This is a genomic window from Pacificimonas aurantium (genome assembly GCF_020092905.1).
GTDB lineage: Bacteria > Pseudomonadota > Alphaproteobacteria > Sphingomonadales > Sphingomonadaceae > Pacificimonas > Pacificimonas aurantium.
This window is the reverse complement of the sequence record NZ_JAGSGB010000002.1, coordinates 737,991-852,177: the sequence shown is the minus strand read 5'-3', so window position 1 is coordinate 852,177 and position 114,187 is coordinate 737,991. Positions and strand designations below refer to the sequence as shown.

Genomic DNA, 114,187 nt, shown 5'->3' with positions numbered 1-114,187 from the left:
GGTGAGCGACTGAATCTCGATATCGACGCCGCGATCGAGCGCCGGAAACAGCAGCGGGCTAGCCCAGGTATTGTCGGCGATGGTCGTGATGCCCGCGTCCTGCGCGGCGGCGCAGATGGCGGGCACATCCTGCACCTCGAAAGTCAGCGAGCCCGGGCTTTCCATATAGACCGCACGGGTGTTTTTTCGGAACAGCGCCGCAACATCGCCGCCGATGCGCGGGTCGTAATATTCCGGTTCGGCTCCAAGCCGCTCCAGGAGCCCTTTCGCCATGGCCCGGGTGGGTTCGTAGACGCTGTCGGCTAGAAGGACGTGATCGCCCGGCCTGACGACGGAAAGGAAGGCGCCCGCGATCGCGGCGACTCCGGAGGGGAATAGTCTCGTCCCCTCGGCCTGTTCCTGCAGGCTCGTAAGCGCCTCTTCCAGGGCCCACAGTGTCGGCGTCCCGCGCCGTCCGTAGAACAGGCCCGAATCCGGGTCGGCCCGGCGAGCATCGAATTCCGCAAGCGTTTCGAACGTGCAGGTAGAGGCGTGGTAGACGGGCGGGTTGACGACGCCCTGGGTGAAACGCCGGGCCCGCCCGGCGCGCGCCAGGCGCGTCGCCGGCTTCAGCCCTGGCGTCGGCCTATCTCCGCTCACGCGGCTCCCGTCACCTTGTTGGTGTCCGACTGCCCGCCCCATTCGGTCCAGCTGCCGTCGTACAGCGCGGTACGCTCGGCCCCGATAAGGTGCAGGGCGAAGGACAGAACTGCGGCCGTAATCCCGCTGCCGCACATGGTCACGACCGGCAGTTCGGTATCGATGCCGGCATCGCTGAAGATTTGCTTCAGCTCGGCCTTCGACTTGTAGGTGCCGTCATCGTTGAACAGCTGCGAATGCGGAACGTTCTTCGCGCCGCGGATATGGCCGGCAGCCACGCCCTCGCGGGGATCGTCTTCCTCGCCGGTGAAGCGGGCCGCGGGGCGCGCGTCCACGACCTGTTCGGCGCCGGTCTTCTGGTTTTCCTTCATGTCGGAAAGCGTCCGGACGCCGCTTTCGTCCTTCCAGACGGTGAAGTGCCGATGGCGCACGCTGGCCTTGCCGCTCTCGACCGGCCGGTTCTCCGACTTCCACTTCGACAGCCCGCCGTCGAGAACGGCGACTTCATGAGCTCCGAAGGTCTTCAGCATCCACCAGGCGCGCGCGGCCGTCTTCAGGGGGCTGTCATCATAGACGACGATGCGGCTGCCATCGCCGAGACCGAGCGCCTGCATGCGGCTCGCGAACTTCTCCGCGGAGGGCAGCATGCCCGGAAGATCGCTGTCCTGGTCGGCAAGCTCGGCAAGGTCCATGAAGACCGCGCCGGGGATATGCTCTTCGTCGAATTTGGCTCGGGCGTTCTTGTCCAGGAAATAGGTCGCATCGACGATGCGGAGATCGCTCTTGTCGAGTTCGCCTGCCAGCCACTCGGTCGAAACCAGCGAGTCCATGGGTCGTCCTACCTCCGCTTCATTGTCTGGGCCGGTTCCCTTAGCGACGCCGCCGGGCGAAGGCTAGCGTCCGACCTGCTGCCCGCGCTAGATGCGGGCGATGGAACCGAAATTTCTTGGCAAAGACTCGTCGCTGCCGGCATCGCCGGAAGACGCCGTTCTCGACTATGTGCCCAATCCGCGCCCGGACGAGCGCTTTCTGGTCCGCTTCACGGCGCCTGAGTTTACCTCTCTTTGTCCGGTAACGGGCCAGCCCGACTTCGCCCAGCTGATGATCGACTATGTACCGCAGGAAACCATCGTGGAATCCAAGTCGCTCAAGCTGTTTCTGGGAAGTTTCCGCAATCATGCTGCCTTTCACGAGGACTGCACGGTTGGCATCGGACGCCGGCTCGTCGACGAAATGAAGCCGGAATGGCTGCGCATCGGCGGCTACTGGTATCCGCGCGGGGGCATTCCCATCGATGTATTCTGGCAGACCGGTGCGCCGCCGGGCGGCGTCTGGGTGCCGGACCAGGGCGTGCCTTCCTATCGGGGACGGGGCTAGCCGCTGGCCCGAAGGGAACTGCGGCCGCTCCCGCCCCGGGCGCCGCCGTCTTCAAGGATGAAGAGAGGTTCGTCCTGGCCGTGCTGCATGGCTTGGTTCTTCCCCGCATTCTTCGCGCGGTAGAGCGCGTCGTCAGCATGCTTCAAAAGCGTGTCGGGCGTATCGGCGGGGGCCGACGCCGCCAATCCCAGGCTGATCGAAACCTCGAGTTCGGTCCCGGCAAGGGTCATTCGGCGCGCGACCTGCGGCAGCAGCCCAGCCGCCAGCTCGGTCAGGGTTCGCTTCCCCGCCACCGGATAGATCAGCGCGAATTCGTCGCCTCCGATCCTCGCGGCCCGGGAGCGCGGTCCGGCAGCAGAGCGCAGCCGCTCCGCCACCGTGCGCAGATAGACGTCGCCGGCCGCATGACCGAGTTCGTCGTTGACGCCCTTGAAATCGTCGAGATCGGCGATGGCGATAACGACCTGCGATCCGCACGCCATCGCTTCCATGATGGCAAGGTTGAGCGCCTCATCGAAGCCCCGCCTGTTGAGAAGCCCGGTAAGAGGGTCCGTTACCGACTGCTCGCGCACCTGGCGCTCGAGCAGCAGGCTGCCGACGATCTGGCGGAAATGCTCGCGGATGAAGCGAATGAGGAGGAGCGCGACCGATAACCCGCTGACCGCGACCATGCGGGCGAGAACGTCGTCGGAGGCAAGCAGGACGACCGCGCTGGGAACGATCGAAATGAGAAGCGCGAGGACTGCGGCTTTCTGCAAGGGCGCGAAGCTGAACGCGATGCAGAACGACCCGAAGAACAGCGACAGCGGAATGACGACCGGTTCCGAAGAAACATCGAGCAGATAGCAGGACATGGCAACGAGGCTTGCAAGGCCTATCGCGCCCAGCCCGCCGACCATGGCCCTTTGCAGGAAGACGTCGAGGCCCTCGTCCGGAATCTCGTCCTTCGTGCGTCGCTGCCACGAGAAGATGCGGTAGATGCTGAACAGGGGAAGAAAGGAAAGCAGGGCGATAACCCAGGCCGGCGCGCCGTCATGGATCGCAAGCCAGAGTATCAGGACCATACTGAAGGTACCGACACCGTGAAGCAGCGGGATCTGGCCGCGCAGCCTTTCGAACTGCAGGCGTCTCAGTTCGGGCAGGATTTCCACGGGCGGGGCAGGGAACAGGCCGCTGCCAAGTCGTTTCGCGATCGACGCGATGGCGCGAAACACAGCGGCAACACCTCCCCCAAAGAGTTAAGCCGAGTTTAACTGTCTTCCGGACGTGGTCAAACTGGCTCTCACGCAGCAAAACCTTATGGGATGCCAATCAGCTTGTGGGTCTGCAGGCTCAGCCGCCAGCCGGGATGGTCCAGGCAGTAGCGCGTTGCTGCGGCGATGTTCTCGGCCTGGGACGGGCCGTCCATCGGCTGCAGGTAGAAATGCTCGAAGTCCAGATGCTCGAAGTCGGCCGGGTCGTTTTCCGCCTGCGGATAGACCAGCTTGAGTTCCTGGCCCCGGGTCTGAACCAGCGGCTGCGCAGCTTTCGGACTGATGCAAATCCAGTCAACGCCATCCGGTGCGGCGATCGTCCCGTTCGACTCTATGGCGATCTCGAAGCCGCGGCGGTGAAGCGCGTCGATAAGCTGGCGATCAAGCTGCAACAGGGGTTCGCCGCCGGTACATACGACCAGCCGCGCCGGTTGCGCCAGGCCCCAGACCTCCTCGACCAATCCGGCCAGTTCCTCGGTCTCGTAGCGTCCCCCGCGCTCCCCGTCGGTACCGACGAAATCCGTGTCGCAGAAGGTGCAGACGGCACTAGCCCGGTCGCGCTCCCGGCCCGACCATAAATTGCACCCGGAGAAACGCAGGAACACCGCGCGCCGTCCCGCCTGAGCTCCTTCGCCCTGCAGGGTCAGGAACAACTCCTTGACCGCGTAGCTCATGCGTAGGCCGTTGGGTCCGGCAGGCCGGCCTCGACAAACCCCTTGTGGCGCAGGCGGCAGGCATCGCACCGGCCGCAGTGAAGAACCTGTCCGCCTTTCTCGACCGGATCGTAACAGGTCCAGGTTTCGCCGGCATCGACACCCAGCTGGCGCGCCAGGGTCGCGATCCCCGCCTTGTCGAGATCGATCAGCGGCGTGTGCACCTGGAACCGGTCCCCCTCGGTGCCGGCCTTCGTCGCCTGCGCCGCCAGATCCTCGAAGGCCTTGATGAACGCCGGCCGGCAGTCGGGGTAACCCGAATAGTCGAGAGCGTTCACGCCAATATAGATGTCGCGCGCGCGCGAAGCCTCGGCGAAGGCCAGCGCTACCGACAGGAAGACCGTGTTGCGTGCGGGGACATAGGTGGAGGGGATCTGGCTGTCGTCGACCTCGCCTTCGCCCTTCGGCACTTCCATGTCCGAGGTCAGCGCCGAACCGCCAAATGCCGACAGGTCGAGCGGCAGGACGACGTGACGCCGCGCTTCGAACCTCTCCGCGGCGCGAGCGGCGGCGTCCAGCTCCACCCGGTGCCGCTGGTTGTAGTCGATGGTCAGCGCAAGCAGTTCGAACCCGTCCGCGCGCGCCTGCGCCGCGCAGGTCGTGGAATCGAGCCCGCCTGAAAGAAGTACGACAGCCTGTCTTGTCATTCCCCATGAACTGGCCTTTCATCGTCACGAGGGCAAGATGGAGGGGCCGATGAAGCGGATTGGGGCGTTCGCACTGGGTTTGTGTGTGGCGGTCGGGGCGGGCCAGGTTCGCGCCCAGTCGCTGCAGGACCGCTATGATCAGGCGCAAAGCGCATATGAGGCCGAGGATTGGGGGCAGGCGGCGAGCGGCTTCACCGCCGTTCTTGGCGAACTAGCGCCGCAACAGAGAAATGGACCGGTAGGCGCGACCGTTCTCAGCCGCCTTGGCGATGCGCTGCTGTCTTTGGATCGCGAGGACGAGGCATTTTCCCGGCTGGAGCAGGCCGATCAGCTCTTTCGCGACTTTGGGGACACAAGTCTCGACGCGCTTTTCACGGCCCGCCGTCTCGCCGCGCATTACGAGTCGCGCGGCCTCCTCTCGGAAGCGGTCGACCTTTATCGGCGCGCCGCCTCCATGCCGGATGCTTCTCCGGTCGGACGGGCGAGTCTCGGTCTCGCCAGGACGCTGATGTTTCGCGATTCCGACCGGGCGCTGGCTATTCTCGACCGAGCCCTAAAGGCGTTGCCATCGATAGACGGTATGAGCGACGAGGTGCGGGAGCATAATGCCGCCAACCTGCATCTTCTGCGCGGACGCGCGCTTCTGAACGCAGGCCGCATGGATGAGGCCGTCGACGCCTATGAAGAAGCAATTCGCATCGTTGGAAGTTCTGGGCGGCGGATCTCGCTGCAGGATTCGGTGGTCCGGGGCGAGGCGAGCCTTGCCAATCTGCTTGCCGGGCGACGCAGTCGCGGCCTCGAACTGATGCAATATGCCGGATCGGCGACGGAGGAGGATTCGGTGCCTCCCCTCCCGTTCGACGTCGCATTGCCCGACTGCGCCCCCGTCACGAACATTCGTCCCGATGACATGATGGTGGTGGAGTTCGCGATCGGTGAGGACGGGAGCGTGGCCGCGATTTCTCCCATCTATTCGAGCCGCCCCGGCGAAATCGAAGAAGTCTTTCTGACCTCGCTCGTGGAGACTCTCTGGGATCCTGCCAGAATCTCGGAGGTGAATCCCTTCTGGCGGGCATCGCACAAGGTGGAAGTGCGATGCGTGACCGAAGCGGAGAAGTTGTCGCCGCTCGACTATTTCGCGCCTGCCGTGGCCGAATTGCTGCCCGGCGCGGTTTTGTCGGCGGAAGAGCCCACTATCGTTGACGCCCGCGCGGCTCTGTCGTCTTTGAACGAGTTGGCGGGAAGCCTCGATGACGTTTCCGATGCGGGCATCCCGTATTTGGTGCGTGTGCTCCAGTCTAAGATTCCGACCGGCAAGGACGACATCCTGGAGGCATTGATGGCCACTCCGGCTATCACCGCCTTAGAGCCGCCGGGCCAAGCCCTGGTCTGGAGCTATTTCGCAAGTCCCTATGACGAACCCAGAAGCCGGGAGCTTAATCGCCGGCTCCAGACGGCGATGTCGTCCGAGACGGAACTGGGCAGGTTAGCGCGCAGTGCGTTGTACCTTCTCAAGGCCAGACGGTTCGAGCATGAAGACAACGAAAGCGCGGCCAGCGAGACATATCGCCTGCTTCTCGAGGAAGGGCTCCCTGCCGAGTCGCTGCCCGTGAGTTTCGCGAAACTCCGGCTTTCGTCGCTCGCACTCGAGGAAGATCAGGCGGAGCTTGCACAAGCCTACCTCGACTCCACCGGGTTGAGCCCCACGCAGTGCTCGCTGCTTGACGCCGATCCGCTGATCGAGCGGACAAATGCGAATTCCTCGGACTTTCCCTCGGACATGGCGCGGCGCGGCTTCGCGGGAAGTTCGCTGACCAGCTACGACATCACGTCGGAGGGGATTCCGGTAAATGTCCGGACGGTCTACTCCTTTCCGCCGCTCCTGTTCAGCGATCCGGTCGAAAAGATTTCTGCCCGTATGCGCTACAACAAGATTTACCGCGAGGGCGGCACCATCGGATGCAGTGCCATGGTTCAGGCGTTCCGGTTCGGATACTAGCCGCGCGCCGCCAGCTTCCGTCTCTATCCCGAATGGCGGCAAACTGAGACATTGTCGCCCGCGCGCTGGCGGATTAGTTCGCGGCCGGTGAAACGTACGCTTCTTCCCCTCAATGCGCTGCGCGTCTTCGATGCGGCCGCCCGCCACCTCAGCTTTACGAAGGCGGCGGACGAGCTCCACGTCACGCCCGCTGCGGTCGGTCAGCAGATCCGCACGCTGGAAGAGACGCTTGGCGTCGTGCTGTTCCGGCGCCTGACCCGAAATCTCGAGCTCACGCCCGAAGCCGAACGTGCGCTCCCGGCGCTGCGCGAAGGGTTTACGCAGATCGAAAGCGCGGTTGATGCGATGCAGGCGGGGCAGGCGGACAAGGTCCTGACCATCGGCGCTCCGCGTGCGGTGATCGCGAAATGGCTGGCGCCGCGCCTCGCCCGGCTCGGGGCGTCTGCGGAGGATCGCTTCATTCTCGTTCCCACCGACGAGACCGGAAGCGGGGCGGCGCGGGATTTTTCCAGTACGAACATGGACCTCGCGATCATCTGGGGCGCGATGCCGGCCGAGGAAGAACTTTCCGGCAAGCGTATCGCCGCCGAGGAGCTTGTTCTCGTGGTCGCCGCGGACCAGCGGGACAGTTATGGGCGGCCTGCCGATCTCGGAGAGGCCCCGCTCATTCATTATCCAGGCCATAGCTGGCAGGAATGGTTCGATGCGGCGGGCGCCTCTCATGCCGATCTCGACGGCGGCCTCAGTGTTGCGGACTGGGGGCTCGCCATCGATGCGGCGGCCGCCGGTTACGGCGCAGCGAGAGTGCCGCGCACCCTCGTATCGGGTGACCTCGCTGCCGGGCGAGTCGCGGCGCTGTTCGAGCCGACCCCGTGCGATGAGGCTTTCTGGCTGGTCGCACCGCCGCAAAGCTGGCGCCAGCCCAAGGTGAAGGCGATGGTAGACGCCCTGATGGACGAAACCGGTAAAAGCTGACGGCTGTCAGCGCCCGCGGTCGGCGCGGCTAGGCGTCGATCGCGTCTTCATCCAGGTCGCGGGCGTGCTGCTGAATGAAGTTGAAGCGGTGTTCGGGATTCCGGCCCATCAGCCGCTCCACCAGATCGCGCACTTCGAACTGGTCTTCATATTCGGGCGGCAGCTTCACGCGGATCAGCGTGCGCTTTGCCGGATCCATCGTAGTCTCCTTGAGCTGCGCGGGACTCATTTCCCCCAAACCTTTGAAGCGGCTCACTTCCACCTTGCCGCGCCCGCTGAAGTCGCTTGCCATCAGCTCTTCGCGGTGGGCATCGTCGCGCGCATAGGCGGTCTTGCCGCCCTGGGCGAGGCGATACAGCGGCGGCTGGGCGAGATACAGCCGCCCCGCCTTCACCATCGCTGGCATTTCCTGAAAGAAGAAGGTCATCAGCAGCGTGGCGATATGGGCGCCGTCGACGTCCGCGTCGGTCATGATGATGACCCGGTCATAGCGGACCGCCTCGTCGTCATAGGTTTTCCCTGCCCCGGCGCCGATGGCCTGGATCAGGTCGGCGATTTCCTGGTTCGCCAGGATCTTCGCCTGCGTGGAACTCGCGACGTTCAGGATCTTGCCGCGAATGGGAAGAATGGCCTGCGTCTTCCGGTTGCGCGCCTGCTTTGCACTACCGCCGGCGGAATCGCCCTCCACGATGAACAGTTCGGTATCTTCGGAGCCGCTCGCGGTGCAGTCCGTCAGCTTGCCAGGCAGGCGCAAACTCTTCTTGCCGGTCAGGCTCTTGCGCTTCACTTCCTTCTCGGCCTTGCGCTTCAACCTTTCGTCGAGACGCTCGAGGGTAAAACCCAGTAGCGAGCGCCCGCGGTTCATGTCCCCGGCCAGGAAATGGTCGAAATGGTCGCGGATTGCGTTCTCGACCAGCTTCGTCGCATCCGGACTGGTCAGGCGATCCTTCGTCTGGCTTTGAAACTGCGGGTCGCGGATAAAGACCGACAGCATGATCTCTGCGCCGTTCGTCACGTCGTCGGCCGTGATCTGGCTGCCCTTCTTCTGGTTCACGAGTTCGGCAAAGCCGCGCACACCCTTGGTCAGCGCAGCACGAAGGCCATTCTCGTGCGTGCCGCCATCGGGCGTCGGGATCGTGTTGCAGTAGAAGGACGTCGATCCTTCTCCGTAAAGCGGCCACGCCACGGCCCATTCCACCGACCCCTGTTCATCGGGGAAATCCGCCCGGCCGGTGAAATGTTCGGATGTCGCGCAGTCGCGCCCGCCGACCAGTTCCACCAGTTGATCCGCCAGCCCGCCGGGAAACTTGAAGACTGCCTCGGCCGGCACGTCCTCTCCAGCGAGGTCTGGGTCGCAGGACCAGCGGATCTCGACGCCCCCGTAGAGATAGGCCTTCGACCGGGCGACGCGGTACAGCCGCCTTGCTTTCAGCCGCGCGGACTCTCCGAAGATTTCCGGATCGGGTAGAAAGGTGATCTTCGTGCCCCGGCGGTTCGGCGCGGCCCCCATCTCGGTCAGCGGACTCGTCACGTCGCCGCGAGAGAAGGTCTGCTTGTAGAGGGTCCGGTTGCGGGCGACCTCGACTTCAAGGTCGACCGATAGCGCGTTGACCACCGATACGCCGACGCCGTGCAGCCCGCCCGACGTCGCATAGGCCTTGCCCGAGAATTTGCCGCCCGAATGAAGCATGGTGAAGATGACTTCGAGGGCGCTTTTGCCGGGGTAGCGCGGGTGCTCGTCGGTGGGGATGCCGCGGCCATTGTCGACGACGCTCAGCCGGCCGTCGGCGAAGAGATGGATCTCGATACGATTGGCATGGCCGGCCACGGCCTCGTCCATGGCATTGTCGATCACTTCCGCCGCGAGGTGATGCAGCGCACGGTCGTCCGTTCCGCCGATATACATACCGGGACGGCGTCGTACCGGCTCGAGCCCTTCCAGGACTTCGATCTGGTCGGCGCCGTAGCTGTCCGTGGGCCCCTCGCTGCCCCCCGCGAAAAGATCGCTCATGCCCCGGCTATAAACCGCCCGGTTTGATTCCGCTACCGGTGGCGTGCGCCGCGGTTGCGGCGTTGCAACATGAAAGAGGCACGGACGATAATTTTCGCCACATTTCCTCTTGATTTTTGCTTTGCTGCATTGCAAAAAGAATGGGCCTTAACGGGCGATCCTCCCCAAGGATTTACTGGGGTCGGGTCCTTCTGGATCCGGCCCTTTTTTTATGCGCGCGGACTGGGGATCACTTACCGATTAGCATCACCGTCCCCTTGTTGCTTCGGCGCAACAGGAAAAACCGAACTAATTCGCCAGCCGGAAAAATTCTTGTGCAGCGCGGCGAGCTTTGCAATCTTTGACTCATATGCACCACAAGAGTGCAACAACTGAAATGGGGGACCCTTCGAGCGGGCAGCAATAAAAGCTGAGGAAGGGTAGGAAATGAAAAAGATCGTATTGGCGGGCGCTGCGCTCGCGACGCTGTCGGCGTTGCCGGCTTACGCGCAGACGGGGTTGGAAGAAGCGGAAAGCACGGGGATTCCCTCCGACTGGGAACTTAGCGGAAATGTTGGTCTGTTTTCCGAGTACCGATTCCGCGGTATCGACTTCAGCGACGGCGATCTGGCGCTTCAGGGCGGCATCGATCTCGCGCACTCATCCGGCTTTTATGTAGGCACCTGGGCGTCGAACCTGGCGGGCTTTGGTGACTTTGGCGGCTCGCATGTCGAGGTCGATCTCTATGCCGGCTTCGGCGGCGATTTCGGGTCGGTCGGTGTCTATGACGTTGGCGTTCTCTGGTATCTCTACCCCGGCACCGACGACACCGACTATGTCGAACTTTACGGGTCCGTAGGGGCGGACATTGCCGGAGCCGAGACGACCGTCGGCATTGCCTGGGCTCCGGACCAGGCGAACGCGGATGACAGTCTTTATCTCTACGGCGACGTAGGCTTCGGCATCCCCAACACGCCGATCGCCCTGTCGGCGCATCTGGGCTACACCGACGGCTTCTTCGGGTTTGGCGGGCTCGGCACCAGCGGCGTGTCCTATGACGACAATTACATCGATTACTCGATCGGTGCCTCGACGGACATTTACGGCCTCGAACTCGGTGTCGCCTATGTCGATACCGATATCGATGAGGATCGCGAGATCGACCTGGGTCTCGCCGGGCCCGGCGTCGGGAGCCTGATTGCCGACGACACGGTCGTCGTTTCGATCGCCTATAGCTTCTAAAGACAGGCTATATCGAACCAACAGGGGGGGCGGTTCTCGTAAGAGGCCGCCCCTTTTTTGTGGGCCCGACGCTACTGGCAGAGGTCAGCCGAAGGTCATGCGCGCCCTGTCATGGATGGATGTCCGCCGCGTACGGAAGATTGTTGCCGCTAGCCCGACGTTCGCGCCAACAAACTCGGCCACAAAAAAAGGCGCCCCCCGAAGGGGACGCCTCCTTTTTTCCAGCAAGATGCCGGGTCAGGCCGAGTAGTAGAGGTCGAATTCGACCGGGCTCGGCGCCATTTCCCAGCGCAGCAACTCTTCCATCTTCAGCTCCATGTAGCTGTCGATCAGCGTGTCGGTGAAGACGCCGCCGCGAGTGAAGATCTTGCGGTTCTTGTCGAGCTGCGTCAGCGCCTCGCGCAGACTGCCGGCAACCGTCGGTACCCGCTTCAGCTGCTTGGGCGGCAGATCATAGAGGTTCTTGTCCATCGGGTCGCCCGGATGGATGCGGTTCTCGATGCCGTCCAGGCCGGCCATCAGCAGGGCCGTATAGGCAAGGTACGGGTTGGCCAGTGCGTCGGGGAAGCGGAATTCCGCGCGGCGGCTCTTCTCGCCCGAGCCATACGGAATTCGGCAGGAGGCCGACCGGTTACGGCTGGAATAGGCGAGCAGGACGGGCGCTTCGAAACCCGGGACGAGGCGCTTGTAGCTGTTCGTCGTCGGATTGGTGAAGGCATTCACGGCCTTGGCATGCTTCAGCACACCGCCGATGAAGTAGAGCGCCGTTTCCGACAGGCCGGCATAGCCGTCGCCGGAGAAGGTGTTCTTCTTGCCGTCCCAGACCGAAATATGCGTGTGCATGCCCGAACCGTTATCGTCGGCAATCGGCTTCGGCATGAAGGTCGCCGTCTTGCCATAGGCATGCGCGACATTGTGCACGACATATTTGTAGATCTGCATCCGGTCGGCCGTCTGGACCAGCGTTCCGAAGGTCAGGCCCAGCTCATGCTGTGCGGCGCCGACTTCGTGATGGTGCTTGTCCATGGGCAGGCCCATTTCCATCATGGTCGAAACCATTTCGGAACGCAGGTCGTGCGCCGGATCTACGGGGGCTACCGGAAAATAGCCGCCTTTCGCGCGCGGCCGGTGACCGTAATTGCCTTCCTCATAGGTCTTGCCGGTGTTCGTCGGCAGTTCGACGTCGTCGATATGATAGAAGCTGTGATCATATCCGGAGGAGAAGCGTACGTCGTCGAAGACGAAAAATTCGGCTTCCGGACCGACGTAGACCGTATCGCCGATGCCGGCCTGGCCGACGTAGGCCTCGGCGCGCTTGGCGGCCGACCGCGGATCGCTTTCGTAAAGCTCTCCGGTCGACGGCTCGACGACGTCGCAGAACAGGATCATCATCGGCGTTGCCGAGAAGGGGTCGAAATAGACCGCGTCCAGGTCCGGCTTCAGGATCATGTCGGACTCGTTGATGGCCTTCCAGCCCGCGATGGACGAACCGTCGAACATGAAGCCTTCGGACAGCATGTCCTCGTCGACGACGCCGGAGACCATGCCGAGATGCTGCCATTTGCCGCGAAGATCGGTGAACCGGATGTCGACCCACTCGATCTCCTTGTCCTTGATCATTTTCAGAACGTCTGAGGCGCTATTCGCCATGTTGATCCTGCCTTTCTCTGATTGATGTGTGAACGTGCGAACCCTGCTTACAGGGCTTCGTCGTCCCGTTCTCCGGTACGGATACGATATGCGGCCTGCACGTCGCTGACGAAGATTTTTCCGTCACCGATGCGGCCGGTTTTCGCGGCGCCCGAAATCGCCTCGACGACGCGCTCGGTCAGCGCCTCGTCGACCACCACTTCCAGTTTCACCTTGGGAAGAAAGTCGACGATATATTCGGCGCCGCGATAGAGTTCGGTATGGCCCTTCTGCCGCCCGAAGCCCTTGGCCTCGGTGACGGTCAGACCCTGGATGCCGACCTCGTGAAGCGCCTCCTTCACCTCGTCCAGCTTGAACGGTTTGATGATCGCTTCGATTTTCTTCACGCGCCCCCCTTATGGAAAACTATACTGGCTGGTCCCCTGACAACGCGGGGGCCGCAAAAGCGGTCCGTCGAAGCGGGCCAATCCCCGCACAACGAAAAAGCAGGATTCATGCCAAGCGTAGTTTGTGACGCGCCCGGCATGTCGGTGGCGGGTCTGCGAGCTTTTCCTGCCCAATTGAGAGGCGGGCGATGAGTTTTTCGGCACCGGGCCTGTTGCAACGCGCCCGTCCGGCCATGGTTCGGTCCGGCATTGTGGCGCCTGCGGAGTGAAGCCTGTGCGGGGCGACGAGATTATGAAATCGGGGCGCCGGGTCTGTCGATAAGCGATCCGCAAAAGCCAGTTTGTACCTTGCAAAAGAAGGCCCGTACGCCCACTTTTGTCCGCACTTTCTTGACGCTCGCCGACGCGCCGCCTAGAGGCCCGGCGTCTCCCGAGCGGGACGGAAGTTGCGGCGATCGTAGCTCAGTCGGTTAGAGCGCTGGTTTGTGGTACCAGAGGTCGCGGGTTCGAACCCCGTCGATCGCCCCACCGTCATCCTGCCTAACGGCCCCTCGCGGCCTGTTGGAAAGCCAAACATGTCTGTCTTCGATCTTCCCAGTTTCGACGACCACGAATCCGTGCATGTCTTCGACGATGCAGTGACCGGAATGCGTGCGATCATTGCCGTACACTCCACCCATCGCGGTCCGGCCGCCGGCGGCTGCCGCTACTGGCACTATGCCGACAGCGAAGCCGCGCTGGTCGACGCGCTGCGCCTGTCGCGGGGCATGAGCTACAAGAATGCGCTTGCCGACCTTCCCGTCGGCGGCGGCAAGGCGGTCCTCGTGAAGCGCGAAACCTGGCCGAAGACCGAGGCATATCTCGAAGCGTTCGGCCGCGCCGTGGACTCGCTGGGCGGCCGCTACATCACGGCGGAAGATATCGGCATGTCGGATGAGGACATGGCCGCCATCGCCCGGCAGACGAAATTCGTCTCGGGCCTGCCGGTGGACAGCAGCCAGGCGGGCGGGAATCCGGGCCCCTATACGGCGGACGGCGTGTTTGTGGGCATGCGCGCGGCCGTTCGTCACAAGCTGGGACGGGAAGGGTTCAAAGGCGTGCATGTGGCGATCCAGGGCCTCGGCAGCGTTGGCCGTGTTCTTGCCGAGCTCCTCGCGGCGGACGGCGCCAAGCTGACTGTGGCGGACATCGACGAGGGCCGCGCCGCGCGCCTTGCCGGTGAGCTTCGCGCCTCTGTGGTATCCACCGAAGACATCCTATTTACCGACGCCGACGTCGTCGCCCCATGCGCGCTGGGTGCCGTCCTCAACGAGGAAAGCATTCCGCGGCTGAACTGTGCGGTGATCGCCGGTGCGGCGAACAACCAGTTACAGACGCCCGCGGACGGCGAACGGCTGGCAGAGCGCGAAATCCTCTACGCTCCCGACTATGTCGTGAATGCCGGCGGCATCATCAATGTCATGGCCGAATATCTCGGCGACGGAAATGCCGACGCGGTGAGGGCGAGAATCGCCAAGATCGAAGGTCGGACCCAGAAAATCTTCGAGCGCGCCGACGCGGAAGACCTGCCGACCAACGAGGTTGCCGACCAGATGGCGCGGGAGGCGATCGGCCGCGCCTGAAGGCGGGCTAGCTGTTCCGGCGGTAGACGATCTCGCCGCCCTTGATAGTCATCTCGACGCGGCCGCTGACCGGAAGACGGTCGAACGGTGTGTTACCGGCGGCATGATCGAAGGCGCTCGCGTCGACACGCCACGATGCCCCCGGGTCGAACAGAACGAGGTCCGCAGGCGCCGCTGCCTCGAGCTTTCCGCCCGGCAGGCCGAAAATCCTCGCGGGATTGCCTGACAGAAGCGCGGCGGCCCGCGCCAAGTCGGGTTCGTCGCCGAGCGCCATCAGTGTGAGTGGCAACAAAGTCTCCAGTCCGGCCATGCCCGGGGCGGCGTCCGCAAATGGCAGGCGCTTATCCTCCTGCGTCCGGGGATCGTGCGCCGAGCAGACGATGTCGATCGTGCCGGCGCGCAAGGCGTCGACAACCGCCGTCCGGTCCTCTTCGCATCGCAGCGGAGGCGACAGCTTCGTGAACGTGCGGTAGCCGGTCAGTTCGCGGTCGCTGAGGAGGGCGTGAGCAGGGGTCGTCCCGCAGGTCAGCTGCACCCCGCGCCGTTTCGCCCGGTCGATGATCTCGATACTCTCTGCCATCGAGACCGTGCGGATATGGAGTTTCGCGCCTGCCGCTTCCGCGAGTCTCACGTCGCGGGCTACGGCGAGCGGTTCGGCGACGGCAGGCGCGGCCGGCAGGCCGAGCCGGGTCGCGGTCTGGCCGGAGGTGACGGAACTGTCACCCGCCAGCGAACTGTCCTCGGCATGGGTGACGACGGTAAGGCCAAAGCCGGCCGCATATTGCAGCAGGCGGTACATGGTCGCTGCATCGGAGATCGCGGTCCGTCCGGTCGCCACGGCCACGGCTCCCGCGTCGCGCATCAGGCCGATTTCAGCGAGTTCGCGTCCGCCCAGGCCCTTTGTCGCGGCGGCGAGCGGATGAACCCAGACGTGCGGCTTGCCGATCCGCATGGCGCGCTCGACCAGAGCGGGATCGTCTAGCGGCGGCGACTGGTCCGGCATCAGGAGAACGCGCGTAATGCCGCCGGCCAGGCAGGCTGCGGCATCGCTTCTGAACACGCCCGCATCGATCAGGCCGGGTGTGGCAACGAGCCCCCGCGCATCGATGCGTTCCGCGTCCGCGGGCGCTTCGAACTCGCCCGTGGCGGCAAGCGTCTTACCGTCGATCAGAAGGCGCGCGTTCGCTTGCGGCGCTTCCCCCGGCCGGACGAGAAGCGCATTCTCGATCAGCAGGCTCATGCCCATCCCTCCAGACCGCGGATACGCCGCGTCAGGACGTCCAGGCAGGCCATGCGTACCGCGACGCCCATTTCGACCTGCTCGGTAATTGCAGAGCGCTGGATATCGTCGGCCACGGAGGTGGCGATCTCGACGCCGCGGTTCATCGGGCCAGGATGCATGACCAGCACATCGTCAGCGGCATGGGCCAGGCGTTCTTCGGTCAGCCCGTAGAAGCGAAAATATTCCCGTTCCGAGGGCAGGTAACTGCCCTGCATGCGTTCGCGCTGAAGCCTCAGCATCATGACGACGTCCGCGTCCTTCAGTCCCGTTTCCATGCTGGTCGTCGCGCTGATGCCGAACTGGTCGAGAGCCGGCGGCATAAGAGTAGGCGGCGCCACGGCGCGAACGTCGGCGCCCATCGATGCCAGCAGGTGGAAATTGGACCGCGCTACGCGGCTGTGCAGGATGTCGCCGCAAATGGCGATCTTCAGACCGGTTAGCCGGCCTTTGCGGTGACGGATGGTGAGCGCATCTAGGAGCGCCTGCGTGGGATGCTCGTGCGCGCCGTCGCCGGCATTCAGGACCGGGCAGTCGACCTTGGACGCGATGAGCGCAACCGCTCCGGCGGCTTCATGCCGGATCACCAGCACATCGGGGTGCATCGCGTTGAGGGTGAGCGCGGTGTCGAGCAGCGTCTCGCCCTTCTTCACCGAAGAAGCGCCGACGGCCATCGAGACGACGTCCGCGCCGAGCCGCTTTCCCGCAATCTCAAAGGAAACGAGCGTACGCGTGGAATTCTCGAAGAACGCGTTGATCTGCGTGAGGCCCGTCAGTGCGCCCTCGCGCAGCCTTGTATTTTCGGGATTGGACCAGCGGTCCGCCTCGTCGAGAAGGAAGGCGATTTCCCACGGCTTCAGCCCCTCGATGCCGAGCAGGTGGTCGTGCGGGAAGGGATGGACGCCCTCGGGAACGGCCAGGTGAGGTTCGGATGCGGCTGTCATTAAAGCTGCGCCTTTAAGGTGACGACCGGACGCCGTCCAGTCGCGAGGACAGGGCCGCCAGCGCGCCATCGAGAATTAGCATGGCGGCGAAGGCATCGATGCGCTCGCGCCGTTTCATTCGCGGCACACCCGCGTTCAGCATGGCCTCCGTGGCGGCCTCGGAGGACAGCCGCTCGTCCCACAGCAGGATCGGCAGGTCGAATTCATGCTCCAGCGTCCGTGCAAAGGCGCGGCTGCGCTGCGCCGACGGTCCGCTCGTTCCATCCATATTGAGCGGGAGGCCGAGGACGATACCGCTGATCTCATGGCTGGAAAACTCGTGTTGCAAGAGTGGGATGTCGGTCTTCTGTCCCTTGCGGCGAATGACCGGCCCCGGCCCGGCCTGCCTCCGCGTTGAATCGCTGAAGGCCAAGCCAATGCTTCGGGTGCCAAGATCGAGGCCGGCCAGCCGACCTTCGGGGGGCAGGGCGGCAGCGAAGGCGTGAATGTCGGCTACTGCGCGAATGCGGTCGTCCTCTCCTGCGCATCGGCTCTCAGATTGGCCCAGAACAGCGGGATGTCGTATACGTGATAATTATTGCCCGGGAGGACGTAGCTGCCCATGTCCGGGGGATCCTGGGTCAGCACCAGATAGCCCCGGTCCGTGCATGTGCCGCCGACCAGCCCCGGTTCCAGGTGCGCGTTCAGCAGGCTTTCCTCTGGCACGAGGGTGCCGATGTTTTCCGAGGCGGCCGCGGCCTGTGTAGAGCCCCCGGTGACGGGATTTGTGCAGAGCAGTTGGGTATTGCGGCGCGGCTCGCCGGTAAATCCGTTGGTCTGGTCGAAGGCATCGAAGATGAGCGATGGGTCGGCAGGCTCGCCGAAACTCTGATAGGCGAGCAGGCACCGAACCTGCCTGGGCTCACGGCAGGGCGTTATGTTCATCGCCGGAAGGTCCGCGGTTTCGGAAATCGGCCAGCCGATCAGATAGGCTGCGACGAGGCGGGACCGAAGCTCTTCGTCTTCGCCGCGCTCAGCCAGCAGGCTCGCAAGGTGAAAGGCACCCTGCGAATGGCCGACCAGAATGATCGGCTGGCCGGGGTCGGTCGAGTTCATGAACTCCTCGAACGCCTTGCTGACGTCAGAACTGGCAAGCGCGAACGCCTTTTCGGCGTCGGGGGACGAGAAGTTCAGAAAGGCGCCGAACGCGGCTTGGCGATATTTCGGTGCCCAGACATCGCCGGCGACTGTGAAAGCGCTTGCCTGGCTCTGCGTGAAGACCCGGCGGCGGAATCGCGCATCTTCGCTTCCGACATCGATCGGCGCATTCCAGCGGTCGCTGCCTAGGTAGGTCGTCGGATGTACGTAGAAGATGGCCGCCGGAGCGTCCGGTTTCGGGAAAACTCCGTCCGGCAGCCATCTTGCCTCCTCGCTCGGCAGGCCCGGCCGCGCGATCCAGGCGTCGGGCCTGTCGTAGAACGTCGGCGGCGCCTTCGGGCTTTCTTCGAAACTGACGCTTGGCGCCATATATTGCCGCAGGATCCAGCCTCCGGCCGCCGCCCAGAGAATCGCTGCCGCCACGGCGAGCGAAATCAGACCGAAAACCGACCAGAGGAATATGCGCGCTGCCATGGATCGGACACTTGCCGGACGGGAGATAGACGAATTGCTCGCTGCGATAGGGGAGACGCCACGCAGGTGCAATGCTCCTGGGACGATGGGAAGTTGGGCATCTCGCCGCTCGGGTCCCTTGCCGCCGCAGGCCCGTGCGACTAGCGCAAGGGCGTTCAGGAGGCCCTTCGCATGACCCGCATTCCCAGCCCATTGGCTCTCGCCGCGGCCTCGGCCGTCATTTCCCTTTTCCCCGTTCCCAGCAAAGCGCAGAACATGTCCGATCTCGACTATCCCGAAACCCGTGCCGAAGATGTGTCCGAAACGCGCTTTGGGACGGTGGTCGAGGACCCCTATCGCTGGCTTGAGAATGATGTCCGCGAAGACGAGGAGGTTGCGGCTTGGGTCGCCGCGCAGAACAAGGTTACACAGGCATATCTTTCGGACTTGCCTGGGCGCGAGACCTTCGCGAAGCGCCTGCGGGCGCTGATCGACTATGAACGCTACAGCCTTCCCGAGGCGGCCGGCGGGCGCACTATCTTCACCTATAATCCCGGCCTTCTCAACCAGCCCAGGTTGATGACGCAGGGGCCGGACGATGCCGAGGCAAAGGTTCTTCTGGATCCCAACGACTGGTCGGAGGACGATACGGTGGCGCTGGGCGGCTACGCCCTCTCTCCGGACGGGGCGAAGCTGGTCTATGCCGAGCAGGACGGTGGCAGCGACTGGCGGACCGTGAAGGTTGTCGATGCAGCGACCGGTCGGACGACTTCGGATATCGTCGAATGGGTGAAGTTCTCGAACCTCAGCTGGGACGGCTCTGGCGACGGCTTCTTCTATTCCCGTTTCGCGCGTCCGGAACAGGGGCAGGAATTCCAGTCGCTCAACCTTGACCAGAAAGTCTACTATCACCGCCTGGGTACACCCCAGTCCGATGACCGGCTGGTCTATGAGACACCTGCCGAGCCCAAGCTCAGCCATACCGCGCAGACGACGCATGACGGCCGCTATCTCATCATCTACTCCAGCGAGGGTACGGACGAGCGCTACCAGGTTCACGTCATCGACCTCGCTTCGGACGATTTGGCGCCGGTAACGCTGATCGGGGCGCGCGAGAACAATTGGGCATATGCGGGCAATCGCGGCAGCGAGATCTATTTCCTGACCAACCTCGACGCGCCGAGGCAGCGGGTCGTGCGACTGGATATGTCCGATCCCGCAGCGCAGCCCGTGCAAATCGTCGGTCAGGATGACGCCGTGCTCGAGCAGGCGGCGCTGAAGCGCGATACGCTCGTTCTCGCCTATCTCTCCGATGTGAAGAGCGAGCTGCGGACATTTGCGCTCGATGGGACGCCCTTGGGCGCGGTCGACCTGCCTGGTATCGGCCAGGCCTATCTGGGCGGCGAAGAAGGCGACGGCGAGCTTTTCTACGGCTTCACCAGCTTCACCGTTCCGCCGCGCATCTACCGCTACGATGTGGAGGCAAAGGCCAGCGAAATCTGGCGCGAGCCCGATGTGCCCTTCGACCCGGATGCCTTCGTGGCGGAACAGCAATTCTACACGTCGAAGGATGGGACGCGCGTGCCGATGTTCGTCGTGCGCCGAGCCGACCTCGACAGCGGCAAACCGGCTCCCACGCTGCTTTACGGTTATGGCGGCTTCAACGTTTCCGTCCTGCCGGCTTTTTCGACGACGCGGCTCGCATGGATCGAGCAGGGCGGCGTTGTCGCCATCGCCAATATCCGCGGCGGCGGCGAATATGGGAAAGCGTGGCACGATGCCGGCCGGCTTCAGAACAAGCAGAATGTGTTCGACGACTTCATCGCCGCCGCCGAACATCTGATCGAGACGGGCGTGACGTCGTCCGAACAGTTGGCGATCCAGGGCGGGTCGAATGGCGGGCTACTTGTCGGGGCCGTGACGAACCAGCGACCGGATCTGTTCGCCGCCGCTCTTCCGGCGGTCGGCGTCATGGACATGGTGCGCTTCGACCAGTTCACTGCCGGGCGCTACTGGGTCGACGACTATGGCTACCCCGACCGTGAAGCGGATTTCAAAACGCTCTACGCCTATTCGCCCTATCATAATATCGGCGGCGACACCGACTACCCCGCGATCCTCGTGACGACTGCCGATACGGACGACCGCGTCGTTCCCGGTCACAGCTTCAAATATACTGCGGCCTTGCAGGCAGCCGAAATCGGACCGGATCCGCACCTGATCCGGATCGAAACCCGCGCCGGGCACGGCTCCGGAAAGCCGGTCGACAAGGTGATCGAGGAATATGCCGATGTCTGGGCGTTCGCCGCCGCGCATACCGGCCTTGCGGTCGGCGATGGCGAATAGCCGCTTGCGCCCTTTCTCGTGACCGGCGGCAACGACAGGTACGACGCCGTTGTCCTAGGGGCGGGCGCGGCCGGCCTCATGTGCGCTGCCCGGGCGGCGCAGCGCGGCGCGCGGGTCCTGCTCGCCGATCACAACGAGACCCCGGGCCGCAAAATCCTGATTTCCGGTGGCGGCCGCTGCAACTTCACGAACATTCACACCAGTCCCGACCGGTTCCTGTCCGGCAACCGGCATTTCGCCAAGTCTGCGCTCAGCCGCTACACCGCACGCGACTTCCTCGCGTTGGTAGAGGCTTATGGCATCGCTTGGCATGAAAAGACGCTGGGCCAGCTCTTCTGCGACGGCTCCGCGCGGCAGATCGTCGGCCTGCTGCTCGAGGAGTGCCGCAAGGGCGGCGTCGAGCTGACCCTTGGGCAGCCTACGAGCGGCGTCACGCGTGACGAAGGCGGGTTCACGCTGGAACTCGGCGGCCGCAGCATCCGCGCGGCGCAGCTCGTTGTGGCCACCGGCGGGCCCTCCATCCCCAAGCTCGGGGCCAGCTCGTTCGCATATGAGGCGGCCCGCCAGTTCGGGCTCAAGGTTGTCGAGCCCCGGCCCGCCCTCGTCCCGCTTACCCTGCCGGGCGAAGAACTGCTGTTTCGCGAGCTGTCCGGCGTCTCTAGCGACGTCGTGGCCTCTCACGGCAAAACCAGGTTCCACGAAGCCGCGCTGTTCACGCACCGCGGCCTTAGCGGCCCGGCCATCCTGCAAATCTCTTCCTACTGGTATCCGGGCGACGAAATCGGCATCGATTTTCTGCCCGGCCAAGCGCCCGAGCTGCTCGTCGAGCGCAAGCGTGCCCAGCCCTCCCTTCACTTCCAGTCCGCCCTGCGCGGTCTGCTGCCAGACCGGCTGGCCGGGGCTCTCTGCTCACGGCTGGGCCTGTCCGGCGATCTGGGTAACCTGCCGGACAAGGCGCTGCGGGGGGCGGCGGCACGCCTCAAGGATTGGCGCTTCCGGCCGTCGGGGTCGGAAGGCTTCGCAAAGGCCGAAGTGACCGTGGGCGGCGTCGGCACCGCAGGCCTTTCGTCGAAGACCATGGAAGCCAAGAACGTGCCCGGCCTCTATTTCATCGGCGAGGGAGTCGACGTCACCGGCTGGCTGGGCGGATATAATTTCCAGTGGGCCTGGGCCAGCGGCGTGGCGGCAGCCGAAGCGGTCGCCGAAAGGGCCGCGGCCGCCTAGCGGAACAGCAGCACGGACAGGCCGGGCGTGCGGATCATCGCCGTCGTCGTCGAGCCCACGATCAGCGAGCGAATGCGCGAATGGCCGTAGGCGCCCATGACGAGGAGGTCGTCGGGCCGGGCCTCTGCGCGGATCAGGTCTTCCGGCTCCCCCGCCTCGATCGAGCGCGTGACCGACCGGTTCGGCATCATCGCCTCCGCCCGCTCCTGCTCCCGCTGGTTATGGGCATTGTCCAGACCGGCGGTCAGGAGGTGCACCGGCAACTCTGCGGAGGCGCGGTCGGACCCGAGGAATTCAGCGGCGCGCACGGCGCTCGCTCCGCCATCGAAGGCGAACAGGATGCGCTTCGGAACCTGGAACTCGCGCGCTGCGATCAAAACCGGCAGGGTGCTCGCCCGGACGACGCGCTCGACCTTGCTGCCGATATGATCGGCGGCGAAGCCGGACGAGGCCCCTCGCTTGCCGATGATCACGACATCCGCATCGGCCTCGCGCTCGATGATCGTCTCGACGATGCCGCCATGACGGTGGGTAAGGGTGACGTCGCGAATGCCCGCGTCGGCCAGTCGTTCGCCTGCCGCATCCAGGATCATCTGCCCGCGCTGCCGCGCCAGCTTTCCTTCTTCCTCGCCAATGCGGGCCAACTCTTCCATCAGGCTGGACTTCACGCCGAGGCCGATGGCGCCGGACAGGTCATGGCGGTCGGAGACGGCATCGTGCCGCTGGATCACGTGAAGCAGTTCGACGCGTCCGTCGGTCCGCTGCGCGACCCAGGCCGCGCTGTTGCAGACGCTGGCGGCGTAGGGTGAGGCATCGAGGCAGGCGAGAATCTTCATGGGGATACGGCTCCTCCGGTATCGCTGTCGCCGAAGCGGTCGATCATATGCCCGCTGGCCTCGCTGACGCCCTGCAATTCGACGTCAGTACCTTCGCGGCGGAACTTCAGCACCACCTTGTCCAGAGCGGCTATGGCAGAGATGTCCCAGAAATGCGCCCGCGATACGTCGATGACGACCCGGTCCAGCACTTCCTTGAAGTCGAAGGCGGCCTGGAAGCGCTGGGCGGATGCAAAGAAGACTTCGCCGCTGATGCGGTAGGTACGGCTGCGTCCGCCCTCCGCGGCCTCGCTGGTGGCGGAGAACATCCGGCCCACCTTGTTGGCGAAGAAAATGCCCGACAGGAGCACGCCGACGAGGACACCCTGCGCCAGGTCGTGGGTCACGACGACGGTGACCACGGTAGCCAGCATGACCACCGAGCTGTGCCACGGATGCGAGCGGATGTCGCGGATGCTCGTCCAGCTGAACGTCCCGATGGACACCATGATCATGACCGCGACGAGGGCGGGCATCGGGATCTGCGCGACCCAGGGGCCCAGCACGACGATCAGGAACAGCAGCACGACGCCGGCGGTCAGCGCGGACAGGCGGGTCGAACCGCCCGACTTCACGTTGATGACCGACTGGCCGATCATCGCGCAGCCGCCCATGCCGCCGAAGAAGCCGGTCACGAAGTTCGCAATGCCCTGGCCGCGCATCTCCTGCCGCTTGTTGCTGCCGGTGTCGGTCAGGTCGTCGACGATCTGAGCCGTGAGCAGCGTTTCCAGAAGGCCGACGGCCGCCATGGTCAGCGCATAAGGGAAGATGATCTGCAATGTTTCCAGTGTCAGCGGGACGCTCGGCAGCGCAAAGAAGGGCAGGCTGTCCGGCAGCTCGCCCATGTCGCCGACCCGGTTCACGGGCAGGTCCAGCCAGATGGCGAGCCCGCTGAGTATGATGATGGCGATGAGCGGCGAGGGGACCGCCTTCGTCAGCAGGGGCAGCAGGTAGATGATCGCCAGCCCCGCCGCGACCATGGCGTAGGTTTCCCAGCCCACCCCTGTCAGCTGCGGCAGCTGCGCCATGAAAATGAGGATCGCCAGTGCGTTGACGAAGCCGGTGATCACCGAGCGCGACACATATTGCATCAGCAGGTCGAGGCGCAGCAGCGCGGCTATGCCCTGGAACACGCCCATCAGGATGGTGGCGGCAAACAGATACTCGACGCCGTAGGTCTGCACCAGCGGAACGACCAGCACCGCCACCGCAGCCGTTGCGGCCGAGATCATGCCGGGCCGCCCGCCCGTCAGGGCGATGATTACCGCGATCGAGAAACTTGCGTAGAGTCCCACGCGGGGATCGACACCGGCAATGATCGAAAAGCCGATCGCTTCCGGAATCAGCGCAAGGGCGACCACGATGCCGGCGAGAATATTCTCGCGCGGGTGGGATAGCCATTCGCGGCGCACGGCCTGCAGGCTGGTCATGAGACCTCGTCGGAACTGTGTTTCAGGAAAAGCGGGCCAGCACCGGTCCGGTCGCCGCAAACGCAAGGCCGCGACCTAGGGGTTCGGTCCGCCGCCCGCAAGAACCGGCGCTCGTCCCCTGGCAAAAAGCCCGATGCCATGAGGGAAGCGGGCGCCGGTCGGCGTAACCCTTGCCAGGGAAATGAAGACAGGGGGGACGAAATGCGGGCACACCTTCTGTTTCTGTTGTTTCAGGCCGAAGGCGCAGCTGCAGCCGAGACGCCGCCGTCCCCCGATCTGCTTCAGGGCTATGATCTGAAGGCTATTCTCTGTCCCGAGGAGAAGGGGGTCGTCACCATTTGTGGGTATCGCGAGGGCGAGCGCTCCGAATATCGTCTGGCTCCGCCGCCCGAGCGTTGGGACGGTGACGGCCGCCTGCACAGCGTCAGCCGGGAGCGAAACGCCTATCTCGATGTTACGCGCAATCAAGGGGGCGGCACCTACGACGCAGGCGGTATGGGTGACGGCGCCTTTCCCTGCGGCCCCGTCGGACCCGATGGCTATTCGGGCTGTTTCGGCGCGCGTCACAACGCCGGCGCTCAGAAGAAGCCGAAAAGGGGGTTCTAAGCTCCCGCAACCTCCGCGAAGCCGCCGCTTGCCGCTGGCGCGCCGCCTCTGCTAGTGCGGCGGTTTCTCCAGACATCTTTCCCGGAGCCACGAGCAGAACCCTATGTCCGTTGACGCCGATACCGTTCGCAAGATCGCCCATCTTGCCCGCATCAAGATGCCCGAAGAGCGGGTGGAGCCGATGGCGAGCGAATTGTCGAACATCCTCGATTGGGTCGAGCAGCTCGGCGAGGTCGATACCGACGGCGTCGAGCCCTTGTCGACCGTCATCGCCAACCAGCTGCGCTGGCGCGAGGACAAGGTCACCGACGGCGATGTACAGGACAAGGTGCTCGCCAACGCGCCGAAGGCAATGCACGGCTTTTTCGCCGTGCCGAAAGTGATCGAATAATGAGTGAGTTGACCGGGCTCAGCCTCGCCGAAATGCGTGCGGGGCTGAAGGCGAAGCAGTTTTCCGCAGCCGAACTGGCCGCGGCGCACAACAGTGCCGTCGAAGCCGGGCGCGAGTTGAACGCCTATACCGTCGAGACGCCTGAACTGGCGCTCGCTGCTGCCGAAGCGGCGGACAGGGCCATCGCAGGCGGTGAAGAGCTGAAGCCGCTTGCCGGCATCCCGCTCGGCATCAAGGACCTGTTCTGCACCGAGGGCGTCGAATCCACGGCGGGGTCGAACATCCTTCGCGGCTTTCATCCGCAATATGAATCGACCGTGTCGGCAAAGCTGAAGGCGGCCGGCGCCGGCATGCTCGGCAAGCTCAACATGGACGAGTTCGCCATGGGCTCCTCCAACGAAACCAGCGCCTGGGGCAATGTCGTCAATCCGTGGCGTGGCAAGGGTAACGAGGCGCTGGTCCCCGGCGGCTCTTCCGGCGGCAGCTCGTCCGCCGTCGCCGCCAAGCTCTGCGCGGGCGCAACCGGCACCGATACGGGCGGTTCGATTCGCCAGCCCGCGGCGTTCACCGGTATCTGCGGCATCAAGCCGACCTATGGCCGCTGTTCGCGCTGGGGGATCGTTTCCTTCGCCTCCTCGCTCGACCAGGCGGGACCGATGGCGCGGACCGTGACGGACTGCGCCATCCTACTTGGTGAGATGGCGGGGTTCGATCCGAAGGATTCGACCAGTCTCGATCTGCCGGTCCCCGACTTCGAGGCCGCCTTGACGGGCGACCTTCAGGGCAAGCGCGTCGGCATTCCGAAGGAGTACACGATCGAGGGCATTCCGGCCGAGATTGCGGACCTCTGGTCGCGCGGCGCGGAAATGCTGAAGGATGCCGGCGCCGAGATCGTCGAGGTCTCGCTGCCGCACACGAAATATGCGCTGCCGACCTATTATATCATCGCCCCGGCAGAGGCCTCCTCGAACCTCGCCCGTTATGACGGCGTCCGCTACGGCCTCAGGGAGGCGCCCGAGGGCGGTAACCTGATCGACATGTACGAGGCCACGCGCTCGGCCGGTTTCGGCGACGAAGTGAAGCGCCGCATCATGATCGGCACTTACGTACTGTCCGCGGGCTATTACGACGCCTATTATCTGAAGGCGCAGAAGGTACGCACGCTCATCCAGCGCGATTTCGACAATGCCTGGGCGGACTGCGACCTGCTGCTCGCGCCGACGGCGCCGAGTGCTGCCTTTGCTGCCGGGGACAAGCTGGACGACCCCATCGCCATGTATCTGAACGATGTGTTCTGCGTTCCGGCGAGCCTTGCGGGTCTTCCCGCCATGAGCGTCCCGGCCGGGCTCAATGCCGACGGCCTGCCGCTCGGCCTGCAGCTTATCGGCAAGGCTCTTGACGAAGAGGGTGTCCTCAACGCGGGCTTCGCTCTTGAACGGGCTGCGGGCTTTGCCGCCCAGCCGGAGAAATGGTGGTAGGCGGCTAGCCGGAATCTTCCGAGGCGTAGTCCACATCCTCGTCCAGCGCGGTCTCCATCCATAGCGACTTGACGGCGATATAGCTGACGACGGTCAGCGGTCCGGCGAGAAGCACGCCGACGATGCCGAACAGCGCGCCGAAGAGGAACAGCGTGAACAGCGTCAGCGCCGGGGGCAGATCGACCGCCTGCTTCAGGAGAAGCGGGGTCAGGATATTCCCCTCCGCCTGCTGCACCACGACGTAAAGGCCGACGGTCAGGAAAAAGCTCTGCGGGCCGAGAGTCAGCGCCAGAAGTATGCCCGGCAGCGCGGCAAGGATCGGACCGGCGAAGGGAACGAACTCCAGGAAGCCGGCGATGATTCCGAGGGCAAGTGCAGAGGGCACTCCGATCAGCATCAGGCCCAGATAGACGATGACGCCCACGATCAGCATGGCGGCCAGCCTCGCGATCAGCCAGCGGCGCAGCGCGCTGCCGCTCTTTTCGAAGAAGTCTTCGACCGGGCCCCGCGCCCCGCGCGGCAGCAGACGCACCGCTCCGCGGCGGTATGAGTCCGGCGAAATGGCGAAATAGACGCCGCCCACGACCGCCAGGATGAGGCCGGTGAGGACGCCTGTGACGATGCCGGCGAAGTCCTGCAGCCAGCCGGCAATGGTCTGGCCGCCCGGGATCATGCTTTCTCCGGTTACGGAGAGACCTCGGTCCGCCAGCCATGTCTGCGCTGCCGTCCATGCCTCGGGGAGGAAGTCCGCCAGCTGCGACAGCTGCCGGGTAAGTTCGCGCCCGAAGATCGCGCCCGCCAAGCCGAGAACCGCAAGAATCAGGAGGCCGGCGAGGGCAAGCGCCACGCCCTTTGGAAGCGGTAACCACTTGCAGAGGCCCGATGCTGCGGCATGAAGGATGACGGCAATCAGGATCGCGGCGAACAGCAGCAACGCCACGTCTTTCAACATCCAGAGAAGGAGCGCGGAGGCGGCCAGCGCGATCAGGACCAGCACGCGAACGGCGAAGCTTCCCAGCCCCGCCTGCTTCCCACGGGCGTCTGCCGGGCGGCGGTCGTTGCCGGTTATGGGTGCCATAGTCTCTCCTCGCTTCAGACGACGGACGGGATTGGTGCTTGTTCCGCAAAAGCTTCTTTTTGTAAGGGATATGCGGCCCTGCAGCGGGTTTGACGGATGATCGGCCGGCTTTCGACGCTGTGCCGACTTCCGGCGCCATTTTCCCGCGCGCAGGGCGTTCCCATTTGCTATGGCATGAGCATGACCGACAGTATTCTTATCGCGATCGTCCTTGGCCTTGCCATCGGCCTGCCCATGGCCGCACTGGCGCGGGCGATCTGGAAAAACCATTCGCTTGCGCAGCGCGCCGAAAGAATGCGGCGCTACGAGGCTTTCAATGCCCTTCTTGCGCGCATCGAAAACAAGAATTTCGGCCCGACGCAGAAGATCGCCGCCGTACGCCAGCTGCGCGAATTTCCCGAATATCGCGACCTGATCGTGGTGATGTGCAACAACATCTCCGTGCAGGGTGTGGGCCCCGGGGTGGAAATCTTCGAGAACGAGCTGAAAAAGACCGAAGCGCATTTGTTGAAAGTAGCCGCAGATGACTGAGTACCGCCTGCAGGGGGAAACCAGCGAATGGGAGGTCGTGATCGGCCTTGAGGTTCATGCGCAGGTTACGACCAATGCGAAGCTGTTTTCCGGCGCGGCGACGGCCTTCGGCGCGGAACCCAACACGCAGGTCAGTCTGGTCGATGCGGCCATGCCGGGCATGCTGCCGGTGATCAACGGGGAGGCTGTGCGCCAGGCGGTGCGGACGGGTGTTGCCCTCAACTGCCAGATCAACAACTGGTCGCGCTTCGATCGCAAGAACTACTTCTACGCCGACCTGCCGCAGGGATATCAGATCTCGCAGTTCCAGCACCCCGTCGTGGGTGAAGGGGTCGTGACCGTCGAACCGGAAGCGGGCGAGCCCAAGGAGATCGGCATCGAGCGCATCCACCTCGAGCAGGATGCCGGCAAGTCGATGCACGACCAGCATCCGGACTACAGCTTCGTCGATCTGAACCGGTCGGGCGTCGCGCTGATGGAAATCGTCTCGAAGCCCGATATGCGCTCTCCGGCCGAGGCCGGCGCCTATGTGCGCAAGCTGCGCTCGATCCTGCGCTATGTGGGATCGTGCGACGGAAATATGGATCAGGGATCGATGCGTGCCGACGTGAATGTCTCGGTCAGAAAGCCGGGCGACGAACTCGGTACGCGCACCGAGTGCAAGAATGTGAACTCGGTGCGCTTCGTCGAGGCTGCGATCGAATATGAGGCGCAGCGCCAGATCGAGGTGCTCGAGTCGGGCGGGACGGTCGACCAGGAAACGCGCCTGTTCGATCCCGGCAGGATGGAAACGCGGCCTCTCCGCTCGAAGGAGGAGGCACATGATTATCGCTATTTTCCCGATCCCGACCTTCTGCCGCTCGAATTCGACGATGCCTTCGTCGAGGATTGCCGCAAGGACTTGCCCGAACTGCCCGACACGAAGCGTGTCCGCTATATGGAGCAGCTGGGAATCAGTGCCTACAACGCCTCGGTCCTGACGGCGGAGCAGGAAACCGCGGCCTATTTCGAGCTGCTGTTGAACGAGACGGCGCTGAAGCAGAAGAAGGAGGCCGCCGACGTTGCCAAGGCGGCGTCGAACTGGCTGATCTCCGATCTGTTCGGAGCGCTCAACAAGGAGGGCAAGTCCATTGCCGACAGCCCGATATCCGCTGACCAGGGCGCGCAGCTGCTCGCCTTGATCGGCGACGGCACGCTGTCGGGACGCCTGGCGAAGGATGTCTTCGCGATCATGCTGGAAACCGGCGACGATCCGGAAAAGATCGTCGAGGAACGCGGCATGAAGCAGGTCTCGGACACCGGCGCCATCGAAGCGGAGATCGCGAAGGTTCTGGAGGCCAATCCGGACAAGGTCGCAGAGTATAAGGGCGGCAAGGAAAAGCTGTTCGGCTTCTTCGTCGGTCAGACGATGAAGGCGACGAAGGGCCAGGCCAACCCGCAGGTCGTGAACGAACTTCTGAAGAAGGCCCTGGACGGCTGAGGGCGAAGTTCCGGGCGGTTTCGCGCGAACCGTCGAGATGTGGTGACCGGCATCTTGTAATGCGCCGGGCGGACCCGCATTGTGCGTCTATGGAGCGCACATTTACGCAGTCGGTTCGCCACGGCCTTGGTCGCGAAGAAGCGAAGCGCAAGCTGGAGGAAGGGCTGCCCAACCTGCTCGGCCTCCTCCCAGGCGGGGAAAGCCGGCATCAGTGGGACGGTGACACAATGCTCCTCGACTATTCCGCGCTCGGGCAGAGTGCGTCGGCGCGTTTGCAGGTGGATGACGCCGAGGTAGTCGTCACGATCACCGTCAGAGGGGTCCTCGCGGCGATGGGCGACAAGCTATCGCAGATGTTCGGCCGCGGAACGAAGGCGCTTCTGGAAGACAAAAGCCGCTAGTTCGAGAGCTTCCTCGGGACGGCCTTCAGCCGTGCCAAGCGGCGGCTATGGTCTTGCCAATCCTCGCCAAACCACCCAATCGGAAGGCGAAAGGGGGTTGAGGATGGCAAGCCAGGGACCGGTCCGCGCAGATCAATTGCCGGACCCTACGGAATGGCCGACGGTGCCCGGCGTGACGCGCGGGTTATGGCTCGTCGTCGTCGCGGCGGTCCTGTTGTCGGTCCTGTCTGCCGGACTCGTGGCCTATGCTCTCGGCGTCTGGCAGTTCGCCGCCCTCTTCGCCGCGCTCGTCCTTGCCAGCGCGATCGTCACATATGCCGGCGCGCTCGGAAAGGCCCGCAAGGGCGGCGGCCGGATCGACTGGGCGCTGGTTCGGGCCGCGCTGGAATCACAGCAGGCGGCTCTGGCCATCACCGATTCCGGTTCGCGCCTCATCTCGGCCAATGCCGCTTACGGTGCGCGTGCGGGCGGCTTTCCGTCGCCGTTCGATCTGGCGCCGCCCGGCAGCGCGGCGCAGCAGGCCATCCAGAATGCGGCGGCCGCGGCCCGGCGCGACGGCAGCGGCTTCGCCGATCTGGAGCTGACCGGCGGCGACGGCTTCTCGCGTCGGCTGCGCATCACCGTCCGTCCGGCCGAAGCCGAGCGGCAATATCTCCTGTGGACGCTGCGGCGCGACCGCGTCGACAAGGCGCGCGACGATCTGGCGGACCTCATCTCTGGCAGCCTCGGAGCCTGGCTGACCCGCACCGGTCTCGGCGCTCTCATGACCGACGGTGAGGGCAATATCGTGGCGGCGAACGGCTGGTTTGTCGATGCCGTCGAGGCGGAGGGGGACATGGACCTCAATGCCGGGGCACTCATCTTCGCCGAGGAGGATAGCGAAACGGGGGAGGAAAGCTGGCTGACACCGGTCTCCGGTGCCGAGCGCAAGCCCATCCAGACTACCCGGTTGCCGCTCTTCGACGAGGGGCGCCGCGCGGAGGCCTATCTGTTTCTCCTTCGCGACCGGGTGCCCGGGGAACGTCCTAGCGAAGGGATGCCGACGGAATTGCCCCAGCTTCTGGGCGTGCTTCCTATTGGCTTGGCGCTGGCCGACAGAGACAGTCAGTTGGTTGTGATGAACGATGCTTTCCGTGCCGCAGCCGGCATCGAACCCGAGGACGAGGACGGCGTCCTCTATCCGTCCGATCTCGTCGAGGAGGAGGACAAGTCCGCCGTATCCAATCTGGTGCGGCGGGCTGCGAATGCAGACGGCGCGCGCGACATCAGCGTACGGCTGAAACAGCGTCCGGAAGAACCGGTCACTCTGACCGTCGGGCGCGCGCCTTGGCTAGGTGGCCCCGCCGTTGTCCTGTCGCTGAAAGACAACCGAGAGCAGCGGAAGCTTGAGCGGCAGATTACGCAGGCGACGAAGATGCAGGCCGTTGGCCAGCTCGCTGGCGGCGTTGCGCATGATTTCAACAACATCCTTACCGCGATCATCGGCTATTGCGACTTGATGCTGATGCGTCACACGCCCGGCGATCCGGACTTCGACGATGTCAATCAGGTGCGGCAGAACGCGAACCGCGCCGCGAACCTGGTTCGCCAACTGCTTGCCTTCTCGCGTCAGCAGACGCTGCGGCCCCAGCTGCTGTACGTTTCCGATATCGTGGGAGAGCTCTCGCACCTCCTGAAACGGCTGCTCGGCGAGCGCATCAGCCTGAAGGTCGAACATGGACGCGGCCTGGCCCCGGTCAGGGCCGATCCCGGGCAGATGGAACAGGTTATCATCAATCTGGCGGTGAACGCGCGCGATGCCATGCCGGACGGCGGAGAGCTGACGATCACGACGTTCAGCGTTGACCCTGCCGAGGCCAAGCGGCTGAACCGGGAGGGCATGCCGCCCGCCGACTATGTTGCAATTGCGGTGAAGGACACGGGCAGCGGCATTCCGCCGGAAGTTCTCGGCAAGATTTTCGAGCCGTTCTTCACCACCAAGGAGATCGGTCGGGGCACGGGCCTAGGCCTTTCGACGGTCTACGGCATCATCAAGCAGTCTGGCGGCTTCATCTTTGCCGATTCCGAGCCCGGCGTGGGTGCAACCATGACCATTTACCTGCCGGAACAGGAAGCCCCCGCCGCGGTGCAGGAGAAACCCAAGACGACCGAGATTGCCGACGGCGGCTTCGGCAGCGGTACGATTTTGATCGCGGAGGATGAGGCGATGGTACGCGCGGTGGCGGAGCGGGCCCTGGTGCGGAAGGGATATAAGGTCGTCGTTGCCAATGACGGCGAGGATGCTCTCGAAAAACTTGAGGCCATGGATCAGCCGCCCGACCTTCTCATCACCGACGTCGTGATGCCGGTGATGGACGGACCGGCACTGGTCGAGAAGGCGCGCGGCCTACATCCCGACCTCAGGATCATCTTCATGTCCGGCTATGCCGAGGAGCAACTGCGCAGTTCGCTCGACATGGAGCATGCCGGCTTCCTCGCGAAGCCCTTCAGCGTCGGAGAGATCGCGGCGCGGGTCTCGCAGGCCCTGAGCGACTGACGCACCAAAAGACCGGGTCCAATGTGAACGCAACGGGAACATCGCGGCTTGCGCGTTCGGAACAAAACAGGTACGCCGACTCTCGTTGAACGCTCCGAAGGGGCCAGCTAGGGAGGTCGGACATGTCGGCGGAACTGAAGGTAGTACAGACCGGAATGGACAAGCAGAAAGCTCTCGACGCCGCCTTGGCGCAGATCGACCGCGCCTTCGGGAAGGGCTCGGCCATGAAGCTGGGCCAGCAGGAAAAGATAGAGATCGAGGCGATCTCCACCGGCTCTATCGGCCTCGATCTTGCGCTGGGAGTGGGCGGTTTCCCGCGCGGGCGTATCGTCGAGATTTATGGCCCGGAAAGCTCGGGTAAGACGACCCTGGCTTTGCACGCGATTGCCGAGGCGCAGAAGGCGGGCGGAACGGCAGCGTTCGTCGACGCAGAGCATGCGCTCGACCCGGTCTATGCGCGCAAGCTCGGCGTCGATATCGACGAACTTATCGTCTCGCAGCCGGACACCGGCGAACAGGCGCTCGAAATCACAGATACGCTGGTGCGCTCGAACGCAATCGACGTTCTGGTTGTCGATTCGGTTGCCGCACTTACGCCGCGGGCCGAGATCGAGGGCGAGATGGGCGACAGCCATGTCGGCCTGCAGGCGCGCCTGATGAGCCAGGCGCTGCGCAAGCTGACCGGATCGATCAACCGGTCGCGCACGACGGTCATTTTCATCAACCAGGTGCGCATGAAAATCGGCGTGATGTACGGTAACCCGGAAACGACGACCGGCGGCAACGCCCTCAAATTCTACGCCTCCTGCCGTCTCGACATTCGCCGTATCGGTCAGATCAAGGATCGCGACGAAGTCGTCGGCAACACTACCAAGGTGAAGGTGGTGAAGAACAAGGTGGCGCCGCCCTTCCGGCAGGTCGAATTCGACATCATGTACGGCGAGGGCATCTCGAAGACGGGCGAAATCCTCGATCTCGGCGTGAAGGCGGGGATCGTCGAAAAGTCGGGCAGCTGGTTCAGCTACGATTCCATCCGTATCGGTCAGGGCCGCGAGAACGCCAAGACCTACCTCAACGAGCATCGGGATGTGCTGGAGCGCATCGAGGCCGCCATTCGCGGCAAGTCCGACGAGGTCGACGAAGCCCTGCTCGAGGGCGGCGAGCCCGAATAAGGGAAGTGGCCGTGGCGTCCCTGCGCTGCCGCGCGCGGCGGTCTCGGAAACGTCATATAAGCTTTACGCAGGCGTCTTCTTTCTGCCGCTAAGCGGGCACCTGGTGTCATGCAGGCCAGGAGAATGACGGGAGTGCGGGTCGGTCTGTTCGTCATCGCGGCTGGGCTCATCGCGCTTCTCCCGGCGACTACTCATGCCGCTGCGGGACAGTGGCGCCTCGCCGCCGAGGCGCATGTCGCGGCCCACCAGACCATGCCCCGGTCCGCCGAGATTCGCGGCGATCGCTGCGCCGTTCTGGTCGAGGTCGAGGTGGACCGAAACGGGCTCATGACCGACTACGACGTCGTTCGACCCTGCGACAGCGCCATCCTCATGCGTGAGACCGACAATCTGTTTTTCCGCCTGCCGCAATTCCCGCCCCCGCCCGACCGTACAGCCACGACATCGCGCTTGCAGGTCGTCTGGCCGCCGCGGCCTTAGCGGCCGCGCTGAAAGGCAGCAGGGACACTGCTTGGCGGCAGGGGTGTAGCGGCGTAAGGCCGCGCGCATGAGTAGCTCCTCTTCGTCCCGAACGCTTTCGCCCGAAGGCGAACGCAAGCGCATTTCGAAGCTGAAGATCGTCTGGGACTTCGCCCGCCGCTATCCCTTCCAGCTGGCTGCCGCCTTCGTGGCCCTGCTGTTCGCCGCGGGATCGACCCTGGCCATTCCGCAGGGGCTGAAGCTCATCGTCGACCGCGGCTTCGGCAATGAAGACCCGTCGACCATCTCGCCCTATTTCCTCGGCCTGCTGGGAATCGTGGTCGTGCTCGCGCTCGCCACCGCCGTGCGCTTCTACTTCGTGTCGTGGCTCGGGGAGCGGGTGGTGGCCGACCTTCGCCAGGCTGTGCACCGCCATCTGCTTTCGCTCGATCCCGGCTTCTTCGAGGAGAACCGCCCGTCAGAGATCGCCTCGCGCCTTACGGCGGATACGTCCGTCATTGAGCAGGTGGTCGGTACCAGCTTCTCCGTCGCGCTGCGCAACCTCTTCATGGGCGTCGGCGGCCTGTTCTATCTGCTCTACCTCAGTCCGAAGCTGACCGGCCTCCTGATGCTGGTCATTCCGCTCGTCCTCGGTCCCATCGTCATACTCGGGCGACGGGTCCAAAGTCTCAGCCGCCGCAGCCAGGACCGCGTCGCCGATGTTGGCGCGATCGTGGTGGAAACGCTCGGCGCGATCCGCATCGTCCAGGCCTTCACGCAGGAGGGGCGCGAAAGCCGCCGCTTCTCCGATGCCGTCGATGCGGCTTTTGGCGCGGCAAAGCTGCGAATCGCGATCCGTGCGGTGATGACCTCCGTCGTGATCTTCCTCATCTTTGGCGCTATCACCCTCGTCCTTTGGGAAGGCGCGATCGACGTCATCACCGGGGAGATCACCGGCGGCACGATAACCGCGTTCATTTTCGCCGCCGCGATCGTTGCCGGAGCCTTCGGCGCACTGACGGAGACCTATTCCGACGTGATGCGCGGTGCGGGCGCGGCGGGCCGCATGGGCGAGCTGCTGGAACAGGTGCCGGTCATTTGCGCACCCGCCCAGCCTGTCGCCTTGCCGGTGCCGCCGAAGGGACAGCTGCGCTTCGAGCATGTGGAGTTCCGCTACCCGACGAAGCCCGACGACCCCGCGCTGCATGATTTCTCCTTGACCGTCGAAGCCGGCGAAACGGTCGCCGTGGTCGGGCCGTCGGGCGCCGGCAAATCAACCTTGTTTCAGTTGATCCAGCGTTTCTACGATCCGCAGTCGGGCTGTCTTTGCCTCGACGGTGTCCCGATAGACCGCGCCGATCCGGCCGAGCTTCGCGCGCGCCTGTCGGTGGTGCCGCAGGAAACGGTAGTCTTTGCCGCAACCGCCCGGGCGAACATCGCCTATGGCCGGCCCTCTGCCGGCGACGATGAGATCTGGGCGGCGGCCGAGGCTGCCAATGCAGCCACCTTCCTGCGGGCGCTTCCGGAGGGGCTCGACACCTATCTGGGCGAAGCGGGGACCAGGCTATCCGGCGGACAGCGCCAGCGGCTCGCCATTGCGCGCGCAATCCTCAAGGACGCCCCGGTTCTCCTCCTCGACGAGGCCACCAGTGCGCTCGATGCCGAGTCCGAACGCGACGTGCAGGAGGCGCTCGACAGGCTGATGCAGGGGCGCACCACCATCGTCATCGCGCACCGCCTCGCCACCGTCCGCGGCGCCGACCGGATCGTTGTCATGGACGAGGGGCGGGTGGTGGCCGAGGGCACGCATGACGCGCTCGTCGCGCGCGGCGGGCTCTACGCCCGGCTTGCGCGGCTTCAGTTCGATACGGCGGACTGACCGATGTCCGGGGCGGAGCTTTTCGGTTGGCCCTGATCGTCAGGCGGTACGCGGAAGCCGGTATGTGTCGGAGGCCTGAGCCACCTGTTCGCGCGCGTCCTCGAGCGGGAGCGGCTTGCTGATCAGGAAGCCCTGGATTTGGTCGCAGCCCATTTGCTGCAGCGCGGCCAGCTGACCGGGCAATTCGATGCCTTCCGCCACGGTCACCATGCCCATGTCGCGTGCCAGGCTCAGCACGGCCTTCACGATCGCGTAGCAGCTGCCGCCATCGCCCATGTCGTTCACGAACGAGCGGTCGATCTTCACCTTGTTGAAGGGGAAGGTGCGAAGATAGCTGAGCGACGAGAAACCGGTCCCGAAATCGTCCAGCGAGAAGCGAACGCCGCGGGTGCGTAGCCGCTTCAGTGACGCAATGCCGCTATCGCTCTGCTCCAGCAGCACGCTTTCCGTGATCTCCAGTTCCAGACGGGTGGGGGCGAGGCGGGTGCTTGCGAGGGCATCGGTAACCGTGCGTTCGAACTCGCTGCCGCGCAGCTGCATAGGCGACACGTTCACGGCAATATTGATATGGTCCGGCCAGGTGGCCGCTTCCTCCATCGCGGTCTCCAGGATCCACGCGCCCAGATCGCGGATGAACCCGCTTTCCTCGGCAATCGGGATGAAATCTCCCGGCGAGACGAAGCCGCGCGTCGGGTGGATCCAGCGGACCAGCGTTTCGAAGCCGCGCAGTTCGAGCGTCTTGGCGTGCACGATGGGCTGATAGAACAGGCGAAACTCGCCGCGCTTCAGGGCGGCCTTCATTTCCGTGGCCAGCGCCCGCCGGCTTTGCGCCGTTTCATCCATCTGCCGGTCAAATCGGCGCCAGCAGTTTCGGCCGTCCTGCTTGGAGGCGTAGAGCGCCATGTCTGCCTGGTGCAACAGCTCCTTGAGCCCGGTGGCGTCGTCCGGCGCGATCGCAAGCCCGATGCTCACCGTCGGCTCGAGCGCCAGACCGTCGTGGCGCACGACGTCGGAGACCGTGGTCGCAATGCGTTCTGCCAGTTCCTCGACGCCTGCCGGGCTGGCGCCGGAGGGAATAAGGATCGCGAATTCGTCGCCGCCCAGTCGGGCCACCAGCCCGCTGGAGGACACGACCTGTTTCAGCCGTTCCGCCGTCGTCTGCAGCAGGACATCGCCGGCCCGGTGGCCGTAAACGTCGTTGACCGCCTTGAAGTGATCCAGATCGACGAACAACAGTCCGCACCGGTTCGTCGCAGTTGCTCCGGAGACGGCGATCTCGGCCTGTTCCGTGAAGGACAGCCGGTTGGGAAGGTCGGTCAGGGCGTCATAATGCGCCATGCGGTGTACGCGGGCCTCGGCCTGCGCCTCCGTCGTTACGTCGGTCATGACGCCGCGCATGGCAATGCCGCTGGCTTCGCTGACCGGGCGGGCGCTCAGCGACCAGAAGCGCTGTTCCTTTCCCGCGGCGACCGGTAGGCGCAGCCTGCGAAAGGCGGTTCGCTGCGACAGGTGGTTGATAAGCTCGCGGCGCATGTCGCCGGGCTCGAACAACTCGCAGAGCCGGCGCCCGTCCAGTTCGGACGGATCGCAGCCCATGGCTTCGGCAAACCGGCGCGTGGGCTTGCGAATCTGGCCGCGCTCGTCGACGGCGAACAGCCAGTCGGAGCCATGCTCTTCGAACTCGCTCAAAAGCGCCTGGACGGACTGGGACGTCTCTTCAAGGCTCTGTTCGCGCTCCATGCGTTCGGCGAGACCTTTGCGCGAGCGGTCGACGACTCCGGCAAACTGCCAGGCGAGAAAGATCGTGGCTCCGCCGACGCTCCAGCCGACAGGGCCGAACGCCTCCCCGAGCGACGCGACGAAGATCGAGCCGAGGAGAAGGACGTTGAGACTAGGTCCTCCGGGCAGATGGCGCATAAGGGCGGACCCGAAGGCGAGCGCAAGCGCCAGTGTGCCGGTCAGGGCCGTTTGCGCCATGGGTGCTGCACCGGGCAGGTAGAGAAATCCCAGCACGAAGATCGGGACCATGCCGATCAGGGAGGCGAGAATACCGACGATGAGCTGCGGCGTCGTCCCCCCAAACGCCTTCAGCCGGGACAATGCGCACAAGGTCAGCACGCCGGCAGCGGAAGCTCCTGCGGCGTAAAGCGGCAGCTCGGTCTCGCCCGATGCCCAGATGAGCATGCCGTAAAGCAGCAGCCACCCAAGCAGGAAATTCATGGCGGCTTGCTTCACCAGTTCGCGGTGCGCTGCGACGTGGGCGCCGAGGAGATCGGCGCGTTTTTCGCTTCTCGCCGTCTTCTTCGCCTCTGAGGGCAGGGTTCGGTTTCGCACGGGGCGTGATCCGTTCGGTTTCGCCAGCATAGGCGCAAGCCTAGCGGCGAAACCCTACTAGATGGTTCACGGGGCCGCGCGGCCCGCTCCGGCGGCGAGTCGCCCGCTAGCTCAGCATCGGTTCCATGCCCGGCTCGGCCTTTTCCATCGCCCGCTGATAGGCCGGGCGTTCGCCGATGCGCTGCAGATAAGCGCGGGTGTTCGTCAGGGCTTCGGGAAGGCTTCCGGGCCGGAAGGCGCGCGACGTCGTCAGGCAGTAGACCATCATGATGTCGGCCGTCGACAATGCGCTGCCGCCGAAATAGTCGGCCCGTCCCAGCCTGTCCTCGATCATCGACCAGCCCTTGCCGACCCGGTCGGCCACGAAGCCTTCGGCCATATTCCCTTCGGGGGCGCCCGACATGGTCAGCATCAGCTGCATCATCATCGAGGCCATGAAGGTGCCGTTCGACCAGTGCAGCCAGAACAGGTGGTCCGCGAAGTCCGCATGGTCGCTGGCGGGCGACAGACGGCCGGCGCCGTGCTTCTTCTCGACATAGTCGACGATTGCGCCGCTCTCGCCCAGAACGAGCTCGCCGTCGGTGATTACCGGCGCGATGCCCATGGGGTGGAGGGCCTTATACTCGTCGGGCGCCAGGCGGTTGTCCTCGCGCCGGTCGTAAAGCTTCAGCTCGTAGTCGAGGCCGAGTTCCTCGCATAGCCAGACGATACGTTCGGACTGCGACAGGCGCAGGTGGTGGACGGTGAGCATCGCGTGTTTCCTTCCGGAAAAGAGGGTCAGACGCCGAGGAGATGCAGGGCGAGTGACCGCTCATGAGCCCGCCGGCGATGTTCGAACAGGAATATACCCTGCCACGTTCCGAGCGTCAGGCGACCTCCCATTAGAGGGATTGATAGGCTGGTCTGCGTCAGCGCCGCTCTCAGGTGAGCCGGCATGTCGTCCGGCCCCTCCTCGTCATGCTCATAGGCTGCGGCGTCTTCCGGGGCGATGCTGGAGAAATAGCGCTCCAGGTCGCGCCGCGCCGCCGGGGCGGCGTTCTCCTGGATCAGTAGCGAACATGAGGTGTGGCGGCAGAAGACGGTCAGAAGGCCGGTTTCGATTCCCTGGGTTTCGGCCCACCTCCTTGTCTCGTCCGATAGCTCATAGAGGCCGGGTCCGTCCGTGCGGGTGTCGAGACTGGTCGCGGCCTGTTTCACTGGACGGCCAATTCCTCTGCCTTCTCGCTCAGTTCCAGCCACCGGTCCTCGGCGGTGAGCAGGTCCTCGCGAATGCGCTCGAGTTCGTCGCCGAGCTTCTGCGCGGCGGCCGGCCCGGCCTCATAGAGCTTGGGGTCGGCGAGGGCGGTCTCGTGGATTTTCACTTGCCGCTCCAGATCCGCGATGCGCGCGGGAAGGGTTTCCAGCTCGTGCTTGTCCTTGAACGTCATGCGCTCTTCGCGCGCGGGAGAGGGCTGCGGTGCGGAAGCTGGCGGCCCGGAACTCTGCTTCGACCCGCTCTGGCTACGCGTCCTGCGCTTGCGCTCCCAGTCGGCAAATCCCCCCGCCACGATGTCGGCATATCCCGACCCGTCGAGGCCGATCACCATATTGACGGTTCGGTCGAGAAAGTCGCGGTCGTGGCTGACCAGAAGGACCGTCCCTTCATAGTCTGCGATCACTTCCTGCAGCAGGTCGAGGGTTTCCAGGTCAAGGTCGTTGGTCGGCTCATCGAGGACCAGCAGGTTGGACGGCCGCGCGAATTCGCGCGCCAGCAGCAACCGCGACCGTTCCCCGCCCGACATGGAGCCGACCAGCCTGTCCGCATCTTCGCGCGTGAACAGGAACTGCTTCAGATACCCGACGATATGCTTGGTCTCGCCGCGAACGTCGATCCATTCGCCGCCCTCGGCGACGATGTCGCGAACGCGTAGCTTCGGGGCAAGCAGCGAGCGCTGCTGGTCGATCAGGATTCCCGACAAGGTCTTTGCATGACGCACGCGTCCGGTATCGGGCTCCAGCTCCTTGGTCAGCAGTTTCAGGAACGTCGTCTTGCCGGCACCGTTCGGGCCCACCAGGCCGATGCGGTCGCCGCGCTGGATTCTCAGCGACATGGGCTTCAGGATCTGCCGGTCGCCGAAACTCTTTGAAATGTCCTTGGCGTCGATGACGACCTTGGCCTTGGCGTCTTCGTCGTCCGCCAGGTCCAGTTGCGCTTTCCCCGCCTGCCCGAGCATCGAGGCGCGCTGGGCACGCAGTTTCGTGAGAGCGTCGAGCCGCCCCTGGTTCCGCTTTCGTCTCGCCGTGACGCCCCGGTGCAGCCACTTCGTCTCCTGCGCCAGCTTCGTGTCCAGCTTGGCGGCTGCGCGCGCTTCCTCGGCGTAAACTTCTTCCGACCAGGCCTCGAACCCACCGAAGCCGATTTCCTTGCGCCGGATCTGCCCGCGGTCGAGCCACACGACGGACCGTGTCAGCCGTTTCAGGAATTCGCGGTCATGGCTGATGACGATGAAGGCCCCGGCATAGCGGTTCAGCCAGCCTTCCAGCCACTCGATCGCCGCGATGTCGAGATGGTTGGTCGGTTCGTCGAGCAGCAGCAGGTCGGCGTCGGTTGCCAATATCCGGCACAGCGCCGCTCGCCGCCGTTCGCCGCCTGAGGCAGTCTGCGCGCTGCGCGACAGGTCGGTTCCAAGCTGGTCGGCAATGGCTTCGACCTCGTGCTTTTCGGGCGCGTCGTCTCCGGACGTGGCGAAGTCCAGCAGGGTTTCGAACCCGGAAATCTCCGGATCCTGCGCCAGCATGGCGATTTTCGTGCCGGGACGCTGCTTCCGCTTGCCCTCGTCGATCTCGACGAGGCCGGATATGATCCGGAACAGCGTCGACTTTCCGGCGCCGTTGCGGCCGATGAGGGCGAGGCGGTCGCGCTCTCCGATGAACAGGTCGAGATCGCGAAGCAGCCAGCCGGTGCCTTGGACGAGGCCGATCGATTCGAGCGAGAGTATGGGTGCGGACATTGACGAAGCTACCTATGTATGACCTTTGGAGATCGCCAGAGGTGGGGGCGAACGCAGTGACATCGAATCGAAACATTCACAGCCGGTTCAGTGCCCGGCCGGTAAGCGAAGCTGCATTCAGCCAGGTAATCGGAATGCGCCTCGTCCACCAGTTCGGCATCATCGCAGCAGCATTGCTCTTCCTCATGGCGGCCGCACCCGCGCCGGCAGAGGCGATTGTCGATCCGCGCGATCAGGATGCGGCGTTGCAGGCGCGCAAGAATGGCGAACTTCTTGGGCTCGACGACATTCGGGAGCAGGTAGGGCGCCGTGTCGGCGGTCGCTTCCTCGGCTGCGACTGCGACCCCCATTCCGGCCGCTACCGCATGAAATATCTACGCGGCGGCAAGGTCGTCATGGTGGACGTCGATGCCCGGACGGGCGATATCCTTCGCATCAGCGAGTAATTTCAACGCTTCTGAAGGGGAGCCCCCATGCGCCTTCTAATCGTGGAAGACGAGCCCACGCTCGGCCAGCAGCTCAAGGAGACGCTGGAGGCGAACGGCTATGCCGTCGACCTGGCCACCAACGGGGTCGACGGACATTTTCAGGGCTCTGAGGAGGACTACGACGCGGCGATCCTCGATCTCGGCCTGCCGGAAATGGACGGACTCACCGTTCTCGACAAGTGGCGCAAGGCCGACATCAACATGCCTGTTCTGGTTCTGACGGCGCGCGACAGCTGGTCGGACAAGGTCTCCGGTCTCGATTCGGGCGCCGACGATTATCTCGGCAAGCCCTTCAAGATGGAGGAACTCATCGCCCGGCTGAGGGCGCTGATCCGGCGCTCGGCGGGGCTCGCGTCCAGCGAACTCGAAGCGGGCGACGTCCGGCTCGATACGCGCTCGGGCCGGGTGACGAAGGCCGGCCAGCCCGTTCGCCTGACCGCGCAGGAGTACAAGCTCCTCAGCTACCTGATGCATCACAAGGGGAAGGTGGTCAGCCGCACCGAATTGATCGAGCATATTTACGATCAGGACTTCGATCGCGATTCCAACACGATCGAGGTTTTCATCACGCGCATTCGCAAGAAGCTCGGCGCCGAGTTGATCGAGACCATCCGCGGTCTCGGCTATACACTGGACGATCCTGAAAACCGCGCCGCCTGAACTTAGGCCGGTGCCGTCGCCGGCGAGGCCATTTGGTCCGCGTACCCTCGCGCGGCGCATGCTTGCGATCGCGGCGGGGTGGATTCTCGTCATGCTCGTCGCGGGCGGGTTCGTCCTCGACCGCACTGTATCGTCGATCGTTGCCGACCAGTTCGACGTTCAGCTCGAAGAGCGCCTCCTCTCGATGATCGCGAATGCGGAACTCTCGCCGCGCGGTGAAGTGCGCTTCATCCGGCCGATGGCCGAGCAGCGCTTCCTGGAGCCCCTGTCGGGCCTCTACTGGCAGGTCTCCCGTACCGGCCAGACCCCCTATCCGTCCCGCTCTCTGTGGGACCGGCGCCTCGGTGTGGAGCCGGTCGGCTCCGACGAGATGATCTTTTACGATATGCGCTTCGGCGATGAAGTCCTGCGCGTCGCGCAGCAGGACGCGACCCTGCCGGGGTCCGATACGGTGTTCCAGTTTCAGGTGGCGCAGAACAGGGCGCCGCTCGATGCGCAGCTCCAGCGCGTGCGCCGCGCGGTGACCATCTCGCTCCTGGTCCTCGGACTGGTCCTCATCTCCTTGGCGGCGATCCAGGGACTTTACGGCCTGCGTCCACTGCGCCGCGTGGGGCGGGAGGTGGCGGCCGTCCGGGCCGGCAAGGTCTCGCGCGTGTCCACCGACTTCGTGCCCGAGGTCGCGCCGCTCATGGTCGAGATCAACGAACTGCTCGATGCTGCCGAGCAGCAGGCCGAGGCGGCGCGGCGCCATGCGGGCAATCTTGCGCACGCGCTCAAGACCCCCATGGCCGTGCTCGCGAACGAGGCCGCCGTGTCCGAGGGAGATTTCGCGGACACCGTCGCGCGGCAGACCGCCGTCATGCGCCGCCATGTCGATCATCACCTTGCGCGGGCCAGGGCGCTGGGGCGGCGCAGCGCGCTGAACATGCGCAGTGCGGTCTGGCCCAGCCTGGAGGCGATCCGCAGGACGGTTGAACGGATCTACCCCGACGCCGTCACCATCGATCTCGACGGCGAACGCGAGCTCGATTTCCTCGGCGAGCGGCAGGACCTTGAGGAGATGCTCGGCAACCTCATCGAAAACGCCGCCAAATATGGCGGGGGCCGCGTCTTCGTGACCGTGAAGGAGGACGGGGAGGGCGGCCTTCTCATCGAGGTCGAGGATGACGGGCCGGGTATTCCCTCCGAACGGCGCGAGACGATCTTCCAGCGCGGCGCCCGGCTTGACACCGACAAGCCGGGGACGGGGCTGGGCCTCGCCATCGTCAAGGACGTGGCAGAGATTTACGGCGGGTCGGTGACACTGGGCGAAAGCGAGGATCTGGGCGGCCTGCTGGTCAGGCTAAGGCTTCCCCGCGCACGGCAGGCGGCGGTCTGAAGCGGGACCGTCTCAGGGAACATCCGCGATAGCTCGGTCCGACATGTTGGAAAAGCTGGATGCCCCGCGTGGATACGGCTGTCACGGATAAACCCCCTTTTTTATTGTGGAAAATATGGTCGGTTCTTGAAAAAGGCCCCCAATTGGGCCCCGGTGCGATCAGGAGGCCGCGGCCTCCTGATCGGCCTTCCAGCGTTCGATGTCGCACTCGCGCCAAGCGACCCGGCGGCCGCCGATCGGCACGGGCTTGGGGAACTCGCCGCGACTGGCGCGACGGTAGATGGTCGCGCGGTGAAGCGACGTTTCGGCGGTTACATCGGCCAGCTTGAGATAGCGCCCAGGGCTGCGGCGGGTCGTTTTCGGCTCGGCGCTCACAGGTCGCACTCCTCGAACGCGCAATCCGGCCAATCGAGCGGGTGGGCTTCAGGCATTGCCGCCCTCCCGCAAAGCCTCGGCCGTGTCGCGCAGCAGATACGCATATTCGAGCGGACTGAGCGGGGCGTCCGGATCCGCCCGCTCCATTTCGGCTGAGGTCGTCGCCATCATCTCGGCGACATCGATCATTTCGGCGAAGCGAAGGTCCTCGACCGCGGCAATGAACGCCGCTTGCCCAACAGCTTCCTTCTTAGACGTGGCCATCCGCGTCGTCGACAACAATCTCGGCGGCGGCACGCTGCTCGACCACGGCATCTACCTGAAGGGAACGGCGGCAGCGATCGCCGGCCACGAAGACATCGAGGACGTCTTCATCGAAGGGAACACCTTCGGGCGCACGGCAGACGGCGGCGGTAACTACGACATCTACATCGCGGACGAGAAGGTCCGCTACACGATGATCGGGCGCAACCGCGTGCGCGGGATCGGGCCGCATCGCGGCGACCAGTCCTGGTCCGATTCCGAGGCAGCGATCATTTCCGCGAACACGCTAGACCCATCCGAGCTGCTGCGCGTCTTCGACGGCGGCCTTGGCACTTATGGGATCTGGAAAGCGGCCTCCGCCTTGTCGCTGCAGAACGGGTGGGGCGCGGGCCAGTGCCGCTTTCGCAAGACCATAGACGACGTGCTGCAATGGGACGGCAATTTCGGAGGCACGACCCCGACGCTGGCGGCGAACACGGTCATCGGTACGCTGCCGGAGGGTTTTCGACCGCGGGTGGCGCAGTGGGTCCGGGCGCGCGTTGCCAGCGAAGACTGCATGCTGAAGATCTCCACAACGGGTGACATCACCATCGTCACGCCGCCCTCTGGGTCAGCAATGCGAATCGTCGAGCAGCATCCCGTCAAAGGGCGTATCGCCTACGATCCGGGACACTGATCCATGCAGGATCTTCTGCCGCTGGTCGCCGGTGCCCTGGGCGTCGGCGGCCTCTCCAGCATCGTTACGGCGATCGTCGCGCGCAAACCGTCGGCGATCGAGGCCGGAACGGCAGCGCTGGTAAAGATCATCGAGCAGCTGCGGGTGCAACTGCAAGACACGATCGAGCTGCTCGACGCGGAGCGCGCGGCGCGCGGCGACGACGCGGCGGCCGCCTTGGCGGAGCGGGAGAACATTCGCCAGGTCCTGCAGCGGATGGAGAGCCTCATTCGCGAGGCCAGCGACCTGCTTCGCGCTGCGACCGAAGGGCCGGTGACCGACGAATGGCGCCAGCGGGTCGATATCTGGGTCGCCCAGCAGGAGCACGCCCACGAGCTGAAGGACTGGCCGCTAATGGCAGCCGCCAGGTTTCACGACATCGGGAGATAGATGATGACGAGGATACTCAATCTGGGACCGGTCCCGGGGCCGCAGGCATTCGACGCGTCCTGCTCGCATACGCTGGGAGTGGAGGGCGCCTATAGCGACCATCCCTCCGATCGCGGCGGCAGGACGATGCTGGGCATCACCGAGCGCGTTGCGCGGCGGTGGGGCTATTCGGGGGCAATGCGGGATCTCCCGCTGGCGACAGCGGTGGCGATCTATCGCTCGCTCTACTGGGACAGCCTCGAGCTCGACCGTATCGCCGAGGACTTTTCCGGAGCGATCGCCGCCGAACTATTCGACACCGGCGTCAACATGGGCCCGGGCAAGGCGGCGGAGTTCCTGCAGCAGGCGCTGAATGCGCTCAACCGGCAAGAGCGGGACTGGGCGGACATCGCCGTCGACGGCGACCTGGGGCCGGCGACGCTGCGCGCCCTGGGGGCGCTGAAGCGTAAGCGCGGCGAGCGTGGACGCGCCGTCCTTATGAAGATGCTCGAGTGCCTGCAGGGTGCCCGCTATGTCCGTATCGCCGAGGGGCGGCCTCAGAATGAGGACTTCGTCTTTGGGTGGTTCGAAAACCGCATCGGCGCGCTGGGATGAGCTGGCACAGCATCTGGCCGCCGCGGGATCTGCGCGCCTTCATCGCTTTGGCCGGCTCGCTCATCGGCGGTGCTGGCCTCATCTTCTTTTCCGGGATGCTGGTCTGGGCGTTGTGGAAAGGCGAGTGGCCGGTTGCGACGGCAGCGCAGCGGATCGACTATCTCGGCCGAGCCCTGCTGGGGGCGCTTGCAGCCGCGGCAATTGTTCTCTTCGCGCTCGGCTTCGCCATCAACCGGCGCAAGGTGAAGGTCTCGCGCAGCGGAATCGAGATCGAGGGCGGGCCGCCCGCCGCCGGCGCGGTCGAACAGGCGGGCGCAGCAATCAAGGACATGGCGGGAGAAGGTTAATGGCAACGCTTGCCGCCCTGCTTGTGCGCTGTGGCATCCCCGCGCGCTTTTCAATGACCGCTAGCCTGGTCCTCATCTTGCTCGCCGTGGTCGGCGCTGGCTTCGCCGTCAGCTGGTGGCTGCACCGCGACGAGGCCGCGCAGGCCGGCGTCGACAAAGGACAGGCCGAGGCAAGCGTCCGCGCCGGCCAGGCCGGGCTTACCGAGGTGCGAAAAAATGCGGCTGACGATGCCGAGACCGAAGCGATCGTGGGAGAGGGACAGAATGCGATACGAACTGCGACCAGCCCTGGCGCTGCTGTCGATGCCGGCCTTGCTGCTTGGTGCCGGCTGCGCGACAATCACGCCGACCCTCGATGTGCCCGACTGCGCGGGCCTGACGGCGGCGAGCGGTCTCCTCGAGCGGACTGAAGCGGAGCCTTATCCGGACTTCGGAACGCCGCCGCTCCCCGACGAACCGGCGGAGCTGCGCCTTGCCTGGTATGAGACAGCCTTCCGCACGGCACTGGCCGCCTTTCTGGGTTCGGCGGGGCGCTTGCAACAAGCGAATGACGACAAGGCCGCGGCCGCGGCGGTCGACCAGGGGTGCGAGGTGATGCACCGCGAGGCGGCCGAACGGGACAGCGGCTTCCGTCTATTCTGAGTCCGCGTAGCCGCTGATCCGGAAGATCTCGAGTACGCGGTGCCAGTCGTATGCGGGTGAGAAGCGAGATCTAGTAGTTGACAACTATCGGAGTCATTCCGGAGTAAGGCTAGAAGCCGAGAAGGGATGAACCGATGGAAGTATTGGCTGAGATTCTTGATTTGGCATGGAGGTCGCCAGACTCGGTGTCTGCTCAAACGGGCCTTGGCGTGTTCTTAGTGGCGGCGTTAGCGCTTATCGTAAGTGTCGTTGGGACCGGATTTCTCTTTTGGACGGTTCGTCAGACTGGGCGCGTTCTCGAAGCGCAAGAACGTGCGAACGGTGCCGCTCTCCTTGCCATTCGTAGAGGAGATGAGCGCGAGGCTGGGAGCTTGTATCCCGAAGCTAACCTTGTCCGATCTGCCACTCCGAATGGAGACGGAATTTGTTTCAAACTTGCAGTTCGGAATATGGGCGATCGAGAATGTCTCGATATGATCGCAGATGTTAGAACGAAATTTTGGGGGTGTCGGCATGATGTTCCGGTCCCATCTATTTCCCAGGAAGATCCCTTAGACGGCCAACCATTTTATGATCGCTTCCCTATCCTGTTTCCGGGATCGGACAGATGGGAGAGGGTGTTAGGGAATAGCGGTCCGTCGAGGCTGTTTGGTGATTTGTCGTCCAATACTGTGCCGTCAGCAATAATTGTGCGACTAACATATTGGGATACCTTGAATCGGCAGAAACTTCTCCAGCTTGGAGGGTTGGCCTTGTGGCGTCATCCCAACCCGACGCCTGTCGAATGGCGGCATTTCGTATCCTTAGTCAGGACGGAGAAGGAAGAGGAATTTACTGAAAGCATTCAGGATGGGTGGAACATGCTGGAGAGGGAGCTTCCCCACTGGCTCACCAAGGTGAGATAACTGATCACCGCCTTGGCACGATCTGCCTCCGTCTATTCTGAGTCCGCGTAGCCGCTGATCCGGAAGATCTCGAGTACGCGGCGCCAATGCTCGGCCGCACCCGGGAAGGGATCGTCGGCTTCATAGCCTTCGATCGCGCGTCTGGCCGCCGCCACAGCTTCCTCGGCACCGTATCTCTCGAAGAGGGCTGCCGCCGTGTCGAGCGCGCGGGTTTGAGCGTCAGTTTCCTCGACCATGGCGTGTAGCGCCTATTGAAGTCGTAGCCGGTTTCCAGATTTGTGACCGCCAATCTGGGGGTATCGCTGGGGGTATCGCTTACGCCGGGCGCGCTAGTTGCGCGCGGAATTCCGCCATCCTTTCCGCCCGGCGACGCGGAGGGTTTATCCGCGATCCGTTGCGTTACACCAATGGTGGAAAGCCAAGGTTCTCTCCACTGTGTTTCTTTGCATAGTCAATCAACTCGTTGGCGATGTTGGAGCACGAATCGATGTAACATGATCGCGCTTCGGCAGCCGAAAGGCTCACTATCTCCTCGGGCTCGAGAATCCGAATGCGATCGATAATGGCTTTGTGACCGAACGTAAGATGATGAACGCTATGAGCGAAAGCGTTGCGAATATCCTTGATCGCTTTCAGATAACGCTCCGTCTTCGGTCCCAAGATTACCAACCCTCGACCCAAGTGGATTTTCGCAGCAAAGGTCGAAAAAGGCGCCCCCTCCTTGATAAACCAGCTCTCCGTGAGTTGCGGGCCTGGGTCCGCGAGCCGCGTTCTTATTGCTTCCCGGAGAATTAGCTCAACGTGCGCACCAGCCCATATCGCGGCCGAGCGATCCGTTTCGTGTTCTAGGCGCTCCCACATCAGCTCCTGCTCCTCTGGAGGCGGCACCGCACGCGATAGGTCGAGCAGATCGCTGACGACTTGCTTCTTTCTTCTGCTCATAAGTCTCTCCCGGGGAGCAGCCTATGCTCACTCTCGCCGCGGCGAAAGCCGCGCAGCCGATGGCGCGCGCCTATAAGCTTTCGGACGCCGGCGGACTGTTCCTGTTCATCGCACCCTCCGGCCTCAAATCCTGGCGTCTGAAATTCCGGTGGCGGCGCCGCGAGCAGCTGCTGACCCTGGGCCGCTTTCCGGACCTCTCGCTGAACCAGGCGCGGGCGAAGGCCGCGGCTGCAAAGGCCGAGCTCGAGGAGGGGCGCGATCCGCGTGGGACCTCGACAGGGCTCTCGTTCGAAAGCGTCGCGCGTCGCTGGTTCGAGAAACAGCGGCCGCGCTGGTCGATCGTTCACGCCGGGGACGTGTTGTCGTCGCTCGAGCGCGACGTCTTTCCGCAGATCGGCGACCGGACCATCGGCGCAATCGGCGCCGGTGAACTGCTTGAGCTGCTGTCGGCGCTCGAGAATCGAGGCAGCATTGCATCGGCGGCGCGGCTCCGTCAGCGCCTGTCGGCCATCTTCCGCTTTGCCAGGTCCCAGGAGCTCGTCGAAGGCGACCCCGCGGCCGAGCTCGGGCAGGCAATGCAGGCGGCGCCGCTGGTGCGACCGATGCCGGCGGTGGAAACGCCGGAAGAGGCGAGGGAAGCTCTTGCCGCGCTCCGGTCTGCGCCGGGGGCCCTGCCGGTTCGCTTGGCCGCGGAGTTCCTCGCCCTGACAGCGGTCCGCTGCGCGGCCGTCCGCGGTGCCGACTGGGCCGAATTCGAGGGGCTCGAAACGGAGGCGCCCATCTGGCGGGTGCCGGCTGCGCGCATGAAGCTGAGCCGTGCGAAAAAGGAATCGCACCGGTTTGATCACCTCGTACCGTTGTCGCCGGCAGCGATCCGCGTGCTCGAGGCGGCGAGAGAGGCTGGCGGCGGCCGGTCTTTTCCGGCGAGCGGTCCAGTTTTCTGCGGTCGCGGGGGCGGCCCGATCGGCGGGGCGGCACTTCGCCAGCTGCACGTTCGGGCCGGTCTGGGCGGACGCCACGTACCCCATGGCTGGCGGGCGAGCTTCTCGACGATCATGAATGAGCGCCGGCCGCGCGACCGGGCAGCGATCGACCTTACCCTGGCGCACGCGCCGAAGGACAAGGTCGAGGCGGCCTATAACCGCTCTGCCCAGCTCGAGCTGCGCCGCGATCTTCTCGATGAGTGGGGGGCGATCATTTCGCCGAGCGCCGCGCGGTAATCCAGCGCGGCGGCGGTTCGGGCGCCGGCGGGGGGTCCGGCGGTCCAGGTTCGAAGTCGAGCGGGCGGGGGCCCATGATCCAGTCGTCGGGGAGGTCCTGGAGGACGGGAACCAGCCTGTTCTCCGGCCTGGGCGCCGCGACGTAGAAGCCGCGGCCACCGCACTTCGCGATCCTGCACAGGGGCCGCTTGTTCAGGAGCAGGAACTGGCGGCCGCGGACGTGGACCATCAGCTCGAGCGAGACGCGAAAGATATGCCCGCAACGCGGACAGTAAAGCAGAACTATCCCGCCCTCGTCGATCGCTGTGCCCGCATAATGGGCCCAGCCGGGCAGCAGGCGGTTGGGAAACTTCCGTGCCATCAGGACGTCGACTCGATCATTCGGACCCTGATAGAACGAAACAGGAACAATCGCGAGAAACGAGCGATCAGCTCGGCGCCTGTGTGACGCCTGTAGGATCGGCACGAGATTTGCGCCCGGTGCCGGTTCGCCGAGCACCAGCGCCGCCGACAGGCGGCGCGCTTTATGGTTCCGCCAGGCCGAGTGGCAGGCGGTTCATGGCGGCATCGAGGCCCGGGGTGAGGGGATCAGACCGCTACGCGCGAAGCGCGCCCTTATTTCTCTCCGGGGGCGGGATTCTGACCACCCGGTGAACTCGCGCTCGTGAAGTGACGGGCCATGTCGGCGAGCGCCTCTCCCATTGAGCCGTCCGGGCCTACGACGGCGGTAAACTCCGCTGCGTCGAGGCCGGCTTCCATCGCGGCGAGTTCGTCCGCACCCGTTTCGCGGCGGACCAATTCGTCGTCCGGTGCCGGCGCGTCTTCCTCGCGCTTGTCCAGGTAACGGCTCATCGCCGCCGGCCGGGGCAGGCGATAGGCGTTCGTGGCCTGCCGCACCTGCGGCCCGGCCCCTTCGTTCCCGGTCGGTTCGGTTCGCCGCCGCCATTCCAGGAACCCATGCTCCTTCAGGCGCCGCATGGCGCGCACGACCGCGGCGCGGGCCCGGCGGGTGCGTGCGCAGATCGTGTCGATAGACGGGTCCAGACGCCCGGAGCGATAGTCGATCATGCCGTAGAGAAGGCGCAGGACCTCCAGCGCGACGTGTCCGAGAGGCCCGTTGCGTTTGCCGACGGCCTTTCGTTTGCGATCGAACCGTTCGGCGGCATCGAGGCGGATCCTCATCGTCCGACGCCAGGCTCCCCGGTTGGGAGCGGCGGGTTGCCACCAGCGCGAGAGGCGCGGATCGTCGACGTCGTAGCTGTTGCGCCTGACGGGCTGGAAGGTCCGCCGCGCCTTCGGCATCGCGGTGCCTGTAAGCAGGCTGCCGATCGACCGCGCGGTCATGGGCGGCCTCCCTTCGCGCTCAGCCCTGAGGCGGAAGCAGAGACCCGGGCTCTGGAAACCCCTCCAGCAAGCGGTCGGCCCATAGCTGACCGAGAGCGCGCCGGCGCGGCCGGTAGCTTGCCCGATTGTAGGCTACCTCCACCGTGTCGGGAAAATGCGCGAGCATCAGGTCGAGGATGCGGCGGTCGTGTTCGTCGCCCTCTTCGGCGGCCCATTCGTTCATGATGGTCGAGAAGCTGGCGCGCCACCCATGCGGCACATGCTTTCCCTGCAGGCCCGCCGCCCGGTAAAGATCGCTGAGGGCATTTTCGTTGATCGGCCCGCCGGAGCCGAGTTCGCCCGGAAACAGCCAAGTCGCTTTCGCTCTCGGCCCTCGGCGCGAGAGCGCAGTCGTCACGACCGCGGCGGCCTGCCGTGACAAGGGCACGACGAAATCGAAGCGCGCGTCGCCCTTCTCCTCCAGCTTCAGCTTCATCTTCGCCGCCGGGATTCGCCACAGAGGCTCGGTACCGCTCAGTTCCTCGAACTCCCCCACTTCGGCCAAGCGGGCCACGCCCGGACGAACTGCGGTCAGTGCCGTCAGACGCGAACAGAGGAGGGTGGGCCACCATGCTTCCGGCACCGACTCGATGGCCTCCAGCGTCGCCCGTGCCTTCGGCAGAGTCAGCGCCGCCGGTCGGCGCCGGCGTGTCGGTTGGGGAAGCGCGCCGCGGATGGAGGCTGCCGGGTTCTGCTGCGCGCGCCCGGTCGCGATCGCGAAGGCGAATATGCTGTCGGTCAGCTGCAGGACGCGCTGCGCCATCGACGGAGCGCCGCGGGCCTGCAGGCGCCGCATCAGCGCGAGGACGTCCATCGGCGTGATCGCTTCCACCGGTTGCTTGCCGAAGGCGCGCACTGCATTCGCCGTTCGTCCTCGCATCTGCTTGGCAAAGCGCGGCGTCCAGCTGCGCGACTTCTCGCCCAGCCATTCCTCCGCGATCGCTCCGAAGCTGTTCACCGCGGCTTCTGCCGACCGAGCCTTGGCGCGTGCCTTCTCGGCTGCCGGATCCCGGCCCTCGCTGAGCGCCAGCCGGGCAGCGGCGGCCTTGCCGCGTGCGTCCTTCAAAGACAGCGTGGGATAGCGACCCAGCACCAGCTTCTTCTCGCGCTCCGCAAAGCGGTATTTCAGCCGCCAGGATTTGAGGCCGGTCGCGGTGACGTAGAGGAACAGGCCGTTCGCATCGTACAGCTTCAGCGGCCGGTCGTCGGTTTTGGCCGCACGGCAGGCCGCTTCGGTCAGTGCCACCGGCGGGGGCCTTTTCCGGGGCCCCAATCGGGGCCCCCAAAGCGTGCGCGCTGCCATGCGACAAGAAGCGAAGCCATGCTTGTCGCTCAATAGGAAAGCCCGCGATTCCGCAAGCTTCGCGCGACAACATGCGACTTAATGAGATGGTGTAATGGATGCCCCGCGTGGATTCGAACCACGATTGACGGAGTCAGAGTCCGTAGTCTTACCATTAGACGACGGGGCATCGGACGGGCCCCCGGGCCCGTCGAAGGGCGGCTGATATAGGCCCCTCCCTCCTCCTGTCAACGGGGGTTCGCTTGCCCATTCGCCCCGAAGGCTGCTAGTCCTCGATACAGGTTACCGCAGTTGCCGGATTTGGCTTCGGCGACGCGGCACAGAGACGACAGGCATATACGATGGCGACCCACGCCTCGCCGCAAGGTGCCCGCAGAGGCCCGGCGAAACATATTCCAAAGGCGCGCCGTGTTTACGGCGCAATCGACCTCGGCACCAACAATTGCCGGCTGCTGATCGCGCGTCCCACGCGCGGCGGCTTTTACGTCATCGACGCCTTCTCCCGCATCGTTCGCCTTGGCGAAGGGCTGCTAGAAACGGGGCGGATTGCCGAGAAGAGCATCGTCAAGGCCGTCGATGCACTGCAGGTCTGTTCGGAGAAACTGCAGCGCCGCGATGTCTGGGTAACGCGAAACGTCGCGACCGAGGCCTGCCGCCGCGCGAAGAACGGCCCCGAATTCATCGAGCGGGTCTACGAGAAGACCGGCATCGCTCTCGATGTGATTACGCCGGCGGAAGAGGCCCAGCTCGCCGTCTTGGGCTGCCAGGCTCTGTTCAAGGACGGCTACAGCCACGCGCTCGTGTTCGACATCGGCGGCGGATCGACGGAAATCAGCCTCGTCGAATGCAAGCGCCGCCGCGCGGTGCGCCAGCTCGGCTGGTGGAGCGTCCCCTGGGGCGTCGTCTCGCTGACCGAGGCGGAGCCGCAGGTGCCGCCCGACATCGACGGCCGCCGGGAGCTTTTCGAGCGTATGCGCGGCCGCGTCATGAGCAACCTCGACCGAGCGCGGCCGATCCTCTCGCCGCCGAACGGACTGGCCAATCTCCAGCTTCTCGGGACATCGGGCACGATCACCACGCTCACCAGCCTGCATCTCGGCCTGCCGAGCTATGACCGCAGCAAGGTGGACGGCGCCTGGGTCGACACCATGGCCATGCGCACCATTTCGCAAAGCCTGTCCGCGATGAGCGAGGAAGAGCGCGCCGATCAGCCTTGTATCGGGCGGGAGCGGGCGACCATGATCGTGGCCGGGTGCGCGATCCTCGACGCAATTCTTTCGAGTTTCCCGGTCGAACGGCTCTGCGTGGCCGACCGCGGCATTCGCGAAGGGATCCTGCGCACCCTCATGCAGCGGGACGGGCACTGGTGAGCAAGACCTCTAGTTCCGGCGGGCGCCGGGGGCAGCCCGGCAAGGTGCGCGTGAAAACCGCGCGCGGCCGGTCGAACGCCTCCACGCGCTGGCTGCAGCGCCAGTTGAACGACCCCTATGTGCGCGAGGCGAAGGCGCAGGGCTATCGCAGCCGCGCTGCCTTCAAGCTCAAGGAGCTCGACGAAAAATTCGGTCTGCTTAGGGGCGCGAAGCGCGTCGTCGACCTCGGCGCCGCACCCGGCGGCTGGGTACAGGTAGTGCGCGAGACGATCCCGCAGGCCCGGGTCGTGGGCATCGACCTGTTGGAAATGGATCCGGTCGAAGGGGCTGAAATCCTGCAGATGGACTTCCTCGCGGACGAGGCGCCCGATGCCCTGGCAGGGGCTCTCGGCGGTCCTGCGGACCTGGTCCTGTCCGACATGGCGGCCAACACGATCGGGCACAAGCAGACCGACCATCTGCGCACCATGGCGCTTGTCGAGACAGCTCTCGATTTCGCGGTGCAGCATCTCGCAGATGGCGGCGCCTTCGTCGCCAAGGTGCTCGCCGGGGGTGCCGACAATCAGCTGGTCGGCGAGCTGAAGCGCCGCTTCAAGACGGTGAAGCATGTGAAGCCGCCTGCCAGCCGCAAGGGATCGTCCGAATGGTATGTCGTCGCGCAGGGGTTCAAGGGCGCCGGATAGACGCGTGAACGGCGCAGATGCCGGGATTTGAGCCTGCGGAAAAAGGATGGCAAGAACCCCGGCGATCAACGGTTCAATCGAATGAGGATGGACGGGCAAATGCGTAAACTAGTGCCGATAGTGGCGGTCCTTGCGGCCGCCTGTTCGCCGGAGGCCGGCTCCGATGAAGCCGATGCGACCGTGGACGTGCCACAGCTGTCGGAAGCGCGGCTGAAGGAAATGACTCAGACCCTGTCTTCGGACGAGTTCGAGGGCCGTGCGCCGATGACCCCCGGCGAAACCAAAACGATCGAATATCTCGCGCAGCAGATGGAGGCCGCCGGCCTGCAGCCCGGCAATGACGGCAGCTGGTTCCAGGAAGTGCCGCTCGTCGAAATGTCGGTCGACGAGGACAGCGCCGACATCGAACTCAGCGGCGAGGGCCTCGAAGAGACCACTCTCGCTTATGGCGACGACCAGGTGATCTGGACCAAGCGCATTCAGCCGAACGTGGGGGTACAGAATTCGGAACTGGTCTTCGTCGGTTACGGCATCGTCGCGCCGGAGCGTGGCTGGAACGACTATGAGGGCATCGACATGGCCGGCAAGACGGCCGTCATCCTCGTCAACGATCCCGACTGGGAAACCGAGGAACTCGAAGGCGATTTCAATGGTCGGGCGATGACCTATTACGGCCGCTGGACCTACAAATATGAGGAAGCTGCCCGTCAGGGCGCGGCGGCCGCGCTGATCATTCACGATACCGAGCCTGCTGCCTATGGCTGGGCCACGGTCGAATCGAGCTGGAGCGGTCCGCAGATCGACATGGACCGCGAGGACGGCGGCAGCGAGCGCGTCGCCATCGAGGGCTGGCTCCAGAAGGATGCCGCGGAGATGATCCTCGGTGCGTCGGACCAGTCGCTCGACGAACTCACGGAGCGCGCGCAGTCCGGGGAACTGACCCCGATGCCACTTGGCGTCAGCATGACCGCTAGCCTTGAGAACGACATCCGTCGCGGCATGTCGAACAATGTGATCGGCATTCTTCCCGGCTCCGAACGCCCGGACGAATATGTGCTTTATACGGCGCACTGGGACCATCTCGGTCGCTGCGCGCCCGGCGAGGAAGACGAGATCTGCAACGGTGCGTTCGACAATGCCACGGGTACGGCCGGCCTTGTCGAACTGGGCCGTGCCCATGCCGAGGCCGGACCTGCCGACCGCTCGCTGATCTTCCTTGCGGTTACGGCCGAGGAGTCCGGCCTTCTGGGGTCGGCTTATTATGCCGAGAACCCGGTCTATCCGCTCTCGCAGACCGTGGGCGGCCTCAACATGGACGGACTGAATGTCTATGGCCAGACGCGCGACGTGGTGGTCATCGGTGCCGGGAAGTCCGAGCTTGAGGGCTATCTGGAAGAGGCCGTTCTGGCGCAGGACCGCCGGATCGACGTCGAAAGCAGCCCGGAAAAGGGCTACTACTACCGGTCCGACCATTTCAGCCTGGCGAAGAAGGGCGTTCCGATGCTCTATGCCGAGGGCGGCGTCGATCTGGTCGAAGGCGGTTCTGAGCGAGGGCAGCAGCTTGCCGACGACTATACCGAAAACCGCTATCACCTTGCCGGCGACGAATATGATGCCGACTGGAACTGGGACGGCGCGGTCGAGGATCTTCAGCTCAATTTCCGGATCGGGCGCGAGCTCGCGAACAGCGAAGAGTGGCCGAACTGGAACGAAGGCGACGAGTTCCGCGCCGTTCGCGAGGAAAGCAGGCAGGCGGCCGGGTCGCAGTGACCCCGCCGCCGCCGGAATGGGCTCCGGTCGAGCGCATCTACACGGCCTGGCCGTGGCGGCGGCGCGAATGGCTGCAGGCGCTTGACCGGGCGCGGACGGAGACCGCTGGGCTGGTCCGCGCGATCGCCGGGAGCGGAACGCCCGTTACGCTCCTGACCAGATCCCCCGATGCGGAGGCGGAGGCCCGTTCCCTAGTCGGTGATAGCGAGGGCGTCGACTATCGGCGCGCCCGCTACGGCGACATCTGGCTTCGGGATACGGGACCGGTGTTTCTCGGCAAGGCCGACGCCGCCTCGTTTCGTTTCAACGGTTGGGGCGGCAAGTTTCTCATGCCGGGCGACGAGCGCGTCGCGCGTCAAGTCGCGCGCTGGGAAAGTGCCGAACTTCGCGAATGGGATGCTGTGCTCGAGGGCGGCGCCATCGACCATGACGGCACCGGTACCGTTATCACCACCGAGGAGTGCCTCCTCAATGCCAACCGGAACCCAGGCCTGTCTCGCGCCGAAATCGAACATCTCCTTCGCGAGGCGCTCGGGTTCGAGCGGGTCGTATGGCTGGGCAGCGGGCTGAGGTTCGACCACACAGACGGCCATGTCGACAATCTGGCGCGCTTCGTTGCGCCCGGCCGGGTAGCGCTGCCCGAGGCGTCGTCAACGGACGATCCGAACCACGACATTTTCGAGAACGCCGCGAACAGGCTGGAAGATGCCGGGATCGAGACGGTTCGCATCCCCTCCGTCGGCAGGTTCATCGACGAAAACGGCACGCAGGCTCCGGCGAGCTACATGAACTTCCTGCTGACCGACAAAGCGGTGCTCGTGCCTCTTTATGGAGTCGGGACGGACGAGGCGGCCCTGGAACGCTATGCCGCACTGTTTCCGGCACGCGAGGCGATCGGTCTTCCGGCGAAGGCGATTCTGTCCGGGGGCGGCGCCTTTCACTGCATGACCTGTCACGTCCCGGCGTGACGCGAGGTCCCGGCGTTCCTATTTAGGGCGGATGCGAAACATCACTGCCGCCGCCCTGCAGCTCTCGTTCACGGACGACGAGAAAGACGACATTGCCGCAACTGCCGAGATGGCGGTTAGCGCGGCCCGGGACGGAGCCGACATCGTCCTGCCGCCCGAGCTTTATCAAGGGCATTATTTCTGCCGCTACGAACGCGAGGAACTGTTCGAGCGGGCTCGGCCGACGTCCGAACATCCTGCCATTTCCGAGATGCAGAAGGTGGCAAAGGCGGAAGGCATTTACCTGCCGGCCAGCTTCTTCGAGCGGGATGGCCCGCACCACTATAATTCGCTCGCGATGATCGACCCGGACGGAGAGATCATGGGCGTCTATCGCAAGTCGCATATCCCCGACGGACCGGGTTATGAGGAGAAATTCTACTTCCGTCCCGGCAATACGGGTTTCATGACCTGGCAGACGCGTTTCGGCACGGTCGGCGTCGGCATCTGCTGGGATCAGTGGTTTCCGGAGGCTGCCCGCGCGATGGTGCTGCAGGGGGCGGAGCTACTGCTTTATCCCACGGCCATCGGGTCGGAACCGGAGGAGCCCGATCTCGACACGGCTACCATGTGGAAGCGCGCGATGGTCGGGCACGCAGTCTCGAACACCTGCCCGGTCGTTGCCGCGAACCGCACCGGGACTGAGGATGGCCAGACCTTCTACGGATCCAGTTTCGCCGTCGATGAATATGGCGAGACGAAGTCCGAGCTCGGGCGTGACGAGACCGGCTACCTACTCGCCGCCTTCGATCTCGACCTCGCCCGTGCTCACCGGGCCAGCTTCGGATTCTTCCGCGACCGGCGACCCGATCTCTACGCCCGCCTCGGCGAAGACGTCTGACCCGAGATACCAGCCGACCAGCCGTTCTCCCTCGGGAAGGTCTATGACCAGCTGGTCGCCGACGATGGACCAGCTTTCCGCCTCGTAGAGAGAGGTGAGCGCAGTTCGTCCGAAGGCTTCGCTGGCGGGTAGGTTGCAGGCGATTTCGGTGACGAACAGGTCCCGGTCGGCTTCGCCACCGCTATCCTCGTCGCCGTCGTCGCCCTTCTCCTCCTCGGCTCCATCCATTCGCTCGAAGCCGTCCTGGGTCCATCGAAGGTCCTGGAATCCGGCATCGTTGCACGCGATCGTTCCTCCCACGCGGCCGCTCTGCCCGAATGTGAGCGTGTTGACCGTGATGGTCTCGCTGCTCTCGAGGTCGGGATGGAGCTGGTTGCCGATGCGCAGGATCAGCCAGCTTGTGCCGGCAAGGCCGATCGGCGCGTGAAAGGGTCCGGCGCAGGCGTCGTGCGCCCGTCCGCCCAGCGCCAGCGTGGCAAGTGTCGGCAGCCGGTCCTCGAGCCTGGGCGCTGGGCAATTACCCTGTGTGACTCGCAGCGTTCCGCCGACACCGCGCAGGTTCAGTTCGCGTACGCCCGAGGTCGGCGTCGCCGTATAGGTCGATCCGATCCAGCCGGCCCCGTCGGGGTTCTGGAAGAAGAAGCGGTTCTCGGTCAAGACTCCCTGCCAAGGCCGCTCTTCGGTAGCGGGCACCGATGCCACGAACAGGTCGTCGTCATGATGCTCCAGGATCGGAGACGGCGTTGAGCGGTTGATCGCGGTGGCGGCGTCGCGCACTGCATTGGCGGCCGCCGTCATGGTCGACTGTTCAGTGGCGGCTTCCCGCTCGGCGTCGGCGCTCGGCTCGTTCGTCTCGCCGCCGCAGGCCGCGGCCAGCAGGACGGCGCAGGCGGTCAGGCCGAGGCGCCCTCCTTGTTCCAGTAGCGATCCTTCAGCAGCCGCTTGTACAGCTTGCCCGTGTCGTGACGGGGGAGGGCCTTTTCGAAATCGACGCTGCGCGGGCATTTGACGTGGCTAAGCCTTTCACGTGCAAAGGCGATCAGGTCCGCCTCCAGTTCCGGTCCAGCATCGGCCCAATCGCGCGGTTCGACAACCGCCTTCACTTCCTCGCCCATTTCCTCATGCGGCACACCGATGACGGCGACATCCTGCACCTTCGGGTGCATGACGAGCACGTCCTCGGCTTCCTGCGGGTAGACGTTCACGCCGCCGGTAATGATCATGTAGGCCGCGCGGTCGGTGAGGAAGAGATAGCCGTCCTCGTCCACATAGCCGATGTCGCCGAAGGTGGCGCCGTGCTCCGGGTGCTGGACCGAGGCGCTTTTCTCCGGATCGCCATGATACTCGATTTCGCCCGCCTCGGCAAAGAAGACGCGTCCCTCACGGCCCTGCGGCAGCAGATTGCCGTCTTCGTCGATGATGCGGATCTCGCCGAGGAGCGCCTTCCCGACGGATCCCTGTTTCTCCATCCATTCCTGCGGATTGATCGCAGTGAATCCCGTTCCTTCGGTTGCCGAATAATATTCGTAGATCACCGGCCCCCACCACTCCATCATCCGGCGCTTCACTTCGATGGGGCAGGGTGCGGCAGCATGGATCGCCACCTTGAGTGAGGAGACGTCATATTTCGACCGGACGTCTTCCGGCAGCTTCAGCATGCGCACGAACATGGTCGGGACCAGCTGCGAATGGGTGATCCGATGCTCCTCGACCAGCGCCAGGAAGCGCTCCGGGTCGAACTTCTTCATGATGACGACCGTGCCCCCGAACCGGTGGACGGCCATGCAATAGCGCAGCGGCGCGGCATGGTAGAGCGGCGCCGGCGAAAGATATTTCATGTCCGGGCCGAAGTTGAACAGCATCTGCGTCAGGCCGATCAGCGGGTTCATCTCGTCGATCGGACCGTCGGGAAGCGGCCCCGTAATTCCCTTCGGCCGCCCCGTCGTGCCGGAAGAATAGAGCATGTCGCGGCCCTGGCTTTCGTCCTCGATGCGCGAGGCGGGCTGTTCGGCCAAGCGCGGCGCCAGCGGCTCGTAGCCGTCGATATCGCCGCCCAGCGAGAAGCCGCCCTTCGGCGCCTTCAGCTTGGCCGCCACCTCCGCGAGGGAGACGTCCGCGATGACGAGGTCGGCCCCGGAATTGTCGACGATATATTGCGCTTCGTCGACGGAAAGCTTCGTCGACATGGCGACGAAGATCAGCCCCGCGCGCTGCGCGCCCCAGCATAGCGGCAGATAGTCCAGGCAGTTCTGCAGGAAAATGACGATGGTATCGCCGCGTTTGAGGCCTTGCGACCGGTAGAACTGCGCGGCGCGGTTGGAGGCCGCCTCCAGTTCGGCGTAGCTCATCTCGCCTGACCCGTCCGCCATGATGATGGCGGGTTTGTCCGGCGTTGCGGCGGCATGGTGAAATGGATGCACGGGCGGACCTCCCAAATATTCTCGAGCCAGACGATCTGCTCTGTTGTCGCCGACGCTATGGCGGCAGCCAAGTGCGCTCAACCGGCGGAAAAGGAGGGGTTTGCCACTTTCGGACCGATAGGGGTTCAGGCCGCCAGCAGCTTCGCCGCGTCGCGCGCGAAATAGGTCAGCACGCCGTTGCATCCGGCCCGCTTGAAGGCGGTGAGGACTTCCAGGATCGCCCGGTCGCGGTCCAGCAGGCCCTGGTCCATCGCCGCCCGCATCATCGCATATTCGCCCGACACCTGGTAGGCGAAGACCGGCGCGTTGAAACGGTCCTTCACCCGCGCGACGATGTCCAGATATGCGAGGCCGGGCTTCACCATCACGCTGTCGGCGCCTTCTTCTAGGTCCAGCATGACCTCGCGCATCGCCTCGTCGCGGTTCGCCGGGTCCATCTGATAGGTCTTCTTGTCGCCCTTCAGCAGGCCGCCCGAGCCCACCGCATCGCGGAACGGGCCATAGAAGGCCGAGGCATATTTCGCCGCATAGGACATGATCTGGACATCGCCGAAGCCTTCGGCTTCCAGCGCATGCCGAATGACGCCGATCCTGCCGTCCATCATGTCCGAGGGGGCGACGATGTCCGCGCCTGCCTTCGCCTGGTTGACGGCCTGCGCGGCGAGTACGCCCAGCGTTTCGTCGTTCAGGATACGCCCGTCCTCGGACAGCAGGCCGTCATGGCCATGGCTGGTATAGGGATCGAGCGCTACGTCGGTCAGCAGGCCGACGGGAATACCCGCATCCTTCACCGCGCGGCAGGCGCGGCACATCAGATTGTCGGGATTTGCCGATTCCTTCCCCGTCTCGTCGCGCGCCTCCTGCGGCGTGTTCGGAAACAGCGCGATGGCGGGAATGCCGAGGTCGGCGGCTTCGCGGGCGGCTTCCACCACCAGGTCGACCGACAGGCGTTCGACGCCCGGCATGGAGCCGACGGCTTCGCGTTCCGACGTGCCTTCCCGGACGAAGACGGGCCAGATCAGGTCTGAGGGGGTCAGGACGTTTTCGGCGTGCAGGCGGCGCGACCAGTCGTGCGCGCGCAACCGGCGGAGGCGAAGGGCGGGAAAGGAAGCGGTCATGGCTGGGACTTCCAACCTTCATGCGAAGTTGGCAAGTCCACTGCCCGTGTCAGCAGGTCCCATCCTTATTTTCGATTCGGGCATTGGCGGCTTGAGTGTGGCCGGTCCGATCATGCAGCGAGTTCCGGCCGCGCCCATCGTATACGCGGCGGACAATGCCGGTTTCCCCTATGGATCGAAGACCGAGATGCAGGTGGCGAGCCGCGTGTCCGCGCTGCTCGGTAAGCTCTCCGAACGGTTCGATCCGGCTCTCATCGTCATCGCCTGCAACACGGCCTCCACCATCGCGCTCGATCATGTGCGCGCCGTGCTCGACATCCCGATCGTAGGGACTGTGCCGGCCATCAAGCCTGCTGCGGAGCAGACCCGGACGGGGGTGATCGGGGTGCTCGGCACACCGGCCACCGTTCGCCAGCGCTATGTCGACGACCTCGAGCAGAAATTTGCGTCTGGAAAGACGGTCCTGCGTTGGGGAACGCCGGGCCTTGCCGAGGCGGCCGAGGCGGTGATGCGGGGGGAAGACGTTGCGGCGGAGGAATTCGCACGTCCGATGCGCGGACTTCTTGACCAGCCTGGCGGCGAGCGGATGGACAAGGTGGTCCTGGCATGTACGCATTTCCCGCTTGTCGAGGACCGGCTGGCCGCCGCTGCCGGACGGCCGCTGGACTTCCTGCATGGCGGGGAGGGCATCGCCCGGCGCACGGCCTCCTTGCTGGAAAATACCATCTGGGGCGGGGACCCGGATAGGCGCATCGTCTTCACCGAGGCCGCGAATGAGGTTGCCCGGCTTCGCGGCGCTCTCGAAAGCCGTGGTTTCGCCGCGCCCGAATTTCTGTAGGGACCCGGCACCATGGTTATGACGAACGACGAGGTGCGTGAACGCATCAACCGGCGCGCGACGCCGACGGCCCAGCTTCTGAACATGCAGGTGGTCGAGGTCGACCAGGATGCCGGCACCATCCGCATGAGCTTCGATATCGGCGAGGATCTGTCCAACCCGAACGGCACCGTGCAGGGCGGCATCATCGCGGCCATGCTCGACGACGCAGCCGCCTATGCGGCGATCGTCTTTTCGAAGCGCAAGATTTTCGTGCCCACGCTGGAAATGAAGGTCAGCTTCTTCTCCGGTGCGAAGGCAGGGCGCCTTTATGCCGAGGGGCGCTGCGTGAAGTTCGGCAAGACCATTGCCTATATGGAGGCAGACCTGGTCGATGAGGCGGGAAAGTTGCTGGCGCGCCTCAGCGCGACCGGCGCGCCTCGCGACCTTGCAAATCCGAAACTCGTTGAGCGTAAAGACGCGAAGGACAAAGCATGAGCGACGAAGTTCTTTTCGACCGGCGCGGACGTCTCGGTCTCATTACCCTTAACCGCCCGAAGGCGCTCAACGCGATCAACACCGCGATGTGCGCGGCAATACTTGAACAGCTTGAGGCATGGGAAACGGACGACGAGATCGGCGCAGTCGCCATCGTCGGGACGGGCGACCGTGCGTTCTGTGCAGGCGGCGACGTGGTCGGGCTGCACCGGGCCGGACAGGCGGGCAGCTCCGACTGGGAAGAGTTCTTCGCGACCGAGTATCGCATGAACCACAAGATCGGCACCTACGCGAAGCCTTATGTCGCGATTCTCGACGGCATCACCATGGGCGGCGGCGTCGGGCTATCCATCCATGCCCCCTACCGGGTGGCGACCGAGAACCTGCTCTTCGCCATGCCCGAAACCGGCATCGGGCTGATCCCCGACGTGGGCGGAACGCATGCCCTGCCGCGTCTCCCTGGCGAACTCGGCGCCTATCTTGGACTGACCGGCGCCCGGCTGAAGGCCGAGGACTGCCTCTATGCCGGTATCGCCACACATTATACGGCGTCGGGCAATGTCGACGGCCTGCTGCAGGCCCTCGAGGTTCCCGTCGACAGTGTCGCGGAGGTCGTCGAACAGTTCGAGGCCGCACCTGAGCAGCCGCCCACGGTCGAGGCTCACCGTGAGCAGATCGACAAGCATTTCGCCGCGTCTTCGGTCGAGGAGATCATGTCCTCGCTGTCGATGGGCAGCGAATGGGCTGAGGGGCAGCGCGACACGCTGATGCGCATGTCGCCCACGTCCATGAAGCTGACGCTGCGCGCGCTACGGGAAGGTGCGGACGACGATCTCGCCGGCTGTCTGAAGCGGGAGTATCGCGTGGTCGGCAATATCAAGAATGGGCACGACTTTTTCGAAGGAGTCCGCGCGCAGCTGATCGACAAGGACCGAAAGCCGCGCTGGGATCCATCCAACCTCCGCGACGTCGGTGATGACATGGTCGACGGCTACTTCCAAACACCGCCGCATGGAGACCTGAAGCTGTAAAAAGGCCAATTCGATCAGACTGATCGTATGCCGCAGCCTGGCGATTTCTCAGATCAGGAAAACTCGTTAGATCGATCAATAGCCCGCGTCTTATTGAGCTCCTCGTTCATTCAACGAGCGGAGCAGAAATTGATGAGGGACTTCGTAGTTGCGCTTTCGGCGACGTTGCTGGCGGGGTCGGCCATGGCGGCCGAGCCGGTCCTGCAGCGGCAGGATTCCGGGGCGCCGGTTTTTGACAATCAGAATTCCAAGGCGGCGGGCGACTTCGGCGGCGTCATGCTGGAAGACTTTCACCTGATCGAGAAGCTGGCCCGCTTCGATCGGGAGCGGATTCCGGAGCGTGTGGTGCATGCCCGCGGAACCGGCGCACATGGTGAGTTCGTCTCGAACGGGGAACTGGAGCGCTACACCCGCGCCGCAGTGTTCGACGAAGACGAGACCACGCCGGTCTTCGTGCGCTTTTCGTCCGTGATCCATTCCAAGGGGTCGCCCGAATGGCTGCGCGATCCGCGCGGCTTTGCGGTGAAATTCTACACCGACGAAGGCAATTGGGACCTGGTCGGCAACAACCTGCCGGTTTTCTTCATCCGCGATGCGATGAAATTTCCGGACATGGTGCACAGCCTGAAGCCGTCGCCCATCACCAACCAGCAGGAGCCCGAGCGCTTCTTCGACTTCTTCAGCCACGTGCCGGAGTCGACGAAGATGCTGACCTATCTCTACAGCGATCTCGGCACGCCGGCGTCGCTGCGGCAGATGGACGGCTCCAGCGTTCATTCGCTGAAGCTGGTCAACGACGCCGGCGAGGTCTTCTTCGTGAAGTTCCGCTGGGACAGTCTGCAGGGCGAACATAATCTCAGCGCCGCCGAGGCGCGCCAGCAGCCCTTCAGCTATCTGACGGCGGACCTGTATGACAATATCGCCGCGGGGAATTTTCCGCAGTGGGATCTCTACGCTCAGATCCTGACCCCGGATCGGGTCGACAGTTTCGATTATAATCCGTTCGACGCGACGAAGGAGTGGGAAGGCGTTCCCGAGTTCAAGGTCGGGACGATGACCCTGAACCGCGTGCCCGACAACTTCTTCGAATATACCGAGCAGGTTGCCTTCTCGCCGGGTGTCATGGTGCCGGGTATCGAGCCGTCTCCGGACCGTCTGCTGCAGGGCCGCCTGTTCAGCTATGCCGATACCCAGCGTTACCGGATCGGTGCCAACTACCAGTCCCTGCCCGTGAACCGGCCACTGGTCGAGGTGCGCAATGGCAGTCAGGACGGTGCCCTGTCGGCGTCCGGCCGCACGGGCGACGTGAACTACCAGCCGTCGCGGCGCGTGGACGACGCCGCTCACTATGTCGACGATGGCAGGGGCACCTATATCAGCGCCTACGAAGTGGGCACGACCGTGACCAAGGCGCCGATCCGCAAGACCCTGCCATTCGAGCAGGCCGGCAATCTCTACCGCTCCTACACGACCGAGGAACAGGATGCGCTGATCCGCAACCTCGCCGGCGATCTCGGCAAGGTGCAGAACGAAGAAACGAAGACCATCATGGTCGGACATTTCTACGCTGCCGACCCGGAATATGGCCGCCGCATTGCGGAGGCTGTCGGCGTCGATCTGGACGCCGCCCGCGACGTCGCAGCGATGCGCAAGCGGGAAGCCGACATGCTGCTTGCGTCGGCGCGCTGACGCAGCCGCATCCCCCCGGCCGGGGCCCGTCTCCTCCGTCCCGCAGTCCCTGCGGGTCCCGGCCACCCCCTCCTGTCATAGCAGAGGCCAGACCATGAAATACCAGACCTTAGTGGTCATACTATCATAATAGACTGATATACAATCACAAATCGGCATTTTTTGATCCCCATTTTCTCGGCTAGCAATCACCGGGTAATCACCATGCCAAATTAGGCAAGCACGCGCCCCCATGAACGGATTTCTGCGTTTGCGATCATGACACAGGTGCTGCCAACCGGAAGCAGGTGGCGAAACGCTTGCGATCAGCCGCGCTTATCCCTGCTTTTGTGAATAGGTGTTCCCACCGTGTCGCTACGATTCTGCTCATGTCTTCGGCGATTGCGTTCGCGTCATCATGGCTGAGGTCGAAGACCGCGGCACCGGCGAGAGCGTTCTCGATCGTTGCAGCGCGGCCTTCCGGCCCGACGCCGAGGACGAGCCGGCGCTCCAGTCCCAGCTGAGGCTTCGGCACTACATCGTAAAGCGGCGAAAGCCGCCATCCCTCACCATCGAACAGGAAGCCATGATTACGTAGGTGATCATCATCATTGGTGACGAGGATATTGAACAGCATGCGACGAAATAATTCGTGCAGATCCTGGCGTACTTCGGTTCCGAATTGCCGGATCGCTCCTGCGAGATCGGCATAGCTGAAGCTGCTGACCTCGCTCTCATGCGCCCCGAGCATTGTGAGCCCCGAAGCAAAGGGCCTGCGTTCCAGCCAGTTGCCGTGAGGAATCCGATCGAACCGCTCGATCAGATAGATGTCACGATCAAGGACACAGCGGAAGTCGAGTGGCGGCACATCGAGACCACATTCGCTGGCAAGCCGCATTGTCGCCAGTTCGACCCGGCATTCGGGGAAGCTGTCTCCCCGCTTCTGAAATTTCGCGATCCAGGGTTTGTCGCCGATTTTTGTAGCAGCCTTCGGCCGGGCGCCGCCCAGAGATGACCCGGCGGCTAGCAACGCCCTCAAGTTCTCGTCGAGTTCGTCGACATGCTGCGCTCGTTCGGCGGCTTCTGCTAACTCTGCGAGCGTGAACTCTTCGCCCGGAGCAGGGCCGTCCCCCCATGGTGTAATTCTCTCAGGCTGGGCGGACGTCGGCCCAAAGGCGAGCGCACCCACGCGATGTTCGCCCGAGGCCAGAATGAGATCGATTTCGCTCGGCAAGCGATCGCCCATCGCCTTGTACATTAGGTATTGGCCCCAGCCGTCAGGAGCAGCATCCCGAATGCCACCGAACACGGCAAAGCCTTCTTCCGTCCTGAATGTTCGAGAAGTTCCAGCTTCGTGCAACGGCAGAGCTACAGGATCGACCGCAATACGGTCAGCGCGTTCCAGATAACGCCGCCCGTAAGCGAAGGTAGCAAACTGGTTGCGCGGTTCGTCGGTCATCGTGAGAAGGCCTGCCGGAACAGGCCCCTCCTCAAGATGCACGAAGACATAGGTGCGGATGGTCGTCACGGCTTGCTAGAAATCCAGATCATCGTCGCTGACAGCGTGGGTCTTCTGGGGCAGGCGGGACAAATCCTCGCTGATGCCAGCCCGGTCACTGTCTGGGGTTACCAGCTCGGCAAGGCGCTGTGTCATCCCCAGGACATGCAGGGCGCTCGCCAGAACCGCGAGGCCCACGGTAGGATCTCCCGCTTCGAGGCGTTGCAGCGTTTGAACCGAGACGATCATGCGCTCGGCCATTAAACGCTGGGGAAGTTTTCTCCGGCGGCGAGCAAGGGCGATATCCTTACCTAGCCGTGTAATCGCACGTTGGCTCTGGGGCGGTAGTCCGCTAGCAGCTCGAGACGAACGGGGCATGGCCCGATATATGACATATCATGCGAAATTCCGCAAATAGAAATGATATGTCATGTTTTTGTGCTCTTTCGCTTGAAGCAGATTTACCGAAGGAAGATGCTTCACCGCCTCCTGCACGAGGCTTACAATGACCATGACTGAGTGGAGAGGCGCTGGTGAGCGGTCGCTAGGCCGCGGCTTGACCATCGTACTTCAAAAGTCGCTGTGCAGTTGCGCGAATTGTCTCAGCGACTATATCGCAAACGTCACGCATGTCGGCACAAGCCGACAGCTTCGGAAGAATTCCGAGGTCCCGTCCTCCAGTTGGAGGTTAACCGGCGGACCCTGCAGAGGGTTCGCCGAATTTCGTTCGAACGCTCTCGCAGGTCCAACCCGATGGAGCATCGAATGCATTATTCAGACGAGGAAATCGAACGCGCGAAGACATTATTCGCTCGTGAAAATGATCAACCCGGCCATGGCAGAATGCCGGTTGCCGCGATGGCGGGAATGAGCAAGCCCGGCAAAATCAGCCATATCACTCATCGACGGACTTGGCGGGACTACCTTCCGAAGGCACGACGCGATTTGCAAAAGGAAAGATCGGACCGGAATTTTCGATTAGGTAACGTGTCGCATGATCTAAACTGACCAGGTCGTGGGGCAGCGATAAGGATCAATGGCGCTAGTGAGAAGTCACTACGAATAATCGGTAGACCTCGCGGGTGAGCGGCGATGTCGATGTGACGCTCAAATCGACGGGCTCGCAGTGCAGACGTGAATCCCCTCCGACCTGTTCTTACAACACAGAAGGGCTGGAGGGGAGGAGGGCCTTTGTGAGCGAGCCGAAAGGATCGCGATGTGCCATGTCCCACCGATATTCCACCAAGATAAGCTCTTTGGAAGAAGCCGCCCGCCGCATCTGTGAAAACCGGGGCGGCAAATGGTCCGGCACAAAGGGCATGGCCTGCTGCCCTGCGCATGACGACCGTACGCCGTCACTCGGTGTGTCGCTCGGCCAAAAAGCGATCCTTTTCCATTGTTTTGCGGGATGTGATCAGCAGAGCGTGCTGGCTGCTCTGGCGAGTGAAGGTGTCGACGCAACCTCGCTCTTCTCAGGTTCCTCGGCAATCCTTGGAGCCGAATTGGGCCTTCCGGTCACCCACCTCGACCATCACGCCAGTTACATCGCGTCCTGGCTCAAGATCCTCAAATCGGACGAGCGCGCGATCCTGACCGCCGCGGCCAAGGCCGAAGAAGCTGCCAGCCTGTTGCTCGAACTTGGAGGCCATCAATCCCGTGAAGGCGAGGCCGACATCGATCTCGCCGATGCAGCCTAAGGAGTAGTGAGATGGGACGTTCCGTCAGCTACCCGACCGGCTCCGTAGTGGCCTTTCGCTTGCTCGATGACGGCGAAGACGAAGATATCGACTGGGTCTATGAGTGCCTCGTCGACGAGGTCATCGATGCCGCGAAAGCGGCCTTTCCTTCGTTCGAGCGCTTCAATGGATGGCGCGGCCGCGAAGATCGTATCCTCCTTCGCAATGCCTTCGCTGATTGCGGCATATCGACCTATTGCGGTCTCGCCGCGATCTGGCTCGTCGAGCGTGACGATGCCCGATACTGGGAGGCGGATTTCTACGTCCCACGAACGGCAAGGGCACGGCACTGGCTCGCCCAGGTGTCGGGACGCTTTATTGACCTGTTCGGGGATCTGCGCCTGGTCGGGCGATTCTCGAATGGCGAAGCGATCTTCGAGCGCTCCCGATCCACCTGCGACATCGGGACCTGATCCTGCCTCATCCCTGTCCGCCGGGAGAGGCCCTTGGGCCGGTCGGGGCGCGCCGCAACCTGCGGCCCGTCGGCCCGTGTTGCCCGCGCCAGCCTAGGGCCGCAGGTTTCCCGCTACGCGGTGCGTCACGCCCCTTGTCCCGGCCCTGATCGGGCTCCGGCGGACAGGGCCGAGGCAATGGTGCCTCCTCTCCTTGTCCCCGCGATCAGGAGACACCCCATGTACGACAGCTTCATCGACCAATTGAACGGTCTCGATCTCTCGGGCCTAAGCATCAGGCCAGCCCCCTTCAACGAGACCGACTTTCCCTGCGAGGATGCGATCGAGCAGACCCTCGCTGCAGTCTGGTCCGATCTTTTCGCGATGTTTTCGGACACGGCCCTGGAGGCCGATGCCGAGGACATTGCCTGGGGCATGGTCAATCTCTTTCACCGCGCAGCCAGCCGCAAGTCGGCTCAGCTCGACCGGGCCAGCGATGAAATCCGTGTTCTGCTCGCATCGGCCGATGGCTCCGAAGTGCATTCGAGCAATCTGGAAGAGCAGGTAGAGCGCGCGCAGGCCGCCGAAGCCAGCATGCTTGCCTTCGAGCAGATGCGCGAGGCTGCGGCAGCACTCTATCGCGACGAGACCGGTTCCTCGTGGAAGCCCGTTTCCGGCTCGCGCACGAGCCATTCGCGCAACCTTACCTCGACTGTGATCGATGCCCGCGACTTCCTTCGCGCACGTGCTGAGAACCGGCGTCACGCCCTGATCCCGGAAGGCACTCCAATCGTCTTCGCCGGTGGTCGCCAGAGCTTCGAAAACGCAGAAGATGCGCGTGTCTATGCCGACAATATCTGGGCGACGCTGGACAAGGTTCGCGATGCGGTTCCCGATCTCTTCCTGGTCCATGGCGGCGACGGCAAGGGTGCCGATCGTCTGGCAGCGAGCTGGGCCGAGCGCCGCGAAGTCCAGCAGCTGACGTATTCGCTCGATCGTCGGCTTGGTGCCCGCGCCGGGTTCAAGCGCAACGAGCAGATGCTTTCGCTCAATCCGCGTTACGTTGTCGCCTTTCCGGGCAATGGCGTGACTGAACGGCTAGTGATCGACGCCAAGACGCGCCGGATCACCGTGGTCGATCGCAGGACCGTGACGTCCGGATCCAAGACTAAGGGATAATAGTCTGTTGGTCGCTGCAGCATGTCTACCATCGGTTGGCTGCGGCGACCATCTCAGACAATTGTCATCGATTGCCTTTTCGGTTGGAGAGGGGATTTCTTGGGAAGGCATCTCGGGTTATCAGCCCCGCATGCACCACGCCGACTCCAATCCGCTCGCCCATGATCACAACTTCCTGAGCGCCTCGCACGACGCCCATGAGCGGCGCACGCGTTATGTCGTTGCCTTGACCGCCGCGATGATGGTGGTCGAAATCGTCGCTGGCCTGTGGACCGGATCGATGGCGCTTCTCGCCGATGGTATCCACATGGCGACCCACGCAGGTGCCCTGGGCGTCGCGGCCTTTGCCTACTGGTTTGCCAGGCGCCATGCGAACAACCCGCGTTTCACATTCGGTACCGGCAAGGTGGGCGACCTCGTCGGCTTCGCGAGCGCGCTTGTCCTCGCCATCTTCGCAATCGGGATCGCGGTTGAATCGGCTCAAAGGTTCGTCAGTCCGCTCACGATTGCCTATACCGAGGCGATCTGGATCGCCCTGCTCGGCCTCGTGGTGAACCTCGCGAGTGCCTGGCTGCTTGGTGCCGATCATCACCATGGGCATGATCACGACCATCATCATCACCACGACCATGCGCATGCCGACAACAATCTGCGCTCCGCCTATTTCCACGTGCTTGCCGATGCCCTGACCTCGGTCCTGGCTATCGTGGCCCTTCTCGCCGGCATGTACCTCGGCTGGGCATGGATGGACGCAGCAATGGGTCTGGTAGGTGCATTCGTGATCGGGCGCTGGTCATGGTCGCTGCTGCGCGATACCGCAGCCGTGCTTGTCGACGCCGAGGCGGACTCTGAACGATACACAGAAGTGAGCGAGGCGCTAGAGGACCGGGACGCCGCGATCGGCGATCTGCACATCTGGCGTATCGGCCCTGGCAAGTATGCGGTCATCGCCTCGCTCATCGCCGGTGATCCGCTCGCGCCCGACCATTATGCGAGCCGACTTTCAGAGCATGCGGAATATGTGCACGTCACGATCGAAGTGCATCGCTGCGAGCATCCCCATCCCGAGCTTCGCGCGGCCTGATCGCGCCGTTCTAAAAGACCGAAACAGTATTCGAGGACTGTTATACTGTAACAAACGACTTATACTTCATCGTGTTACGGAGCTTGCAATCTTGATCCGGTTTGCTAGGAGCCGTCGGAATCCATGACCACAAGCTATCGTCGCCTTGTCCTGCATCCTTTCGTCGTCCTGCTCATGCTGGTCGCGATGGTGTTCGTGACGGCGGCGGATGCTGCTGCTTGCGGCGCCGAAGTGGCGCCCGGAAGCACGCCCGTTCTGGTTTCGCTCGACAGCGCGTCCGCGTCATCCGCAGCTACTGACGAAGTTCCGGGCGATCCGGATGCGCCGACCGAGCAACACGGCGTGTGTGGGCACGGCCATTGTCATCATGGGGCGAGCTTTGCCAGCACCGTGCAGAAGAATTCGGTTCCTCACTTGGTTGTGGTTCCCGATGCGCCTCCCGCCGAAGCGCTCGCTTCCGACATTGCCGACCGACTGAAGCGCCCCCCTCGCGCCTGACGACCGTCACCGCGCTGCATGCCGCAGCGCAGTTCGGATCGTCAGCAGAGGAATATTCGAAAAATGTCAGCCATTCATTGGCGAGGGGTCCTCCTTGGAGGGCTGTTCCTCGCCGCTCAAGCCACGACCGTGGCGGCGCAGGAGCGTGAGCTTCTGACGCTCGAAGCTGCGCTCGCTCGTGCGGGCATCGTCGACAGCGCAGATGAGCCCCCAGAAAATCCGCGCCTGATCGGACCGCGGGCCGAAGCCGACGCGGCGCGGGCCCTAGTCGACCAGGCGCGGCTGCGGCCCAACCCAGAAATTGCTTTCGAAGCCGAAAACATTGCCGGGAGCGGCGCGTTTTCGGGATTGCAGGCCACCGAGTATACTTTGTCCCTGAGCCAGCGGCTCGAATTGGGCGGCAAACGGGGAGCGCGCGTCCGCGCCGCCCAGGCGGAAGCGCGCGTCGCGACCCTTTCAGGAGCGCTCTCGGTTGCTCAGCTCGGGCGATCGGTGCGCGAACGCTATGTCGAAGCCGTCGCTGCGGCAGCCCGATTGGAACTCGCGCGGGACATAGTCGAGCGCAATCGCGAGCTTGCCAGGATCGCAGGCGTACTGGTCGATGTTGGGCGGGAGCCTCCTCTGCGATCGCTTCGTGCCGAAGCGGCACTTGCGGAGGCGCTCGCGGAGCTTGAAGCGGCCCTGGCTGCCGACAGTACGGCGAGGAACGCGCTCGCCGCGCTTTGGGGCGAGGCAACACCTGCTACGGACGTGCCTTCGGTGTTCCCCGAGATCGAACCTCCGGCGACGCTGCTCGCGTCACCTTCGGCCTTACGACTTCAGGTCGCCCGTGCCGAACGCGAGGCCGCGGATGCCGCGATCGCCCGGGAACGCTCTCTCGGCATTCCGGATCCGGCAATATCCGCCGGAGTCCGACGGTTCGAGGAAAGTCGAGACCAGGCGTTTCTCGTGGGGGTTTCGATCCCGCTTCCATTGCGTAATCGCAACCAGGGAAACATCGCCGCTGCCGAAGCGCGGCTTCGCGCCGCGACGGCGCGGGAAGCAATTGCCCGCACCGATTACGAACTCGAGGTCACGCAGGCCCGCGGACAATTTCTGGCAGCCGAAGCGCGGGTCGAGACCCTCGCGGAGACGTCCTTGCCCCAAGCCGAAGAAGCCTTGCGCCTCGTTCGGATTGGCTACCGCAACGGCAGGTTTCCGCTGATCGAAGTTCTGGCTGCGGCCGAAGCGCGTGACACCATCCGTGAAGCTTTGATTCAAGCTCAGGAAGATCGTGGTCGCCTGGCGGCGACACTGATCTGGCTCGGTGCACAATGAGGTATTTTCCGATGAACCGTAAACGTCTGGCCGTTGCGATCGGCCTTTCCATTCTCTTTGTAGTCGCGGCGCTCATGCTGTGGCCCGATAACGAAGCTGACCAAATCGCCGAGGAGACGAGTGAGGAGGTCGAGCTTCCCGAAGGCCTTGTCCTGCTTGGCGCCGAACAAATTGAAGCGTCCCAGATAGTGGTCGAAACCGTCGGCCAGGGATCGGCGGTCGAGCTGGTCTTCCCGGCCACCGTCGCGGCAAGCCCGACGGCAAGTGCCCGCATCGATGCCCGCGCGGCGGGCGTGGTCCGCAGTGTCGGCAAAACGCTGGGCGATTACGTGAGGCAGGGCGAGACGATTGCCCGCATCGAGAGCGCCGACGCGGCTGCTCTCGCAGCGCAGTTGAGCGCAGCGCGCGCGAGGGTCAACGAACTGTCCGCTGCCTACGATCGGGAGCGCCGCCTGTTCGAGGCCAATGTCACCGCACGGCAGGATCTCGAGGCCGCGCGAGCAAATCTGCAGGTCGCCCAGTCGGAACTTGCGCGCGCCCAGGCGGCAGTCTCCGCGGCGGGCGTTAGCGGCGACGGGCGCTCCCTTGCGGTCACGAGCCCGCTCGCAGGCCGAGTGACCTCGGCGCCTATCGTTCTCGGCTCCTTCGTCGATGCCGGGGAAGAACTCTATCAGGTCGTGAATCCGAGCGGCATGCAGGTCGAGGTTGCCCTCCCGTCGGCTGAAGCAAGCCGCATCCAGCCTGGCGACGAGGCGACGCTGGAAATCGCGGACAACCGGGAGGTGGGTGCGCGCGTGCGGTCTGTCACTCCCTCGCTCGATCCCGAAAGCCGCAGCGCTACGGCGGTCCTGTCGCTGGCAAGACCGATCCCCGGTCTGCAACCCGGGGCCTTCCTGCAGGCACGTATCCGCCCCTCGGGTGAGGTCGATACAGGCCGCATGTCGGTGCCGGAAAGTGCCGTCCAGACAATCGATGGCGCAGAAGTGGTCTTCGTTCGCACGCGCCGCGGGTTTCAAGCCCGTCCGGTGGTCACCGGTGCGCGTTCGGGAGGACGCGTGGTCATCGAGTCCGGTCTCGAAGCGCAGTGGCGGATCGCCACCGCCAATGCCTTTTTGCTGAAGGCTGAACTCGAGAAGGAGGAGGCCGAGCATGGACACTGATCACATGCAGGACGCGGATCGCTCCCACCGCCATGGCCTGATCGGCATGATCCTCGACGTCGCCGTGCGCTTTCGCTGGGCGATGGTCGTACTGACGCTCGGTGTGGCAATCTATGGCGTGGTGAATTTGCTGCGCCTGCCCATCGATGCCGTGCCCGATATCACCAATGTACAGGTGCAGATCAACACCGAGGCACCAGCCCTGTCGCCTTCGCAAGTCGAAACGCAGGTCACCTATCCCGTTGAAACCGGGCTTGCCGGTATCGAGGGTCTGGAGATGACCCGCTCAATATCGCGCAACGGGTTCAGCCAGGTGACCGCGATTTTCGAGGAAGGGACCGACATCTATTTTGCGCGTCAGCAGGTCAACGAACGGCTGACGCCCATAAGTGCCTCCCTACCCGAGGGTGCCGAACCGGTGATGGGACCCATCTCGACCGGCTTGGGCGAAGTGCTCATGTATACCATCGAGTACGAGTTTCCTGACGGCAAGGAAGCACCGCTGGGCGGAGCGGTCGGTTGGCAGTCCGACGGGAGCTTTGTGACCGAACGTGGCGACCGGCTCGACAGCGATGTTGCCAAGGCTGCCTATCTGCGAACCATCCAGGACTGGGTGGTTGCCCCCCTCATGCGGTCGGTCGACGGTGTGGCGGGTGTCGACTCGATCGGCGGCTTCGAAAAGCAATACCTTGTCCAACCCGATCCCGCGCGATTGACCGGGTACGGTTTATCGTTCGACGAAGTGATCGATGCGCTGGAAGCGGCCAATCTCGCCGAAGGGGCCAATTTCGTCGAGCGGGCAGGCGAAGCCCTCCTCGCCCGAGTTGATGCGCGCCTCGGCAGTGTCGAGGATATCGAGCAGGCGGTCGTTTCTACACGCGAAGGAGTCCCCATTCGCGTAGGAGACGTCGCCACGGTCAGCATCGGTGGCGACCTGCGAACGGGCGCGGCGTCGCTGAACGGCGATGAAGCGGTCGTGGGCACCGTGCTCATGCGCGCGGGCGAGAACAGCCGCACCGTGTCGGCCCAGGCGGCCGAACGGCTCGAGGAAGTTCGCAGCTCCCTGCCGGAAGGAATTGTCGCGGAGATCGTCTACAACCGGTCTTCGCTGGTCGATGCGACGATCGCGACCGTCGAGAAGAATCTCGTTGAAGGCGCGCTTCTGGTGATCGCGATCCTGTTCTTGCTGCTGGGCAACATCCGGGCAGCGATCATCGCGGCGCTGGTCATTCCCTTTTCCATGCTGATGGCATCGATCGGAATGAACCGGCTCGGCGTGTCGGGCAATCTCATGAGCCTGGGTGCGCTGGACTTCGGCCTGATCGTCGATGGTGCCGTCATTATCGTCGAGAACAGTGTCGCGAGGCTCGCGGCCCGGCAGGAACACGAAGGCCGGCTTCTCACACTGGGCGAAAGGTTGACGGAAACGCGGCTTGCCGCGCAGGAAATGATCAAGCCGACTGTGTACGGGCAGGCGATCATACTTCTCGTCTTCGCACCGCTTCTGACCTTTACCGGAGTCGAAGGCAAAACCTTCTCGCCCATGGCGATCACGGTCATGCTCGCCCTCGCCTCGGCGTTCGTGTTGTCGCTGACCTTCGTCCCGGCAATGATCGCCATCCTGCTCAACAAGAAGCTGACGGAAAAGGAGGTCAAGCCGATCCGGATCGCCAAGGAGCGATACGGACCGCTGGTCCGCAAGGCGATCACCCGCCCTTGGCCGGTCATCGGCATGGGCGTCGGCATCTTCGCCTTTGCGGCCTTCGTGTTCAGCTTCCTCGGGAGCGAATTCACACCGCAATTGGACGAGCGCGACATCGCCGTGCAATCGCTGCGTATTCCTTCGACCTCGCTCGAACGTTCGCTCGCGATGCAAAGGCGGGTCGAGGACCGGCTCGAGCAGTTTGAGCAGGTCCAGCTCGTCTTTTCGCGGACGGGCACGGCAGAAGTGGCTAGTGACCCGATGCCGCCGAACGCTTCCGATGCGTATGTGATCCTCAAACCCCGTGAGGAATGGCCCGATCCCGACCTCGCCAAGGACGAGTTGGTCGCGCAAATGGAGAGCGCCCTCAGCAGTCTCGTCGGCAACCTTTACGAGTTCAGCCAACCGATCGAATTGCGGTTCAACGAATTGATCGCAGGCGTTCGCGGAGATGTTGCCGTCAAGATCTACGGAGACGATCTCAGCGCCATGACCTCAGCGGCGAACGAGGTTGCGGGCGTGCTGCGCAATGTCGACGGCGCCGCGGACGTCAAGGTCCAGCAAGTGACCGGGTTCCCCACCCTCGATATTGCCTTCGATCGGCCAGCGATTGCCCGTTACGGGCTGAAGGTCGAAGACGTTGCGCAATCGGTGGCGATCGCACTGGGCGGTCGGCCTGCGGGCCTCGTTTTCGAAGGCGATCGCCGCTTCGATGTGGTTGTGCGGTTGTCGGACGCGACCCGCGACGATTTCGACCAGTTGGGTGCTTTGCCGGTGCTGCTCCCGAACGGGGCAACCATACCGCTACGCTCGGTTGCCGAGTTCCGTGTGGTGGATGGTCTCGCGGAGGTTCGCCGGGAACAGGGACGCAGACTGGTGATCGTCTCGTCCAACGTGCGAGAACGCGACCTCGGGTCTTTTGTAGAAGAGGCCCAGGAAAGGGTTGCGGCGCAAGTCGAACTGCCCGCTGCCGCGTTTATCGAGTGGGGCGGTCAATACCAGAACCTCCAAGCTGCCCAGGAAAGACTTCAGATCGTCATTCCCATCGCGTTCGCGGTCATTCTCCTGTTGCTCTACATGGCGGTCGGGGGCTGGGTGCCGGCGCTCGCCGTATTCAGCGCGATCCCGCTGGCCCTGGCAGGCGGAATATTCTCCTTGGCCCTGCGCGGGATGCCATTCTCGGTTTCTGCGGCGGTAGGCTTTATCGCCCTGTCGGGCGTAGCGACCTTGAACGGGCTCGTGATGGTGACTGCGATCCGTCAGCGGCTCGACAAGGGCATGGCGCTCGATGACGCCATCGTGGCCGGTGGCCTGGCGCGCCTGAGGCCGGTTCTCATGACCGCGCTCGTTGCATCGCTCGGCTTCGTGCCGATGGCGATTGCGACGGGGACCGGCGCGGAAGTGCAGCGTCCTTTGGCGACAGTGGTCATCGGAGGGTTGATCACCGCTACCGCTCTGACCCTCTTCGTCTTGCCCGCAATTTTGAAGCTGGTTTTCAGTACCAGAGAAGATGACCGGACCTGGCGACAGCGCTGGTGGGATCGGCTGCGGCGCAACGTGACAAGCGATGAGCAGCGCGAGCTGAAGGACATCGCATGACCGATCGGGAAAGGAAAAAACGGTGCTGGCACTGAAGGAAGAGAACGGACTGCTCTGGATACGCGCCGGAGGCAGGCTGGGGGATGAAGCCTATGACCGCTTTGTTCCCCAATTCGAACATATCGCAGAGCGCGAGGCCGGTACCGTCCCGATGGTGATCGAGCTCGCGCCTGACTTTTCGGGTTGGAACTTCGGAGGTCTCTGGCGCGATCTCAAGTTCGACATCCGGCATAAGGATTGTTTCGGCCGGATCGCCATAATCGGCGACAGCGAATGGGAAGAGTGGGGCACGAAATTGTCATCCTCACTCTTCCGCACCGAAATGAAGTTCTTCCGGCCAACACAGCGTAGTCATGCGGAAAGCTGGGTACAAACCGGGGAGGACGCAGCATGAGTGGCGGACATGAGGTCGATGTCGGGTCGCCTGAAAAGCGCAAGACCCTGTGGGTTGTCCTGTGGCTTAACGTGGCCATCGCGATCGGCTTTTTCGCGGTCGGGTATTTTGCCGATTCTAATGCGCTGTTGGCGAACGGCCTCGATAATTCATCCGATGCCATCGTTTATGCGCTCAGCCTGCTCGCGCTGACCCGCTCACGGACCTGGAAACGCGGGGCCGCACGTTTCTCCGGCATCATGCTGCTGATCTTCTCTGCTGGGGTTATCTTCGATGCTTACCGACGGTTTGTGGAAGGGTCCGATCCGGGCGGGATATTGATGATGGCGATGGCGTTCATCGCGGGGATGGTCAATCTCTATTGCCTGCGCCTGCTGCAGAAGATGGAGAACAAGGACGTCAATATGCGGGCGGCGACCACCTTCAGCTTCAACGACTTTATCTCTAATGGCGGGATCATTATCGCCGGCATCATTGTGATGCTGACCGGAACCAACTGGCCCGACCTCGTTGTGGGCATCGCGGTAGCTTGCATCGCTCTCTATGGCGGCATCGAGATTCTGCGCGACGCTCACATGGATAGCCACGACGATGCGGGAACCAAACACGGCGAGAAGAGGAATTGACCCTATTCGATCTTCCTGCACAATGTGTCCGATGCGCTGGCTTCGGCCGGTGTGATCGTGGCTGGCGTGCTCATTCTGCGATACGAACTTTATATCGCCGATCTGACCATCACGGTGGTCATTGGTGACTTTGTGATCTGGCAGGGCGTTACTTTGTTGCCTCGCACGGTGCGTCTCTTGATGGGCGCGGTGCCGGACGAAAGCGAGTTCGATCGCATTGTGAGCGACCTGCGTGACGCAGAAGGCGTGGCCGACGTCCATCACGTCCAAGTCTGGAGCATCAGCGAGCATTATCGCGCGCTTGAGGCGCATGTCGTTCCTGCCGAATCTTCGTTGCAGGCTTTCGAGGATGTGAAGGCGCGGGCTCGCGGTATGCTCGAGACGCGGCACGCCATCACCCATGCAACGTTCGAAGCCTGCCTCGCTGCCAACTGTGATCCGGTTATGGTCCCGGGCCATCAGGTCGAAAAGAACCAATGCCAAGACCATGATCACGACCATTGACAAGCGCGGCGATCAGGTCGGCCGCTGCAAGCAAGCAGTTTGGTAGCGCACGGCATGAACCGCCCTGCAACTCGTAAATGAGGACCGACGAATGAAAGCTTCCGATCTTATGGTCGCCGCGCTCGAGGCAGAGGGTGTCGAGTATGTTTTCGCCGTTCCAGGCGAAGAGAACCTGGATCTTCTGGAATCGCTGCGAACTTCCACCATCACGCTGGTTCTGGCCCGTCACGAACAGGGCGCTGGCTTCATGGCGGCAACTTATGGCCGCCTGACCGGCAAGGCAGGTGTGTGCCTGGCAACACTCGGGCCAGGTGCCACGAACCTGACCACACCGGCGGCCTATGCCGCGCTCGGAGCCTTCCCGCTCGTGATCATTACCGGGCAGAAACCGATCAAGACCTCGAAACAGGCCCAGTTCCAGATTGTCGACGTCGTTTCCCTGTTCACCCCGCTGTGCAAGGCTTCGACCCAGATCGTGAACGGCAATCGCATTCCCTCGCTCGTTCGCGAAGGTTTCCGTCTGGCGCAGGAAGAAAGGCCGGGCGCTGTACTGCTCGAGCTGCCGGAAGATATCGCTGAAGAGGAAACGATCGAACCGGTCATACCTCCGCATTACAGGCGTTATGCGGTCGCCGGAGATGCTGCGCTCGACGAAGCGGCCGAGCGCATCATCGCGGCTGAGCGGCCATTGCTCCTGATCGGTGCCGGAGCGAACCGCCGCCGCGCTTCGAAAGCGTTGCGCAAATTCGTGTCTGATACCGGCTTTCCATTCTTCGACACCCAGATGGGCAAGGGCGTGGTCGATGAAGATAGCGAGCTCTATCTGGGCACCGCGGCGCTATCGTCGGGCGATTATGTTCACTGCGCAATCGAAAAGGCCGATCTGATCGTCAATATCGGTCACGACGTGGTGGAGAAGCCGCCCTTCTTCATGGAGCCGGGCGGGCAGACCGTCATCCATATCAATTACAAGGCAGCCGAAGTCGATCAGGTCTACTTCCCGCAGCTCGAGGTCATCGGCGACATCGCCGGATCGGTCGAGCGGCTGGGAAACCGCCTGGATGGCAAGCTGCAGTGCGACCGCAGCTATTATACCGCCCTGCATCACGAGATTGCATCGCACATCTCCGAGACCAGCGACGACGAACGTTTTCCAATGGTCCCCCAGCGCGTGGTTGCCGACGTACGCAGCGTAATGGCGCGCGATGATATCGTTGCGCTCGACAACGGCATCTACAAGATCTGGTTCGCCAGAAACTACATCGCCCACGAGCCTGGCACCATCCTGCTCGACAATGCATTGGCGACGATGGGTGCTGGCCTTCCATCCGCCATGATGGCTGCGATGCTGGCGCCGGGGCGCAGAGTGCTCGCGGTATGCGGCGATGGCGGGTTCATGATGAACTCGCAGGAACTGGAAACGGCCGTCAGGCTTGGACTGAACCTTGTCGTTCTCGTTCTGAACGATGCAGCATACGGCATGATCCGCTGGAAGCAGGACCAGCTCGGCTTTCCGGACTACGGCCTGACCTTTTCCAATCCCGACTTCGTCACCTACGCACAAAGCTATGGAGCGACCGGTCACCGGGTCGAACGGAGCGCAGATCTTGTGGCGGTCCTGAACGACGCATTCGAGGCTGGCGGCGTGCATCTCGTCGATCTGCCCGTCGACTATTCCGAAAACAAGAAGGTGCTGATTGATGAACTCGGCGCAAAGGTGTGTGAGCTATGAAGACGATCGTTCACAATCCGTTCGACCGCGAGCCGGTTGCAGAAGTGCCGCTAATCGACTGGCCTCAAATCGATGAATGGCTGAGTGAAGCGCAGTTGCTCCACCGCGACCGCCATGGCTGGCTTGCCGTGCACGAGCGTATCGCCATCCTCCGGCGGGCTGCGGATATCATGCGCGAACGAGCCCAGGATCTGGCTCTCCAGATCGTCAGGGAGGGCGGCAAACCCCTGGTCGATGCGCGCGTGGAAGCCGGTCGCGCGATCAGCAGCGTCGACTTGTGCGTTCAGGCGCTCAGCGATGGCGGCGGCCACGAGATCCCCATGGACCTGACAGAAGCGGGTGCGGGAAGGACGGCATATACCTTCCGCGAGCCGATCGGTCCTGTCGTGGCGATCTCGGCATTCAATCACCCCCTCAACCTGATCGTCCATCAGGTTGCACCGGCGGTAGCAGCCGGGTGCCCCGTTCTCATCAAGCCTGCGCTGGAAACGCCTCTGTCATGCCAGAGCTTCGTGAGCATTCTCCATGAAGCCGGCCTGCCCGAGGCCTGGTGCCGGTTCGCACCTTGCGGCAACGATATCGCCGAAAGAATGGTAACCGATCCGCGCACGGCGTTCTTCTCATTCATCGGTTCTGCGAAAATCGGCTGGATGCTTCGCTCGAAGCTGGCGCCGGGGACCCGCATTGCTCTCGAGCACGGCGGCGCGGCGCCGGTAATCGTGGACAACGGCGTGGAGCGCGCAGCAGTGATCGCCTCGTTGCTTAAAGGCGGGTTCTATCATTCGGGTCAGGTCTGCGTTTCCGTACAGCGCGTATTCGTCCCTGCTGCAGAATTGAAAGACTTCGCCAATGACCTAGGGCGAGCTGCCGAAAAGCTGGTCGTGGGCGATCCCGCCGATGCTCAGACCCAATGCGGACCCCTGATCCGAACGGAGGAAGTTGACCGCGTCGAACGCTGGGTCGATGAAGCCATCGCAGCAGGCGGCACCCTGGTGTGCGGGGGAAGCCGTCTGAGTGATACTCTTTTCTCCCCGACCGTCATTGTCGATCCTCCCGAAAGTTCCAAGGTATCCCAGGAAGAAATCTTCGGCCCCGTGATCTGCGTGTATGGCTATGACGATATCGACCTGGCTATCAAGCAGGCCAATGCCCTGCCTTACGCCTTTCAGGCCGCTGTATTCACGGATCGCCTGTCAATCGCCAATCATTGCATACAGTCTCTGGCGGGATCGGCTGTGATGGTGAACGACCATACGGCATTCCGCGTCGACTGGATGCCTTTTGCAGGGCTGCGCCGCTCCGGGCTTGGCGTCGGCGGGATCCCCTACACTATGGCGGATATGAGCATTGAAAAAATGGCCGTCTGGAACTGGCCGACAGCAGCATCATAACCCGTTCGACAGACCCGGGATGGCGACACGGGCAGCTTCGCACCCGTCGGCCTTTCCCGAAGTTAAGTCTCTTAGGGGCGGCGGACAAAAGCCGTGCATCGGCGAGCCTGACCGAACTGGCGCACGAGGCGCGGGCATCAAGGCTCGGTGGTACCGGCAAGTACATCGATGATGCGACAATCGCCTACCGTGTCTTGCTCGCAGGCAGCGATCATGCGCCCAAGCTCCGTCCGCAACGCCTCCAGGCTGGCGATCTTGCGCTCGACTTCGCCGAGATGGCTTCTGGCCAGAGCGTCAATGCCCGCGCAGGACCGGTCGGCATCATCGGAGAGATCGAGCAATTCCCTGATGCGTGCCATCGAGAAGCCTAGATCACGCGCGCGCCGTATGAAGTTAAGGCGCGCTTCCTCTGCAGGTCCATAGTCGCGATAATTGGCCTTAGTGCGCGGAGGGGCAGCGAGGATACCCTCGCGCTCGTAGAAGCGGATTGTTTCGGATTTGACGCCGGTTATCCGGGCAAGTTGACCAATTCTCATGACAAAGGCTCCTACCGCTTGACCTTGTAGTTACTACAAGGTGCATAGGGCGGATCGACGCAAGGAGTCGAGTAAATGGGAAACACCTGCTGCGGTCCCGATGAGGCCGGTGCAAGCACCAACGATCCGACATGGCGGCGCATTCTGTGGATCGCGCTGGGCCTTAATGCAATCATGTTCGGCGTGGAGATCGTGGCAGGCATTGCTGCAGATTCGCGCGCCTTGCAGGCCGACGCGCTCGACTTTCTCGGTGATGCGGCAAACTATGCTATCAGTCTCGGTGTAGCAGGGATGGCGCTCGTCTGGCGCGCGCGTGCGGCTCTCGTAAAGGCGGCGACCATGCTGGCTTTCGGCCTGTGGGTGCTCGGCTCGGCCATTTGGGGTTTCTTTGTCGGGGCGTCGCCCGACCCGGGAACGATGGGCGCCATCGGTTCTCTTGCTCTGGCGGTAAATCTCGCCGTCGCCGCGATTCTGTTCCGGTATCGCTCGGGCGATGCGAACATGCGCTCGGTGTGGATCTGTTCGCGCAACGACGCGATCGGTAATATCGCCGTGCTGGCGGCAGCGATTGGCGTTTTCGGCACCGGCCGTGCGTGGCCCGATCTGGTTGTGGCGAGCATCATGGCAGGACTGGCGGTGTGGGGAAGTGCCGAAGTCTCCAAACAGGCGCGTGGCGAACTGCGCTCTACCTAAACTCCGGAATATGCCCGCGATTGCGAATTGGGGGAAATACGTTTCCGTCTACACCCTGCTATTGCGAATTAATTGCAACCGATATAGAGCCCCCTCATGCATCGCATCGTCTCCGCCACCGTCCATCCGGCACTGCGGCTCATTCTGCTGGCGCTTGCGCTGTGTCTGTCCGTCACCGCGAACGCGGAAGAACCCGACGTGCGAACCACCTGGCGTCTGCTCGATTATATCGCGGTCGACTACGCCTCCGCCGTTTCCGAGGGACGTGTTGCCGACGAATTCGAATATCGCGAAATGGTGGAGTTTTCCGATGTCGTGGCGCGGCAGATCGCTGCATTGCCGGATACTAAAGACAATCAAGCACTCATCCGCCGATCGGACCAGCTGCGAGCTCTGATCGCCAACAAGGAACCTGCCGAGCGAGTTGGGCGCTTCGCGCGCGCGCTGGCAGCCTCGTTGCTGACAGCCTACCCGGTTCCGCTCGCCCCTTCGCAGGCGCCCGACCTTGTCCGCGCCCGCACTCTCTTCGCGCAGAACTGCGCCTCGTGTCACGGCGCCGCCGGAAGTGCGCCACCGGCCGCAATGCAGGCGCTCGATCCCCCGCCGATCGACTTCACCGATATCGACCGGGCGCGGCAGCGCAGTGCGTTCGGGCTTTACCAGGTCATCACGCAAGGGCTGGAAGGAACGTCCATGCCCAGCTTCGCATCGCTGTCCGACGAGGATCGCTGGGCGCTTGCATTCCATGCCGGCAGCATTGCTTTTGAAGATGTGGCCAAGGGCGAGCGTATTTGGCGGGAAGATGATGGCATACGCCAGCTTGTCCCCGATCTCGAGACGCTCGCCGCGCTCACACCGGAAAGTCTGGCCGAGCAGATCGGCGAGGACCGTGCGCTCGCCGTCATGGCCTATCTTCGCGCCAATCCCAATGCGGTGGGACAGGCAAATGACACAGGTTCGCTCGCCTTCGTTCGCGATACGCTCGATCGCAGCCTGTCAGCTTATCGGGCTGGCAACCGAGAGGAAGCGCGGCAGCTTGCCCTGTCTGCCTATCTCGACGGGTTTGAACCCCTGGAGGCCCTCCTGGCAACGCGCGATGGCGGTTTGATGCGGGAGGTAGAACAGGCGCTCGGGCAATTCCGGGCCGGAATAGAGTCCGGTGCGAATCCATCCGAACTACAGCAACTAAGGGCTCGCATCGATAGTCTGCTGGCCAGAGCCGAGGGAGCGTTGGCTCCTGAGGCGGCCAGCGAAATCTCGACCTTTCTCGGGGCGTTCACCATTCTCCTGCGCGAGGGGATCGAAGCAATTCTGGTTGTGATCGCCATGATCGCCTTTGTGAAAAAGTCGCAGCGCACCGAGGTGTTGCCTTATGTTCATGGCGGCTGGATCGCCGCTCTTCTGGCAGGTGTCGCCACCTGGGTCGTAGCAACCTACTTCGTCAGCATCAGCGGTGCGAGCCGCGAGATGACCGAAGGGATCGGCGCGCTGCTGGCGGCTGTCATCCTCGCATCGGTCGGTATCTGGATGCACGGCAAATCCCAGGCCGAGGAATGGCGGCGCTATATCCAGGAAAAAATGGGCAAGGCGCTCTCGCGCGGATCGGCATGGTTTCTCTTCGGTCTCGCATTCGTGGTTGTCTACCGGGAAGCGTTCGAGACCATCCTGTTCTACGCTGCCCTGTGGAACCCGCAGAGCAGCGGCATAATACTGGCAGGTGCCTTGTCCGCAGTCGCGCTGCTGGCGCTCATTGCATGGGCCATGCTGCGCTACAGCCGTAAACTGCCGATCACCCAGTTCTTCCGCTACAGTGCTATCCTGATTGCGATCCTTGCGGTCATTCTCGCGGGCAAGGGCGTGGGCGCTTTCCAGGAGGCCGGAGTTCTTTCCGCCACCTTCATTGCGGGCTTGCCGCGCCTCGCCGAACTCGGCTTCTTCCCGACTGTCGAGACGATGGGCGCGCAATTGCTCACGCTGCTGGCCCTGATTGCCGGATTTCGCGCAAGCCGAGCTACTTCCAATCCGCCACCGGCAAACGCTACAGGATAAGCGGTCCCGGCTACGCAGTCTCCTCGATCCGGACGCAAGGGGGCCTGCGAAGGACTATCCTACGCTTCAGGGCAAGCATAGAGTTCGGCCAAAAAGAACCCTGCAGGTCTGTAATACCTCGCTGACTGATGCGTCAGTCACATCGACGTGTTCAAATGACCGATGACATCGCCAGAAAATTGAAAGCTGCCGCGGCCGAGCTGTTTACTCAGCAGGGATTCACGGCAACCCGCGTCGCGGACATTGTCGCAAATGCGGGTGTAGCGCAGGGGACCTTTTATCTGCATTTCGAAAACAAGCCGTCGCTGTTTGTCGCGCTTATCGATGAGTTCTTTGCAGGACTGATTGAGGAGACCCTTGCCCGCCATCCCGCCAAGCGGCTGCAAACCGGAGAGCAGCTAGCAGCCGAGGTTGAAGAAATCTGGGCTGCCATCATTCGGTATGGGCGCAAGCACGCTCTTCTGACCACGCTGGTTCTGCGCGAAGCGCATGCGCTTCCGCCCGAACAGCGCGATCATGTCAACCGCCATTTCGAGCAAGGTGCTGACGCGCTCGCGCAGTATCTCGAAGAAGTCCAACAGCTAGGCCTGGTGAAAAATCTCCCTGTGCGTCTCATTGCTTGGCTTCTTGTCGGAATGATCGAGCGGGCAATGCATTACGCCGTTTTTGTCGCACCGAATGCACCGAGCGTGTCGCTGGCAGGACATTGCACTGAGTTCGAGCTCCGGGGCCTGCTGAATTGTGGTGCCGCTGTGTCCGGATGTCCATCATGAGCTCAAGAAAGAAGCTCTACATCGGACTTGCCCTGCTCGTATTGCTAGCCGCTTCGGCGGCGACAATCTGGTTGATGCAGCCTGATCGGCATGAGCGAGAAGGTCATCTGGTACTCAATGGAAATGTCGACATTCGTCAGGTCAATCTGGCGTTCAAGGTTCCAGGCAGGATCGACCGATTGGCGTTCGATGAGGGAGATAGGGTCGAGTCTGGCGATCTTTTGGCTTCGCTAGAGCCGCAGGATTACAAGAACGAGATCGCACTGGCCGAAGCGCGTGCCAGCCAACGCTCCGCAGCGCTCGCCGCTCTCGAATCGGGCAACAGGCCGGAAGAGATCGAGCGGGCGAGAGCCCGCGTTGAGGAAGCGGAGTCCGCACTGGGCATAGCCCAAGCCACTCTGGACCGGGTCGAGCACCTTGCCGAACGCGGGTTTGCCGCACGGCAGACCCAGGACGAGGCGCGGTCACAGCGCGATCGTGCGGCCGCTCAGCGGCAGGCGGCGCTCGAGGAACTCTCGCTTGCGCGCAAGGGTCCGCGGCGCGAAGAAATCCAGCAAGGACGCGCGGCGCTCGGCGGCGAGCGAGCTGCCGCTGCACTCGCCCGGCAACGCCTGGTGGATGCAAACCTCTACGCGCCCGCTGACGGGATCATCCTGACGCGCGCACGCGAGGTTGGGGCCATTGTGGGTCCTGGCGAAACCGTCTTCACACTCGCGCACACCTCGCCCATGTGGGTCCGAACCTATATCGAGGAACCCGACCTCGAGCGCGTCGAGATCGGTGCCCCCGCGACAGTGTTGACCGAGGCTGGCCGCGCATTCCCCGGTCGCATCGCCTACATCTCACCGACAGCCGAGTTTACACCCAAGTCCGTTGAGACCCGCGAACAGCGCACTAGCCTTGTCTACCGGGTGCGTGTGCGTATCGAAGATCAAGACGGAATCCTGAAGCAGGGCATGCCAGTCTCCGTGATTGTCCGTCCCGCCGCCAGAGAGCGGTGACCGGTGACAGCTCTGGTGACCATCGAAGGCCTGACCAAACGGTTCCCCAAGCAAGCCGAACCGGCATTGCGGAGTGTAAGCACGCAGATCAGGTCGGGGCACATCGTGGGGCTGGTTGGGCCCGATGGCTCGGGGAAGACTACGTTCTTGCGCCTGATCGCCGGACTGCTGCGCCCCGATGAAGGCGGGATCGACGTGGGAGGTTTCGATCCCGTAGCCAACGCGAAGGAGGTGCGCGCGCGCATTGCCTACATGCCGCAACGTTTCGGCCTCTACGAGGATCTGAGCGTGGAGGAGAATCTCAATCTCTACGCAGATCTGCGCGGACTGGTTGGATCAGCGCGCAAGGCGACATTCGAGCGGCTTCTCGACTTTACCGGCCTAGCGCCATTTACCGGCAGACTGGCAGGCGCCTTGTCGGGCGGCATGAAGCAGAAGCTCGGGCTCGCCTGCGCTCTCGTTGTTACACCTGAACTTCTGTTGCTGGACGAGCCAAGCGTCGGCGTCGATCCGATTTCGCGGCGCGAACTCTGGCGAATGGTAAGCCGACTGACCGATGAAGGGATCACGGTCGTTTGGGCAACCGCCTACCTCGATGAGGCCGAGAAATGCGAGACTGTGCTCGTGTTGAGCGAGGGCGATCTCATCTTCGACGGTCGACCGACCGATCTGGCCGCGCGTGTCGCTGGCCGGGTGTTTTTGATCGAGGGCATCGAGGGCGATCGGCGCTACGTTTTGAACAGAGCACGCCAACACGAGGCTGTGATGGATGGAACAATCCAGGCCAGCCATGTCAGGCTGTTGCTCAATGAGAACGCGCGTGCCCTCTCTCTGGCTTCGATTGGCGCGGGGGATGAAGCTCGGCTGAAACCTGTCGCGCCGCGGTTCGAGGATGCGTTCATCGATCTCATTGGCGGCGGGTTTCGCGCTGAATCGCCCTTCGCCGGCGGTTCGCAGCGCAGCCACGATATAGCGATTGCCGTAGAGGCGCGCGGACTAACGCGGATGTTCGGCTCCTTCACTGCGGCTTCCGAGATCAGTTTCGATGTGCGTCGAGGTGAAGTGTTTGGGCTTATCGGACCCAATGGCGCGGGCAAGTCGACTACATTCAAAATGCTCTCCGGCCTTCTCAAGCCGACCAGCGGTGAGGCTCGTATTGCCGGTGTCGATTTGCGTACTGCCGCGAGCGAGGCACGGGCTCGTCTCGGATACATGGCGCAGAAATTTTCGCTGTATGGCGATCTCAGCACGATGCAGAATCTGCGGTTCTTCGCACGCGTTTACGGCCTTACCGGAGCGCGGCAGCGTCTCATGATCGAGCGTATGATCGACAGCTTTGCCCTCACGGACAAGCTCAATGAAAATTCCGCCCAGCTCCCGCTTGGCTTCAAGCAGCGCCTGTCGCTCGCCTGTGCCGTCATGCACGAGCCTGACGTCCTTTTTCTCGACGAGCCGACCTCGGGTGTCGATCCGCGTACGCGCCGTGAATTCTGGGCCCATATCAACGCCATGGTCACGAACGGCGTAACCGTCATCGTGACGACACATTTTCTCGACGAAGCGGAGTATTGCGACCGCGCCGCGCTCATATATCGCGGGCAGATGATTGCTTTGGGGACTCCCGCCGAACTCAAGGCGCAAGCGGCCTCCTCGACCATGCCCAACCCGACCTTTGAGGATGCATTCATCGCTCTCGTCGAAAAGAACGAAGCGGAGACCTCGCCATGAGTTTTTCGCGTTTCGCCGCGATCATGCGCAAGGAAACCCGGCAGGCTATCCGGGACCCGAGCACACTCATGATTGCCGGCCTATTGCCGATCATGCTGATTTTCCTGTTCGGTTATGCGGTTTCGTTCGACCCCCGGCAGTTCTCGGTCGGCGTTGTGGTCGAACAGCCGACCGGAGAGACGGAGAGCTTTGTCGCGTCGCTGCGCAACACGCGCTATTTCGAGATTGAAACAGCGCCTGTGCGAAAGGACTTCGAAACCCTCATGGCCGCGGGCGAGCTCGATGCGATCATCATCCTGCCACAGGATTTCAGCGCAATTGCGCTCCGCGGAGAGGCGGCGCCGATCCAGATCCTGGTCGATGGGGGTGATCCAAACACAGCCGGACTGGTTGGCTCCTATATTGAATTGCTCGTTATCAATTGGCTCGAGCAAGAATGGCTCGATCGCGGGCAACCGCCGCTCGCGCCTCTCGTCTCGATTGAGCCGCGTGTCTGGTTTAACGCCGAGATTTCGAGCCGCAACTATCTGGTCCCCGGCTCGGTGGCGATCATTCTCACCATAATCGGCGCCTTGCTCACAGCGCTTGTGGTTGCCCGCGAATGGGAGCGCGGCACTATGGAAGCGCTCCTTGCGACCCCTGTCGGTCCGCTCGAACTGCTGCTGGGCAAGCTTGTGCCCTATTTCGTGCTGGGCCTCGGCTCGTTCATGCTGTCCGTGTTTGTGGCCGTGGCGTTTTTTGGTGTTCCCTTCCGCGGATCGTTTTTCGCGCTCTCGCTCGCAGCCGCACTCTTCATGCTGTGCTCGCTGGGCCAAGGACTGCTCATTTCGACGCTCACCCGCAACCAGCTCGTGGCAGCGCAGGTCGCGGTGATGCTTGCCTTTTTGCCCGCGTTCTACTTTTCCAATTTCGTTTTTGAGCTCGACAGCATGCCACTGGCGCTCCAGCTCTTCAGCTACGCGATCCCGGCGCGCTTTCTCGTCTCGACTCTGCAGACGCAGTTTCTTGCCGGCAATGTCTGGGCGGTTCTGCTGCCCGATCTCGCTGCCCTTGCCATCTTCGCGATTGTGATCTTCGCAATCTGCGCTCTGTTCACACGCACCCGGCTCGACTGAGACCATGTGGCAACGCATCTACGCCTTGATCGTGAAGGAGCTTCTGGCAAGCGCGCGCGATCCGCAAACCCGTTGGGTGGTGCTGTTTTCGCCGCCCTTTCTGCTCCTCATCTACGCCTTTGCAATTACGCAGGAAGTATCGGACGTCACTCTGGCGGTCTACAACCAGGACCACGGCAATGCCTCGGTCGAGCTTATCAGCCGCTTCGAGGGTGCCGAAGTATTCGATCAGATTATCCATTTGCGAGCAGGCGCGGATATCGCGCCGACAATCGACGCACGCCGTGCGACGCTGGTCATGCGCGTTGGCGAAGACTTCTCGCGGCGACTCGAGCGCGGCGAAAGCGCCGAGGTTCAGCTAATCCTCGATGGCCGCAGATCCAACACCGCTCAGATCCTGCTGGGATACAGCAGCCGGATCGTCGAAACCTATAATCGGGAGCGGCTCGATCGACTGCGCGCGACGGCACCAGTGCGTCTTGTCCAAAGGACCTGGTTCAATCCCAATCTCGAGCCGCTCTGGTCCGCAGTGCCCGCGCTCTTTGCCGTCCTCGTAGCCGTGGTCGGTTTCATGGTGTCCGCGCTGTCGATCGCCCGCGAGCGCGAGCTCGGTACCTTCGAGCAATTGCTGGTGTCGCCGCTGCGCCCCTTCGAGATCCTGATCGGCAAAAGCGTGCCGGCTCTCCTGATTGCGCTGACGAGCGCAAGTGCGATGCTGGTTCTGGGGATGCTGTTTCTCAACGTACCGATCCGCGGTTCTCTCGCCCTGCTTTTCTTCGGAATGGTTGTCTATCTCGCTGCAATAGTCGGTATCGGCCTGTTTATCTCATCGCTCGCCAAGACCCAGCAGCAGGCGATTATCGGGCTGTTCATGTATATGGTCCCGGCTGTGCTCATTTCGGGCTATGCCACGCCGGTAGAAAACATGCCCGACTGGTTGCAGGGCCTTGCCGCCGCCACGCCGATCACCCACTTCATAGTCATCAGCAAAGCGGTGTATCTTCGTGAAGCGCCCCTTTGGCTCTATTTCTCCCACATCTGGCCCATGGCGCTTATCGCTGCCGCGAGCCTGCTGGCGGCGACCTGGTTGTTCCGCCGCCGAACGGGTTAAACAGTTTCACGGGGCCAAGCCACCAATCCCGACTTCGGCAATCGGCAGGATGACCGAAGGGTCGGGACGCGCGAGGCGTTGATCGACCGCCTGGCACGCGATGGATTGCAGCATGTGCCGGATGATGTTGAGGCGTGCGGCGCGTTTGTCGTTGGCGCGCACTGCAATCCACGGGGCATAGGCAAAATCTGTGCGCGTCAGCATTTCGTCCCGGGCGTTGGAATAATCATTCCACTTCTCAAGCGCCGCTGCATCGATGGGGCTGATCTTCCACTGCTTGAGCGGATCAGTGCGCCGCGCTTTGAGGCGCTTGGCTTGCTCTTTTCTATCGATGTCGAGGTAGTATTTGAGAAGCGTAGTCCCGTCGCGTGCCAGCATTTCTTCGAATTGCGCGACGTTAGAGAAGAAGTCGGCAACTTCCTCCTTGTCGGCAAATCCCATCACCCGTTCGACCCCCGCCCGGTTGTACCAAGAGCGATTGAACAGAGCGATCTCCTCATCGGCGGGAAGCTGTTCGCTGTAGCGGCGAAAATACCAGCTGCGTGTGTCGCGATCGGAGGGTTTTCCCAAAGCGACGACCCGCGTCTCGCGCGGGCTCATATGTTCGCGCACACGCTTGATCACACCGTCCTTTCCGGCCGCGTCCCTCCCTTCGAAGATGATCAGAACACGCTCGCCATGGGCGATGACCTGGCGTTGTATCTTGACCAGTTCGATCTGCAGCGCGCGCAATTGTTGCTTGTATTCGCTCTTGGATATTTTCTTCTTTTGCGAACTCGACATGTTGCTCTCCGGCTCTTTAGCTGCGATAAGGGGCGAGCCCCGAACATGTCGTAACGATACTACCGCCTGCGACCGTTTTACAGGAAGGGACGGGCCCTTCTCCGGTATTGGGGCACTGGCGCTTCGGGGTTTTCCATGATCGAAAATAGGGCCGATAAAGCTGACGGGTCCGAGGAGGCGTTGCGACCGATGGATGAAGCAGTGCGCCGGGCCCTGGTGGATAGCCACGAAGATATGCTGCGTTTCCTCATCGGCCGTATGCGGGGGCGTCAGGAGGCGGAGGAAGTTCTTCAGCGTTTCATGCTTCGCGCGATCGAGCGGGCTGGGGACCTGCGGGACGTGGGTTCGGTCAAGGGATGGCTCTCCCGAGTGCTGGCGACGACCATTGCCGACTTTTACCGACAGGCTGCGCGCGGACGTAAACACGAAACCGCCATTGATCCTCAGGAACTTGCCGAACTTGCCGAGGCGGAAATCGTGTCGGACGAAGAGATAGAAGCTGCCGTCTGCAACTGTCTCTATCGACTCCTGCCAACGCTCAGGCCGGATTATTCCGAAGTCATCTGGCGCGCTGATTTGCTTGAGGAACCGCGCGAAAGCATTGCCGACGCACTCGATACAAGTGTCAACAATATCAATGTACGTCTTCATCGTGCGCGCGGCGCGCTTCGCACGCGTCTGCTCCAGATGTGCCGCACTTGTGTCATTCACGGTTTTCTCGATTGCGAATGCCAGCATGAGAAGGAGCAAGCACCCGCGCCGTAGGCGCGGACTGTCGGGGCCGCACTATCTGGGCGATGCTAGTCTCCGTCCTTGAGCCGCGCGTCTCCTGGGCTGCATGGTCGCATAGCTTTATCGTTTTGGCCTGGATCGCTGTCGACGCCCAAGGTCCAGGAAGGAGGATCGCTTGCGGGAAACGTTTCGATCAAAGCTTCGTCGATCGCTCGCTCTTCCGAGCCGGAGGATCGCGTCTCTGGCTTGCATCGTGGCCGGTCCGTGGGGGCGTTCGTCATTGGCTTCGCTCTTGCCTCCAAGCGCTACAATCTCAGCTCGTCTGCTCCGATAGCAAGCGCTTTGTTTGTCAACCGCATCGAGACCTCGGGCTGTTCCTCGCTCGACGCCAGGGCACGGATCGCATCTATCGTTTCAGGAATGACGATGGCCTGATTGTCGACCATGTAATTGTAGCACAGTTCGGTGCCATCGACCGCGAGAATATTGCTCCACAGGGCCACCTCGTAGAGGTCTGCATTGGGCCGCCCCTCCATCGCCATCGCCTCTTTGACGCTGTTGAGGGCCGACAGTCCGCTGTCTCCATCGATGAGCAGAATTCTTGGCGAGGCCGCAAATGCGTCGAGGACTTCCTCCTTTGTCGCCGGCCGGGTGAGCTCGACATACCAGCTGTGAAGATGAGCCAGGGTCTCAGGAACCTTGATCGCGATCGTCACCACATCGAGTTCCGGATCCACATGCCGGGCATCCGGCCCCTGATGGCTCGGGATTGTCGGCTCGGGCACGAGCGTGTTCATGATCCCCCCGAGATGGCTCTCCCAGGGGTCGGTGGCCCGGCGCATAAGTGTCCCGCGCGCTTTTTTGAGCAGGCCTGCGCGCTTCAGCGCCCCTAGGGTGCGGACGATCGACGTGGTGTTGCATGACACGACCCGCGTCGCATCTCGCCCGAATGCGCTCCCGTAGGTTGCTTCGGCGACGAATGAGTGCCCCGCCACGTCGTGCTTCTCGCCTCCCTGCACGATGAATGGCTTCCCGGCGCTGCGATAGATGTCTGCGTTTTTGGCGCCGATGCCCTTGGGTGTGCAGTCGACAATGACGTCGCTTGCCGCGATAAGGTCCTCTAGCGAACCCGCAACGTCGAGACCCGCATCCGGCAAGGTTTGCGAGGCCTGCGAACTGGCCGCAAACAGGCGAACGCCGTCCTTCGCGAGCATTGCGATCCGCCAATCGGCGGCGACGTCGGCGACACCGGCCAATGCCATATCGGGTTGCAGCCTTACGGCGCCGACAACGCGGCGACCGATTACCCCTGCTCCTACGACCCCTACCGAGATCTTGTTTGGCTCCTTTGTCATTGAAAATGAACTCCAGTTGGTGGTTGCGGCGCTTTCGTTACGCCGAAAGGGTGGGATTAGTGGCTGGCTCCGATCAGCTCATCGTTCTGGACGCTCCATGCGGACAGCGCCTCGGCGAGTGCCGGCGAAATATCCACCGCGTTGGTTGGATGCGCGATGGCATTGACGCTGATCACGCGCTTGGCCCCGGCCTGCAGGAGCTCGTCATATGCATCGCCGGCAAAGATGGGGTGGACCACAACGCAGACCGGCGGCTTTGTTCCAGCCTTCGAGAGCAGCTTGACTGTTTCGACAAGCGTTCGCGCACTTGAGGCAATATCGTCGATGATGACGGGTTGTTTGTCGTCCATGTCGGGAAGGCGCCCACCGCTGATCGCGACATCGAAGTCGCCCCAGCGTTTCTTCTCAAGTACGGCTGAAGGGATCCCTGCCCTTTCTGCGACATCGAGCACCCATTGTTCGCTCTCTTCGTCGGGCCCGATGACGAAAGCGTTCGGGATGTTGGCCTTTAGCCAATCCGCGATCGCCGGCGCTGCGGGCACGACCTTGCTCGGCACCGAATAAATCTCGTCGAGATTGTCGATGCGATGCAGATGGGGATCGACGGTGACGAGGAAATCGAAATAGAACGACAGCAGCCGCGAGAACGAAACGGACGTGACGGCCTCGCCTGGATTGAAGGCCTTGTCCTGGCGCATATAGGCTAGATACGGCGCGACGAGCGCGATGCTGCGTGCGCCCTGATCGCGCAGCGCATCCGCCGCGAACAGCAATGGCGCGATTTTCGCATCGGGCCGGTCAAGGGTGCAGAGCAGGACGACATCGCGGCCACTTACCGGCGTGGCGATCCGCAAGTAGGTTTCTTCATCGGGGAACTGGCGCGTCTCGAGTTCGCCGAGATCGGCCTCGAAACATCGGGCAAGTCCTTCGGCCATGCCCGGTGCCGCGCTAAGGGAAAAGACGACCCTGCTCATTGTGCCTCCAATCTGATCATATCGCTGTTGCGCAAAGCAAAGGCGAAAGCATAATCAAGCTCGCCCATGCTTTCGCCGTGAATGGTGAAGAGTGGCTGCCCTTGCTCAACCAAGTCGCCCGACTGGACATGCAGAGCGATACCGGCCGTCGCGCGCTGCGGTGCGCCAGCGAGTTTGGCAGTGCGCGCAAGCAGGCGGTTGTCGAAGGTGGCTACCCGTCCTGCGCGCGCGGCGAGGAATTCGCGCGTCTGGAGCGCCCGCCCTGGCTCTTTGAAGCCGCCCTGGGCCTCGCAGATAGCAAGAAATTTGCTTTCTGCGCGCCCCTCGACCAGCAATTGCGTCGCCCGATGGAGAGCATCGGAGCGTGGTGCGCCGCTCAATTCGAGGATGCCGGCAGCCAGCGCCAGCGCGCGAGCTTTGAGATCCTGCGGCGCGTCGTCGCGGTTGGCCAGAACCGCAAGGACATCATGTGCCTCCAAAGCCGGCCCGATCCCGCGTCCCACTGGCTGGGTCCCGTCGGTCTGGACCGTCGTGACGTGCAGTCCGCATTGCAGCGCCACGTCCTTGAGCAGCCGCGCCAGGGCATCGGCGTCTCCCGTGCTCCTGATCTTCGCGGTTGGCCCTACTGGTAGGTCAAGCAATACGTGCGTCGATCCGGCAGCAAGTTTCTTGGAGAGCACCGAAGCGACAAGTTGCGCATCGCTATCAACATCCAGAGCCCGCTCGATCCGAATGAGGACGTCATCTGCAGGACTGAGATTGACGCTGCCGCCCCAAACGATGCAGCCGCCTTCGCGCTCGACCACTTTCTGCATGGCCGCCACATCGAGCGTTACAGGCGCCATGGTCTCCATCGCATCCGCAGTGCCGGCCGGTGACGTGATCGCCCTGGATGACGTTTTTGGCATCGTGAGCCCGGCGGCTGCGACAATACTGACCACGATTGGTGTTGTCCGATTGCCCGGCAGCCCGCCGACGCAATGTTTGTCCATCACGCGGTCGGCATTCCATTCGAGCCGGTCGCCTGCAGCGAGCATCGCTCGGGTGAGGGCGGCGGTTTCCTCACCTTGTGCCGGTTGCGCAGCGAATGCGGAGACGAACGCGGCGATGTCGACATCCGAATACCGACCGTCCGCGATATCGGCGATGATGTGTCCCAGTCGGTTGTCATCAAGCCGGTGGCCATAGAGTTTAGCTCTAACGTGGCTGAGCGACGACAACGGCTGAGGATGCCTGACCTGAAGCTCTTCGCCTTCGGCGAGCGAAAGCCGTGCCATCAGCCGATGAGGCAGACCCACTTCATCATCGGCCAGGAGATTATCAGTGGCCCGGTAAAGCGTCGCCAACACCGTTCTTCCTCGCGCGACAAGTTCCACCCGGGCGCGGGCGCGGAACCCTTCGGACCGCGCAACCGGACAATCCTCATGCATGAAGATCATCGCTTCGCCAGCGGTTTCGATCGGTAAGGCGCGCGCGCGCAACGGATGAGCAAGTGCATCCGTGGAGGAGGTGGGGGTAAGGACACCCTCTCTCATGAAAGCACGACCTCTTCGGCGTGCTCGGGGACGCGCGCATTCCAGCCAAGACGTTCGGTAACAAGATGTCTTAGGGTGTCGGACGCACCGGGTTCTCCATGGGTTACGAAGACCTGCTGCGGGGAGGACCGGAAACCTTCAAGCCATCGCAGCAGCTCGTCCTGGTCGGCATGGGCCGAGAGCATGTCGAGCTGTGCCACCTCGGCGCGAACGGGGATATAGCTGCCGTGGATTTTCAGTTCAGTCGCGCCATCGCGCAGGGCTGCGCCCCGCGTGCCGCCAGCCTGAAACCCTGCCAAAATGATCGTGTTGCGGTGACTGGGGGCATAGTGTTTGAGGTGGTGGAGAATCCGCCCGCCGGTTGCCATGCCGCTCGCTGAAATGATGATCTTCGGCATGGCGCTGCGATTGAGCTGCTTCGAATCTTCGGCTTCGCGAACATATTCGGCAATTCCGCAGGCATCGCGGCATTGCTTTTCGGTGAGCCGGTGTTCGCCGAGATGGTCACAGAAAATCGAGCTGGCGTTCACCGCCATGGGACTGTCGAGATAGATCGGGATTTGCGGCAGGCGGCCTTGCTGCCGCAACTGACCGAGATGGTAGAGGAGCGTCTGGGCGCGCCCGATCGCGAAGGAAGGAATGATGACCGACCCGCCGCGCTGGACCGTTCTTCCGACAACGTCTTCGAGTACACTTTCAGGATCGGCCTCGCCATGATGGCGATTGCCGTATGTGGATTCGGTGACGATGTAATCGGCCTCTGGAACCGGCACGGGGTCGACCATCGTGGCGCTGCCATAGCGGCCGATGTCACCCGAGAAGACAATCTTCATATCGCCGCACTGCAGCTCGATACTTGATGCGCCGAGAATATGGCCCATCGGCCGGAAGATCGCCTTGCAATCGCGCGTAACTTCGACCAGCTGCTGGAAGGGCACAGGCCGGAATGACTTCAACGCGGCTTTCGCATCGGCCTGGGTGTATAGGGGCCGAGGCGACTTGTGCTTGCTGTACCCTTTCCTTTTTGCATAGCGGGCGTCGGCCTCCATCAAATAACCGCTGTCGGGAAGCAGCAATTCGCACAATTTGAGCGTTGCGTGCGTGCTCAGCACTCGCCCCTTGAACCCGTCGCGGATCAGGGCAGGAACGTAGCCTGAATGATCAAGGTGAGCATGTGTGAGGAGGACCGCATCGATTGACGCCGGATCGACCGGAAACGGCTTCCAGTTGCGCTCACGAAGCTGTTTGAAACCCTGAAAGAGACCGCAATCGATTAGGATCCTGTGATCAGGCGTCTGCAGAAGATATTTCGATCCGGTGACCGTTCCAGCTGCTCCTAGAAAACTTAGTTTGTAGCTCACCAGACGTGTTCCCCGCCAATCGGATAGATGCGTAACCCCCAACAGACGGGAGCACGTGGCGGGAATTACAGTTTATCCTTTCGAACTTACCGGAATCCGCTGTCAGGCGCATCCGGCATGGGAAGGATCGGCGAAAAGCCGCCACCCGGGGTTCGCATATTTGTCGCCTGGCCATGGTAGAGCCGTGCCGCGCGCAACAGTATTTCTCCGGCATAGGTATAAAGCCGCACATCCACTTTGAGCTCGACGATATCCGTCTCAAGGCGGACCTTGCGCGTGCTCGGAGGCGTAAACCGCTGCGCGACATAGCCGCCCTCGACGATCTCGGACCAGACCCGCTTCGTCAGCTTCGCTCCGCGATAGGCGGCCTTGCTGCCATAACCGCGGGCAGGTTTGAAAAACCAGTCTCGCCGTTCGGACCAGAATTTCTCGGCGTTAAAACGATCGACGATTGCTGTTTTCGGCACCGCGGCGAGGATCACTTTTTTCTCGCGTTCGCTCAAACCGCACGAAGCCAGCCAATCCGGATCGGAAAGCAGGCAGAGGTTCCGCTTGTCGGCATAGAGCGCATGGATATGCGGATTTGGCGAGAGCACGACGCGGCCTGTCATATAGGCTTCCCGAAGGGTCCGGCTCTCCGGGCGATCGAGCGAGAAATCGACCAGGCGATTATACACAAGATCGATTTTCCTGCCCTCGAAGAGTAATCCGGCGGGGGAGAGCTCGAGGTCCTCGGGCCCGGCGACCACCGCTTCATATCCGTGCTCCTGCAACAGGGTCCTTGCTGCGAGAAATTCGGGAAAAAGCGGCTGTCCTTCAGGATCATCATCGACGATGGCGATGGATTCGAGCTCACCGGCACGATCCTGCGCATGCCACTCCTCCTCGAACATCCGGGCAATTCTTGTCCGAAACGTGTCCTGTGAGATGTCTGCGGCCAGAGCCGGTCGTGTTTCCCGGCAGCATTGGGTTTGCGCATCGGCAAGCAAGGCGTTCAGAAAAGCGCCGCCGGCATTGGTGTTGATCTCGATGAGCCGCGGACCGTTGGCGGTGAGATGGAAGTCGTAGCCCATAAGAACCCCTTTGGGCCCGAAATCTCGGGCGGCTGACGAAGGCGCCCAGCCCATGACAACCGAGCGGAAGGCAGGGGTTTTGGCGACGGTCTCGATGGCCGCGACAACCTCCGTCATGGCCGAAAGGGTAGCTGGATCGATGAAGACCGGGGCAGCGGCAAAGAGGGTCGATTGCGATGCAAGGAGGGTGTCGCCGGCTCCGCTCTCGCCGAGTTCCGCATCGAGGAGGGTCGCCAAACGCTGCCGGTCGAGCGTTACGCACATGCACTCGGCATTGGCCCAGTCCGCCGCCTTCCCTTCAGCCTGTTCTGCAGCACAGCTGTCGGTCTTGTCATCGCATGGCATCATTCGGTTCCATCAATAATGGGCAGATAAAGCACTTCGCCCAGTGAGGAGTTGCGCTTTTTCGCTGTCTCGGCGAGACTCGGATATGCCGAGAATCTCTTTGCCAGACCAGCTTGCCACGCATGAGGTGCTCAACCAGCCTCCACCCCTTGTGGATTTCAACGCCTTCGAGCTCGACGTTCCTCTGCAAAGCGCACTCGAACGAAACGGGGCGGCTGCGCACCGCGACCAGCTTGCTGTATTTGGCAAACGCGTCGGCAGTTTCGAGGCGCTCGAATGGGGGCGCCTTGCCAACGAAAATCCGCCAAAGCTGAAAACCTTCGACCGCTTCGGCCACCGGATCGACGAAGTCGAGTTTCATCCCGCCTACCACCAACTCATGCGCCTCGGTCTTGAATCGGGCGTGTCGGGGGCGGCCTGGACCGCCGAACAGGCGGGTCATACGCTGCACGCTTCGCTCCTCTACCTCATGACCCAGGCCGACGCGGGCACGGCCTGCCCGATGTCGATGACTTACGCGGTCGTTCCCGCGCTCCGCGCCGAACCGGCCGTAGCCGCTGAATGGGAGCCGCGCGTTACCAGCGGCCGATATGACCCGCGGTTTATCCCGGCGGCTGAGAAGACTGGCGCGACAATGGGCATGGCGATGACCGAGAAGCAGGGCGGTAGCGACGTTCGCGCGAATACTACACGCGCGCATGCGCTCGGCACGGGGGAATATGAGCTGATCGGCCACAAGTGGTTCTGTTCCGCCCCGATGTCCGACGCCTTTCTGACCCTCGCCTACGCAGAAGGCGGTCTGACCTGCTTTCTCGTGCCGCGCTGGCGCCCCGACGGGACCCGCAATGCCATTCACATCATGCGGCTCAAAGACAAGCTCGGCGACCGCTCCAACGCCTCGTCCGAGATCGAATATCACGGCGCCTGGGCCCAGCGTGTCGGGGAAGAAGGTAGGGGCATACGGACCATCATCGATATGGTGCAGGGTACACGGCTCGACTGCATTGCAGGGTCCGCCGCGGGAATGCGTGCAGCTCTTACGCAAGCCGCATGGCATACGCGGCACCGCACGGCCTTCCAGCGCCAATTGGCCGACCAGCCCGCCATGCGCGGTGTTCTCGCCGACCTCGCGCTCGAGGTCGAGGCCGCGACGGCGCTGATGATCCGCATCGCCTCGGCGTTCGACGCTGCGCAGGCCGGCGACGAACGCGAAGCGGCCTTTGCGCGCCTCGCGACACCGATCGCAAAATATTGGGTCTGCAAACGTCAACCCGGCTTCGTCTACGAAGCGCTTGAGTGTCTTGGCGGCGCCGGCTTTGTGGAAGAGGGGCCCATGCCGCGCCTTTTTCGGCAGAGCCCTCTGAATGCGATCTGGGAGGGGTCGGGTAACGTGATCGCGCTCGATGCCCTCCGCGCGCTCACGCGCGAACCGCAAGCGTGGGAAGCCCTGCGCGCGGAGCTTGGCCGGGCGCAGGGCGCGCATCCGCTGCTCGATGCGGCCATCGATCGCCTCGACGGCATTCGTGTCAATGGTGTCCCCGCGGAATCCGAAGCGCGCGCCTTCGTCGAGACGGTCGCGCTGTCGCTCGAGGCAGTCTGCCTCCGCGATGCACCATCTGCCGTTCTCGCCGGGTTCTGCGTGACGCGGCTCGACCCCGACAACCGTGCGTTTCTTTATGGCGGAGCGAATGCTTCGCTTGACACCGACCGGCTGTTGGCCCGTGCCCTGCCGAGCGAATGAGGCGTCGGACGCTCTTGCAGTGAAGGACACTTGGACGGCATCAAGGCCTGACACTCAGGCACTCGCCTGACCGGTAACAGGCGGTGTGGGGGCCTCTTCGGCAAAATTTTCAGGCTTATAGCTGTCTAGGCGGGTGCGTTTGAGCAGCAGGGCATTGACCGCGACAAGGACGGAACTGCCGGACATCGCGATTGCTGCGACAGCGGGACTGATAATGAACGGATAGAAGACACCGGCGGCGGCGGGAAAGGCGATGACGTTGTAGGCGACCGCCCAGAACAGGTTCTGATGCATCTTTCGCAGCGTCGCACGCGACAGCTCCACCGCGCCCACAACATCGTAGGGATCACTTCGCATCAGCACGACGTCTGCGCTTTCCATGGCCACATCGGTACCGGCCCCGATCGCAAAGCCCACATCGGCCTGGGTCAGGGCAGGCGCATCATTGATGCCATCCCCGACCATTCCGACTCTTTTTCCTTGCGCCTGAAGCTCTTTCACCTTGTCGGCCTTCTGGCCGGGAAGCACATCGGCGAGCACGATGTCGATACCCAGTTCCTCGGCCACGCGCCGCGCGGTACCCTCATTGTCGCCGGTGAGCATGGCGACCTCGACGCCCTTGTCATGTAGCCGGGCAATCGCGGCCTTGGCCGTCGGACGCGGCGCATCGGCGATCGCGATCAGGCCTACAAGAATCCCCTGGTGAGCGACATGGACGACCGTGCGGCCCGCTCCCTTGAGTTCCTCGGCCTTGTCAGCCAGCCCTCCCAGTGAGATTGATTCTTCGTCCATCAGCCGGCGGTTGCCGAGGAAAACGGTATCGCCGTTGACCTCCGCCTGCGCCCCTCTCCCGTCGCGGTTGAGAAAATCGCGCGCTTCGGGGATCTTCAGTCCTTCGGCCTTGTCAAGGATCGCAAGGGCGAGCGGATGCTCCGATCCCTTTTCGACCGCAGCGGCCAGTAGCAACACTTGTTCGGGCATGCGGCCCTCGGCGGCCACGATATCCACGACGCGCGGTTCGCCCATCGTCAAGGTGCCGGTCTTGTCGAAGATAACGACATTGAGCTTTGTGGCGTCTTCCAGCGCCGACGCGTTCTTGAACAGAATGCCGCGACTTGCGCCGAGCCCGGTGCCGACCATGACCGCCATCGGTGTGGCCAGTCCGAGCGCATCGGGGCAGGCGATCACGAAGACCGTGATTGTCAGGGTCACGGCAAACAGCAATGTTTCACCGATCCACCAGAACCAGACAGCAAACGTTCCGAGGCCAATGACGATCGCGATCAGAACAAGCCATTGCGACGCGCGGTCGGCGAGCAATTGCGCGGGCGCCTTGGAATTCTGCGCCTCCTGCACGAGCTTCACGATTTGCGCGAGCGCCGTGTCAGCGCCGACCTTGGTCGCCCGGTAGCGGAAACTGCCGCTCTTGTTGATGGTCGCTCCGATGACCTCGTCACCGGGTCCTTTTGCGACCGGCATGGATTCACCGGTCAGCATCGATTCATCGACCTGGGAGCTGCCTTCCAATACCTCCCCGTCTACGGGGATCTTGTTGCCCGGGCGGATGAGCACGGTGTCGCCTTCAAGGACGTCGGCCGTTGGGATTTCCTGCTCCTCGCCATCGCGCAGAACGACCGCCATTGGCGGGGCCAGGTCGAGCAGAGCCCGGATCGCCGCCGACGCGCCCGCGCGCGCGCGCATTTCCAGCCAGTGCCCGAGGAGGATGAACACGAGCAGGATGGCGACGGCCTCATAGAATTGCACGCCGGGAAAGAAAAATGTCGATCCGACGCTGAAGAGATAGCCGGTGCCGACCGAAAGCACGACAAGCACGGCCATATTGAGAATGCCATTGCGAAGGGCGCGCCATGCAGCGACCACAAATGGCCAGACCGGATAGAGCACGGCCGCGCTCGCCAGGCCGAACAGAAAAAGCTCAAGATTCATGCCGAACGGCGGGGCCGGAGGAGTGAAAAACCCGCCCATCGGGGAGTAGATGAAAATCGGGATCGTGAAGATGAAGGCAATCCAGAAACGGTTGCGCATGTCGCGTACCATCTCCTGCATGTCCATGCCTGCCCCGTGGCCCATTTCCTGGGCCATTTCGTCCTTCGCCCCGCCTTGGCGGTGGTCGTGGTGAACTGCCTGTTCTCCCCTGCTGTCCGCACCGCGCCCCGGTCCCGTGCCGGATTCCGAAAGATTTGCTTCCGCCGGTTTACAGACATGCTTCGGCATGATGCCGCCACGGCAGCGGAAACCGCAGCTTTTGATCAGGCTCTGAAGCCGCGTCCCATCGGTCTGCGCAGGGTCGTATTCCACGGTCACGCTGCCCCCCGCGGGGTTTGCAGTGGCTCGGCTTACGCCGGCTTCATGCCGCAGCTGCTTCTCCACGCCGAGGTGATCGAGTTCTTCAAAGAGATTTCCGACTTCTAAAGTGAGTGTTGCCAAAGCGAATTCCCTCTAGGCTGAACCATAGTGCTTCTGGATCAAGACGGTAATGAGCGCTGGCTCTTACAGTTGCTTGCCTGCCACCCTAGCCCTCGCTGCGCGCTCTGAGTTCGGCATAGAGCCGCTCGACATCGCTGCGCTTGGATAGCGAAGTTCCTGGTGTAAGCGCCGTGGCAGCGCCAGCTGCCATGCCGTAAAGAAAGGCCGCCTCGGGCGCGTCGCCTGCGGCAAGGCGAACGGTCATTGCGGCAAGGAAGCTGTCTCCCGCACCGACGGCGCTTTGTGCATTGATCTTCGGGGCGGCGTGCATCACGGTCTTCTCGGGCGTTACAAGCATGGCGCCATCGCGCCCCAGAGTGAGAGCGAGCATGTCGAGGCCATTATCGCGCACGATGGCTTGGGCCGCCGTTTCCTGCTCTGCCGCGGTCGCCAGCCTTCGGCCGACGAGCGTTTCGAGTTCGCCTAGGCTCGGCTTTGCCAGGTGAACGCCGCCACCAATGCCATGCCGCAGAGCGTCTCCAGAACTGTCCAGTACCAGCTTGATGCCTCGGCGCTGGCAAATCGCACCGACGACGGCGTAGATATCGCTACGCAGGCCGCGCGGAAGACTCCCGCTTGCCACGAGATATTTGCAATCGAGCGTTTGCAGCGCTCGCAGGACGACTTCGCAGTCGCGTTCGGAGACTTCCGGACCCTGCGGCACGAAGCGAAATTCGAGATTGGTGGACCGTTCGTAGATCGCGTGGCTGATCCGCGTGGAGCCGGAGATCGAGAAGCGTTCGGCCCGCACCCTTGCTTGCTTGACGAGCTCCTGCAACACGCCGCCTGTTGCTCCACCTGCAAGATAAAGCGCGTAGGACTCGCCGCCGAGTTCATTGATGACGCGCGCAACGTTGAGACCGCCTCCGCCAGGGTAATAATGCTCATCGAATGTGCGGATCTTGTGCATCGGCTTCACCACCTCGGCCTGCGCCGCACCATCGATAGTCGGGTTGAGCGTCAGGGTAGCTATCATGACGAGGGGATCCTTTGTCTTTTTTACGGTCTCCCCGGTTAAGACGCGGCAGGATACGCAGCCTTACGCCGCCATGATCCGCTCGTATGCCTGTCTGGTTTCGTCGGCGCTCGTCAGACTGAGCCGCCCGTGTAACCTTGGCGACGCCAAGGCGTCTGTCCTGCAGGCGACGCGCGAAAAATCAGAGAAATGGTGCAAGATTTGATCCTCCCTTCAAGACGCGATCGCGACCCTGAGCTATTTGTGAAGATATTTGGAAGCGGTGTCCGGACCCTGGTGTTCGTTGCGGGGCTGGGTGGGACCACGCGATATTGGGAGACGCGGGTAACCGAGCTTGCGCAAGAGCATAGAATTGTGCTCGTCGACCTCTTGGGCTTCGGACGATCGCCCAAGCCCTGGGTGAAGTATAGCGTCGAACGGCATGTCGATGCCCTGCAGCGCGTTCTCGCCCCTCTCGGGCCGGTAACGCTCGTTGGCCATTCGCTGGGCGCCCTGATTGCCGCAGCCTATGCGGCCAGACATACCGAGACTGTCGAGCGCCTCGTACTCATCAGCCTGCCTCACTTCGGATCGCAGGACGCGGCGTATACATATATGCGCCAGGGACCGGTTAAAGGAGGGCTCATATACACCAACGTCCTGTTGACCATGCTAGCCTGCATCATCACGCGCCGCCTGTTAGGGAGAATCCTGCCCTATCTCATTCGAGATATTCCGCGCGAGGTCGTCGAAGACCTTGTCAAGCATACGTGGAGGTCATCTACCTCGTCGCTATGGGATGTTGTCTATCGCCATGATGTTGCGGACGACCTGAGAATTCTAGAGCCCGTTCACAACGTGCTTTGTATTCATGGGAGCGATGACATCATGGCACCGCTTGCGCCGGTAAGAGCGCTGGCAGAAGCTTTCTCGAGTGTGCAGCTTTGTGTCCTTGAGGGGCTCGATCATCACCCCTTTCTGCGCGAGCCGGAAAGGTGCTGTGAGCTTATCGCGAGCTTTGCCGAGCAAGCGGCGCGAGAAGCCATGCTGCCGAATGGCTGAGCCCGCCTGACTCCTTTGGCCCCGGACGGGGAGGGCCGAGCCGCGCTGATGCGGGCCGAGGGTGCCTCTGCGCCTGTCTCCGCCGTAATCGCCGGCCCTCTTTCCCGTCCGATAGACGAGACGCAGTCTGGCGCTGCTTACGGCCGAGCGGAGGGCGACATTACATTCAGCCTATTTCTTGCAGCGCTTTCGCCCCTGCTCGCGGTTCTGCTTTTCCTTGTCGGTCTGCGGATGCCCGCATCGCGGGCCATGGCACTGGCCTATCTCGTAACCGCCGCTGCCGGCTATTTCCTGTGGCACATGGCGCCCCGCACAATCCTCGCCGCTTCGATCGAGGGTTTGGCGATCGCGGCCTCGGTCTTGTGGATCATATTTGGTGCGATACTTCTCTTGAGGCTCCTTACCGAAGGCGAGGCGATGGCCCGGATACGCGAAGGATTCGCGGCCATATCGCCGGAACCGCGGGTCCAGCTCATCGTCATCAGCTGGACCTTCGGTGCTTTCCTCGAAGGCGTCGCCGGTTTCGGCACACCGGCCGCCATTACCGCTCCGCTGCTTGTGGCGCTTCGTTTCACACCGATGGCAGCCGTGTCGCTTGCACTGATTGCCAATAGCAGCCCGGTTGCCTTCGGTGCGATCGGTACGCCGGTGGCCATCGGGCTGCGCGAAGGACTCCGTCAACCTGCCGCAAATGGCGGGCTCGATAATCTGATCGAAAACTCGGCGCAGATGGCAGCTGCAATTGATCTGACTACCGGATCGCTCGTCCCGTTCGCGCTCATCCTTATCTATTCGCGGTTCTTTTCCAAAGAACGAAGCTGGTCCAGTGCGCTGGGCTATTGGCGGTTCGCTCTGTTTGCCGGTCTGGCTTACACCATACCTGCCTTTATCGTCAGTGCGACGCTAGGTCCCGAACTTCCCGCGCTTGCCGGCGCGCTTTGTGCCATCGTGCTCGTGGTTCCAGCAGCCCAACGCGGTTTCCTCAAACCCAGATCTGGCGCAGCCACTTCGGGCGCGCCGATTGCCGTAGAACCGTCACGCGTTACACTGAAGCGAGCCTGGGCACCCTATCTCTTGCTCGCCGCGCTCCTTCTCGTGAGCCGCGCAGATCTGTTGCCGGTTAAACAGGTCATGCAGGATGTCTCGTTTGCCTGGCTTTCGGTCTTGGGGACACCGATCAACATTGCGATTGCGCCGCTATATTTGCCGGGTTCGATGTTTTTGATCGCGGGTCTTTTGGCCGTCTTCCTTCTGCCTCTCGACAGTGAGCGGCTCCGCCGCGCTGGCCGGGACACCCTGAAGATCGCGGCCGCAAGCGCTGTGACGCTTGCAGCGGCGGTCCCGATGGTGCGCGTCTTTGTGTATTCGGGAATCAATTCGGACGGTCTGCCCAGCATGCCAATGGCGCTTTCAGTTCTTGCGGCCGATGCCGCCGGACAGAACTGGCCGGTGATTGCACCATTCATCGGAGCGCTGGGCAGTTTTCTCTCAGGAAGCGCGACCTTCAGCAATATGACATTTGCCCTGTTTCAGTTCACCGCAGCCAATCAGGCCGGACTGCCACCGGAAACCGTCCTTGGCGCCCAGATCCTTGGCGCCAGCGCGGGGAACATGGTGTCGGTCGTCAATGTGGTGGCAGCTGCAGCCGTCGTCGGCCGTGTCGGGCGCGAGGGAGAGATCATCCGGGTCACGCTTGTGCCAATGCTCGCCTATACTGCCGCCGTTGGCCTTGTCGCAGCTGCCGCAATCGGGTTCGCACGATGATCGAGCATGTGCTGCATCTCATTCTCCTGCTGCTGGCGGCGAGATCCTTCGGAGAGATTGCAACGCGCCTCGGCCAGCCCGCGCTGGTGGGGGAGATCGGGGCCGGGCTAATACTGGCAGTTTTGGCGGCCTCCCTCAACGCTCCGTTTCTCGCCGAATTGTCGCGCAGCGCCTTTCTCGACCTTGCCGCCGAGTTCGGAATTTTCTTCCTGCTGCTGCTTGCCGGCCTCGAAATTGCCCCCGGAGAGCTGTTCAGACATTCGGGTCGCTCGGCTGCCGTGGCGCTCGGAGGCGTGCTGTTGCCACTCGCTTTGGGCATGGCCCTTGCGTGGTGGGTGCTTCCCGACAACCCGATGAAATTCGTCCAGGCTCTGCTGGTCGGCGTTGCATTGTCAATTTCTGCGGTCCCGGTCGCCATCGGCGTGTTCATGGATCTCGGCATGGTCCACACCCCAACCGGTCGCACGGTGATCGCCGCTGCAATTCTCGACGATATCATCGGACTTGTGCTCCTCGCGATCTTGACCGGCGCAATTGCGGCAGGTTCCGTCCCGGGGATTGGGGCGATGTTGCCGCTGCTTGGCAAAGCCGCGCTGTTCTTCCTCATTGTCGCTGCCGCCGGCTATTTCGGGGCGCCGAGGATCGCCAATCTGATCTCGCGCCTGCGGATTCCCGCCCCTGAGTTTACCGCGCTCATTCTGACAGCCTTGGGGTTTGCAGGGCTGGCCGAACTGCTTGGCATGGACTTCATCATCGGAGCCTTCGCCGCCGCCCTTCTGTTCAACGCCAAGAGCCTGGGTCAAGCCTCTTTCGCGCGCCTGAAAGCAACGGTCAGCGATCTCACGATGGGCTTGCTGGCCCCGCTTTTCTTTCTTTCGATCGGTATTCGCGTGGATTTCGCGGCCCTTGCCATCATTCCTGGCATCGTGCTGGCGCTGATTCTAGTCGCACTTATGGGCAAGATCATTGGCGCCGGGCTTCCTGCTCTGCTTTCTGGTCTCACCCGCAAGGAGGCGCTCGGGGTCGGGTTCGGCATGAGCGGCCGCGGGGCGGTTGAATTGATCATCGTGAGTATCGCATGGGAGGCAGGGCTCTTCGATTATCCCGGCACGGTCGTCGCCAATCTCTTTTCCGCTCTCGTCCTCATGGCGCTCGTCACCACGATTGTCACACCCATCGGACTGCGCTGGCTTTTTCGCGAGCGGGGGCAGCAGGGCTGTAATCGGCCGGGCTGAAAACCGTCTCACCATATGGACGATGCTTCGGCGGCGACGGGTAAGATTTAGCCGCCGCTCGAGGCAACGTCCACGTTCGACCACTGCCGAGCACCGCTCGCGAATGACCCGGAGATTTCGATGCCCGACGCCCTTATTGCCTGGTTTGAGGATATTGGACGCGGCGACGTCGCCATGGTTGGCGGAAAGAATGCTTCGCTCGGTGAGATGGTCGGCGCGCTGTCGAAGCGCGGTATCAGAGTGCCGGGAGGCTTCGCCACAACGGCGCAGGCCTATCGGCACTATATCGCGGCCAACGGCATTGAACCCGAAATGAGGCGCTGGATCGAAGCGCTCGATGCCGGGCGCGCCTCGCTTCAAGTGGCAGGTGCTGCGATCCGGCATGCGTTTCTGGAAGGGGCGTTTCCACCGGAGATCGAGGCGGCCATCGGTGAAGCCTATGACGCTTTGTCTGCGCGCAGCGAACAGGATGCGGTCAGCGTCGCGGTCCGCAGCAGCGCGACAGCGGAGGATCTTCCCGAAGCGAGCTTCGCCGGGCAGCAAGAGACCTTTCTCAATGTCACCGGGAAGCGCGCACTTCTCGATGCCTGCCGGCGCTGCTTTGCCTCGCTCTTTACCGACCGGGCGATCAGCTACCGTCAGGCACAGGGTTTCGACCATATGGATGTTGCCCTGTCGATCGGAGTGCAGCGCATGGTGCGCTCGGATCTCGCTGGATCGGGGGTCATGTTTTCAGTCGATACCGAAACGGGTTTCCCCGACGTGATCGTGATAAGTGCCGCCTGGGGGCTTGGGGAGACTGTCGTCCAGGGCTCGGTCGATCCTGACACCTACCGTGTCTTCAAACCCTTTCTCGAACGTACAGATACGGTTCCGCTTATCGAGCGCAGTCTTGGGGCCAAGGAGCGCAAGATGATCTATGCGACCGGCGGCAGCGTCAGGACGTTGACCAAGAGAACCACGCGCCGCGAACGCGAGACCTTCGTCCTCTCCGATGACGAGGTACTTGAGCTGGCGCGCTGCGCCAAGACCATCGAAAAGCATTATGGTCGCGCGATGGACATGGAGTGGGCGAAAGATGGTGCAACCGGCGAACTCTTCATCGTCCAGGCCCGCCCGGAAACGGTTCAGGCGGGCAAGGCAGCGGGAAGACTGACTACCTACAGGTTGAAACAGCGCGCCGAACCGCTGCTTACGGGCGCGGCGGTCGGCGAGGCGATCGCCACCGGGGAGGTTTGCGCGATCCGGGACGCCTCGCAGATCGAGGCTTTTCGAGATGGTGCAATCCTTGTGACAGGCATGACCGATCCGGACTGGGTGCCAATCATGAAGCGCGCAGCGGGTATCATCACTGATCACGGCGGAACTACCAGCCACGCAGCGATCGTCAGCCGCGAACTCGGCGTGCCGGCCATCGTTGGGACACAGACAGCGACGCGCACCCTGCAGGACGGGCAGCCCATCACCCTGTCATGCGCGGAAGGCGACCGCGGTGCGGTCTATGAAGGGACGCTCGAGTTCGAAACCATCGAGTTCGACCTGGCGGATCTGCCCGAGACCGAAACCGATGTGATGCTCAATATCGCGAGTCCGGCCGCCGCCATGCGCTGGTGGCGCCTTCCCGCGCGCGGAGTAGGCCTCGCGCGGATGGAATTCGTGATCAACCACCTGGTCAAAGTTCACCCGATGGCGCTCGTCGCCCCGGAGAAGGTCACAAGCGAGGATGCCAGGCGCGCGATCGCCGAGCTTACGCACGGATATGCCGAGCCTACCGACTATTTCGTCGACACGCTCGCGCTCGGCATAGCCAAGCTCGCGGCCCCGTTTCATCCGCAGCCGGTGATTGTCCGCCTCAGCGACTTCAAGACAAACGAATATGCTCACCTTCTCGGAGGAGAGGCCTTCGAACCGGATGAGGAAAATCCGATGATCGGATGGCGCGGCGCTTCGCGCTATTACAGCCCAGGCTACAAGGCGGGTTTCGCGCTCGAATGCCGCGCTTTGCGGCGCGTACGCGAGGAGATCGGCTTTGAGAATGTCATCATCATGGTGCCATTCTGCCGTACGCTCGCCGAAGCCGATCGGGTCCTCGAAGTGATGGCGGAAAACGGTCTCGAACGAGGCCGAAACGGTCTCCAAATCTATATGATGTGCGAGATTCCGGCGAACGTCCTGCTCGCGGAGGAGTTCGCACAGCGCTTTGACGGATTTTCGATAGGTTCCAACGATCTCACCCAGCTCGTGCTCGGGATCGACCGCGATTCCGAGCTTCTCGCCGATCAGTTCGACGAACGCAACGAGGCGGTAAAACGGGCGATTGGCGAAGCCATTATCAAGGCGCACCAGGCCGGGATAAAGATCGGAATTTGCGGCCAGGCACCGAGTGACCATCCCGAGTTTGCCGGTTTCCTGGTCGATTGCGGGATCGACTCCATTTCGCTTAACCCCGACAGTTTTGTTGCCGCAGTCAAGGTGGTCGCTCAAGCCGAGGCCATGTCGGATAAAGGCCGAGCACAACCGGCTGAGGGTTCGCGGATATGAAGGTCGTCATCTTCGAGGCCGAGGAATGGGAGGCGAGGGCATGCCGCGCACTTTCCGGCAATCACGAACTCACTTGTGTCAAGGAACGGCTGACATCTGATAACGCGGCAAAATACAGCGATGCCGAAGTGATCAGCACATTCATCAATTCACGGCTCGATGCAGAAGTCCTGCGCCACTTCCCCGAGCTGCGGCTGATCGCCACCCGCTCGACCGGCCACGACCACATCGATCTGGCCTGGTGCGCCGCAGAAGACATCGAGATCGCCAACGTTCCCGACTATGGTGATGTTACTGTAGCCGAGCACAGTTTTGCCTTGATGCTGGCTGCCGCGCGATATCTCGTTCCGGCGGTCGAACGTACACGGCGCGGAAATTTTTCACAGGATGATCTGCGCGGTATCGAGCTGCGCGGGAAGACCCTTGGCGTCGTCGGGACCGGCCGCATCGGGCGCCGCGCGATCGAGATCGCGCGCGGGTTTGGCATGAATGTCGTAGCGTTCGACGTCGATCCGGATAGCTCTGCGGCAGCAAATCTCGGCTTTACCTATTTGCCTTTCGCCGAACTCCTTTCCCAAGCCGACATCGTCACATTGCATCTGCCGGCAACCCCTCAGACCCAGGATCTCCTGTCCGATGCCGAGTTCGCTGCCATGAAGACCGGCGCGCTCCTGATCAATACGGCGCGCGGCAACATCGTCAGCGTTCCCGCTCTGGTGCGCGCGCTGGCGGAGGGGAAACTCCGCGCCGCTGGCCTTGATGTGCTCCCGCAGGAGCCGCTCGTCCGTGAAGAGGCAGAAGTGTTTCGCGGACCGCCGCTGGAGAAGGAGAATTTGGAGGCCCTCGTGGCCAATCATGTGCTTCTGCGCTTTCCGAACGTCATCGTGACTCCGCATGTCGCCTATAACACGCATGAGGCGGTCGCGCGCATCATCGAGACGACAATTGAGAATATCGAAGCTTTTGCAATGGGTTCGCCGAAGAACCTCATTGTTTAGGGGGTCAGTCGCTCGGTGTGCGGGCGGCGAATTCTGCCGCTTCGCGCGCCATTCGCTCCTCGATTCCGCCACCCCAGCCATTCTCCAGTGATGCCAGGCGCTTCATGGCTTGCCGTTCGTCAAACAGATAGAGCAGCGTATCGCTTGCGATGGGATAGGCCGCTCCAGACCCTCCGCCATGTTCGATTACCACCGCCACCGTATAGCGGGGCCGGTGAACCGGCGCATAACCAACGAACAATCCATGATCGCGCAGCTTCCAGGGGAGAGAGGCATTGGAGCGGACGCCGCGGCGACGTTCGGCCATCGTGATGCGGCGAACCTGCGCGGTGCCCGTCTTGCCCGCCAGCTTGATGTTCGGAAGGGGAAGGCGGGCGCGGGTTGCGGTGCCCTGGCCATTGACAACATCCTCCATTCCCTGGCGGACGATCGCAAGCATTCGGGGGTCAATTTCGAGTGGTGCGGCAGGCGCCTCCTTTGCGGCAAGTAGCTTGGGATGGGTTTTCTCACCGGCGGCAAGCCGCGCCGTCATGACCGCAAGCTGCAGCGGGTTGGCGAGCAGATAGCCTTGCCCGATTGTCGCATTGACAGTGTCATAGGCTTCCCAAGGCTCGTTGTATCGTCGCCGTTTCCAGGCAGGATCGGGGACAGTGCCGTAATACTGATAGGGAACCGGCAAGCCTAAAAACCGCTCGCCAAGCCCAAAACGTCTGGCCATGTCGGCAATTGGCTGAATGCCCACCCGAATGCCCATGACATAGAAATATATGTCACAGCTTTCTGCAATCGCCCGGTTCATGTCGACTACACCGTGGCCACTACGGCGCCAGCAATGGAACGTGCCGCCGGCAATGTTGATCCGGCCGGTACAAAGGACGGTTTCGTCTGGGTCGATGTTCTCATTCAGCAAAGCCAGGGCCGTGATCGGCTTGATGGTCGATCCGGGCGGATAAAGTCCCTGGAGGGTCTTGTTTCTGAGTGGAACGCGTTCGTCTTGCGACAGCATGTCCCATTCGAACTGGCTGATCCCATCCGAAAAACTGTTGGGATCGTAGGCTGGCATCGAAGCCATAGCGAGAACGC

General features: G+C 63.1%; 103 protein-coding genes, 2 tRNA genes and 2 pseudogenes (2 of these 107 only partly in view). 65 read left to right on the top strand and 42 right to left on the bottom strand.

The features are described 5' to 3' along the window. On the bottom strand, nt 1–639 hold the 5' portion of the coding sequence (metC, locus tag KCN53_RS10890) for a cystathionine beta-lyase (RefSeq protein ID WP_224199609.1). Its footprint begins 570 nt before the window's first position; the window shows 639 of its 1,209 coding nt (coding positions 1–639); its start codon is at nt 637–639; its stop codon lies beyond the left edge, outside the window. Next, on the bottom strand, nt 636–1,469 hold the full coding sequence (gene sseA, locus KCN53_RS10885; RefSeq protein ID WP_088712415.1) for a 3-mercaptopyruvate sulfurtransferase: 834 nt from the start codon (nt 1,467–1,469) through the stop codon (nt 636–638). Before sseA ends, metC begins: the two co-directional genes overlap by 4 nt. Nucleotides 1,470–1,569: 100 nt before the next feature. On the opposite strand from sseA, the gene queF reads away from it, so the two are divergent. Next, entirely contained in the window at nt 1,570–2,016 is a 447-nt protein-coding gene (queF, locus tag KCN53_RS10880; protein ID WP_088713427.1) for a preQ(1) synthase, read from the top strand. Here the strand turns inward: queF and KCN53_RS16190 are convergent. From KCN53_RS16190 to queC, 3 genes are all read right to left on the bottom strand, one after another. Then, entirely contained in the window at nt 2,013–3,230 is a 1,218-nt protein-coding gene (locus KCN53_RS16190; protein ID WP_088712416.1) for a GGDEF domain-containing protein, read from the bottom strand. The genes queF and KCN53_RS16190 overlap by 4 nt on opposite strands. An 83-nt stretch (nt 3,231–3,313) precedes the next feature. Beyond that, entirely contained in the window at nt 3,314–3,943 is a 630-nt protein-coding gene (queE, locus tag KCN53_RS10870) for a 7-carboxy-7-deazaguanine synthase (RefSeq protein WP_088712417.1), read from the bottom strand. Then, the gene (gene queC / locus KCN53_RS10865; RefSeq protein WP_088712418.1) at nt 3,940–4,629 is read right to left on the bottom strand and encodes a 7-cyano-7-deazaguanine synthase QueC; all 690 of its coding nucleotides are present in this window, start codon (nt 4,627–4,629) and stop codon (nt 3,940–3,942) included. The genes queE and queC overlap by 4 nt, the downstream gene beginning before the upstream one ends. Before the next feature lie 49 nt (nt 4,630–4,678). Here queC and KCN53_RS10860 point away from each other — a divergent pair, with 49 nt between their 5' ends. Next, nucleotides 4,679–6,628 (top strand): tetratricopeptide repeat protein, encoded by a 1,950-nt coding sequence (locus KCN53_RS10860; RefSeq protein WP_088712419.1) that lies wholly within the window; start codon nt 4,679–4,681, stop codon nt 6,626–6,628. A gap of 87 nt (nt 6,629–6,715) precedes the next feature. Beyond that, nucleotides 6,716–7,603 (top strand): LysR substrate-binding domain-containing protein, encoded by an 888-nt coding sequence (locus KCN53_RS10855; RefSeq protein ID WP_088713428.1) that lies wholly within the window; start codon nt 6,716–6,718, stop codon nt 7,601–7,603. A 28-nt stretch (nt 7,604–7,631) separates the two neighbouring features. Here KCN53_RS10855 and parE read toward each other — a convergent pair whose 3' ends face one another. After that, a complete protein-coding gene (parE, locus tag KCN53_RS10850; protein ID WP_088712420.1) occupies nt 7,632–9,614 on the bottom strand; it encodes a DNA topoisomerase IV subunit B in 1,983 nt (660 codons plus the stop codon). A gap of 426 nt (nt 9,615–10,040) precedes the next feature. Here parE and KCN53_RS10845 point away from each other — a divergent pair, with 426 nt between their 5' ends. Next, a complete protein-coding gene (locus KCN53_RS10845; protein ID WP_088712421.1) occupies nt 10,041–10,835 on the top strand; it encodes a TorF family putative porin in 795 nt (264 codons plus the stop codon). Between the two features lie 237 nt (nt 10,836–11,072). Here KCN53_RS10845 and glnA read toward each other — a convergent pair whose 3' ends face one another. Beyond that, nucleotides 11,073–12,485: a type I glutamate--ammonia ligase gene (gene glnA, locus KCN53_RS10840; RefSeq protein WP_088712422.1), complete on the bottom strand. Its 1,413-nt coding sequence runs from the start codon at nt 12,483–12,485 to the stop codon at nt 11,073–11,075. A gap of 47 nt (nt 12,486–12,532) precedes the next feature. Then, nucleotides 12,533–12,871 (bottom strand): P-II family nitrogen regulator, encoded by a 339-nt coding sequence (locus KCN53_RS10835; RefSeq protein WP_088712423.1) that lies wholly within the window; start codon nt 12,869–12,871, stop codon nt 12,533–12,535. 451 nt (nt 12,872–13,322) lie between these two features. Here KCN53_RS10835 and KCN53_RS10830 point away from each other — a divergent pair. Both KCN53_RS10830 and KCN53_RS10825 read left to right on the top strand, forming a co-directional pair. After that, nucleotides 13,323–13,399 (top strand) — tRNA-His (locus tag KCN53_RS10830). 47 nt (nt 13,400–13,446) lie between these two features. Then, the gene (locus KCN53_RS10825; protein ID WP_088712424.1) at nt 13,447–14,493 is read left to right on the top strand and encodes a Leu/Phe/Val dehydrogenase; all 1,047 of its coding nucleotides are present in this window, start codon (nt 13,447–13,449) and stop codon (nt 14,491–14,493) included. Between the two features lie 7 nt (nt 14,494–14,500). Here the strand turns inward: KCN53_RS10825 and KCN53_RS10820 are convergent, their stop codons facing one another. The 4 genes from KCN53_RS10820 to KCN53_RS10805 are packed head-to-tail and all read right to left on the bottom strand — an operon-like array spanning nt 14,501 to nt 18,327. Continuing rightward, entirely contained in the window at nt 14,501–15,739 is a 1,239-nt protein-coding gene (locus KCN53_RS10820) for a dihydroorotase (RefSeq protein WP_088712425.1), read from the bottom strand. Beyond that, the gene (locus KCN53_RS10815; protein WP_088712426.1) at nt 15,730–16,716 is read right to left on the bottom strand and encodes an aspartate carbamoyltransferase catalytic subunit; all 987 of its coding nucleotides are present in this window, start codon (nt 16,714–16,716) and stop codon (nt 15,730–15,732) included. Before KCN53_RS10815 ends, KCN53_RS10820 begins: the two co-directional genes overlap by 10 nt. 13 nt (nt 16,717–16,729) lie before the next feature. Next, nucleotides 16,730–17,164, bottom strand: a complete 435-nt coding sequence (ruvX, locus tag KCN53_RS10810; RefSeq protein ID WP_224199693.1) for a Holliday junction resolvase RuvX — start codon at nt 17,162–17,164, stop codon at nt 16,730–16,732. 44 nt (nt 17,165–17,208) lie between these two features. Next, a complete protein-coding gene (locus KCN53_RS10805) occupies nt 17,209–18,327 on the bottom strand; it encodes a DUF3089 domain-containing protein (RefSeq protein ID WP_088712428.1) in 1,119 nt (372 codons plus the stop codon). A 171-nt stretch (nt 18,328–18,498) separates the two neighbouring features. Here KCN53_RS10805 and KCN53_RS10800 point away from each other — a divergent pair, with 171 nt between their 5' ends. Both KCN53_RS10800 and KCN53_RS10795 read left to right on the top strand, forming a co-directional pair. Then, the gene (locus KCN53_RS10800; RefSeq protein WP_088712429.1) at nt 18,499–20,652 is read left to right on the top strand and encodes a prolyl oligopeptidase family serine peptidase; all 2,154 of its coding nucleotides are present in this window, start codon (nt 18,499–18,501) and stop codon (nt 20,650–20,652) included. An 18-nt stretch (nt 20,653–20,670) separates the two neighbouring features. Next, nucleotides 20,671–21,876: a BaiN/RdsA family NAD(P)/FAD-dependent oxidoreductase gene (locus KCN53_RS10795; protein WP_088712430.1), complete on the top strand. Its 1,206-nt coding sequence runs from the start codon at nt 20,671–20,673 to the stop codon at nt 21,874–21,876. On the opposite strand, the gene KCN53_RS10790 is transcribed toward KCN53_RS10795, so the two are convergent. Both KCN53_RS10790 and KCN53_RS10785 read right to left on the bottom strand, forming a co-directional pair. Next, the gene (locus tag KCN53_RS10790; protein ID WP_088712431.1) at nt 21,873–22,712 is read right to left on the bottom strand and encodes a universal stress protein; all 840 of its coding nucleotides are present in this window, start codon (nt 22,710–22,712) and stop codon (nt 21,873–21,875) included. The two genes, KCN53_RS10795 and KCN53_RS10790, sit on opposite strands and share 4 nt — an antisense overlap. Continuing rightward, the gene (locus KCN53_RS10785; RefSeq protein ID WP_088712432.1) at nt 22,709–24,181 is read right to left on the bottom strand and encodes a SulP family inorganic anion transporter; all 1,473 of its coding nucleotides are present in this window, start codon (nt 24,179–24,181) and stop codon (nt 22,709–22,711) included. Before KCN53_RS10785 ends, KCN53_RS10790 begins: the two co-directional genes overlap by 4 nt. Nucleotides 24,182–24,382: 201 nt before the next feature. On the opposite strand from KCN53_RS10785, the gene KCN53_RS10780 reads away from it, so the two are divergent. The 3 genes from KCN53_RS10780 (at nt 24,383) to gatA (ending at nt 26,656) form a co-directional block, all read left to right on the top strand. Further along, nucleotides 24,383–24,787 (top strand): hypothetical protein, encoded by a 405-nt coding sequence (locus tag KCN53_RS10780; RefSeq protein ID WP_088712433.1) that lies wholly within the window; start codon nt 24,383–24,385, stop codon nt 24,785–24,787. A gap of 103 nt (nt 24,788–24,890) precedes the next feature. Next, entirely contained in the window at nt 24,891–25,178 is a 288-nt protein-coding gene (gene gatC, locus KCN53_RS10775; RefSeq protein ID WP_088712434.1) for an Asp-tRNA(Asn)/Glu-tRNA(Gln) amidotransferase subunit GatC, read from the top strand. After that, on the top strand, nt 25,178–26,656 hold the full coding sequence (gatA, locus tag KCN53_RS10770) for an Asp-tRNA(Asn)/Glu-tRNA(Gln) amidotransferase subunit GatA (protein WP_088712435.1): 1,479 nt from the start codon (nt 25,178–25,180) through the stop codon (nt 26,654–26,656). Before gatC ends, gatA begins: the two co-directional genes overlap by 1 nt. 4 nt (nt 26,657–26,660) lie before the next feature. On the opposite strand, the gene KCN53_RS10765 is transcribed toward gatA, so the two are convergent. Continuing rightward, nucleotides 26,661–27,734, bottom strand: coding sequence for an AI-2E family transporter (locus tag KCN53_RS10765; RefSeq protein ID WP_172406222.1), 1,074 nt, complete (start codon nt 27,732–27,734; stop codon nt 26,661–26,663). Between the two features lie 180 nt (nt 27,735–27,914). On the opposite strand from KCN53_RS10765, the gene KCN53_RS10760 reads away from it, so the two are divergent. The 7 genes from KCN53_RS10760 to KCN53_RS10730 all read left to right on the top strand — a co-directional run bounded on the left by KCN53_RS10760 (nt 27,915) and on the right by KCN53_RS10730 (nt 36,192). Beyond that, nucleotides 27,915–28,265, top strand: coding sequence for a hypothetical protein (locus KCN53_RS10760; RefSeq protein WP_172406223.1), 351 nt, complete (start codon nt 27,915–27,917; stop codon nt 28,263–28,265). Further along, the gene (gatB, locus tag KCN53_RS10755) at nt 28,258–29,745 is read left to right on the top strand and encodes an Asp-tRNA(Asn)/Glu-tRNA(Gln) amidotransferase subunit GatB (protein WP_088712437.1); all 1,488 of its coding nucleotides are present in this window, start codon (nt 28,258–28,260) and stop codon (nt 29,743–29,745) included. The genes KCN53_RS10760 and gatB overlap by 8 nt, the downstream gene beginning before the upstream one ends. An 89-nt stretch (nt 29,746–29,834) precedes the next feature. Continuing rightward, nucleotides 29,835–30,146, top strand: coding sequence for a polyhydroxyalkanoic acid system family protein (locus tag KCN53_RS10750; RefSeq protein ID WP_172406224.1), 312 nt, complete (start codon nt 29,835–29,837; stop codon nt 30,144–30,146). A 103-nt stretch (nt 30,147–30,249) separates the two neighbouring features. Next, nucleotides 30,250–32,682, top strand: coding sequence for a hybrid sensor histidine kinase/response regulator (locus KCN53_RS10745; RefSeq protein WP_088712439.1), 2,433 nt, complete (start codon nt 30,250–30,252; stop codon nt 32,680–32,682). A 122-nt stretch (nt 32,683–32,804) separates the two neighbouring features. Then, nucleotides 32,805–33,854 (top strand): recombinase RecA, encoded by a 1,050-nt coding sequence (gene recA / locus KCN53_RS10740; RefSeq protein ID WP_088712440.1) that lies wholly within the window; start codon nt 32,805–32,807, stop codon nt 33,852–33,854. A 108-nt stretch (nt 33,855–33,962) separates the two neighbouring features. Beyond that, a complete protein-coding gene (locus tag KCN53_RS10735) occupies nt 33,963–34,334 on the top strand; it encodes an energy transducer TonB (RefSeq protein WP_088712441.1) in 372 nt (123 codons plus the stop codon). Nucleotides 34,335–34,401: 67 nt separating this feature from the next. Continuing rightward, complete coding sequence (locus KCN53_RS10730; RefSeq protein ID WP_088712442.1) at nt 34,402–36,192, top strand: ABC transporter transmembrane domain-containing protein; 1,791 nt, start codon at nt 34,402–34,404, stop codon at nt 36,190–36,192. A 39-nt stretch (nt 36,193–36,231) separates the two neighbouring features. Here the strand turns inward: KCN53_RS10730 and KCN53_RS10725 are convergent, their stop codons facing one another. The 4 genes from KCN53_RS10725 to KCN53_RS10710 form a co-directional block, all read right to left on the bottom strand. Continuing rightward, nucleotides 36,232–38,526 carry a putative bifunctional diguanylate cyclase/phosphodiesterase gene (locus KCN53_RS10725; RefSeq protein ID WP_172406226.1) on the bottom strand — a complete coding sequence of 765 codons (2,295 nt, stop codon included), beginning with the start codon at nt 38,524–38,526 and terminating at the stop codon, nt 36,232–36,234. A 106-nt stretch (nt 38,527–38,632) separates the two neighbouring features. Then, entirely contained in the window at nt 38,633–39,277 is a 645-nt protein-coding gene (locus tag KCN53_RS10720) for a glutathione S-transferase family protein (protein WP_088712444.1), read from the bottom strand. 26 nt (nt 39,278–39,303) lie between these two features. Next, the gene (locus tag KCN53_RS10715; protein ID WP_088712445.1) at nt 39,304–39,723 is read right to left on the bottom strand and encodes a secondary thiamine-phosphate synthase enzyme YjbQ; all 420 of its coding nucleotides are present in this window, start codon (nt 39,721–39,723) and stop codon (nt 39,304–39,306) included. Beyond that, a complete protein-coding gene (locus KCN53_RS10710) occupies nt 39,720–41,516 on the bottom strand; it encodes an ABC-F family ATP-binding cassette domain-containing protein (RefSeq protein WP_088712446.1) in 1,797 nt (598 codons plus the stop codon). Before KCN53_RS10710 ends, KCN53_RS10715 begins: the two co-directional genes overlap by 4 nt. Nucleotides 41,517–41,572: 56 nt before the next feature. Here KCN53_RS10710 and KCN53_RS10705 point away from each other — a divergent pair, with 56 nt between their 5' ends. The 3 genes from KCN53_RS10705 to KCN53_RS10695 are packed head-to-tail and all read left to right on the top strand — an operon-like array spanning nt 41,573 to nt 44,042. Continuing rightward, the gene (locus tag KCN53_RS10705) at nt 41,573–41,962 is read left to right on the top strand and encodes a PepSY domain-containing protein (RefSeq protein ID WP_143712222.1); all 390 of its coding nucleotides are present in this window, start codon (nt 41,573–41,575) and stop codon (nt 41,960–41,962) included. A gap of 27 nt (nt 41,963–41,989) precedes the next feature. Next, a complete protein-coding gene (locus tag KCN53_RS10700; protein ID WP_088712448.1) occupies nt 41,990–42,664 on the top strand; it encodes a response regulator transcription factor in 675 nt (224 codons plus the stop codon). A 58-nt stretch (nt 42,665–42,722) separates the two neighbouring features. Then, the gene (locus KCN53_RS10695) at nt 42,723–44,042 is read left to right on the top strand and encodes an ATP-binding protein (protein ID WP_088712449.1); all 1,320 of its coding nucleotides are present in this window, start codon (nt 42,723–42,725) and stop codon (nt 44,040–44,042) included. A 159-nt stretch (nt 44,043–44,201) separates the two neighbouring features. Here the strand turns inward: KCN53_RS10695 and KCN53_RS10690 are convergent, their stop codons facing one another. After that, on the bottom strand, nt 44,202–44,417 hold the full coding sequence (locus KCN53_RS10690) for a helix-turn-helix transcriptional regulator (RefSeq protein ID WP_088712450.1): 216 nt from the start codon (nt 44,415–44,417) through the stop codon (nt 44,202–44,204). 48 nt (nt 44,418–44,465) lie between these two features. After that, nucleotides 44,466–44,681, bottom strand: coding sequence for a hypothetical protein (locus tag KCN53_RS10685; protein ID WP_143712223.1), 216 nt, complete (start codon nt 44,679–44,681; stop codon nt 44,466–44,468). Here KCN53_RS10685 and KCN53_RS10680 point away from each other — a divergent pair. From KCN53_RS10680 to KCN53_RS10660, 5 genes are all read left to right on the top strand, one after another. Further along, entirely contained in the window at nt 44,674–45,357 is a 684-nt protein-coding gene (locus KCN53_RS10680; RefSeq protein ID WP_088712451.1) for a hypothetical protein, read from the top strand. The genes KCN53_RS10685 and KCN53_RS10680 overlap by 8 nt on opposite strands. A gap of 3 nt (nt 45,358–45,360) precedes the next feature. Then, the gene (locus tag KCN53_RS10675; protein WP_088712452.1) at nt 45,361–45,786 is read left to right on the top strand and encodes a hypothetical protein; all 426 of its coding nucleotides are present in this window, start codon (nt 45,361–45,363) and stop codon (nt 45,784–45,786) included. A gap of 3 nt (nt 45,787–45,789) precedes the next feature. Further along, entirely contained in the window at nt 45,790–46,380 is a 591-nt protein-coding gene (locus KCN53_RS10670; protein WP_088713429.1) for a glycoside hydrolase family 108 protein, read from the top strand. Beyond that, nucleotides 46,377–46,727: a hypothetical protein gene (locus KCN53_RS10665; protein WP_088712453.1), complete on the top strand. Its 351-nt coding sequence runs from the start codon at nt 46,377–46,379 to the stop codon at nt 46,725–46,727. Before KCN53_RS10670 ends, KCN53_RS10665 begins: the two co-directional genes overlap by 4 nt. 264 nt (nt 46,728–46,991) lie before the next feature. Beyond that, nucleotides 46,992–47,369, top strand: a complete 378-nt coding sequence (locus KCN53_RS10660) for a hypothetical protein (RefSeq protein ID WP_143712224.1) — start codon at nt 46,992–46,994, stop codon at nt 47,367–47,369. A gap of 937 nt (nt 47,370–48,306) precedes the next feature. Here KCN53_RS10660 and KCN53_RS10655 read toward each other — a convergent pair. Beyond that, a complete protein-coding gene (locus KCN53_RS10655; protein WP_088712456.1) occupies nt 48,307–48,510 on the bottom strand; it encodes a hypothetical protein in 204 nt (67 codons plus the stop codon). Nucleotides 48,511–48,673: 163 nt separating this feature from the next. Further along, complete coding sequence (locus KCN53_RS10650) at nt 48,674–49,216, bottom strand: hypothetical protein (protein WP_088712457.1); 543 nt, start codon at nt 49,214–49,216, stop codon at nt 48,674–48,676. Nucleotides 49,217–49,239: 23 nt separating this feature from the next. On the opposite strand from KCN53_RS10650, the gene KCN53_RS10645 reads away from it, so the two are divergent. After that, complete coding sequence (locus tag KCN53_RS10645; protein ID WP_088712458.1) at nt 49,240–50,436, top strand: tyrosine-type recombinase/integrase; 1,197 nt, start codon at nt 49,240–49,242, stop codon at nt 50,434–50,436. Here KCN53_RS10645 and KCN53_RS10640 read toward each other — a convergent pair. The 4 genes from KCN53_RS10640 to KCN53_RS10625 all read right to left on the bottom strand — a co-directional run bounded on the left by KCN53_RS10640 (nt 50,411) and on the right by KCN53_RS10625 (nt 53,291). Beyond that, nucleotides 50,411–50,797 carry a hypothetical protein gene (locus KCN53_RS10640; protein ID WP_143712225.1) on the bottom strand — a complete coding sequence of 129 codons (387 nt, stop codon included), beginning with the start codon at nt 50,795–50,797 and terminating at the stop codon, nt 50,411–50,413. The genes KCN53_RS10645 and KCN53_RS10640 overlap by 26 nt on opposite strands. 254 nt (nt 50,798–51,051) lie before the next feature. Next, nucleotides 51,052–51,780, bottom strand: a complete 729-nt coding sequence (locus KCN53_RS10635) for a replication protein A (protein ID WP_088712460.1) — start codon at nt 51,778–51,780, stop codon at nt 51,052–51,054. A 19-nt stretch (nt 51,781–51,799) separates the two neighbouring features. Further along, complete coding sequence (locus KCN53_RS10630) at nt 51,800–53,065, bottom strand: tyrosine-type recombinase/integrase (protein ID WP_172406227.1); 1,266 nt, start codon at nt 53,063–53,065, stop codon at nt 51,800–51,802. A gap of 152 nt (nt 53,066–53,217) precedes the next feature. Then, nucleotides 53,218–53,291: transfer RNA gene (locus KCN53_RS10625), tRNA-Gln, on the bottom strand. A 172-nt stretch (nt 53,292–53,463) separates the two neighbouring features. On the opposite strand from KCN53_RS10625, the gene KCN53_RS10620 reads away from it, so the two are divergent. The 5 genes from KCN53_RS10620 to KCN53_RS10600 all read left to right on the top strand — a co-directional run bounded on the left by KCN53_RS10620 (nt 53,464) and on the right by KCN53_RS10600 (nt 58,793). Further along, complete coding sequence (locus KCN53_RS10620; RefSeq protein WP_088712462.1) at nt 53,464–54,492, top strand: Ppx/GppA phosphatase family protein; 1,029 nt, start codon at nt 53,464–53,466, stop codon at nt 54,490–54,492. Then, nucleotides 54,489–55,175 (top strand): RlmE family RNA methyltransferase, encoded by a 687-nt coding sequence (locus tag KCN53_RS10615; protein WP_088712463.1) that lies wholly within the window; start codon nt 54,489–54,491, stop codon nt 55,173–55,175. The genes KCN53_RS10620 and KCN53_RS10615 overlap by 4 nt, the downstream gene beginning before the upstream one ends. A 99-nt stretch (nt 55,176–55,274) precedes the next feature. Then, on the top strand, nt 55,275–56,945 hold the full coding sequence (locus KCN53_RS10610) for a M28 family metallopeptidase (protein ID WP_088712464.1): 1,671 nt from the start codon (nt 55,275–55,277) through the stop codon (nt 56,943–56,945). Beyond that, the gene (locus KCN53_RS10605) at nt 56,942–57,913 is read left to right on the top strand and encodes an agmatine deiminase family protein (protein WP_088712465.1); all 972 of its coding nucleotides are present in this window, start codon (nt 56,942–56,944) and stop codon (nt 57,911–57,913) included. Before KCN53_RS10610 ends, KCN53_RS10605 begins: the two co-directional genes overlap by 4 nt. A 31-nt stretch (nt 57,914–57,944) precedes the next feature. Next, complete coding sequence (locus tag KCN53_RS10600; RefSeq protein WP_088712466.1) at nt 57,945–58,793, top strand: nitrilase-related carbon-nitrogen hydrolase; 849 nt, start codon at nt 57,945–57,947, stop codon at nt 58,791–58,793. Here the strand turns inward: KCN53_RS10600 and KCN53_RS10595 are convergent. From KCN53_RS10595 to hemB, 3 genes are all read right to left on the bottom strand, one after another. Further along, the gene (locus KCN53_RS10595; RefSeq protein WP_088712467.1) at nt 58,686–59,591 is read right to left on the bottom strand and encodes a hypothetical protein; all 906 of its coding nucleotides are present in this window, start codon (nt 59,589–59,591) and stop codon (nt 58,686–58,688) included. The two genes, KCN53_RS10600 and KCN53_RS10595, sit on opposite strands and share 108 nt — an antisense overlap. Before the next feature lie 95 nt (nt 59,592–59,686). Continuing rightward, nucleotides 59,687–61,213 (bottom strand): AMP-binding protein, encoded by a 1,527-nt coding sequence (locus tag KCN53_RS10590; RefSeq protein WP_088712468.1) that lies wholly within the window; start codon nt 61,211–61,213, stop codon nt 59,687–59,689. Nucleotides 61,214–61,338: 125 nt separating this feature from the next. Beyond that, complete coding sequence (hemB, locus tag KCN53_RS10585) at nt 61,339–62,331, bottom strand: porphobilinogen synthase (RefSeq protein ID WP_088712469.1); 993 nt, start codon at nt 62,329–62,331, stop codon at nt 61,339–61,341. Between hemB and murI the strand changes: the two genes are divergently transcribed. The 4 genes from murI (at nt 62,330) to KCN53_RS10565 (ending at nt 66,366) form a co-directional block, all read left to right on the top strand. Then, nucleotides 62,330–63,169: a glutamate racemase gene (gene murI, locus KCN53_RS10580; RefSeq protein WP_088712470.1), complete on the top strand. Its 840-nt coding sequence runs from the start codon at nt 62,330–62,332 to the stop codon at nt 63,167–63,169. The two genes, hemB and murI, sit on opposite strands and share 2 nt — an antisense overlap. Before the next feature lie 12 nt (nt 63,170–63,181). Further along, entirely contained in the window at nt 63,182–63,646 is a 465-nt protein-coding gene (locus tag KCN53_RS10575; protein ID WP_224199606.1) for a PaaI family thioesterase, read from the top strand. Then, complete coding sequence (locus KCN53_RS10570; RefSeq protein WP_088712472.1) at nt 63,643–64,677, top strand: enoyl-CoA hydratase/isomerase family protein; 1,035 nt, start codon at nt 63,643–63,645, stop codon at nt 64,675–64,677. The genes KCN53_RS10575 and KCN53_RS10570 overlap by 4 nt, the downstream gene beginning before the upstream one ends. 132 nt (nt 64,678–64,809) lie before the next feature. Beyond that, nucleotides 64,810–66,366: a catalase gene (locus tag KCN53_RS10565; RefSeq protein ID WP_088712473.1), complete on the top strand. Its 1,557-nt coding sequence runs from the start codon at nt 64,810–64,812 to the stop codon at nt 66,364–66,366. Nucleotides 66,367–66,622: 256 nt separating this feature from the next. Here KCN53_RS10565 and KCN53_RS10560 read toward each other — a convergent pair whose 3' ends face one another. Then, on the bottom strand, nt 66,623–67,873 hold the full coding sequence (locus KCN53_RS10560) for a type II toxin-antitoxin system HipA family toxin (protein WP_047822016.1): 1,251 nt from the start codon (nt 67,871–67,873) through the stop codon (nt 66,623–66,625). A gap of 6 nt (nt 67,874–67,879) precedes the next feature. Further along, nucleotides 67,880–68,104 (bottom strand): XRE family transcriptional regulator, encoded by a 225-nt coding sequence (locus tag KCN53_RS10555; protein WP_008601437.1) that lies wholly within the window; start codon nt 68,102–68,104, stop codon nt 67,880–67,882. Between the two features lie 504 nt (nt 68,105–68,608). Between KCN53_RS10555 and KCN53_RS10550 the strand changes: the two genes are divergently transcribed. The 15 genes and pseudogenes from KCN53_RS10550 to KCN53_RS10485 all read left to right on the top strand — a co-directional run bounded on the left by KCN53_RS10550 (nt 68,609) and on the right by KCN53_RS10485 (nt 83,157). Then, a complete protein-coding gene (locus KCN53_RS10550; protein ID WP_143712226.1) occupies nt 68,609–68,851 on the top strand; it encodes a hypothetical protein in 243 nt (80 codons plus the stop codon). A gap of 215 nt (nt 68,852–69,066) precedes the next feature. Beyond that, nucleotides 69,067–69,249: pseudogene (locus KCN53_RS16185) on the top strand (CHC2 zinc finger domain-containing protein); the annotation flags it as partial. Nucleotides 69,250–69,321: 72 nt separating this feature from the next. Beyond that, nucleotides 69,322–69,540 (top strand): annotated as a pseudogene (locus tag KCN53_RS16180) (zincin-like metallopeptidase domain-containing protein); the annotation flags it as partial. An 11-nt stretch (nt 69,541–69,551) separates the two neighbouring features. Beyond that, on the top strand, nt 69,552–69,992 hold the full coding sequence (locus tag KCN53_RS10540) for a hypothetical protein (RefSeq protein ID WP_054523292.1): 441 nt from the start codon (nt 69,552–69,554) through the stop codon (nt 69,990–69,992). A 219-nt stretch (nt 69,993–70,211) separates the two neighbouring features. After that, nucleotides 70,212–71,150, top strand: coding sequence for a DUF2493 domain-containing protein (locus KCN53_RS10535; RefSeq protein ID WP_054523293.1), 939 nt, complete (start codon nt 70,212–70,214; stop codon nt 71,148–71,150). 130 nt (nt 71,151–71,280) lie between these two features. Continuing rightward, nucleotides 71,281–72,234, top strand: coding sequence for a CDF family Co(II)/Ni(II) efflux transporter DmeF (gene dmeF / locus KCN53_RS10530; protein WP_054523294.1), 954 nt, complete (start codon nt 71,281–71,283; stop codon nt 72,232–72,234). Between the two features lie 123 nt (nt 72,235–72,357). Beyond that, nucleotides 72,358–72,732: a hypothetical protein gene (locus KCN53_RS10525; protein ID WP_054523295.1), complete on the top strand. Its 375-nt coding sequence runs from the start codon at nt 72,358–72,360 to the stop codon at nt 72,730–72,732. Nucleotides 72,733–72,795: 63 nt separating this feature from the next. Further along, the gene (locus KCN53_RS10520; RefSeq protein WP_054523296.1) at nt 72,796–74,049 is read left to right on the top strand and encodes a TolC family protein; all 1,254 of its coding nucleotides are present in this window, start codon (nt 72,796–72,798) and stop codon (nt 74,047–74,049) included. An 11-nt stretch (nt 74,050–74,060) separates the two neighbouring features. After that, nucleotides 74,061–75,209, top strand: coding sequence for an efflux RND transporter periplasmic adaptor subunit (locus KCN53_RS10515; RefSeq protein WP_067679325.1), 1,149 nt, complete (start codon nt 74,061–74,063; stop codon nt 75,207–75,209). Between the two features lie 37 nt (nt 75,210–75,246). After that, the gene (locus KCN53_RS10510; protein WP_143712266.1) at nt 75,247–78,510 is read left to right on the top strand and encodes an efflux RND transporter permease subunit; all 3,264 of its coding nucleotides are present in this window, start codon (nt 75,247–75,249) and stop codon (nt 78,508–78,510) included. Between the two features lie 22 nt (nt 78,511–78,532). Then, a complete protein-coding gene (locus tag KCN53_RS10505; protein WP_088712475.1) occupies nt 78,533–78,904 on the top strand; it encodes a SpoIIAA family protein in 372 nt (123 codons plus the stop codon). Next, nucleotides 78,901–79,530: a cation diffusion facilitator family transporter gene (locus KCN53_RS10500; RefSeq protein ID WP_008603820.1), complete on the top strand. Its 630-nt coding sequence runs from the start codon at nt 78,901–78,903 to the stop codon at nt 79,528–79,530. The genes KCN53_RS10505 and KCN53_RS10500 overlap by 4 nt, the downstream gene beginning before the upstream one ends. Before the next feature lie 24 nt (nt 79,531–79,554). Further along, nucleotides 79,555–80,034, top strand: coding sequence for a cation transporter dimerization domain-containing protein (locus KCN53_RS10495; RefSeq protein ID WP_243444630.1), 480 nt, complete (start codon nt 79,555–79,557; stop codon nt 80,032–80,034). Nucleotides 80,035–80,125: 91 nt separating this feature from the next. After that, complete coding sequence (locus tag KCN53_RS10490; protein ID WP_088712476.1) at nt 80,126–81,766, top strand: acetolactate synthase large subunit; 1,641 nt, start codon at nt 80,126–80,128, stop codon at nt 81,764–81,766. After that, nucleotides 81,763–83,157: an aldehyde dehydrogenase family protein gene (locus KCN53_RS10485; RefSeq protein WP_088712477.1), complete on the top strand. Its 1,395-nt coding sequence runs from the start codon at nt 81,763–81,765 to the stop codon at nt 83,155–83,157. Before KCN53_RS10490 ends, KCN53_RS10485 begins: the two co-directional genes overlap by 4 nt. Nucleotides 83,158–83,294: 137 nt before the next feature. Here the strand turns inward: KCN53_RS10485 and KCN53_RS10480 are convergent, their stop codons facing one another. Then, nucleotides 83,295–83,693: a MerR family transcriptional regulator gene (locus tag KCN53_RS10480; protein ID WP_088712478.1), complete on the bottom strand. Its 399-nt coding sequence runs from the start codon at nt 83,691–83,693 to the stop codon at nt 83,295–83,297. 75 nt (nt 83,694–83,768) lie between these two features. Between KCN53_RS10480 and KCN53_RS10475 the strand changes: the two genes are divergently transcribed. The 7 genes from KCN53_RS10475 to KCN53_RS10445 all read left to right on the top strand — a co-directional run bounded on the left by KCN53_RS10475 (nt 83,769) and on the right by KCN53_RS10445 (nt 92,163). Further along, a complete protein-coding gene (locus tag KCN53_RS10475; protein ID WP_088712479.1) occupies nt 83,769–84,386 on the top strand; it encodes a cation transporter in 618 nt (205 codons plus the stop codon). Between the two features lie 96 nt (nt 84,387–84,482). Continuing rightward, nucleotides 84,483–86,435, top strand: a complete 1,953-nt coding sequence (locus KCN53_RS10470) for a cytochrome c/FTR1 family iron permease (protein WP_088712480.1) — start codon at nt 84,483–84,485, stop codon at nt 86,433–86,435. Between the two features lie 155 nt (nt 86,436–86,590). After that, nucleotides 86,591–87,208, top strand: a complete 618-nt coding sequence (locus KCN53_RS10465) for a TetR/AcrR family transcriptional regulator (RefSeq protein ID WP_158246578.1) — start codon at nt 86,591–86,593, stop codon at nt 87,206–87,208. After that, the gene (locus KCN53_RS10460) at nt 87,205–88,209 is read left to right on the top strand and encodes an efflux RND transporter periplasmic adaptor subunit (RefSeq protein ID WP_158246579.1); all 1,005 of its coding nucleotides are present in this window, start codon (nt 87,205–87,207) and stop codon (nt 88,207–88,209) included. The genes KCN53_RS10465 and KCN53_RS10460 overlap by 4 nt, the downstream gene beginning before the upstream one ends. Nucleotides 88,210–88,212: 3 nt before the next feature. Next, entirely contained in the window at nt 88,213–89,937 is a 1,725-nt protein-coding gene (locus tag KCN53_RS10455) for an ATP-binding cassette domain-containing protein (protein WP_047822061.1), read from the top strand. Beyond that, nucleotides 89,934–91,052, top strand: a complete 1,119-nt coding sequence (locus KCN53_RS10450) for an ABC transporter permease (RefSeq protein WP_088712483.1) — start codon at nt 89,934–89,936, stop codon at nt 91,050–91,052. The genes KCN53_RS10455 and KCN53_RS10450 overlap by 4 nt, the downstream gene beginning before the upstream one ends. 4 nt (nt 91,053–91,056) lie before the next feature. Beyond that, complete coding sequence (locus tag KCN53_RS10445) at nt 91,057–92,163, top strand: ABC transporter permease (RefSeq protein ID WP_088712484.1); 1,107 nt, start codon at nt 91,057–91,059, stop codon at nt 92,161–92,163. A 6-nt stretch (nt 92,164–92,169) separates the two neighbouring features. Here the strand turns inward: KCN53_RS10445 and ppk2 are convergent, their stop codons facing one another. After that, a complete protein-coding gene (ppk2, locus tag KCN53_RS10440) occupies nt 92,170–92,946 on the bottom strand; it encodes a polyphosphate kinase 2 (protein ID WP_046904074.1) in 777 nt (258 codons plus the stop codon). Between the two features lie 135 nt (nt 92,947–93,081). Between ppk2 and KCN53_RS10435 the strand changes: the two genes are divergently transcribed. Then, nucleotides 93,082–93,711 (top strand): RNA polymerase sigma factor, encoded by a 630-nt coding sequence (locus KCN53_RS10435; protein ID WP_088712485.1) that lies wholly within the window; start codon nt 93,082–93,084, stop codon nt 93,709–93,711. Nucleotides 93,712–93,983: 272 nt separating this feature from the next. On the opposite strand, the gene KCN53_RS10430 is transcribed toward KCN53_RS10435, so the two are convergent. From KCN53_RS10430 to KCN53_RS10410, 5 genes are all read right to left on the bottom strand, one after another. After that, on the bottom strand, nt 93,984–95,033 hold the full coding sequence (locus tag KCN53_RS10430) for a type II glyceraldehyde-3-phosphate dehydrogenase (RefSeq protein WP_088712486.1): 1,050 nt from the start codon (nt 95,031–95,033) through the stop codon (nt 93,984–93,986). A gap of 56 nt (nt 95,034–95,089) precedes the next feature. Continuing rightward, nucleotides 95,090–96,007 carry a ribose-phosphate pyrophosphokinase gene (locus tag KCN53_RS10425; RefSeq protein WP_088712487.1) on the bottom strand — a complete coding sequence of 306 codons (918 nt, stop codon included), beginning with the start codon at nt 96,005–96,007 and terminating at the stop codon, nt 95,090–95,092. Further along, entirely contained in the window at nt 96,004–97,542 is a 1,539-nt protein-coding gene (locus tag KCN53_RS10420) for a thymidine phosphorylase family protein (RefSeq protein ID WP_088712488.1), read from the bottom strand. The genes KCN53_RS10425 and KCN53_RS10420 overlap by 4 nt, the downstream gene beginning before the upstream one ends. Further along, on the bottom strand, nt 97,539–98,903 hold the full coding sequence (locus tag KCN53_RS10415; RefSeq protein WP_088712489.1) for an MBL fold metallo-hydrolase RNA specificity domain-containing protein: 1,365 nt from the start codon (nt 98,901–98,903) through the stop codon (nt 97,539–97,541). The genes KCN53_RS10420 and KCN53_RS10415 overlap by 4 nt, the downstream gene beginning before the upstream one ends. Before the next feature lie 86 nt (nt 98,904–98,989). After that, complete coding sequence (locus tag KCN53_RS10410; RefSeq protein WP_224199604.1) at nt 98,990–99,976, bottom strand: hypothetical protein; 987 nt, start codon at nt 99,974–99,976, stop codon at nt 98,990–98,992. A gap of 430 nt (nt 99,977–100,406) precedes the next feature. Here KCN53_RS10410 and KCN53_RS10405 point away from each other — a divergent pair, with 430 nt between their 5' ends. Then, entirely contained in the window at nt 100,407–102,062 is a 1,656-nt protein-coding gene (locus KCN53_RS10405) for an acyl-CoA dehydrogenase family protein (RefSeq protein WP_088712490.1), read from the top strand. Between the two features lie 54 nt (nt 102,063–102,116). On the opposite strand, the gene KCN53_RS10400 is transcribed toward KCN53_RS10405, so the two are convergent. Beyond that, nucleotides 102,117–104,387: a heavy metal translocating P-type ATPase gene (locus KCN53_RS10400; protein WP_224199601.1), complete on the bottom strand. Its 2,271-nt coding sequence runs from the start codon at nt 104,385–104,387 to the stop codon at nt 102,117–102,119. A 208-nt stretch (nt 104,388–104,595) separates the two neighbouring features. Further along, complete coding sequence (locus KCN53_RS10395) at nt 104,596–105,525, bottom strand: 1-phosphofructokinase family hexose kinase (protein WP_088712492.1); 930 nt, start codon at nt 105,523–105,525, stop codon at nt 104,596–104,598. A 189-nt stretch (nt 105,526–105,714) separates the two neighbouring features. On the opposite strand from KCN53_RS10395, the gene KCN53_RS10390 reads away from it, so the two are divergent. From KCN53_RS10390 to KCN53_RS10370, 5 genes are all read left to right on the top strand, one after another. Further along, nucleotides 105,715–106,566: an alpha/beta fold hydrolase gene (locus KCN53_RS10390; RefSeq protein WP_088712493.1), complete on the top strand. Its 852-nt coding sequence runs from the start codon at nt 105,715–105,717 to the stop codon at nt 106,564–106,566. A 111-nt stretch (nt 106,567–106,677) separates the two neighbouring features. Further along, nucleotides 106,678–108,330 carry an L-lactate permease gene (locus tag KCN53_RS10385; RefSeq protein WP_397333643.1) on the top strand — a complete coding sequence of 551 codons (1,653 nt, stop codon included), beginning with the start codon at nt 106,678–106,680 and terminating at the stop codon, nt 108,328–108,330. Beyond that, complete coding sequence (locus tag KCN53_RS10380) at nt 108,327–109,565, top strand: cation:proton antiporter (RefSeq protein WP_047822095.1); 1,239 nt, start codon at nt 108,327–108,329, stop codon at nt 109,563–109,565. Before KCN53_RS10385 ends, KCN53_RS10380 begins: the two co-directional genes overlap by 4 nt. Before the next feature lie 120 nt (nt 109,566–109,685). After that, nucleotides 109,686–112,106: a phosphoenolpyruvate synthase gene (ppsA, locus tag KCN53_RS10375; protein WP_088712495.1), complete on the top strand. Its 2,421-nt coding sequence runs from the start codon at nt 109,686–109,688 to the stop codon at nt 112,104–112,106. Then, nucleotides 112,103–113,104, top strand: coding sequence for a hydroxyacid dehydrogenase (locus tag KCN53_RS10370; RefSeq protein WP_046904082.1), 1,002 nt, complete (start codon nt 112,103–112,105; stop codon nt 113,102–113,104). The genes ppsA and KCN53_RS10370 overlap by 4 nt, the downstream gene beginning before the upstream one ends. A 4-nt stretch (nt 113,105–113,108) precedes the next feature. On the opposite strand, the gene mrdA is transcribed toward KCN53_RS10370, so the two are convergent. Then, a protein-coding gene (gene mrdA, locus KCN53_RS10365) for a penicillin-binding protein 2 (RefSeq protein ID WP_224199598.1) crosses the window boundary here: on the bottom strand, nt 113,109–114,187 show its 3' portion. 799 nt of this gene lie beyond the right edge of the window; 1,079 of the gene's 1,878 nt are visible here — the last part of the coding sequence; its start codon lies off the right edge, out of view; its stop codon occupies nt 113,109–113,111.

Excerpts from the sequence above, each read along its gene's own strand:
- sseA (WP_088712415.1), bottom strand. The coding sequence starts at position 1,469 with ATGGACTCGCTGGTTTCGACCGAGTGGCTGGCAGGCGAACTCGACAAG.
- queF (WP_088713427.1), top strand. The coding sequence starts at position 1,570 with ATGGAACCGAAATTTCTTGGCAAAGACTCGTCGCTGCCGGCATCGCCG.
- queE (WP_088712417.1), bottom strand. The coding sequence starts at position 3,943 with ATGAGCTACGCGGTCAAGGAGTTGTTCCTGACCCTGCAGGGCGAAGGA.
- queC (WP_088712418.1), bottom strand. The coding sequence starts at position 4,629 with ATGACAAGACAGGCTGTCGTACTTCTTTCAGGCGGGCTCGATTCCACG.
- KCN53_RS10860 (WP_088712419.1), top strand. The coding sequence starts at position 4,679 with ATGAAGCGGATTGGGGCGTTCGCACTGGGTTTGTGTGTGGCGGTCGGG.
- parE (WP_088712420.1), bottom strand. The coding sequence starts at position 9,614 with ATGAGCGATCTTTTCGCGGGGGGCAGCGAGGGGCCCACGGACAGCTAC.
- KCN53_RS10845 (WP_088712421.1), top strand. The coding sequence starts at position 10,041 with ATGAAAAAGATCGTATTGGCGGGCGCTGCGCTCGCGACGCTGTCGGCG.
- glnA (WP_088712422.1), bottom strand. The coding sequence starts at position 12,485 with ATGGCGAATAGCGCCTCAGACGTTCTGAAAATGATCAAGGACAAGGAG.
- KCN53_RS10825 (WP_088712424.1), top strand. The coding sequence starts at position 13,447 with ATGTCTGTCTTCGATCTTCCCAGTTTCGACGACCACGAATCCGTGCAT.
- KCN53_RS10820 (WP_088712425.1), bottom strand. The coding sequence starts at position 15,739 with ATGGGCATGAGCCTGCTGATCGAGAATGCGCTTCTCGTCCGGCCGGGG.
- KCN53_RS10815 (WP_088712426.1), bottom strand. The coding sequence starts at position 16,716 with ATGACAGCCGCATCCGAACCTCACCTGGCCGTTCCCGAGGGCGTCCAT.
- KCN53_RS10805 (WP_088712428.1), bottom strand. The coding sequence starts at position 18,327 with ATGGCAGCGCGCATATTCCTCTGGTCGGTTTTCGGTCTGATTTCGCTC.
- KCN53_RS10800 (WP_088712429.1), top strand. The coding sequence starts at position 18,499 with ATGACCCGCATTCCCAGCCCATTGGCTCTCGCCGCGGCCTCGGCCGTC.
- KCN53_RS10790 (WP_088712431.1), bottom strand. The coding sequence starts at position 22,712 with ATGAAGATTCTCGCCTGCCTCGATGCCTCACCCTACGCCGCCAGCGTC.
- KCN53_RS10785 (WP_088712432.1), bottom strand. The coding sequence starts at position 24,181 with ATGACCAGCCTGCAGGCCGTGCGCCGCGAATGGCTATCCCACCCGCGC.
- KCN53_RS10780 (WP_088712433.1), top strand. The coding sequence starts at position 24,383 with ATGCGGGCACACCTTCTGTTTCTGTTGTTTCAGGCCGAAGGCGCAGCT.
- gatC (WP_088712434.1), top strand. The coding sequence starts at position 24,891 with ATGTCCGTTGACGCCGATACCGTTCGCAAGATCGCCCATCTTGCCCGC.
- gatA (WP_088712435.1), top strand. The coding sequence starts at position 25,178 with ATGAGTGAGTTGACCGGGCTCAGCCTCGCCGAAATGCGTGCGGGGCTG.
- KCN53_RS10765 (WP_172406222.1), bottom strand. The coding sequence starts at position 27,734 with ATGGCACCCATAACCGGCAACGACCGCCGCCCGGCAGACGCCCGTGGG.
- KCN53_RS10760 (WP_172406223.1), top strand. The coding sequence starts at position 27,915 with ATGACCGACAGTATTCTTATCGCGATCGTCCTTGGCCTTGCCATCGGC.
- gatB (WP_088712437.1), top strand. The coding sequence starts at position 28,258 with ATGACTGAGTACCGCCTGCAGGGGGAAACCAGCGAATGGGAGGTCGTG.
- KCN53_RS10750 (WP_172406224.1), top strand. The coding sequence starts at position 29,835 with ATGGAGCGCACATTTACGCAGTCGGTTCGCCACGGCCTTGGTCGCGAA.
- KCN53_RS10745 (WP_088712439.1), top strand. The coding sequence starts at position 30,250 with ATGGCAAGCCAGGGACCGGTCCGCGCAGATCAATTGCCGGACCCTACG.
- recA (WP_088712440.1), top strand. The coding sequence starts at position 32,805 with ATGTCGGCGGAACTGAAGGTAGTACAGACCGGAATGGACAAGCAGAAA.
- KCN53_RS10735 (WP_088712441.1), top strand. The coding sequence starts at position 33,963 with ATGCAGGCCAGGAGAATGACGGGAGTGCGGGTCGGTCTGTTCGTCATC.
- KCN53_RS10730 (WP_088712442.1), top strand. The coding sequence starts at position 34,402 with ATGAGTAGCTCCTCTTCGTCCCGAACGCTTTCGCCCGAAGGCGAACGC.
- KCN53_RS10720 (WP_088712444.1), bottom strand. The coding sequence starts at position 39,277 with ATGCTCACCGTCCACCACCTGCGCCTGTCGCAGTCCGAACGTATCGTC.
- KCN53_RS10710 (WP_088712446.1), bottom strand. The coding sequence starts at position 41,516 with ATGTCCGCACCCATACTCTCGCTCGAATCGATCGGCCTCGTCCAAGGC.
- KCN53_RS10700 (WP_088712448.1), top strand. The coding sequence starts at position 41,990 with ATGCGCCTTCTAATCGTGGAAGACGAGCCCACGCTCGGCCAGCAGCTC.
- KCN53_RS10695 (WP_088712449.1), top strand. The coding sequence starts at position 42,723 with ATGCTTGCGATCGCGGCGGGGTGGATTCTCGTCATGCTCGTCGCGGGC.
- KCN53_RS10685 (WP_143712223.1), bottom strand. The coding sequence starts at position 44,681 with ATGGCCACGTCTAAGAAGGAAGCTGTTGGGCAAGCGGCGTTCATTGCC.
- KCN53_RS10675 (WP_088712452.1), top strand. The coding sequence starts at position 45,361 with ATGCAGGATCTTCTGCCGCTGGTCGCCGGTGCCCTGGGCGTCGGCGGC.
- KCN53_RS10670 (WP_088713429.1), top strand. The coding sequence starts at position 45,790 with ATGACGAGGATACTCAATCTGGGACCGGTCCCGGGGCCGCAGGCATTC.
- KCN53_RS10665 (WP_088712453.1), top strand. The coding sequence starts at position 46,377 with ATGAGCTGGCACAGCATCTGGCCGCCGCGGGATCTGCGCGCCTTCATC.
- KCN53_RS10660 (WP_143712224.1), top strand. The coding sequence starts at position 46,992 with ATGCGATACGAACTGCGACCAGCCCTGGCGCTGCTGTCGATGCCGGCC.
- KCN53_RS10655 (WP_088712456.1), bottom strand. The coding sequence starts at position 48,510 with ATGGTCGAGGAAACTGACGCTCAAACCCGCGCGCTCGACACGGCGGCA.
- KCN53_RS10650 (WP_088712457.1), bottom strand. The coding sequence starts at position 49,216 with ATGAGCAGAAGAAAGAAGCAAGTCGTCAGCGATCTGCTCGACCTATCG.
- KCN53_RS10645 (WP_088712458.1), top strand. The coding sequence starts at position 49,240 with ATGCTCACTCTCGCCGCGGCGAAAGCCGCGCAGCCGATGGCGCGCGCC.
- KCN53_RS10640 (WP_143712225.1), bottom strand. The coding sequence starts at position 50,797 with ATGGCACGGAAGTTTCCCAACCGCCTGCTGCCCGGCTGGGCCCATTAT.
- KCN53_RS10635 (WP_088712460.1), bottom strand. The coding sequence starts at position 51,780 with ATGACCGCGCGGTCGATCGGCAGCCTGCTTACAGGCACCGCGATGCCG.
- KCN53_RS10620 (WP_088712462.1), top strand. The coding sequence starts at position 53,464 with ATGGCGACCCACGCCTCGCCGCAAGGTGCCCGCAGAGGCCCGGCGAAA.
- KCN53_RS10610 (WP_088712464.1), top strand. The coding sequence starts at position 55,275 with ATGCGTAAACTAGTGCCGATAGTGGCGGTCCTTGCGGCCGCCTGTTCG.
- KCN53_RS10600 (WP_088712466.1), top strand. The coding sequence starts at position 57,945 with ATGCGAAACATCACTGCCGCCGCCCTGCAGCTCTCGTTCACGGACGAC.
- KCN53_RS10595 (WP_088712467.1), bottom strand. The coding sequence starts at position 59,591 with ATGACGGCGGCCGCCAATGCAGTGCGCGACGCCGCCACCGCGATCAAC.
- murI (WP_088712470.1), top strand. The coding sequence starts at position 62,330 with ATGGCTGGGACTTCCAACCTTCATGCGAAGTTGGCAAGTCCACTGCCC.
- hemB (WP_088712469.1), bottom strand. The coding sequence starts at position 62,331 with ATGACCGCTTCCTTTCCCGCCCTTCGCCTCCGCCGGTTGCGCGCGCAC.
- KCN53_RS10575 (WP_224199606.1), top strand. The coding sequence starts at position 63,182 with ATGGTTATGACGAACGACGAGGTGCGTGAACGCATCAACCGGCGCGCG.
- KCN53_RS10570 (WP_088712472.1), top strand. The coding sequence starts at position 63,643 with ATGAGCGACGAAGTTCTTTTCGACCGGCGCGGACGTCTCGGTCTCATT.
- KCN53_RS10565 (WP_088712473.1), top strand. The coding sequence starts at position 64,810 with ATGAGGGACTTCGTAGTTGCGCTTTCGGCGACGTTGCTGGCGGGGTCG.
- KCN53_RS10555 (WP_008601437.1), bottom strand. The coding sequence starts at position 68,104 with ATGGCCGAGCGCATGATCGTCTCGGTTCAAACGCTGCAACGCCTCGAA.
- KCN53_RS10550 (WP_143712226.1), top strand. The coding sequence starts at position 68,609 with ATGCATTATTCAGACGAGGAAATCGAACGCGCGAAGACATTATTCGCT.
- KCN53_RS10540 (WP_054523292.1), top strand. The coding sequence starts at position 69,552 with ATGGGACGTTCCGTCAGCTACCCGACCGGCTCCGTAGTGGCCTTTCGC.
- KCN53_RS10535 (WP_054523293.1), top strand. The coding sequence starts at position 70,212 with ATGTACGACAGCTTCATCGACCAATTGAACGGTCTCGATCTCTCGGGC.
- dmeF (WP_054523294.1), top strand. The coding sequence starts at position 71,281 with ATGCACCACGCCGACTCCAATCCGCTCGCCCATGATCACAACTTCCTG.
- KCN53_RS10525 (WP_054523295.1), top strand. The coding sequence starts at position 72,358 with ATGACCACAAGCTATCGTCGCCTTGTCCTGCATCCTTTCGTCGTCCTG.
- KCN53_RS10520 (WP_054523296.1), top strand. The coding sequence starts at position 72,796 with ATGTCAGCCATTCATTGGCGAGGGGTCCTCCTTGGAGGGCTGTTCCTC.
- KCN53_RS10515 (WP_067679325.1), top strand. The coding sequence starts at position 74,061 with ATGAACCGTAAACGTCTGGCCGTTGCGATCGGCCTTTCCATTCTCTTT.
- KCN53_RS10500 (WP_008603820.1), top strand. The coding sequence starts at position 78,901 with ATGAGTGGCGGACATGAGGTCGATGTCGGGTCGCCTGAAAAGCGCAAG.
- KCN53_RS10490 (WP_088712476.1), top strand. The coding sequence starts at position 80,126 with ATGAAAGCTTCCGATCTTATGGTCGCCGCGCTCGAGGCAGAGGGTGTC.
- KCN53_RS10485 (WP_088712477.1), top strand. The coding sequence starts at position 81,763 with ATGAAGACGATCGTTCACAATCCGTTCGACCGCGAGCCGGTTGCAGAA.
- KCN53_RS10480 (WP_088712478.1), bottom strand. The coding sequence starts at position 83,693 with ATGAGAATTGGTCAACTTGCCCGGATAACCGGCGTCAAATCCGAAACA.
- KCN53_RS10475 (WP_088712479.1), top strand. The coding sequence starts at position 83,769 with ATGGGAAACACCTGCTGCGGTCCCGATGAGGCCGGTGCAAGCACCAAC.
- KCN53_RS10470 (WP_088712480.1), top strand. The coding sequence starts at position 84,483 with ATGCATCGCATCGTCTCCGCCACCGTCCATCCGGCACTGCGGCTCATT.
- KCN53_RS10465 (WP_158246578.1), top strand. The coding sequence starts at position 86,591 with ATGACCGATGACATCGCCAGAAAATTGAAAGCTGCCGCGGCCGAGCTG.
- KCN53_RS10460 (WP_158246579.1), top strand. The coding sequence starts at position 87,205 with ATGAGCTCAAGAAAGAAGCTCTACATCGGACTTGCCCTGCTCGTATTG.
- KCN53_RS10450 (WP_088712483.1), top strand. The coding sequence starts at position 89,934 with ATGAGTTTTTCGCGTTTCGCCGCGATCATGCGCAAGGAAACCCGGCAG.
- KCN53_RS10445 (WP_088712484.1), top strand. The coding sequence starts at position 91,057 with ATGTGGCAACGCATCTACGCCTTGATCGTGAAGGAGCTTCTGGCAAGC.
- ppk2 (WP_046904074.1), bottom strand. The coding sequence starts at position 92,946 with ATGTCGAGTTCGCAAAAGAAGAAAATATCCAAGAGCGAATACAAGCAA.
- KCN53_RS10435 (WP_088712485.1), top strand. The coding sequence starts at position 93,082 with ATGATCGAAAATAGGGCCGATAAAGCTGACGGGTCCGAGGAGGCGTTG.
- KCN53_RS10430 (WP_088712486.1), bottom strand. The coding sequence starts at position 95,033 with ATGACAAAGGAGCCAAACAAGATCTCGGTAGGGGTCGTAGGAGCAGGG.
- KCN53_RS10425 (WP_088712487.1), bottom strand. The coding sequence starts at position 96,007 with ATGAGCAGGGTCGTCTTTTCCCTTAGCGCGGCACCGGGCATGGCCGAA.
- KCN53_RS10420 (WP_088712488.1), bottom strand. The coding sequence starts at position 97,542 with ATGAGAGAGGGTGTCCTTACCCCCACCTCCTCCACGGATGCACTTGCT.
- KCN53_RS10410 (WP_224199604.1), bottom strand. The coding sequence starts at position 99,976 with ATGGGCTACGACTTCCATCTCACCGCCAACGGTCCGCGGCTCATCGAG.
- KCN53_RS10405 (WP_088712490.1), top strand. The coding sequence starts at position 100,407 with ATGCCGAGAATCTCTTTGCCAGACCAGCTTGCCACGCATGAGGTGCTC.
- KCN53_RS10395 (WP_088712492.1), bottom strand. The coding sequence starts at position 105,525 with ATGATAGCTACCCTGACGCTCAACCCGACTATCGATGGTGCGGCGCAG.
- KCN53_RS10390 (WP_088712493.1), top strand. The coding sequence starts at position 105,715 with ATGGTGCAAGATTTGATCCTCCCTTCAAGACGCGATCGCGACCCTGAG.
- KCN53_RS10380 (WP_047822095.1), top strand. The coding sequence starts at position 108,327 with ATGATCGAGCATGTGCTGCATCTCATTCTCCTGCTGCTGGCGGCGAGA.
- ppsA (WP_088712495.1), top strand. The coding sequence starts at position 109,686 with ATGCCCGACGCCCTTATTGCCTGGTTTGAGGATATTGGACGCGGCGAC.
- KCN53_RS10370 (WP_046904082.1), top strand. The coding sequence starts at position 112,103 with ATGAAGGTCGTCATCTTCGAGGCCGAGGAATGGGAGGCGAGGGCATGC.